Source organism: Mycobacterium sp. Soil_C_30 (genome assembly GCF_057656995.1).
In genome coordinates, this window is record NZ_JBDGJH010000027.1 from 1 (window position 1) to 98972 (window position 98972).

Genomic DNA, 98972 nt, shown 5'->3' on the forward strand with positions numbered 1-98972 from the left:
GGATGCCCGCCTCGGCATACCGCGGCGCGGCATCACGATGCACGTACGCGCTGGTGGCCTCGAACACCAGATCCGGCAACTCACTTTGCGCCAACAACCACTCCACCCCCTCGTGACTGGTCTCCAATCCCAGCTTGCGGGCCCGCGCCAACCCCTCACTGTCGGGATCGATGCCGATCATCCACCGCGGCTCCAACCAGTCGGAGCGCAACAACTTGTACAGCAGGTCCGTACTGATATTGCCGGAACCGACAATCGCGACCGTGGCCTTATCAGGCATCGATGATTCCCCTTGCTATTCGAAAGTCAGCTCTACAGAACCCAACCCAGTGAAATCTGCGACGAAATGGTCGCCAGGGTGTGCATCTATCGCCCTGGTGCACGAGCCCGGCAACACCACATCACCGGCCTTCAACCGCACCCCGAACTGATCGACCTTGCGCGCCAACCACGCCACCGCGGTCGCCGGATTGCCCAACACGGCATCACTGCGCCCTTCGGCGATCACCTCACCGTTGCACCGCAGCACCGCGCCGATGTTCTTGACGTCGATGTCTGTGGGAGACACCCGTTCCGGACCCAACACCCAGCCGGCCGACGACGCGTTGTCGGCGATGGTGTCACACAACTTGATCTTCCAGTCCTTGATGCGGGTGTCGATCAACTCGATGGACGGCACCACTGCCGCCGTCGCGGCCAACACATCGTCCTCCGTGCACCCCGCCCCCGGCAGGTCGTCGGCAAGAATGAACCCCACCTCCACCTCGACGCGGGGATACAGGAACGTACCGACGGGAACGGGCTTGTCCTGGAACACCTCCATCTGGTCGAGGAGGTGGCCGTAATCCGGTTCGTCGACGCCCATCATCTTCTGCATGGCCTCGCTGGACAGACCCACCTTGTGACCGATCACCCTGGCACCGTCCGCCACCCGCTGCCGAATATTGATCAGCTGGATCTCATAGGCGTCGACGACGTCGATATCGGGACAGCCAGCGGTCAATGGATCGATGGGTACCCGGGTGCGCTCGGCCTCCGCGAGTGCCGCCGCCAGCTTCGCTCGGAGCTCGTGCCTGTCAGACATCAGAACGTCCCGCCATGGCCTTGACGTTCAACCCACCGAGAGAGTCAGTGCCCACTTCGGCGTTGTGCGCATGGGCGAAATGGTGCAACCCGAAGACAGAATCCATGCCGTTGCGCAGACCCATCTGGTCCTCGCACTGGTTCACCGCCTTCTTCGTCAGGGCCAGGCCGAAGCGCGGCATGGCCGCGATCCGGGACGCCACATCGAACGTGGCGGCCTCGAGTTCGTCGCGGGGCACCACCCGGTTCACCATCCCCACCTCGTAGGCCCGCTGAGCGGTGAAGCGATCAGCGGTGAAGAGGATCTCCTTGGCGAACCTGGGGCCCAGCACCCAGGGATGGGCGAAGTACTCCACCCCCGGAATGCCCATCTTCACAACAGGATCGGAGAAAAAAGCGTCGTCCGCGGCCACGATCAAGTCACAGACCCAGGCAAGCATCAGCCCACCGGCGATGCATGCCCCGTGCACCATCGCGATCATCGGCTTCGGAATGTCGCGCCACCGCCGGCACATCCCGAGGTAGACCTCCATTTCCCGGGCGAAACGCTGATCACCACCGGGCTGACCAACGTGGTCCCACCACATGACCGCCCGATTCTCGTAGTGGACATGGTGGTCCCTGCCGGGTGTCCCGAGGTCGTGCCCCGCGCTGAAATGGTCACCGCTGCCGGCAAGGACGATGACCTTGACGTGCTCGTCGTCGACGGCTCGGGCGAATGCCGCGTCCAAGGCGTATGTCATGACCGAGTTCTGCGCGTTCCGGTAGCGCGGACGGTTCATCGTCACCAGTGCCACTCCGTCGCTGACCCGATAGGTCACCACGTCGATCTCGTCGTCCAACTGATGGTCTCCTCACCACTGAAGCTGTGGTTCATGGTCTGTCGTTCGGGGAACGGGCGACAGCACGGCGTCCACTCACCGGAAGTCGGCTGCCTCACACTCACCCGGTCGACCGGTGAATGGAACCCTTCCTCCGACGGCAAGAAAACGAATGGCAGGCTCGGGCGCGAGGTTGTGGGACGACAGGGACGGAACGAAGTAGCGATGGCAATCAACACCGACGAATTGACTTTTGAGCTGCGCGAGATCGCCGCGGAATGCGGAACCTTGCGCTACTACGACAGCGGCGCGGGCGAACAGACAGTGCTCTTCCTGCACGGTTCCGGGCCGGGAGTCACCGGATGGCGGAACTTCCGGGGCATCCTGCCGACGTTTGCACGGCGGTTCCGCTGCTTGATCCTGGAGTTCCCCGGCTTCGGCGTCACCGACGACATCGGTGGGCATCCGATGATGACTGCCCAAGCGGCCGTCGTGCCGTTTCTGAACTCCCTCGGTATTGACACGGTGGACATCGTGGGCAACTCGATGGGGGGCGGCGTGGGAATTCACATCGCCATTCACCACCCGGACAGGATTCGTCGCCTGGTGACCATCGGTGGCATCGGCACCAACATCTACAGCCCCGGGCCCAGCGAGGGCATCCGGTTGCTCCAGGAGTTCACCGAGGATCCCACCCGCCAGCGCCTGGTCGACTGGCTGAACTCGATGGTCTACGACCCGGCGCTGGTCACCGACGAGTTGATCGAGGAACGGTGGAACTTGGCCACCGATCCCGACACCCTGGCAGCCGCCCGGCGGATGTACGGCAAGGCGGCCTTCGCACAGATGATGGCTTTCCTGCGCAACTCGGACGCTCCCCTGCCGTGGGCGCAGATGCACAAGGTGAGGGCACCGACGCTGTTGACCTGGGGCCGTGATGACAGGGTGAGCCCACTGGATATGTCCTTGATCCCCATGCGCACCATTCCCCACGCAGAGCTGCACGTGTTCCCGAACTGTGGGCACTGGGCCATGATCGAGGCCAAGGCTGCCTTCGAGGCCACCGTCCTGTCGTTTCTCACCCGCACCCCCTGACCGCGAGCAGCCCGTCAGGTCTTGGCGCTCAACCCGGCGTCCACGATGAGCTGGGTGCCGGTGATGTAGCGCGCGTTGTCCGAAGCCAGGAACAGGACGGCGTTGCTGACGTCTTCCGGGTCCACCCAGGGAACCGGAAGCAGGTGGCGGGCTGCCAGCACCTCGGCGACGTCCTCGGCGGTGGGGTTGTCGAGATCGGGCCGCAAACGTCGGAAGGTCTCGTCGTTGATCACCATGGCGGTGCCGACGGCACCCGGATGCACGGTGTTGACCCGAATCTTCCTGTAGCCCAGCTCGTTCGCCAAAGATTGCATCAGCCCGACGACGGCGTGTTTGGTGGCCGAATAGTGCGCCGAGTTGGCAGTACCCCGTAAGCCGCTGGTGGAGCTGACGAGCACAACAGAGCCGCCCTCGGCGCCGATGTGTGGCACCGAGGCGGCAACGGTGTGCCACACCCCGGTGAGGTTGATCGCCACCGTCTGATTCCACACCTGTTCAGGCAGTTCGGCTGCAGGCGCGCGGCCGATGTGGACGCCGGCATTGGCCACCACGATGTCGAGCCGGCCCAATTCCGCGACGGCGCCGTCGATCGCCTGGCGCATGGCCGCCAGGTCTCGGACGTCGACGAGCCCGGTGACACAACGGCTGCCGCGCAGCCGAACCGCGGCCGCGGTGACCTCCAGATCCTCTGCGGAGGAATCGACGTCGAGTGCGATCACGTCAACTCCCGCGTCGGCGAACCGCGTGCAGTGCACGCGGCCCGTACCTCGTGCAGCCCCGGTGACCACGACCACCTTGCTGTACAAGCCGGTCATCACTCGGCTTTCAGCAGCTCGAAACCCTTGTAGCCGGCCTCGGCCACCTCGGCGCAGATGTCCAGATACACGCCGAACCCACCGATGAAGAGCATGAACTTGCGGGGTTTGCCCGGCACATTCGCTCCCATGTACCAGGAGTTTGCCTTGGTGAACAAGGTGGCGTCGGCGCGACGGGCGCATTCGACGCCCCACTCGTCGACAGCTTGTTCGGTCGCTTCGATGGCCTGGTAGCCGTGGTCGTCGAGGTGGTCGATGCAGTCCGCTATCCAGTTCACGTGGGCCTCGGCGTGCAGAACCATGTTGGCCAGCACCGCCGGGGCGCCGGGGCCCGACACGATGAACATGTTCGGGAAGCCGTCCACCCCGAGCCCGAGGTAGGTGCGGGGTCCGTCGCTCCAGTTGTCGCGCAGGATCTTTCCTCCGCGACCGATGATGTCGATCTTGGCCAGGGTGCCGGTCATCGCGTCGAAGCCGGTGGCCAACACGATGGCATCAACGTCGAAGTGTTCGTCGGAGGTGTTGATACCGCTGGCGTCGATGGACTCGATGGGCGTCTGGCGAACACTCACCAGCTTCACGTTCGGCCGGTTGAAGGTCTGGAAGTAGTTGGTGTCGGTGCAGATTCGCTTGGTACCGATCGGATGGTCGTTCGGGATCAGCAGCTCGGCCACGTCGGGGTCGTCGATGACCGCTCGCACCTTCTCCTCGTAGAAGAGTCTCGCCTGTTCGTTTGCCTCGGCGTCGGTCATCTGGTCGCGGAAGGTCTTGGAGAACAGCACACCTCCGAGCTGCCAACGCTTCTCGAAAGCCGCGCGCCTCTCTTCGGGTGAGACCTCCATGGTGAGCTTCGGGTGGGCGATGTGCGGCGAACCGCCACCACTGCGCCAGGACAGCCGGCGTCGCTCGGCGTAGTTCGCCTTGATGTCGGCGACATCCTCGGGCGACAGCGGCCGGTTTCCAGCGGGCACACTGTAGTTCGGGGTCCGCTGGAAGACATACAGCTGCTCGGCCTGCTCGGCGATCACCGGGATGGACTGAATGCCCGAGGATCCCGTGCCGATCACCGCCACCCGCTTGCCGCTGAAGTCCACACCCTCGTGCGGCCAACTCGAGGTGTGGTAGATCGCCCCGGCGAAGGAATTCAAACCGCGGAACGCCGGCGTGAGCGCCGCGGACAACGGACCAGTTGCCATGACGACGAACCGGGCCATCACCGCGTCACCGGTGTCGGTGGTGACCGTCCACAGCAGCGACTCCTCGTCCAACACCGTGGAGACCACTCGGGTGTTGAAAGCGATGTCGCGGCGCAGGTCGAGTTTGTCGGCGACCCAGTTGATGTAGCTGAGGATTTCCGCCTGCGTGGCGTACTTCTCGGTCCAGTTCCATTCCTGTTGGAGCTCTTCGGAGAACGAGTAGCAATAGTCGACGCTCTCCACATCACAGCGGGCACCCGGGTACCGGTTGTGGTACCAGGTGCCGCCGACGTCAGAAGCTGCCTCGAAGACGCGGACCGTCTTGCCCTGCGTCCGGAACTTGTGCAGCGCATAGAGTCCGGCGAAACCGGCACCGACAACGATGACGTCGATGTACTTTGGGGAGCCAGCGGCGGTATCCACGTCGGTCAAATTAGACGCCGACGCGCGACAGCGCAGTCAAGTTTCCCGGTCACTGGACGTCAGACATGCACCGTCCCGGCCACCGGACGTGGTGCTCCCGCGGGCGCCTGTGCGCGCGCATGATCCGGGTGTGTCATCGCCACCACCGTCTCGAAGCGTGAAACTCACCGTGACCGAGGTGATCGAGGAATCCCACGATGCCCGGTCGCTGGTCTTCGCGGTAGCCGAAAGCGAGCAGGCGCGGTTCAGCTATTTGCCCGGACAGTTTCTGACGCTGCGCGTACCCAACGAATCCGGCGATGCGGTAGCCCGGTGCTATTCGTTGGCGAGTTCACCGCACACCGACTCGGCACCGAAGGTGACCATCAAACGGGTCGACGGCGGATATGGATCAAACTGGTTGTGCGACAACGTGGCTGTCGGCCATGTGATCGAGGTGCTGCCCCCGGCCGGCGTGTTCACGCCGCGCAACCTGGACGCACACCTCCTGCTCTGGGCCGGCGGCAGCGGTATCACCCCGGTGATGTCCATCCTGAAATCGGCGTTGGCTCGAGGCGCCGGAAGGGTCACACTGGTCTACGCCAACCGGGATGAACAATCGGTGATCTTCGCCGCCGAGCTTCGCGAACTCGCAGCCGAGCATCCGGACCGGCTGACGGTGCTGCACTGGCTGGAGTCGGTGCAGGGATTGCCGCGTCAGTCGCAACTGACCGCTCTGGCCCGCCGTCTGGGCACAGCAGAGTCCTTCATTTGCGGCCCGGCCCCGTTCATGGCGGCGGTTCAAGCGGCCCTGCTCGATGCCGGAGTACCCAAGACTTCGGTAAACGTCGAGGTGTTCACGTCCCTGACCGGCGATCCGTTCGCCGAGGTCGAGCCGGTGGGGCTGACCGACGCGGACGCCGACGCCCCCACCGTGCAGGTCAACATCGACGGACAACAGCACCAACTGCGGTGGCCGCGTCAGGCCACGCTGGTCGACGTGATGCTGTCGGCAGGGCTCGAGGTGCCGTACTCCTGCCGCGAGGGTCAGTGCGGCTCGTGCGCAGCCACTCTGCTCAGCGGCGAAGTCGACATGCCGGCAAGTGACATCCTCGAACCCGAGGACATCGAGGCCGGGACCATCCTCGGATGCCAGGTCAGACCGGTGTCTGACGAAATCGAGGTGGAGTTCTGACCGCGCACATTCCATTCACCGGGATCGCGTCCGGCGGCGGAACCAAACCCCATAGACCATCGAAGACAGTCTCACGAAAGAAGGCGCACTCATGACCGAGCGGGTTATCGACCGCGTGATGGATCTGGCCGACCAGATGCGCGAACAGGCCTGGGAGGCCGAGAAGACCGGCCAGCTCACCGACACCACCGTCAAGAACATGAAGGCGGTGGGCTCGATCCGCCTGCTGCAGCCGGCCGAGTTCGGCGGTGACGAAGTGCACCCGCGCGAATTCGCCGAAACCGTCATGGCCACCGCCGCCCTGGATCCAGCCGCGGGTTGGGTCAACGGTGTTGTCGGCGTACATCCATACCAGCTCGCCTATGCCGATCCGGCTGTCGCGAAGGAGATCTGGGCCGACGACGTCGACACCTGGATCGCCTCGCCGTACGCCCCCCAGGGGGTGGCCAAGCCGGTGGACGGCGGCTACATCTTCAACGGTCGCTGGCAGTTCAGCTCTGGCACCGACGCGTGTGACTGGATCATCCTGGGCGCTCTGGTGGGCGACGCCGACGGCAAGCCCGCGATGCCGCCACAGATCCTGCACATGATCCTGCCGCGCAAGGACTACGAGATCGTCGCCGACTCCTGGGACGTGGTGGGCCTGCGCGGCACCGGCTCGAAGGACGTGATCGTCAAGGACGCGTTCGTGCCGGCGTACCGCACCATGGACGGGATGAAGGTCATGGACGGCCGGGCCCAGATCGAGGCCGGCATGACCAAGACGCTCTACAAGATGCCGTGGTCGACGATGTTCCCCCTGGGCATCAGCTCGGCCACCATCGGCATCTGCGAAGGCGCGCTGGCCGCCCACCTCGACTACCAGCGCGAGCGGGTGGGCGCCAACGGCACTGCCATCAAGGACGATCCCTACGTCATGTACGCCGTCGGTGAGGCCGCGGCGGACATCCAGGCCTCGCGCCAGGCCATCCTGGCCAACGTCGACCGGATCTTCGACATGGTCGACGCCGGCCACGAGATTTCTTTCGCGGAGCGGGCCGCGGTGCGGCGCAGCCAAATCAAGGCGGTCTGGCGTGCGGTGGCCGCCGTCGACCAGATCTTCGCCCGATCCGGTGGCAACGCGCTGCGGATGGACAAGCCGCTGCAGCGCTACTGGCGCGACGCCCACGCCGGTGTCGCCCATGCCATTCACGTTCCTGGCACCGTCTACCACGCGTCCGCACTGAGTTCCCTGGGTGTCGATCCTCAGGGTCTGTTGCGGGCGATGATCTGACCGAAAGGGCCATACTCCATGACTAACCTGTTCAAGAGCCTCGGCTACGTCACCGTCCAGACCGCCGACATCGACCGTTGGCGCCACTTCGCCTTCAAGGTGCTGGGTTTCGCCGAGGGCAGCGGCCCCGACGAATCCGCGCTGTACCTGAGGATGGACGAGCGAGCAGCGCGCATCATCGTCGTCCCCGGTGACGCCGACCGCATCGTCACGATCGGTTGGGAGGTCCGCGATCACGAGGCTCTCGAGGACGTCAAATCCGCCCTGGACGCCGCGGGCACGCCCTACAAGCAACTCTCGCTGGACGAGGCCGACGAACGCCGCGTCGAAGAGGTCATCGCGTTCGAGGATCCGGCGGGCACCTCGCTGGAAGTGTTCCACGGCGCCGTCCTGGACCACAGCCCGGTGGTGACGCCGTTCGATGCGCGGTTCGTCACCGGCGCACAGGGTCTCGGCCACGTCGTGCTGCCTGCGCTTGACGTCAATTCCGTATTCGACTTCTACACCACCGTCTTGGGTTTCAGGTCCCGCGGCGCCTTCCGGGTGCCGGTGCCCAAGGAGTTCGGACCCGTGCGGGTACGTTTCCTCGGGATCAACGAGCGACACCACAGCCTGGCGATCTGCCCGGCCACCACGTTGCGGGATCCGGGGCTGGTGCACCTGATGGTGGAGGTGGACAGCCTCGACGCCGTGGGCCAGGCGCTGGACCGGGTCAACACCGACGGCTTCCAACTGTCGTCCACGCTGGGCCGCCACACCAACGACAAGATGGTCTCCTTCTACGTGCGGGCCCCTGGCGACTGGGACATCGAGTTCGGCACCGAAGGCATGAGAGTGGACGAAAGCCACTACACCGCAGAGGAAATCACCGCTGACAGCTACTGGGGTCACCAGTGGGTCAGTGATCTGCCGGCAGCCATGCGGCCATGACGTCGAACGAGGCTCTTCATCCCGTCCCCGCCGCTGAGATCACGCGTTGGGATCACGAGGCCGACGTGGTGATTGCCGGGTACGGTGTCGCCGGCGCCGCCGCGGCGGTGGAGGCGGCCCGGGCCGGCGCCGACGTGCTGGTGCTGGAGCGCACCGGCTCCTGGGGTGGTGCAGCCGCCATGGCCGGCGGTTTCATCTACCTGGGCGGTGGAACCGAACTGCAGAAGGCTTGTGGATTCGAGGATTCTGTCGAGAACATGGCGGCCTATCTCAACGCCGCGATGGGCCCCGGTGCCGATTCCGACCGCATTGCCGACTACTGCGCCGAAAGCGTCGCCCATTTCGACTGGCTGGTCGGCGCAGGAGTGCCGTTCAAGGCGGAGTTCTTCGGCGAGCCGGGCTGGGAGCCGATGGGCGACCAGGGCCTGATGTACAGCGGCGGGGAGAACTCATACCCTTTCAACACCATTGCCACCCCGGCTCCCCGCGGGCACGTGCCGCAGATGTCGGGCAAGAAGCAGGGCGAGGCCAGCGCCGGCTACATGCTGATGAAGCCGTTGGTGGACACGGCAACAGCGGCCGGCGCCAAGGCTGTCTACGACGTCCGGCTGCAGGGGCTCGTCGTCGAATCCGACGGCCGGGTGGCCGGAGTGACTACCAAGCAGTACGGCGCAGACGTGACCATCCGGGCCCGCCGGGGCGTCGTGCTGGCCACCGGCAGCTTTGCTTACAACGACACGATGGTCGCGGCGTATGCACCGCGGATCGCCGGCCGGCCGGCCGCGTCCATCGAGCAGCACGACGGGATTGGCATTCGACTGGCCCAGGCGCTGGGGGCCGACCTGGCTCACATGGATGCCACCGAGGTCGCGATCTTCGCCGATCCCCAACAGCTGGTGCGCGGCATCCTGGTCAACGGCCGGGGGCAGAGGTACGTCGCCGAGGACACCTACCCGGGCCGGATTGGGCAACTCACGCTGTATCACCAGGACAACACCGCGTACCTGATCATCGATGGCGACGCGCAGGCCGAGGCCATGGCCTCACTGTCACCCCAGCTGATGCTCCGCCCGCCCACCTGGGTGTGCGACACGGTGGCCGATCTGGAGGCCGAGATGCGGTTGCCGTCCGGTTCACTGCAGGCCACGGTCGCGGCGTTCAACGCCGGCGCCGAGCAGAGCGAGGATCCCCTGCTGCACAAGAAGCAGCAGTGGTTACGCCCCATCGGGTCGCCGGTGGGAGCCATCGACTTGCGGGAGAGCACGGGCGGTTTCACGTTGGGAGGGCTGCGCACCACCTTCGACGGAGAGGTGTTGCACGTGAGCGGTGATCCGATTCCCGGGCTGTTCGCGGCCGGCCGTTGCGCCGCTGGCCTGGCGGCGTGGGGATACACCAGCGGAATCTCGCTGGGAGACGGCAGTTTCTACGGACGACGCGCTGGCCGGCGGGCTGCAAGCGGCTGATCGTTGGCTAGAACTCCCGAATCGGCCCACGCGGGGCCGGATCAGCGGTCGACCTGCTGTTACCCGGTCCCGCGTCGGCGTTTCTGGGGGCCGCCCGGAGTGACCGGAATGGATCGGCGCGTTTGGTGTGACACGGCGCACCCCGCTGTGATACAAACAGTTATATTCCTAATAGGAATATGTGATCCGCTTCTCAGCCCCTAGGAGGCGTCTTGACTGCCGTGGCCGAACCCCTGTCCGAATCCACCACCCCCAGCGCCGTGATCGACCGGGTGTCGTTGGTACTGGACGCCTTCGACGGCCCCGGCCGACTCACCCTGGCGCAGATCGTGCGCCGCACCGGCCTGCCCCGGTCATCCGCACACCGCATGCTGGAACGTCTGGTGCAATTGCGCTGGCTGCGCCGCAACGGCCGCGACTACGAGCTCGGCATGCGGCTGGTGGAACTCGGTTCGCTGGCAGTGCATCAGGATCGGCTGCACAAAGCCGCCGCCCCGCTGCTGCACGACCTGCACCGGGCCACCGGCCTGGTGGTCCAACTGGCCGTGTTGGACGGGTCCGATGTGATGTACCTGGACAAGGTCGGCGACCGAATGGCGGCCGCGCTGCCCAGCCGCGTGGGTGGCCGTCAACCGGCGCACTGTACGGCGATCGGCAAAGTGCTGCTGGCCTACAACCCTGATGCCTGCGATGAGGTGGACCTGTCCAATCGACGCACCAAGTTCTCCATCGCCAGTGCCGCCCAACTGGCCGCCGAGTTGGACAAGGTGCGCGCGCACGGGGTCGCTTTCGACCGCGAAGAGGCCCTGCCCGGGTTCGGCTGTGTTGCCGCGCCCATCGGTGGACAGGGTGAGGCCGTGGCGGCACTGTCGGTGTGTGGCCCGATGAACCGGATGAGCTTCGACCAGCGACTGGCCGCCCCGGTGCGGATGACCGCGATGGGCATCTGGCGGAACGTCGAAGACGGCACTCAGCGGGTGGCTCCCACCCTGCAGCAGGTGCGGCCGCTGCGTGGCGGGCCCGCCTCGCGCCCCGCGAACGACACCGTGAGCATGCTGCCGGCATGACCGCCGACACCGCCGGAGCGACGCTCGACCCCCAGATCGCCGGGATGATCGAAGCCCTGGACAGCGGTTTCCCACCGGTCCAGACCATGACCGGTGCGCAAGCACGCGCGATCATTCGGTCGCGGCTGGTCGTCTCCCCCGATCCCGAAGCTGTCGGCAGCGTGACCGACTACCAGGTCGACGGACCGGGCGGATTCATCCCCGTGCGGATCTACCGCCCGCACCGCACCGGAGCGGCGCCGGTGCTGGTGTACGCCCACGGCGGCGGGTTCGTTTTCTGTGATCTGGACAGCCACGACGGCCTGTGCCGTGACATGACGAATCGTCTTGGCGCGGTGGTGGTCTCAGTCGACTACCGGCGGGCGCCGGAAAGCACCTGGCCGGCCGCGGCCGAGGACGTGTACGCCGTCACCCGGTGGGCGGCCGACAACGCCGGATCGCTCGGTGGCGACGTCTTCAGGCTGGCCGTCGGCGGCGACAGCGCCGGAGGCAACCTTGCTGCGGTGACCGCGCTCATGGCACGGGATCGCCGGGGCCCGAACTTGATTGCCCAGCTGCTGATCTATCCGATGCTGAATCCCGACTTCGGCACCGAGTCCTACCGCTTGTTCGGGAAGGGTTTCTACAACCCGGCGCCGGCGCTGCAGTGGTACTGGGATCAGTACGTGCCCAACGCCGCAGACCGCGCCGACCCCTACGTTTCCCCCATCCATGCCGACCTGCGCGGCCTGCCGCCCGCGGTGGTGATCATCGCCGGGCACGATCCGCTGCGCGACGAGGGCTTGGCGTATGGAGAGGCGCTGGACGCGGCCGGGGTGCCCACGGTGATCAGACGGTTCGACGGCGGGATCCACGGGTTCGTCACGATGCCAAGCCTCGACCTGGCACAGGCTGCCCGGGCCCAACTGTGCGCCGACACCAAGGCGCTTCTGCACGGTTGACCTCCGACCAGCGGAGACGTCGGTACCGATAATTCACCTGCCATCCGGACGGGTGCGAATGTGGCTTCCACCCGGGTGTGTGTGGTACTGCCGGTGTTCGACTACAGCGAAGCGAAAACCTCCAGCGAGCCCACGGTTCCGCGGTTCGCCTTGACCCGTTCGACGAGGACCCAGCTGCCGTCGCGGCGTTCCCACCGGTCGCGGTAGTCGCCCAATGTGTGAAAGGTCGTCAAGGGGTCATGCCGGGATAGATGTAGATCGCGGACATACGCACAACTCGTGGCATTATCGCCGTCCACCTCGATGAGGATGTTTCCTAGAAGATGTTGTGTAACACCGCAATTGTCCAGATATGTCCGAATGAGATCGATGACCCCGGCACTTCCCTCCACCCTGCCACTGCCGAAATCACCGACGGCGTCCTCACTGAGGATGGCAGACATCCCGACCCAATCCCGATCGTCCATTGCACGCGCAAAAGTGATGAGTGCGCGCTCGATGGCACGCTCATCAGCCATCCGGGCAACAATGGCGGTCTCGTCCATACGGTTTCTCCTGTCGATGATCGGTTCGCCAGACGGCGGTCCAGATTCAGGATTGAAATGCAGTCGCTCGCTCACCGGCAACTCCGTGGTCTGACGTCGTCACTGTCGACTGAGCTGTCGTCGGGGCAATCCCAACCTGCGGCTTCACTCTAGCTTCGAGCGTTCTGCAACTCCATCCGCGTCCGCGTCAGGTGAATCGTCTTGATCCTCCAGTGTCCATCGACCTTCTCGTAGGTCTCCTGATAGTGCCCCGCTCCGTGCAGAGTCTGACCGCCAGGGAAATCTACGATGTCGGCCATGGCCCAGATACCCACAGCGGCCGTGGGCGAGACCAACTCCAGTTCCGGAGTTGGCCATGATGAACTGTCACACAGTCTTTCAAGACCTCACTGATCGAGTCAACGAGAGTGTCGACACCCTCCCAGCGCGAGCTACCCGCCTGCGCCTCCCCCGATTCTGCCGGCCCCACCGCATTGGCAAATACCGCCACGACATCTGGGGCAAACACTGTGCGCCACGCTTCCCAGTTCTTGGTGTCCAGCCAGCGGAAGTAACGTGCCTTCAGCGAGCCTATGGCTTGCAGTTCCCTATCCGCGTCGCCGTGTTGAATCATCTTCCAGCGCTTCCTCTCGCACAACACTCACCCGCTCCAACTCCACGATTCTCAGCCCAGTCACGGGTCACGTGGTGAACGCTCTCCCGGTCGGCGGGTTGGGCGCGCCATGGGCAATGTCATTCGCGCCAACCTTCTTGCCGTGCGACCAGGCAGCGTTACCGGCGTCAACACCACCACCGCTCTACACGGACCGGCAGCCACATCGGGCGAGCCCGACCGCAGCCGGGGCGTCCACCGTGGGTGACACAGTCTGGGGGTGGCATCCACGGATCCGTCACGATGCCCAGTCGTGAACTCGCACATGCCGCCCGGGCCACAGCAGCGCGTCAACACCACGGCCCTGCTCGACCGCTGACGTCCCGACCACCGGGAGTCACCCACCGGTGCAGCCCCGTCAACTCCTACTGTCGACGTATGGCTGACGGCGCGGTATTTGTCATCGACCGGGTGACCACCCGGCCCGGGTGCGCCCGGCGGTTCGTGGACGCCTATCTCGAGTCGTACGCCCCTGGCGCTCGGGACCGTGGAATGTCTCTGCGCGACGTGCTGGTCAGCCCGCCCATCTGGTTCGACGATCAGCCCAACACCATCACCATCACCTGGACGCTGCCCAGCGCCCAGGCGTGGTGGGAAATGACCTGGAAAGGCCGCCCCGATCCCACTGTCGGCCAATGGTGGTCCAGCATGGACGAATTGGTTCTCGAGCGCACCCGCAGCGTGGCCGCCGACGCCACCGATGTCGAGGAACTCTGTGACATTTAACGTGATTCGGCTGGCGGACATCGCCGACGAAACGGCGCGGGACGCCCTGGTCGAGACGTTGCATGCCGAGGCGGCCGGTTCCGGCGCCCGCGATGTGCTGGTCGAGCCGACCCTGCCCGGTGTCCGCAATGGCGGAGATGTGCTGCTGCACCTACGATTCGATCATCGCGCAGACTGGGACGCGGTCGCGCACCGCATCGACGGACAGCTGCTGGCACAGGCGGATGTGCAGCGGGTCAACGGCGCGACCTATCAGGGCAGCCCGGTGACCGGTGTCGGCGGTAACGGCAGCATTTATCGCACCCTGTTGCTGCGGGTGGCCCCCGGCACCAGCGCTGCGCTGGTGGAACAGTTCGAAGAAGATCTGCGCCTGCTGCCGCGCTATGTGCGCAGCATCCACTGCTGGCAGTTGAGCCGCGTGGACGAGGCGGTGGGCACCTCGCCGTGGACGCATGTCTTCGAGCAGGAGTTCACCGACGTCGAGGGTCTCATGGGCCCCTACCTGATGCACCCCATCCACTGGGCTCATGTCGATCGCTGGTTCGATCCAGAGTGTCCCGAAGTGATCATCAGGGACCGGGTGTGCCACAGCTTTTGCCGCAACACCACCCCGGTGCTGGCCTGACCCCGGACGGGAGTTCGTCATTGGTACCTATGCTGTCACCGGGTCCGCTTCAGGGATGGGCGGCCACACTTCGCAGCAACTGCGGGCCGCCGGCCACACCGTGATCGGGGTGGACCTGCACGACGCCGAGGTGGTAGCTGATCTGTCCACCCCGCAAGGGCGTCGGCGTGCGGCCGCCGAGGTACTCGCACGCTGCGATGGCCTGCTGGACGGGGCCGTCATGGCCGCCGGTGTGGGCCCCGGCCGCGGCCAGGACCGCCCACCACTGATCGCGAACGTCAACTTCCTCGGTGTCGTCGAGTTGCTCGAAAAATGGCAACCCGCCCTGGCCGCTCATGGCAGCTCCAAAGTGGTTGTGCTCAGCAGTAATTCGACGACATGCACGCCGATCACGCCAAACCGTGCGGTGCGCGCGCTGCTGGCTCGCGACGTGGACAAGGCGTTGCGCACCACGCGGCTGTTCGGTCCGGCCTACGCGGCCATGACCTATTCGGCGTCCAAGATCGCGGTGACCCACTGGTTGCGTCGCGCGGCTGTCACGTCAGCGTGGGCCGGTGCCGGCATTCGACTCAATGCGCTGGCACCCGGTGCGGTGATGACACCGCTACTCGAGGAACAGCTGGCCGATCCCCGACAGAGCAAAGCTGTCCGCGGTTTCCCGGTCCCCGTCGGTGGGTTCGGGGACCCCGCGCAGCTGGCCCAATGGGTGTGCTTCATGCTCTCCGATGCCGCCGATTTCCTCGGCGGCAGCGTCATTTTCGTTGACGGCGGCACCGACGCGCATTTCCGGCCGACAGACTGGCCCTGCACGGTACCGGCGCGCGGGCTGTTGACCTATGCGCGCCGTTACCGCAGCTAGCTACAGCCCGGCCGGCAAAATGTTCGGGTTCGCCGCCGCTGGAGGTTCTAGCGGCGGAAGTACCTCCGAACCGTCCAGTGTGTGTACCGGCAACTGCTGTGACCACGGGTAGTGCAGGCTGAACGCCAACAGACCGGTCCGCTCGGCGGCCGGCAGGTGGCACATCGCCAGCACGGTCTCGGCCAGGTATTCCACCGGCTCGGTCGGAAAGGTGTCCGGGATCAGCGCCGCAGCGCCCGGAGTACGGACCGCGGTGGACGGCCCGACACAATTCACCGCGATGTTCTCGTCCACCAGCTCGGCTGCCACACCTTGAGTGAACCGGTGCAGCGCTGCCTTCAATGATGCATACACCACGTCGCCGGAGCTCTTGTTGTACTCGCGGAACGGCCGCACCGGCGCCAGCCCGGTCACTGACCCGATGTTGACGATCCAGCCGGCGCCCTGTGCTCTCATGTGCGGGATAGCTTCCTGCGACAACACAAACGGTGTGCGCAGGTAATGCTCAACGGTGCGGTCGAACGTCTCCATCGACATCTGCTCAACCACCGAATAGTCGGCGTAACCCGCGTTGTTGACCAGGATGTCCAGCCGGCCGGTGCGCTCGAGTACATCCTCGATCAAGTGCCTGCGCTGGTGATCGTCCTCGAGGTCGGCGGCCACAGCATGCGCAGTTCCGCCGGCTGCCTCGATCAACTCGACCGTCTCGCCGATCGTGCCGGGGATGGCCGTCACCGCACCGGCGCGTACCGACGGTGACGGGGTATGCGAACGCGCTGTCACCACCACCGTGGCACCCTCGGCAGCCAGGCGCTGGGCAATCGACCGGCCGATGCCCCGGCTGCTCCCGGTGACCAGCGCCGTCTTACCGTCCAACAATCCCGTCACGGGGTCATCACCTTCCCGCCCAAGGTGAAGTGGTCTTCGATCGGCGCGCGGTGCTGTTGCCACAACTCGATCAATCGCCATGGCGTGGAGACCACCACCCTGCCTGAGTCTGACCGGTAATAGGTGTGCGCGTTCGGGGTGTGGCACCACACTGTCTTGGCCATCGCCTCGTCGATCTCGACGACGTAGTCGTCGTAGGCCTGTTGGGTGACCTCAATGGTGGACGCACCCTGGGATGCCATCAATTGCAGGCATTCGATGATGTAGTGCGCCAGGACCTCCATGGAGAAGTTCGCTCCGGCGCCGTGTCCGGGGCTGTAGTTGGGTGCGGACGTGATGAACAGGTTGGGGAACCCGGGCACGGTGCCGCCGCGATAGGCGCGTGGGCTGTCGCCCCACTCCTTCTGCAGCGTGTGGCCATCGCGGCCGCGGATGTCCACCGTGGACAGGAAATCCAGGTGATAACCGGTGGCGTAGATGATGACATCGAGGTCGATCTGGCGCCCATCCTGGGTGACGATGCCCGCCTCGTTGATCGACGCCGGTTCGCTGGCCTCGACGTCGACGTGGTCGCGGGTCAGCGCCTTGTAGTAGCCGCCGGGATCCCGGATGATCCGTTTGCCGTACGGGGCGAAGTCCGGCGTGACTTTCTTCGCCAGTTCCGTTCCCTCACCGAAGGTCTCGCTGATGTACTTCATGCACATCTGGAGCAGCACGTCATTGGCCGGCGAGATCGACAGATGGTCTTTCTGCCACTCCGGGTCCTGCAGGATCACCGGGTAGTTGTTGTCGGAGGTGGCCCAATACGACTTCACCCGGTGCCACTTGGCGAAGTACGGCAGCGTTCTGCCGAGGTAGCGCCGAAATTCGGGGACCTTGTCGGAGAGCCGCTTGCGCGGTGCCACCCAATGCGGCTGCCGCTGGAACACCGTCAGGTGCTCCACCTGGTTCACGCAGGCGTCGACGATCTGCACCGACGTGCACCCCGCGCCGATGATGGCCACCCGCTTGCCCGTCAGGTCCAGCGTGTTGTCCCACTGGGCCGAATGCACGCTGACGCCGGCGAAGGTCTCCCGGCCGGGGAAGTCGGGCCACCGCGGTCGGTTCAGGTACCCGGCGGCCGTCACCACGACCGAGGCGTGGCTGACCGAACGCTGCGCGTCCCGGTCAGTGGCGTGGATCTGCCACTGTTCGCGCTTCTCATCCCACCACAGCGCCTCGACCTCGGTGCCGAATCGGGTGTGCTTGCGCAGTCCATACTTGTCTGCCAGCGCCACCAGGTAGTCCTGGTACTCCGCGCCCTGCGGATAATAATTGGACCAGTCCGGCTTCACCTCCCGCGACAACGAGTAATACGCCGACGGGGTGTCGACCCCGATGCCGGGATACGTGGTGGTCAGCCAGGTGCCACCCACCTCGTCGTTGCGGTCGAAGATCTGGTAGGCGACACCGGCGTCAGCGGCGGCCAGTGCGGTGACCATCCCGGCCAGCCCGGCGCCGATGATCGCCACAGTGGTGTCACCGGGGATGGGGACTGTGCGCGGCAGGGTTGGCTGCGACAACTGGAATCCGCCTTGCTCCAGCAACAACGGCACGAACTCCGGCCCGACCTCGGTGCCCAGTGCCAACGGCGCGATCCGCGCGAACAACTCCGGGTCATCGGCGGCCACGCCGCCGGTGCGGGCCGGCGCCTGCAACGCCGCGATCAGTTCCTCCACCAGCTCTTCGCGGGTATCGGCGTCGGTGACGCCGATGAACTCCGGCGGGTCGGGTTCGTGGGAGATCCTCGGTCCGAATCGGTCCACCACCGACAGATCACCGGTTATCTGGGCCAGCACGGCGAGGAGGACGCCTGCGTCGGCGTCCCGCAAGTGCCCCCTCAGCTCGTCGAGGTTTGCGGGCACGTCGGGGCTGTTCGTCGAACGATCAAGCGCCGTCCCGACATTGGCTTCAGTCGTCACGTCATCGAGTATCAGAGCCCGATACACCGAGCGGCATTGTGCTGCCTACTGAGCGGGACATCAGAGCGGTTTTGGCCTCGCCGCGCCATACGCTTCGTCCATGCACAGCATGCTCTCCGATCTCGACGACGCGGACGCGGTGATCGCCCGCGCCCGCAGCCATGTGATCGGTGACATTCCGAGACGCTCAGCCCGCACGTACCCGGACAAGGTCGCGATCATCGACGGTGACACGACGCTGACCTTCGCGGAGTTCGACCGGCTCGTGGAGCGTGCCGCAGCAGCTCTGCACGACAAAGGTTTTGGGCCAGGTGACCGTATTGCGCTGTTGTCTCACAACTGCTGGCAGTACGCGGCGCTGGCCTTCGCGACCGCGCGCGCGGCGGTGGTCCTGGTTCCCGTCAACTTCATGCTGACCGCCGAGGAGATCTCCTACCTGCTCGGGCACAGCAAAGTCAGCGGATTCGTGGTGGAGGACCAACTCATCCCCGTCGCCGAGCAGGCCATGCGTGCGGGCGGCTCGGTGACCACCAGGGTGGCCCTGCGCACCCGCGACGGTATGTTACCCGGCGACTGGGAGGATTTCGACCACTGGCTCGATACCGACGCCGTGGCACCGCGCCCGCACATCGACGACGACCAGCTGCTACGCCTGATGTACACCAGTGGCACCGAGTCCCGACCCAAGGCGGTGATGCACAGCAGCCGCAGCCTGATGTGGCAGTACGTCAGTACCATCGTCGCCGGCTCGATGAGCTCCGAGGACATCGAAATACACTCGTTGCCCTTGTACCACTGTGCGCAGCTGGACAACTTCCTGGCCACCGATCTGTACCTCGGTGCCACCAGCATCATCTTGCCCCGTCCGGACCCCGACATGGTGTTGCGCACCATCGAGCGATATCGGGTGACCAACTACTTCGCCCCGCCGACGGTGTGGATCAGCCTGTTGCGCAGTCCCCTGTTCGACAAGGTGGACTTGTCCAGTCTGCGCAAGGGTTACTACGGCGCTTCGGCGATGCCCACCGAGATCCTTGCCGAGATCCGCGAGCGGTTGCCCCACCTGCAGTTGTGGAATTTCTACGGCCAGACCGAAATGGCGCCGCTGGCCTCGGCTCTGGGCCCCGCGGAACAGGATGCCCACGCCGGATCCGCAGGCCGCCCCGTCGTCAACGTCGAGACGACCATCCTGGGCGAGGATGACCAGCCGGTACCCGCGGGCACGGTCGGAGAGATTGCCCACCGCAGCCCACACCTCATGCTCGGATACCTCGATGACCCGGCCAAGACCGCGGAGGCGTTCCGCGGCGGCTGGTTCCACTCCGGTGATCTCGGCTACTACGACCAACACGGCCTGCTGCACGTCGTGGACCGCAAGAAGGACATGATCAAAACCGGCGGCGAGAACGTCGCCAGCCGTGAGGTCGAAGAGGTCCTCTACGGGCACAACGGCATCCAGGAAGTGGCGGTCTTCGGGCTGCCCCACCCGTTGTGGGTGGAAGCGGTGGTGGCTGCCGTGGTGCCACGCGAGGGGCAGGACCTCAGCGAGGAGGACGTCATCGCGCACTGCCGCCGGCACCTGGCCGGTTTCAAGACTCCCAAGCACGTGTTCTTCGTCGACTCACTGCCCAAGAACCCCAGCGGAAAACTACTCAAACGCGCACTGCGCGAACGCTTCGACGTCAACGCCACATCGCTGTAACTCCAGCTCCGAAAGGACCTTCTGTCGTGTTCAACGGCCGGATCGCGCGCTTCGACGCGCCTGGCACACCGTTTCGGCTCCACACCGTCAGCCTGCCCGAGGTGGGACCCGGCGAGATCTTGATCAAGGTGAGCCGCACCAACATCTGCGGTTCGGACCTGCATGCCTGGCACGGCACCTTCGCCACCGGCGGACTCGGCGGTCAGCTGCCCACAGTACTGGGTCACGAGATGGTCGGCGCGGTGGAGGCAATGGGCGACGGTGTAGCCACAGACTCCAACGGCCAGCCGCTCACCAGTGGTACTCGCGTCGTCTTTCCGTACTTCTACTCCTGCCACAAGTGCCGCAACTGCTTGCTCGGCAGACGCGGCGCGTGCCTGAATCTCTCGATGGCCATGCTCGGCCGCGCCGACGAACCGCCTTACTACGTCGGCGGCTACGGCGACTACTACCTGCTTCCGGCGGGAGCGGTGGTCTACACCGTTCCCGACGCCGTTTCCGACGACATCGCCTCCGGCGCCAACTGTGCACTCTCCCAGGTGATGTACGGCTTGGAACGGGTCGACCTGCAGCTCGGCGAAACGGTTGTCGTGCAGGGAGCAGGGGCGCTCGGTCTGTACGCGATTGCCGTCGCGAAGGCGCGTGGCGCAGCCCAAGTGATCGCCATCGACGGTGTGCCCGACCGGCTCGAGCTCGCCACCGCGTTCGGCGCCGACGTGGCGATCGACCTCAACGAGGTCGCCAGCGTCAAGGACCGGGTAAAAGTCATCCGCAGAGCAACCGGGGGCCACGGTGCCGACGTGGTGGTGGAGGTGGTGGGCCACCCGTCGGCCATCGACGAGGGCCTCAAGATGCTGGGCCAGTTCGGCCGCTACGTCGAGATCGGCAACATCAACATCGGCAAGACCTTCGAGTTCGATCCTTCGCGGTTCGTCTTCGGCAACAAGACCATGGTCGGGGTCTCGCTCTACGACCCCGTCGTACTGTCGCGCGCCCTGACCTTCCTGGAGCAGCATCAGGACACTCTGCCGTTGGATCGACTTGCGGCAGCGCAATATCCGCTCGAGGACATCAATGAGGCCTTCGCCGCCGCCGACGGCCGCCGCGATGTCCGCGCCAGCATCGTCCCGTGAGTCGAAAGGACCTCATGCACGACTACCACCGCACCTCCCTGTTCATCGACGGCGGCTGGGTCAGCCCCTCGGGGGCCGGTTCCATCGACGTGGTCGACCCGGCCACCGAAGAAGTCATCGGTGTCGTGCCCAACGGCTCCGCCGATGACGTCGACGCCGCCGTCGCCGCCGCCCGGCGGGCATTCGATCCGCTGATCAGCGTCGCAGAGCGCAAGGATCGATTGGCGCGGGTGATCGCTGCCATGGAGAAGCGGCTGCCGGACATCGCCGAGACCATCACCCGCGAGATGGGTGCACCGGTGCGCATCGCGCAGAGTGTGCAGACCCAGGTTCCGCTGGCGGTGGCTCGCGGTTTCGCCGACGTGCTGGATACCTTCGAATTCCAAGAGCGGGTGGGCAATTCGCTGGTGGTCCGCGAGCCCTACGGCGTGGTGGGTGCCATCACACCGTGGAACTACCCGCTGTATCAGGTCGTGGCCAAGGTTCTGCCCGCCATTGCCGCGGGCTGTCCCGTGGTGCTCAAGCCCAGCAACGAGGCCCCGCTGTCGGTGTTCGAGTTCATCGAGGCGGTCGACGAGGCCGGGTTGCCGCCCGGCGCCGTCAACCTGGTCTCGGGCAGCGGCCGGGTGATCGGTGAACGCCTGGCCGAGCACCCCGATGTCGACTTCGTCTCGTTCACCGGGTCCACCGGCGTGGGGCAACGGGTCGGTGAGCTGGCTGCCCGCTCCATCAAGAAGGTGGCCTTGGAACTGGGCGGCAAGTCGGCCAACGTCATTCTCGAGGGCGGTGACCTGTCCACCGCCGTGAAGGTGGGGGTGGGCAACGCGTTCCTCAACGGTGGGCAGACCTGCATGGCCTGGACCCGCATGCTGGTGCCGCAGTCCCGCTACGACGAGGCCCTGGAGCTCATCACCGCGGCGGTGTCCCGCTACACCGTGGGTGATCCCCAGGACCCCGCCACCCGCATCGGCCCGTCGGCCTCGAAATCGCAATGGGAGACCGTGCGCGGCTTCATCGAGCGCGCTGAGCAGGACGGAGCGCGGCTGCTCACCGGCGGCGCTGACAAGATCCGCGACGTCGGCTACTACGTGGCGCCGACGGTGTTCGCCGACGTCGATCCCGAATCCGAGCTGGGCCAGGAGGAAGTGTTCGGTCCGGTGCTGGCGGTGATCCCGACCCGGGATGACGCCGACGCACTCCGCATCGCCAACTGCACGCCTTACGGACTGTCAGGGGCGGTCTGGGGACCCGACGTCGAGAGCGCCACGGCATTCGCCCGCGCCGTGCAGACCGGTCAGCTGGACATCAACGGCGGCATGTACAACCCGGTGGCTCCATTCGGCGGCTACAAGAAGTCCGGGGTGGGCCGTGAACTCGGCCGGGCCGGCTTCGAGGAGTACCTGCAGACCAAATCCCTGCAACTGCCGAAGACGGACTCATGAGCACCGCCCTGGAGATCAGCAGCAGCGGGTCAACCCAGATTTGGACCATCAACCTGGCCGACGTGGGGAACGCGATCACCGAGCCGGGATTCATCACCGGCTTGGAGGCCGCCGTCGTCAACGCCAACGGTGACAGCACCATTCGCGCCGTCATCCTCACCGGCGCCGGCAAGATCTTCTCCGCCGGCGGCAATGTCAAGGACATGGCCGACCGGCGGGGGATGTTCGGCCTGGATGCTCTTGACCAGCGACGCGCCTACATCGATGGCATCCAACGGGTTCCACGCGCGTTGAGCCGCCTGGAGGTTCCCCTCATCGCGGCGGTGAACGGTCCGGCCATCGGTGCCGGTTGTGATCTCGCGATGATGTGCGATATTCGGGTGGCCTCCGAAAAGGCCTCGTTCGCCGAGAGCTTCGTCCAACTCGGGCTCATCCCGGGCGACGGTGGCACCTGGTTCCTGCCGCGCGCTGTGGGGTACGAACGGGCCGCGGAGATGACGTTGACCGGCGATCGGGTGGACTCCGCCACCGCCCTGGCCTGGGGCATGGTGAGCCGGGTGGTGTCGCACGAGGAGTTGCTGACCGCCGCAATGGAACTCGCCGAACGGATCACCAAGAACCCGCCGCACGCTCTTCGCATGGCCAAACGGCTGCTGCAGGAATCCCGCACCGGCTCATTGGAATCCACGCTGGGTATGGCGGCGGCCATGCAACCGCTGGCGCACCGCGACCACGAACACGAGCAGCGCATCGCGAAATGGAGAACCAGTTGATGCCTCTCCCCCGCCTGGTACCGCCGGCCGCCGGCGACACCGCACACGAGGAACTGCGGGCCGAGGTCCGCGAATTCCTGGCCCGCCAACTGGCCACCGGCGATTTCACCCCGTCTGCCGATGCCTGGCTGACCGGCTGGGATGAGGACTTCACCAGAGCGCTGGCCGAGCATGGCTGGTTGGGGATGACCGTGCCCGCCGAATACGGCGGCCACGGCCGATCGCACCTGGAGCGGTTTGTGGTCACCGAGGAACTGCTGGCGGCGGGCGCGCCAGTGGCCGCCCATTGGATCGCCGACCGGCAGATCGTGCCGTCGCTGCTGAAGTACGGCACCGAGACGCAGAAAGCGACGTTCCTGCCCCGGATCACCCGCGGCGAATGCTTTTTCGGGATCGGCATGAGCGAGCCGGACTCTGGGTCCGACCTGGCCAGTGTGCGCACGAAGGCCACTCGGGTCGACGGCGGTTGGACGCTGTCGGGCACCAAGGTCTGGACGTCCGGTGCGCACCGCGCACACGCGTTCATCGCGTTGGCACGTACCGCTCCGGTGGACCCGGCACACCGGCATGCGGGGCTCAGCCAGTTCATCGTCGACCTGCGCGGCGCGAACATCGAGGTGCGCCCGATCATCTCGATGAACGGCGGGCACCACTTCAACGAGGTGATCCTTGATCAGGCGTTCGTGCCGGACGGCATGGTGGTCGGTGAGATCGGCGAGGGCTGGCAGCAGGTGACATCGGAGTTGAGCTTCGAGCGCAGCGGCCCCGAACGTTGGCTGTCCACCTTCGCGGTGTTGTCGGCGACCACCGATGCGATGGCCGACCAGCAGATCGACCGCGACATCGATCTGGGTCGGCTGGTGGCCCGGATCGCGGGTCTGCACCACATGTCCACTGCGGTGGCAGGTGCTTTGGAGCGACATGAGCCCGCCGATGTGCCGGCCGCCGTGGTGAAGGTCCTCGGCACCACCACCGAAGGTGACATCGTCGACTTCGTGGACCTGCACGTCGGTGACGACCTGCCGCACGACAGGGGATTCCGGGATCTGGTGGCACACGCCGCAGACCAGCGCCCCGGTTTCACGATGCGTGGTGGCACCAACGAAGTGCTGCGCGGTGTGATCGCGCGCGGATTGGGGATGCGGTGACGACGACTGAGGCCGGTGCGCTGGCCATCGATCCGGATCTGACGCAGATGATGGATGCCGTTTTCGCCGAGTACCGGGAAGGCCACCCACCCGCCGGTGCGCTACGGCGTGACGACGAACTGTGGCAGCGTCTCGACGGACTGGGCCTGGCCCGGCTCACCGGCGCTGAGGAGACCGGCGGCAGCGGTGCCGGATGGCTCGAGGCGGCCGAACTGCTCGCCGCAGCCGCCCGCCATGGAGTGCGAATTCCTCTGGCGGAACACGACTTACTGGCGGGATGGCTGTTAGAGGAGCTCGGATTCACTGCAGACGGCGCCATACGCACCGTCGCCATGCTCGACGCGAGCCGGGTGGCACACGCGGTGCCCTGGGCGTCTTCGTCCGACCGGGTGGTGCTGCTATGGCAGGGCGGCGGGCAGATCCGGGCCGCCGACGTGGATCGCGGGGCTCTGCAGATCACGGCAGGTGTCAACCAGATCGGCGAGCCACGCGACTCCATCACGGCCACAGAGGATCTCCTCGGCAGCCTGCCGTCGGTGCCGGCGTCGGAGCGTGTCGCGACGCAACTGGAGCTTAAGGCCGCGCTGGTGCGCTCCATCCAGGTGTGCGCAGCCCTGGACGCCGCGGTGGCACTGGCCGTCGAACACACCGGTTCACGTGTGCAGTTCGGCCGTCCACTGGCCAAATTCCAGGCCGTGCAGAATCTGGTGGCCGACAGCGCCGCGGAAGCGGCCCTGGCCCGGGCCGCCACCGAAGCCGCCCTCACCGCCGCCGTCAGGAGCGACTGGTCGGCCGACGATCTCGGCTTCCGGGTGGCCGTCGCACGCTCGTGCACCGGGCACGCCGCATCGGTGGTGGTCCGTAACACCCATCAGGCGTTGGGTGCCCTCGGCACCACTCGCGAGCACCGGCTGCACGAGTTCACCCGCGCCGCGTTGGCGTGGCGATCGGAGTTCGGTTCGGTGCGTCATTGGGATGAACAGGTGATGGCCACGGCGCTACAGGTGGGCGGCGGCGGGTTGTGGGACCTGGTCGCACGTTGACCGACGTTCCGCTGACCGGGCAACAGCCCTGTTACCCAGACCACTTCGCGGCTTGACTGAAAGCATGAGCAACGACATCGCGCTGTCCGATCTGCAAGAGTTCATCGCCGGCTTCTGGTTCGACTACGACGAAGCGAACTACGACCGCATGGCAGCGGCGTACGCCGAGGACGCCCGGTACTACAGCCGCAGCGACTCCGGTGCAAGCCCGTTCGAGGACTTGATGTCGCCGGAACTCCGAGGCAGGGACACGATCATGGAGTGGCTGAGCGACCATCGGCAGCAGAGCCCCTACCCGCTGCGCCACCACGCCACCAACCTGCACCGCATCGGTATCCAAGGCGATGTGACCCGGGCCCGCTTCTACATTTTCGTCAACCAGATCGCCAACTTTGTTCCGTTCGCGGTCTCCAGCGGTATCGCCGAGGTCGGGGTGCGCCGTGGCGCCGACGGACTGGAATTCACCGATATGGAGGTCATCCTCGACACCACCAATTCGGTGAACCTTGCCGAGCGTGACGCCGCGATCGCAGGCGCCTGACGGGTGGGAGCCCGCGAGACGTTCTCGGGTGGGGTTGCCGTCATCACCGGGGCGGGCGCCGGGATCGGCGCCGGTCTGGCCCGGCATGCTGCAGCGTTGGGGATGACCGTCGTCCTGACCGACGTCGACGGCGACGCCATTGCCGGACTGCGTGACGAACTACGCGCCGGCGGCGGCACGGCTTTCGACATCGTGTGCGACGTGCGCGATTTTGACGCCGTGGAGGTACTGGCGGACCGGTGCTTCCGGGAGATCGGCCCGGTGCGTCTCTTGGTCAACAACGCCGGCATCGAGCAATTCGGCTACCTCTGGGACACGCCCGTGGCGAACTGGCAGCGTGTCGTCGACATCAACATCTCCGGTGTGTACCACGGCATTCGAGCCTTCGTACCGAAGATGATCGAGGCCGGCACCCCAGCCTGGGTGTGGAACCTGTCGTCGATCGGGGGTGTGGCGGTGGTTCCGCTGCAGGCGCCCTACATCATGAGCAAGCACGCGGTGCTGGCGCTCACCGAGTGCCTGGAGCTGGAGACCCAACTGGCTGGTCATGACCACATTCACGTCCAGGCCGTGTTGCCTGGTGCGGTCAAGTCCAACATCTTCGAATCCGCCGGTGGGGTCAGCGACGGCGATGTGGATGCGGCCGAATCGCAACGGGAGGCGATGTTCGACATCAAGGCCGGCGCCATGGATCCGGTGGAAGCCGCCGAGGTGGTTTTCGAGCAGGCAGCCGAGGGCCGGTTCTACCTGCTGACACAGCCGGAGTACGTGAGCTCGGCCATGGCTGAACGCGCCGCGGTGCTCTTCGAACAGCGAGCACCCGTGCTGCGGACCAAGCCGCGCTTCGACCCGGCGAAACACTGAGATGGTCGTTCCCGATCTGGATCCCGACGCCGCCGCCAGGGTGGCATCCTTCGGTGTCATCCCGCCGATGCGGGAGCGTGGTCTGGCCGCGCTGCGTCAGGACCTCGAATCAACCTCTCTCCCAGTGGATTCCCCGGATATGGTGGAGATCGAGGATCGCTCGGCCGACGGCATCCCGGTGCGCATCTATCGGCCGTCGGCCACCGATTCTGCTCCGGTTCTGGTGTATTTCCACGGCGGCGGGCTGGTGCTCGGCAGCAACCGCTCCTTCGAAGGACTGGCTCGCACGCTGGCAGCGGTCAGCGGTGCCACAGTGGTGTCAGTGGAATACCGGTTGGCGCCAGAGGCGCCGCCGCCCGCTCAGTTCGACGACGCGTACGCCGCCACCGTGTGGGTGGCCGCCAACGCTGCCTCGCTGCGGGTGGACCCCCACCGGTTGACCGTCGTCGGTGACAGCGCCGGCGGTTCGCTGGCCGCTGCGGTGGCGTTGGCCGCCCGAGACCGCGGCGGCCCACGCCTGTTCTGCCAGGTGCTGCTGTATCCGGGCCTGGACCGGGACATGACCTGCCGTTCGATCGTCACCATGCCTGATGCGCCGATGCTCACCCGGGCCGACATCGACTACCTGCACGAACTGGCTGATCAAGGCGTGACAACGCCGCCGGACCAGTACCGGGTTCCAGCGCTGGCCGCCGACCTGACCGGGCTGCCGCAGGCCGTCGTGGTCACCGGGGCCTGTGATCCCATCCGCGACTGGGGTGAGCGCTACGCCGAACGGCTGCGCGATGCGGGCGTTCAGACAACGGTGACCAGGTATCCGGGTGCCTACCACGGCTTCCTGATGTTCTCCGGCTCGACTGCGCGCGGCCGGCTGGCCATCGCCGAAACCGGGGCGCTGCTGCGAGCGAAATTCGCCACGCCGCTACGGTTCTGAGCCCTATCCGGTCTCCCGATGACCGGACAGGTGACATTTCCGACAACGTTCACATCCCCCAGAATTCACTCACAACGCCGCATGGCGTCGAAGCAACAAGAGGAGACCCGATGCTCACTGAAGATCGGCGTTTGGAGCTGTCCAACGTCCTGCGGCCGGCATCCCCGCCGAGGGAGATCTACACCGTCTACACCGACGACCAGCGTCAGCGGCTGCTGGACGTGGTCCGCAACGAAGGCCCGTGGAAGCTGATCATCGCTCAGCACTTCGCCTCGGCCGACGAATTGATGGCCACCATGAGCGGAGCGTTCCCCGAAGGATTCGAGCCGTCGCTCGATCTGTTCCTCACCCCCACGTTCCGCGGCTACCTGGCCAATTACGGCGCGGTGCTCTACCCCGAGCTGCACGACGTGTTCTACAACGAGACGTTCCTCGATCACGCCAAGAGCTACTGGAATGCCAAGTACGCCAAGCCCGAACTGATGCTCTTCAACATCAACGGGCCCTGCGCCAACCGCGACCCGGGCCACCTCGACTCCCCCAGCTTCCGCGGCGTGCGCCACGAGAACGCACCGACCTGGCTGTGCAGCGTGATGGGCAAATCCGGTCTCTTCCAGGAATACCTGATCAAGATGGCGCAGGTGATCACCTGGTTCTCGCTCGACGAGAGCAGCGGCTTCACCTACTGGCCGGACGGCCCGCTCAAGGAACCGCGGCGGCTGCTGCCCCCGGTGAACAACCGCGGCGTCGTCGTGCAGAACGAGATGATGGTGCACCGCGGCGAGGCCAATGGTCCGGTCGACCAGCAGACCCCCAAGGGGCTCGCCTTCGACACCGTGTTCACCGGCGATCCGGCCAGCCGCGATCACTGGCTGCTCAAGAACGGCGAGGACGTGGTGGCACGGCACCACACCGACGAACTGCGCTTCCTGGTGCACTGGTCTGCCGAGGTGTTCTCGGATTTCGACGAGCTCAAGAAGAACATGGACCACTCCGACGACCTCACCATCGAGCGGGCCATCGACACCATGGTCAAGGATCTCAACCGCCAGGGCCTGGACCTCAAGATGCCCGACAACCCGCTGCACGACGCGGAGTTCATCCGTACCCTGAACGCCGCTTACGACCTCGGCGGCCCCGCCATCTATCCGGAGGAAGCGCCGTTGTCTGCCTTCCAGATGGCCTGAGCCATGGAGCGTTTCAGCGACCGGCGGGTGCTGGTCACCGGCGCCGGTTCAGGAATCGGGCAGGCCACCGTGGCGCGCCTGCTCGACGAGGGCGGCACTGTCGTCGCCTATGACGTCTCCGCCGAGGGACTCGCCGGCACGTATGCGGCGGCCGAGGCAGCGGGGACCGCGAAGCGGCTCACCACTGCCGTCTTGGACGTCTCCGATGAAGACGCGGTGAATGCTGCTGTGGCGCAGTCGATCAGCGAACTCGGCGGGCTGGAGGTGCTGGTCAACGCCGCGGCCATCCAGCGTTGCGCGCACACTCACCAGCACACGCTGGCGGACTGGAATGCAACGCTCGCGGTGAACCTCACCGGCACGTTTCTGATGGTGCGAGCCGCACTGGCCGCTCTGCTCGAGTCGGGTCGCGGGGTGGTGGTCAACTTCACCTCCACGTCGGCGTCCTTCGCACACCCGTACATGTCGGCGTATGCGGCCAGCAAGGGCGGCATCCTCGCGTTCACCCATTGCCTGGCACTGGAATACGCCAAGCAAGGTCTGCGTGCGGTGAACATCCAACCTGGTGGCGTGTCGACCGCGTTGGCGTTGAGCACGCTGGACAAGATGCCCGAAGGTTACGACCTGGGGCTGTGGGCCAAGCAGACGCCAATTCTGCCTCAGGGTGACGGCGGCGTGCTCGGTGAGCCGTCCAAGGTGGCGTCGGTGATCGCCATGGCCGCTTCCGATGACGGCGCCTTCATCACCGGTACCGAGATCCGCATCGACGGCGGCGCCCACGCCTGACAGGCACACCCTGTAGCGCGAGCGAGCGGGTTTGTACACGACACTCCGGTGTCTGACGTACAAACCCGCTCGCTCGTGCTTCTCTGTCCCAACAACTTCCTAGCAAAGCTCAGTCGCTGACTGCCATTTCGTCGACGATCGGCACCGCGCCGTCCTCCACCGCATCGAGGATCGAGGCCGTCAACTCCGAACACGACAGGAACACCGCCCGCCCCGCAGCGGCCGGCATGGCAGCCGCCTCCTGCCACTGCGGGCAACTGCGGGTAGCCGCGGCACTCCACTGGACGGTGGTCTGCTCCCAGCTGCTCTTGCGCGCCAACACCTGCGCACCACAGTTCCGGCATGCCACCGGAACCATGGGCGCCGTGGCCAATCTATTGTCCGGGCGGATACTCATCAACCCGCGCCCGCTGCAGCCGCCTGTGCCGCGATGTTGGCTTCCACCACCTTCATCCACGCTTCACGCGGACGGGTGGTGTCAATCTCGAACTCGAAGCGGTCCACCATGTCGGGGGTCACGTCGGCCACGTCCACATAGAACTGCTCATACCACCGCCGCAGCTGGTAGACAGGCCCGTCTTCTTCGACCAGGAGCGGATTGTCGATGCGCGCCTTGTTCTTCCAGATCTCGACGTCCTGTTCGAAGCCCATCTTCACGAAGTCACCGAGTCCGATCGCGGTCTGCATGGCAAGTTCGTCGGTCAGTTCCGCGGACTTCTTGACGATGATGCCGTACTGCAGGACGAAGGAATTCTCGTCGATCGGGTAATGGCAGTTAATCAGGACAGTGCGGTGATCGATGTTCTCGTAGTGGTAGGTCAGGTCATCGATCATGAAAGAGGGTCCGTAATAACCGGCCACCGAGGTGGTGCCCAGCATTTTCGGGCCTTCCAGGGGTTGCAGGTCCCCGCGACCGGCGCTGTTCATGTACTGGATCGCCACGTGGCCTTCGAAGATGTTCTTGAAGTGCGTTGGCAGCGAGCCGTGGATGTAGAAGAAGTGCGCCATGTCCACGACGTTGTCGATGACTTCGCGGCAATTCGTGTTGACCACGGTGCTGTACCAATGCCACTCGGTCCACTCATCGCTGGTGGCACCTTCGATGCGGGGGATGGTCACGTCCTCGGGCGGCGGCTTGCGTTCCGGGTCGTTCCACACGAAGAGCATGCCGTCCTGCACCAGTGTCGGCCACGTCGCGGTGCGGGCCAGTCGCGGTGCCCGCTTGCTGTAGGGCACCTGCTTGCAGCGGCCGTCACCGCCCCAGCGCCAATCGTGGAACGGACAAGCGACCTCGTTACCCTTCACCTGGCCCTGGCTGAGGTCGCCGCCCATGTGCCTGCAATAGCCGTCCAAGACGTTGAGCTTGCCGTCCTCGCCCTGGAACACCACCAGCTTCTGACCGAAAGCGTTGATGGAATGCGGGCGGCCATCGCCGAAATCTCGGATGAGTCCCAGGCAGTGCCAACCACGCGCAAAGCGGGTCGGCGCCGCCTCCGCTTCGATCAGCCGAACATCGACATCGGGCTGTTGAGTCATCGTTGTGTTCTACCGCCGTCAGCAGGTGCCCGACACGGCATGTTCCGCTCATCAGGACATGGCGTGCCCAGCGTGGTTGCACCCACCTAGCGTCACGCTGTGACCTTTACGCCTACTAGCACCATTCCCGCCGGAGCACCCGTCGCAGACACCACCGTCGATCTCCTGGTGGTGGGCTCCGGAAGCGGTCTGGCCGCGGCACTGGCGGCCGCGGATCTCGGCCTGTCCGTGCTGATCGTGGAGAAGTCCGGCTTCGTCGGAGGCTCCACCGCGCGCTCCGGTGGCGCCCTCTGGCTGCCGCACAGCCAGGTGCTCGACGGCGCCGGCGCCGGGGACACCGCCGAGCGGGCCCAGACCTACCTCGACTCGGTTGTCGACGGAACGGCCTCACCGCACCGTTCCGCCGCATTCCTTGCCCACGTCGACGCGACCGTAGACCTGCTGCGCCGCACCACCCCGATGCGCCTGTTCTGGGCCAAGGACTATTCGGATTACCACCCGGAGGCACCGGGCGGGTCGGCGGCCGGGCGGACCTGCGAGTGCCGGCCTTTGGATACCGCGGTGCTGGGTGAGTACCGCGCCAAGCTTCGTCCGGGCGTCATGGAAGTCAAGGTTCCGATGCCGACCACCGGCGCGGACTATCGGTGGCTGAACCTGATGGCCAAGGTCCCTCGCAAGGGGCTGCCGTTGGTGGCCAAGCGGTTGGCGCAAGGGGTGGGCGGTCTCTTGATGGGCCGGCACTACGCCGCCGGTGGGCAGGCACTGGCGGCGGGACTGTTCGCAGGGGTCCTGAAAGCCGGCACCCCCATCTGGCTCGACACCACGCTACGACAGTTGGTCACCGACAACGACGGCGGTGTCACCGGAGCTGTCGTCGACCAGGGCGGCAGGTCCGTGACGATCACCGCACGCCACGGTGTCGTGTTGGCGGCGGGCGGCTTCGACCACCACATGGACATGCGACGGAAGTTCCAATCGGAGTCTCTGTCCGACCATGCCAGTCTGGGTGCCGAGACCAACACCGGAGACGCCATCAGGTTGGGCCAGGACGTCGGTGCCGCAATTGAATCGATGGATCAGTCGTGGTGGTTCCCTGCCGTGGCGGCCCTGCCCGATGGCGCGCCCAAGGTGATGCTGGCGGAACGCTCGTTGCCAGGCTGCTTCATCGTCGACCAGACCGGTCGCCGGTTCGTCAACGAGTCCACGGACTACATGTCATTCGGTCAACGGATTCTGCAGCGTGAACGCGCAGGCGACCCGGTGGAGTCCATGTGGATCATCTTCGACCAGCAGTATCGCAACAGCTACGTCTTTGCGGCGGAGTTGTTTCCGCGCATGCCGATTCCGCAGTACTGGTATGACGCCGGCATCGCCCACCGAGCTGACAGTTTCTCCCAACTGGCCCACGAGATCGGGGTTCCGGAGGCCCAATTCACCGCCACTGCAGGGCATTTCAACGAGATGTCGAAGGCCGGCCAGGATTCCGACTTCGAACGCGGACGCAGCGCCTACGACCGGTACTACGGCGATCTGACCGTCACCCCGAATCCCAACCTACGGGCCCTAGAACACGGGCCCTTCTTCGCCGTCAAGATGGTGCTCAGCGATCTCGGCACCTGCGGTGGCTTGCGCGCCGACGACCGCGCCCGGGTGCTTCGTGAGGACGGTACGCCGATCAGCGGTCTGTACGCGATCGGCAACACCGCGGCCAACGCCTTCGGAGCCACCTATCCGGGCGCGGGCGCCACCATCGCCCAGGGTTTGGTCTACGGGTACCTCGCTGCCCATGACGCGGCCGGCGCGCTGCCCAGTGGGCCACTGCCCACTGCCACACACTGAGACGACACCGGCGCCGTGGCCACCTTCCCGAGCGGGCGGGGCCGCGGCGCACCGGTCACGCTTCTGCCGGTCTACAGCCTTACCAGTCGAAATGGGTAGGTGAAGGTCCCGCCCGGCGCCCCGTCGCAACCAGCGGCGAAGGACGAGTTCATCTCGCCGATCAGAGTGACCGGATCCCACGTGTAGACATCGCGGGTGGGGATCACAGGTCCGTAGTAGACATTCCCACACCGCAAGCCCTCTGGCATGTCGATGGTGAGGACGTAACGCCCGTCGACCAGGTTCGCGTCGGCTTTGTACGGAAACGCCCTGGCGTTGGGCTGGGGAATGCCCTGGATCTGAAGGCAGTCGGCGGGATCTTCTGGGCGACAACGTGACACAGCCCAGATCCAGGTGTGAAAGTCATAGCGGCCCTGAATCTGCATCTCGAAATTGCCATACGGCGTCACGGCCTGCACCGCGGCAGGATTCCATAACGCCGCCAGCGCCAACACGACCGCAAGCATGGCCGCCTTCATAGTCGCCGTCGCCCTCCGAGATCGGTTCATACGGTGTCGACCTGCTGCAGTAGCAGTCTGCGGCTTCGGAAAAGATCGTCGCCGACGTCGCCGTAGCGCTGTTCGGGATCCAGAACACAATGAGTGCGGCCGAACACCGTCACCATGCACTTGTTGTTGTGATTGCAGAGGCTTCGCTTCTCGGGATTCTCAGCCATCTGGTTGATCAAGTCCGGCTCACGTAACAGGGCCCGGCCGATCGCGACGTAGGAGAAGCCCTCGTCGACGGCATCGACGATGTGCTGGTGGGCGGTGACGCCGCCGAGCAAGATGAGCGGCGTATGCGCGACTACCGGCAGGAACTGGCGTGCCGATTCGAGCATGTACTGGTCCCGGTAGGGATAGGACCCCAGTGCCCACTTCCCCATCACCCTCAGCGCCAGGTTGATCGGGGGCTTCATCGCGGCGGCGAACTCGTCCACCGGAGTGTCGCCCCGGAACAGGTACATCGGTTTGAACACCGAGGAACCCTGGGTGAGTTCGATGGCGTCGAGATTGCGGTCGGCGTCCAGCAATTGGACAACTCGCAGCGACTCCGGGATCGAGATGCCCCCGCGGAGCCCGTCTTCCATGCTGAGCTTCGCGATGACGGCGATCTTGTCCTCCACCACGTCACGCACGTGTTGGGCGATCTGGCGGCAGAACCGGGCCCGGTTCTCGATGCTGCCGCCGTACTCGTCCTTGCGTCGGTTCATGGCCGGGCTCAGGAACGAGCTCGGCAGGTACAGGTGACCAAGGTGCAGTTCGACGGCATCGAACCCGGCGTCCACGGCAACCTGGGCAGCATCGCCGAATTGCTCGACGACGTTCTGTATTTCGGCCCGCGTGATGGGCCTGCAGTAGTCGAAAGACTGTGGATTGACGAAACGGCTCGGCGCCAGCGGGGTCACCTTGTTGACCCGGCGGCCACCCACCACGCCCGCGTGCCCGAGCTGCGCGGACACCGCAGCCCCGGCTTCATGCACCGCATCGGCGAGCTTGCGCAACCCAGGGATCGCTGCGCGGCTCATGTTGATCTGTCCCGGCGCGCTGGCGGCATCCTCGGCCACCGTGCAGTATGCGACTGTCGTCATTCCGACGCCGCCGGCGGCGAAGCGGCGGTGAAACTCGATGAGATCGTCGGTAACCAGGCCGTCCGGAGACCGCCCCTCCGACGTCGCCGCCTTGATGATGCGATTTCGGAGCGTCACCGGACCCAGCGTTGCGGGTTGGAACGGATCTGCCGGAGCGTTCGGAAGGCTGGATGGTCGCGCCATGAATGACGTTCTTACACCGCGCTCAGCCGATCGCTCACCGGCATTCCACTCACCGGGCGGACGTCACTCCGCTTCTTCGGCCTGGACCTTCCGTTCGATCTCGTACCAGTAGTCCCGCAGCAGCGGCGGTGTGCCGTGCCCACGTTCGGCAGAGGCTTTCGCGAAGGACTCCTCGGCTTCGTCGAGGTCTTTGATCAACGACAGCGCCATTTCGCGTTCGGCGGCGTAATACCGCTCGGCCCACTGCAACACCACCCGGCCATAGGCCCAGGCCGGCTCCACCTCCGCCCAGCGCACTTCCACCGCGGCCTCCCGCTGCATGCGATCCGCGTAGGCCACGTGCTCCTGCATGATCTCTTTGAGACGGCGGGGATTGCTCAGGTGGCCGAACATCACCCGCAAGAGGGCGTTGTGTTTGAGTTGCGGCGGGTCGACCGGCGCCTTCTCCGCCCACTCCGTGAGCGCTGCGGAGCCCGCGTCGGTGATCTTGTACAGTCGCTTGCTGCGCGCCCCTCCGTCGGTGTCCACGCGTGACGACAGCAGCCCTCGGTCTTCGAGTTTCTTGAGCTCGGTGTAGATCTGACTGTAAGCCGGACTTCCGTAGAAGAACCTCAAACTCCACTCGGTCCACTTCTTGATGTCGTAGCCCGACAGTTCATCTTGGTACGACAGCACGCCGAGCAGCGCCCAGCCCGTGGCTGTGACGTTCGGCCCCCCGGCGCTCGCCTGCATTTGTCAAGCCTAACAATCCGGCGGTCAGTCGGGCGCGGAAGATCCGCTGACCGGGACTGATACTTGTCCGCTCCCCCGGTTCCGATGACAGTGAACGTTGGAAACAGCATCCATCAGGAAGGTGATCCCCATCAGCGCAGATTCCGTTATGCGAGTAGTCGACCAGACGCCCGACCCCGCATCGATGCGGCGGGTCCTCGGCCATTTCTGCACCGGGGTAGCAGTGATCACCGGCACGGACGGCCGCGGCCCGGTGGGCTTCACCTGCCAATCTGTCACGTCGGTGTCCTTGGACCCGCCTTACATTTCGTTCTGTCCTGCAAACACCTCGAGCAGCTGGCCGAGGATCCGCGAGAACCGGTCGGTGTGCGTGAACGTCCTCGCCGCCGGCCAACGTGATCTCTGTGCGAAGTTCGCAGGCAAAGGTGGCGACAAGTTCGCCGGTGTGCAGTGGCGACCGTCGGCTGCCGGAGCTCCGATCCTGGAGGGCACCCTCGCCTCGATCGACGCGGAGGTCGAATTCGAGCACGAAGCCGGCGACCACACCATCGTGGTCGCCCGGGTCACGGGTCTGCGGGCTCACCATGAACTGACCCCGCTGCTCTTCTTCCGTGGTGGGTTCGGTGGTTTCGCCGACGGCGCCCCAGCCTCGATATCTGCACATGCTTGACGCCTCAGAGCCTTTCGACGTCGAGGTCGACGTGGTGGTGGTCGGCTCGGGCGGCGGGATTGCCGGCGCGTACACCGCCGCCCGCGAGGGTATGTCCGTCGCATTGCTCGAGGCCACCGACCGCTTCGGTGGCACCACGGCCTACTCCGGTGGCGGTGGCATGTGGTATCCGTGCAGCCCGGTGGCTCGCCGTGCCGGCGTCGATGACACCCTGGAGTCCGCATTCGACTACTTCCGTCGGGTGGTCGGCGATCGCACTTCCGCCGAACTGCAACGCGCCTACGTCGATGGCGGGGCCCGGCTCATCGAATACCTGGAGAGCGACGGCGATCTGGAGTTCGCCGAACTCCCCTGGCCGGATTACTACGGTGCGGTTGAGAACGCCCGCGCCGACGGTCGCAGACACATCGTGCCCACGCCGCTGCCCGCCTCGGATCTGGGCCCACTGGCCGACAGTGTGCGCGGCCCACTCGATGTCGACCGGCTGGGCGCCGAGCCTCCTGATGTCCTGGTCGGAGGGCGGGCACTGGTCGGCAGGTTCCTGAAGGCACTGATGCGGCATCCGCACGTCACCGTCTACCGCAACACCGCACTGAGAGGACTGATCGCCGACGCCGACGGCACGGTGGCCGGTGTCGTTGCCGATCACGACGCCGACGGCGGCACCCTTCGAATCCGGGCGCGTCGCGGAGTCCTGTTGGCGGCCGGTGGATTCGAACACAACCAACAGATGCGAGACCAGTGGGGTGTACCCGGCCGAGCCGAGGACACCATGGGCTGTCCGGGAAACACCGGGGCAACCCATACGGCGGCCATCGGGCTTGGCGCCGACGTCGATCTGATGGACCAGGCATGGTGGTCACCGGGATTGGCCCACCCCGACGGCCGGGCAGCCTTTGCGCTGTGGTTCACCGGCGGGATCTTCGTCAACCAGGCAGGCCGGCGTTTTGTCAACGAATCCGCACCCTATGACCGGCTGGCCCGCAGCGCATTGACGCAGCTGGATTCCGGGGCGCTGACGTTGCCGTTCTGGATGATCTACGACGACCGTGAGGGTGAGGTGCCTCCGGTCAAGGCCACCAATGTGTCGATGGTCGACACCGCCCGGTACCGCGACGCCGGTCTGTGGCGCACCGCGGACACGCTCGAGGAGTTGGCTTTGCTGCTGGGGATCGACCCGAAGGCACTCTCGGACACAGTGTCTCGGTTCAACACCATGGTCGCCGCCGGCGCCGACAGCGACTTCGGCCGCGGTGACGAGCCCTACGATCGGGCGTTCTCCGGCGGGCAGCTCCCGCTGGTGCCCATCGACCAGCCGCCCTTCCACGCCGCCGCCTTCGGTGTCTCGGATCTGGGTACCAAGGGCGGCTTGCGTACCGACACCTGCGCCCGTGTCCTGGACAACTCCGGCAGACCCATTCCGGGCCTCTATGCCGCAGGCAACACCATGGCCGCGGTGTCGGGCACCACCTATCCGGGCGGCGGAAATCCGATAGGGGCATCGGTGTTGTTCAGTCACCTGGCCGCCATGGACATGAGCAAGAGAGAAACCGCGTGATCGAGCATGTCGCCGTCCATCCATCGGACATCGCCGCCGCACGTGCGGTGTACGAGCCACTGACGCAGTCGGTGCGCGTCCTGGTGGACACTCTGGTGCGCACCGACGTCACCCTGGAGTCCGCCACCGCTGCGCATGCCCACATCCAGAAGGCACTCGAACTGCTGGGCGAGCAGGTGATGCCTGGATCCTTCGGAACCAGTTCGCCATTACAGCGGCATGGAGAACCGTGGGGCAACGTTGCGATGGGACTGCGGAACGCGGTCGCCCCACCGCTGCACATCGTCCACGACGCACCGGGACAGGCCAGCACTGAGGTCGACCTCGGCGCTGCTTACGAAGGTCCGCCCGGTCTGGTGCACGGCGGGATCTGCGCCCTCGTGCTCGATCATCTGCTAAGTGCTCCGGTGCACCAGCCGGGCCGACCCGGCTTCACCGGCACCTTGCAGATACGTTTTGTCCGCCCCACGCCACTGGGGCGGCTGCGCGGCGAGGCGTGGGTGGAGCACGAGTCCGGTCGCAAGGTCTATGCGCGGGGCCGTCTCATCAGCAATGGGGAAACCACGGTCGAGGCGCAGGGTATCTTCCTCCGCCCGGCGGGCTAGATGGGCTCGAAGGCCGAGATCAGCCATCGTCCATCGACTTTGGCGAGACTGACCATGACGCTGCTGGCACTCTGGGCGGGTTCGGGGCGGTCGCGACTCACTGTCGACTGGTTGACGAACACCAGCACCTTGGCGGTGTCCGGGCCGATCTCGGTGTCGGCCGCACCGACCACGGTTGCCTGCGTGCTCACCGCGCGGTCTTTGGCCGCAGGCTTGAGAACCTGCTCGCTGAAATCGGTGTAATAAGTGAGGAATTCACCCGTCAGGTGCGACTGCGCAGCGGTCAGGTCCGCCTCGATCGTGTCCGGCTGATAGCTCAGGACCGCGACGGCTCCATCCGTCGCGGCCTGCACCGCCGCTGCCGTGGCCGACTTGTCGGTGGCCAGATCCTCGCGGTACTGCGTCGCGTAGAGAAAGCCCGCGGCTGCTGCAGAGGCGATCACGACGAGAGCACCGAGCAGCATGGACCACCGGCGTCGGGTACCGCGCCGTGGGGTATTCGCGGGCTCGGGTTCAACCGTCTCGACTGCGTGGGGGTCCGATTCGAGGTCGTTGCTGTCGAACTTGTCGGTCTCGATGTCGGTCGTTCTGATGGCGGAATCGGTGGTCACAGAACGAACTCCATCTTCGACATCTTCAACTGTCCTTGGTCTTGCACCATGTCCACCCGTAGGCGCCACTGGCGGGGCTGTGTATCGGCGCCGGCGGCGTTGGAGACCGTTGATGCCGCGGTCACCAGGACGACGGCCGAGTCGTCGGTCACCGATTCGACGGCGGCGGCCTTGACGTCGACGTCGGTGACCACCTTTCCGTCCTGGGCCAGTTGAATGAAATCCTGTGCTGCACCTTCAAATTCAGTGTGAAACTGGCCTGTCGAGCTGTCCAGTATCTGCGCCACGTTGTCCTCGGCCTTGGCGGCGTCGATGGACATCAGGGTGAAGACGACCTGCCGCGCGGCTGCGGCGTACCGGGCCTCCTGCTGGTGTGTGTTCTGCGCCTGCTGGTGGTGCCACACCATGTATCCACTCGCGGCCAGCAGTGCCACCGTGAGCAACGACGCCGCAACGACGCCCACTGCCCTCAGCGGGATCGCGCGGCGGCGCACCGGCACCTGCGCGGAGCCGGTCTCGGTCTCATCGGCGTCGCACGGGTCGATTTCCGATTCGACCGCGGCTTCGTCCAACATCTCGCGGTCGGCTTGTTCACGCAGCAGCGCGGCTCGGGCCCTGGCCTCCTCCGCCGCGGCGAGCGCGGCTTCGGCTTCGGCTTCGGCCGCCCTCGCCAGCGCCGAGGCGTCACTTTCCGATGTCAACCCAGATCCCTCGAATCGAGGCCTTGCGGCCTCCTCGCCAACGACGTCACTGCGGCACGGTAGTGCCCCACGTCACACTCCTGGCCCCATGGTTCCCACTGACTGGTCAGCAGGGCTCACCAGTTCCGCATCGAGCACAGCGCGCCTTTGGGCCCGGTGTTCGAACGCACCACCACGCCGTCGACGGCCAACTCGCAGCGGAACTGCGGTTCATTCGGTCCGCGGCCGCTGGTGGCCGTGACCATCGCCCACCGGTCGGGATCGATCAGGTTCACCTCGAGCACCCATGGTGTGTCCGGCCCGACCTTCACCTCCACCTTGGGGCTGTACTCATAAGGATTGTGGCTGTAGTCAGCCCAGCTGGGCGGGTCGGTGTCCCGAAAGTAGATGTCGGCGGTCACCGGCTGGTCAGTGGTCACGGTGTAGCGGACCTGCCGGGCCGCCGGTTCCGCGGCCGCCAGACCTGTACCCGTGAGCGTCGAGACGATCAACCCCAGAGACACAGACGCGGCGAACAGCCCCGGCCTAGGCATTGTCACCCCGCGTCCAGCGACTCTCGCCGCTGGAGCCGGTGCAGGCCAGGAACAGTCCGTCGGGCGCCTGTGCCACCGAATTCTCGAAGCCCGTGCAGTTCGTGTTCTCGACACGGATGCCCTCCATCTTCGGTGATCTGAAGTATCGGGGCGCATATCGGCGGGGCGATCCACAGAACACCAACCGGCCCCAGTCGGTGGTACCGAACACGTAGTAAGAGGTGCCCGAACACCCTGCCCCGAGCACCACGTGGCCGCGGATTCCCGGCACACAGGATGGCTCTGTGCACGAGGCCGCAGGTGTCGGGGGTTCAGCCCCTGCAACAGCGGGAGGCAGGCCGGCAGCGATCATCGCGGCGAGCATGGCCGCAGTGACGGTTGTGCGCACGGTCACACTGTGGCACCACCGACCACCCTGCCGGGCGGTCCGTCCCTCTGGGCGGAAGGTTCACCGTGACGAGGGTGGTATCGGTCCCGCTCAGCGGTCAGAACAGTCGACCTCCGGGGCGGCGCTTGTTAGCGTCGTGCACCTTTGTGGTGCGCGCCACATCGAAAACGGAGGACTACCCGATGGGTTTGGTGAAGGTCGTGAGTACGGCCGCAATGCTGGCCGCCTCGGCCGTGGTGGTGACGGCCACACCGGCGTCGGCGTCGGAAGACTGGGGTCTCAACGGAACCTACTCGGCCACCTCCAACGGAGAGTGGGCGAAGAAGAACGAGGTGTTTCGCGACGAAGCGGTGGTCCGAGCGACCTGGACCGTCTCGACCCAGTGCTCCTACCCCACCGAATGCACGGGAACTGTTCGCAGTGACCAGGGTTGGGACGCGCCCATCTATCGCACCGGCGGGGTCTGGTACGTCAAACACAACGTTGCGCGCTGGGAACCGTGCCCGGATGGGACCGCGGCCGACGGACTCCAGGTGTTCCGGTTCGTACCCACGGTTGCCGATGGGAGTCAGACCGACCAGTCGTCGGACATGCTGGTCGGTGAGGACCAGACCACCGGCCCCAGCGGGGCCTGCGGAATCAGCAGGCCGCTGTTCATCAGCATGCCGTTCAAGCTCGTCAAGATCAGCGATTGAACTGGCGAGGGTGCGCTGCCCTGGCGCGCCCTCGCGCTCACCCGGTGGGCAGCAGGTCCTTCCACGTCTTGTCCTGCGCCACGGGTGCCAGATCGCTCTGACGAAACACGTTGCCCTGCGGTGTGGCGTACTGCCCCGTCGCCGGATCATAGGTGGCGACTGCCACAGACGGCCCCTGAGTGTCGTTGGGCGCGAAAGCAGCCGGCGCTGCGGGCGCTGACTCCGCTGGCGGCGCGAGCGGTGGCCCTGCCGGAACCGGTGGAGGCATCGGAGTGCCACCCGGCGGTGCGAAGATCTGATCGCTGAAATCGACCCGGTCATCAGGTGGAATGCCTTGGGAGATGAGGCCCGGATCGATCGGATAGGGCCCCAGGGAGTGCTGGCGCATCGCCAACGGCTCAAAAGGCTTGTCACTCTTGCACTGTTCGACAGTCGCGGCTCGCTTGCCGGGGACCTCCATACACGGGTAGTTGCGGGCGCCACGTACAGCGATGGGAGAGTCCTGCGGCAACTTGCAGTACAGGCCGTCGGGGGTGTCGATGTCGGATTCGTCGTCCGGAGAGCGCCACGACGAGGGCGGCAGGAAACCCACCGTGCAGGCCGGCGGATCATTCATGCTCAACGTGAAGTCACCCATCGCCATGCCGGTCGGGTTGTTGCGGGCTACGCCGACTGTCTGCGTCGCGGCCACGAAGGGTGGCAGCAGCACCAACATCTGCTGCAGCGAGGCGTGATAGGCCAGTGCCACCTGACCGACAGAGGTGAGATTGGCCAGCAGCACCGGCATCGTCGGCTTGACCGCGTTGAACAACCTCGAAGCCTCATCGGCAGCACCCGGCGCCTGCTCCAGCAGTGTGCGTACCTGCGGATCGTTGTCCACCAGCTGGCCGGTCACACCGGCCAGGCTCCTCGCCCAGATGCGGATCTGGTCGGTGCTCTGGGCCTGCCCGTCCACCAGCGGGCGCCCGTCGTCGATCAGTGATTTCATCTGGTCGGCTGCGTTGTTGGCATCGGTGATCACGGTCGACGAGGAGTCCAGCAGTGAGCCCAAGTCGTAGGCGGCACCGTTGAATGCTTGGAACGACTCGTCCAGGAGGTCCGGGATGCGGTCGCGGGGAATGCTGTCCAGGAGCGCGCTGGCCTGGTCCAGCATCGGGCCGACCGGCTGGGGAATCGTGGTGTCTTCCCTCGCGATCACCGAGCCGTTCTCCAGGTAGGGAGCTGACTCGGTTGCCGGTTGCAGATCGACGTACTGCTCGCCCACCGCCGACACGCTGCGGACCACTGCACGTAGATCCGCGGGGATCTTCGGCGACGTCTGCAGCGACAGGGTGGCCTCCGCCCCCTCGCGAGTGGGACGGACCTCGGTGACTTTCCCGATTTCGACTCCGCGGTAGGTGACGTTGGAGAACGTGTACAGCCCCCCAGTGCCCTCCAACTCGACGGTCACCGTCATGCGTCCGAAACCCAGGAGTGTGGGTGCCTGCAAGTAGCTGATCACCATGATCCCCATCGCCACCAGAGCTGCAATGGTGAACAGCACCAGCTGTATTCGGATGAAGCGTGTCAGCATCAGTTGCCACCCTCACTGGGTCGTTGAGGCACCACCGGTCCCGGTGTCGAGGTACCGTCTGTCGTCACGGTCCCACCGTCGGCAGGAGGCTGCCCGTCGACGGCCGCCTCCCCCTCGGGGGGATCGACCAGCGGCGGCATGGTGGCCACCTCTGTCGGTGGTGTCACCGGCGCGTTGAGCGGATCCAGGGTGTAGTTCAGGTACCACGGGTCCCCGGGGGCCGGAACCATCGGGGCGCCCTCCTGTCCCCAGCGAGTGCCCAGGAAGAGTCCGCGTTTGAGGCGCGGGATGGTGAAGTCGAAGACGATGAACTGGTTCATGTAGTCGCCCCGGATGGCGCGGTCAATGAAGTTCTGCGGGTACGGGAACGTCGGGGCATAGGACAGGACCGTGCCCAGATCGTCACCGATGTCAGCGAGTGCCTTGAGCGTGGGCTCGAGGTTGCTCAGGTTACGCACCAGATCGGCCTGGGTATCGTTGATCAATCCTGTTGCGGTGTCGCTGAATACGCGCAACTTGTCCAAGGCGGTGGTCAGCCGGGGCCGCTCCTGGATGAGCACCTCCATGGCGGGTGGGATACGTTCCAGCGCCCGGGTGATCACCTCACGCTGTCCGGCGAAGGTGCCCGACAACCGGTTCAGCGAGTCGATGGAGGCGTTGATGTCTCCTCGCTGGGTGTCGAGCATCCCGACGAAGTCGTTGAGCCGCAGGAGAAGATCGCGCAGTTGGTTCTCCCGGCCGTTGACCGCGGCGTTGAACTCGCGGACGATATCGCCCATCTGCCCCAGGCCACCGCCATTGACCACCACCGACAGCGACGAGAGAGTCTGCTCGGTCGATGGGTAGGTCGATGAATCGTCGAGACCTATGGTCGCGCCCGGTTGCAACCGACCGCTGGGCTGCTGTCCCATCGGTGGGTCCAAGGCCAGATGCATCGACCCCAGCAGGCTGGTCTGTCCCACGGTGGCCACCGCGTTGGCGGGGATCACCACATCTGGTTCGACGGAGATCTCGACGTTGGCATGCCAGTTGTCAACCGTCATCCGACCGACGGCACCGACCACCACATCACCGATCATGACCGGCGAATTCGATTCCAATGAACCGACATTGGTGACCAAAACGTGGTACTTCGCCGCATCGGATCCGGTACCCACGGTGCCAGGCAGCGGCAGCGAGTTGAGTCCGTCGAACGAACACCCGGTGGTCAGCAGCGCCAGGCAGGTGGCGCCGGCGGCCAGGCGAGGGACGCGTCCACGGCGGGTCATGACGGGGGGTTACCTTCCTGTGACGGCGCTGGACCAGGCGGCGCTTCCGCCGGCAGTAGCATCTGCTGCAGGTTCGCCGGAGCCGGCGGGGCGGGTACCGGCGGTCCGGCGGGAATGGGCGCCCCGGGGAACAAGGCAGGGGCGGGGGTGGCCGGAAGTCCGTTGGGCGCGTACGCACCGGGTGGGCCCGCCGGTGTACCCCAGCCGGGCGGGGGTGGCACGTCTCCCCCGCCGGTGTACGCCGAGACCGCAGGTGGTGGTTCCGGCGGAGTCGGATTGCCCCCCGCGCCACCGGGGGCCAGAGCCGGGTCCGAATAGATCAGGTTGTGCGGGCTCGGAGACTTCTTCAGGTAGGCGTTGAACGGAAGCGGGATGTTGTTGAAGTTCAACAGCCGCAACGCCGGTCCCAGATACTCGGCACAGATCCGGCCGCTCTCGGCCGCGGTGGCGTTGCGCACGGCACCGATGGCCGAACAGATCAACTGGACCGGATTGGCGAAGTTGCCCAGCGCGAACGCACCCATCATCGAACCCGTGTCAGGGTTGTAGATGTTGTACCCGTTACCGATCGCGTTGGGCGCCACATGGAGGACGTTCTCCAGCGCCGTCCGATTGTCGGCCAGGTTCTGCGTGATGTCGGCCAGCCGTTGGATCTGCTCGGCGGTCTGATCGCGGGTCCCGGCGATGAACCGCTCCACCTCACCCACCGCCTCAGCCAGATTGGTCAGCGCGGCGTCCATCTCGCCGCGGCTGCCGTCGACGACGCTGCTGACCGAGGCGAGGCGATCCTGGAACTGGATGATCTGAGTGTTGCTGTCGCGCAGGGCGGTGACGAAGATCTGCAGGTTCTTGATGATGTCGACGAGGTTGGTGCTGTCATCGGCCAATATTCGGCTGACACCGGACAGCTGTGCGATGGTCTCTCGCAGCTTTGCCCCGTTTCCGTCCATCGCGTTGGCCGCGCTGTCGATGAATCGGCTGATCGAGGTCTGCGAGACACCGTTGGACGGACCGAGTTCGGTTGCCAGTCTGGTCAGCTGTTCTTTGACCTCATCCCACTCGACCGGCACCGCCGTGCGTTCGACGCCGATCTGGGCGTTCTCACCCAGTACCGGCCCCGATGACTGGTACGGCGGCGTCAGTTGCACGTACCGCGCAGCGATCAGGTTGGGCGCCACGATGATGGCTTCGGCGTCGGCGGGAATCGGGACGCTGCGATCCACCGCCAGCGTGAACCTCGCCTGATCACCGGCGGGTTCGATGGATTCGATGGTGCCGACCTTGACTCCGGCCACCCGAACCTCGTCACCGGGATAGATCGACGTGGCCGACGAGAAGTAGGCGGTGATCATGTGCGGGCTGAAGAAGCTCTGTTTCACCAGCACCGCGGCACCCGCGACCAGCAAGGCGGTTAGGCCATAGGCCAGCGCCTTGGTAGCCAGTGTTCGCTTCCGGGACTTTGTCATCGGGAACCGCCAGGTATGCCGTTGTAGGGGAACGGGAACTCGGCTCGGGGGCCGGCGTTGTCCGGCGGCTGGCCGGCATTGACGCCTCGCCGGAAACCCAGTGCGTAGTCGAGGAACGGCTGGATGGCCGGTCCGGGCAGGAGGTTGCCGACGAACGCGTTGTAGTAAAAGCCGTTGTTCACCGTTTCACCCTGGGTCACCTGGTACTTGGCCAGACCTTCGAGCGCCGCGGCGATGTTGTCACGATTGCGCTCCAGCATCTCGCTGACGGAGTTGATCTTGGCCAGGGTGGGAGCCAACTCCTGCTCGTTGTCGGCAACCAGGCCGGAGAGTTGCTGCGCCATGGCCGATGTGTTGGCCAACAGCGTGACGATCGCATACCGACGCTGTTCGAGTACACCCAGCAAGTCATTGGCGTTGAGCAGCAACGAGTTCAGCTGATTGCTGCGCTCGGACAGAATGCCAGTCAGATCCGCCGCACTGCCCAGCAGCTCACCAAGACTCTGGTCGCGCGCATTGATCGCCTGGGACAGCCGGCTCACTCCGTCGAATGTCGGACCCAGCTGCGGGGCCAAGCGGTCGATGGTCTCGGAAAGGGTGTCCAGCGACTGATTCAGAGACACGGTGTCGGTGCCGGCGGTGTTGGTGGTCAGTTCAGACACAGCTTCGGACAGCGAATAGGGCGACGCGGTGCGAGAGACCGGGATGACCGTCAGCGGATCCATGGTTTCGGCGCCCGCGGGTTCCAGGGTCAGCATGCGCTCGCCGAGCAGTGTCCCGGTGCGGATGTGAGCGGTGGTGTCGGTTCCCAGCCGGACCTTGCCGTCGATGGAGAACGTGACCAGGGCCTTGCCGTTCTCCAGGGCCACGTCCGACACCGACCCCACGTTCACTCCGGACACCTTCACCTGGTTGCCAACCGACAGGCCGCCGGCCTCGGTGAACTCCGCCCGGTACTTCAGCGACGTGACCATCGCCCACAACTGCTTGGGCTGCAGCCCCACTGTGATGATCAGCGCGATCAACACCAGGCCGATGAAGCCGGTGCGAACCAGGTGCGCTCCACGGTATTTCAGCATCAGGGCTCAGCGCACCTTCCGGTGTCTTGCTTGATCCACGGAAAATAGGCAGTGCGGCCCTGCAGGTCGGTAACCCGCACGGAGATTCCGCAGAGGTACTGATTGAGCCAGCTGCCGTAGGCGCCCAGACGCACCAGTTTGCGGTAGTTAGCGGGCGCCTTCTGCAGTGAAATATCCAGCAGCGCCTTATCTTTGTCGAGCTGGGGCGCGATCAGGTTGAGTTGATCGACGGTGCCGGCCAGGGGCGGACGTGCCTGAGTCAGCAGGTCGGCTACCGACGCGGTGCCTTGTTCCAGCGAGTCGATGGCTGCCCCGATCGGATCACGGTCCTGCGACAGCCCGGTGACCAACTGCTCCAACCGTTCCACTGCCCCGGAGAACTTCTCGCCGTCGCGGGACATGGTGCTGACCACCACGTTGAGGTTGTCGATCAGCTGTTGCACGGTCTGACCGTTATCGGCGACCGCGTTGGCGAAACCCGATGTTTTACTGAACAGGGTTTCGATGTTGCCGCTCTGTCCCTGCAAGATCTGTATCAACGATCCGGTGAGCGCGTTGACGTCCTCGGGGTTCAACCCCCGGATGACGGGCTTGAGACCTCCCAACAGCAGGTCGAGATCCAGAGCCGGCTCGGTACGCTCGAGCGGGATCCGCGCCTTACGGTCCTGGATCCGGGTTGACCCCGGGCCGTCGATCAGTTCCAGGTATCGGTCACCCACCAGGTTGAGATAGCGCACCGCCACCTTGGTCCCCGTGGTCATCACGATGTCATCGCCGACATCGAAACCAACCACCACCGTGTTGTCCGGTTGCAGTGCAACGTCTTTGACCGTGCCCACTCGTATGCCGGCAACCCGTACCGAGTCTCCGCTCTTGAGACTCGAGGCGTCGGCGAACACCGCAGAGTAGTCACTGGCCGAGCCGGTGCGGTACTGGCCGAAGATGGCGAACAACGCGGCGGTGAGCAGCGTCATCACCACACCGAACGCACCGAATTTGATCGCGGTGGAACTCATCCGTCTCATCCGGGCTGCCCGACCTGTGCCGTGTTGCGCGGCGGGCCGTCGAGGGGGCCGAACAACATCTGCTTGAGCGCATCGGAGTTGAGCAGGATGCCCTGGTTCCCGTATTGAGCCGGGTTGGCGCCGATGTCGGAGACCACGAAGGGCACGCGGTTCTGGTAGCCGACGTCGGGCAGGCCCCCGCACTGCGGCCCGCCCGTGGCGGCGACCTTCGGCAGGTTCCCCGGGTATCGGTAGCGTTCCGTCCCGAGCTGGAAGGAATCCAGCAGCAACACACCGGGTACCGGCACGGGCGGCCCCTTGGCCAGGGGCACCATGCCGGCCAGACCACAGTGCAGTGCTTCGTGGTACTCGTTGGTCAGGTCGGTGGTGGGCACCAGGAGTTTCAGTACATCGGTGATCGGCCGCCGGTTCTCCGAGACCACATCGTTGCCGATATCGGCCAGTCCGGTGGCACTGACCAAGACGGAATCGAGATCGGTCTGCTTGTCGACCACCGTGTCGCTAAGGGTCGTGGCGTTGTCGATGGTCGCCAGCAGATCCGGCGCAGCATCGGCGTAGGCGTTGATCACCGAAGGAGCAACGGCGAGTTCATGACTCACGTTGTCCAGACTGGGATCGAGTGTGGCCAGCAGAGCGTCCAGATCGGCGAAGGTCTGGCCGGCCTGCTCGCCGCGCCCGTCGATGGATTTGCTCAGCGCGCCCAGAGTCTCGTTGAGCTTGGCCGGCTCGATCTTCGACAGCACAGATACCAGCTGTTCGAACACGGTGTTGATTTCGACGGTGACGTGACCGGACTCGAGTACCTGTCCGGCACGCAGGGGTCGCGCTGAGGGAGCCGCCGGCGGGACCAGCTCCACCGACTTGGCCCCGAACACCGTAGTCGAACCGATGTTGACCCCCACGTTGGCCGGAATCAGTTCCAGCGCAGAAGGATCCAGGGCCAACCGGATCGCGGCCCGGCCGTCGGGCAGTGGATCGATGGAGGCAACAGAACCCACGTGGGCGCCGTGCAGCTTCACCTTCGCATCCGGGTTCATCACCAGACCGGCCCGGTCGGAGAGCACCGTAACCGTCACGCTGTCGGTGAAACTGCCCCGGAACAACGCCACCGACAGCGCGATGACAGCGCAGATACTGATGACGGTGATGGCGCCCGCGATGGGCCGCGCCGCACTGGTTTTCATGCTGATCACCTCATCCCGACAGATTGAAGTTTCCATTGGCGCCGTACACCGACAGCGACACCAAAAGCGTCACCGACACGACGACCACCAGCGACGTGCGCACCGCATTGCCGACTGCAACGCCCACTCCCGATGGTCCCCCGGTGGCGAAGTAGCCGAAGTAGGTGTGGATGAACAACACCGTGAGCGCCATCAACACCGCCTGCAGAAACGACCAGAGCAGGTCGACGGGATTGAGGAACGTGTTGAAGTAGTGCGAGTAGAGGCCGGCAGATTGCCCGAACAGCAGCACCGTGGTGACGTGGCTGGCGCCGAAGGACAACAGGACTGCCACCGCATACAGCGGGGCGATGGCGATCATTCCGGCAACGATGCGGGTGCTGACCAGGTATTCGACCGGGCGGATGCCCATGGTTTCGAGCGCGTCGATCTCCTCGTTGATGCGCATGGCGCCCAACTGCGCTGTCACACCAGCGCCGAAGGTCGCTGCCAGACCGATCCCTGCGACCACAGGTGCCGAGATACGCACATTGATGAAGGCAGCCAGAAAGCCGGTGAGTGCCTCGATCCCGATGTTGCCCAGCGAGCTGTAGCCCTGCACTGCGAGCGTGCCACCAGCGGCCATCGTCAGGAAACCGACGATCACCACGGTGCCGCCGATCATCGCCAGAGTTCCTGCGCCCATGCTGATCTCGGCGATCAGACGGATGATCTCCTTGCGGTAATGGATTGCCGCGTGTGGGGTTCCGGCGAGCGCTCGACCATAGAACAGCACATGGTCGCCGATGCGTCCCAGCAGGGACACCGGTCTGCCCAACTGGGCGGTGACGCGCGGATAGGCCGCGCCGAGGACATCACGAGTTCCCATGGGTCAGTCCGCCGTCATCTGGATGCCGATGGCCGTCACGATCACGTTGATGACGAACAACGCCATGAACGCGTAGACCACCGTCTCGTTGACGGCGTTGCCGACGGCCTTCGCGCCACCGCCGCTGATGGTGAGGCCGCGATAACAGGCGACCAGACCGGCGATGAGCCCGAAGAGGGCGGCTTTGACGCAGGAGATGATGACCTCCGGCACGCCTGTGAGCAGTGTGATGCCGGCAGCGAACGCACCCGGGTTGACGTCCTGGACGAACACCGAGAACAGGTAGCCCCCGAGAATTCCGATGATCACCACGAGGCTGTTGAGCAGCAACGCCACCAGGCCGGAGGCCAGCATGCGCGGGGTCACGAGTCGCTGGACCGGGTTGATACCCAGCACCTCCATGGCATCGATCTCCTCGCGGATGGTGCGCGAACCCAGGTCGGCACACATCGCGGTGGCGCCCGCTCCGGCCACGATCAACACCGTGACCAGTGGCCCCACCTGCGTGACTGCGCCGAAGGCCGCACCCGCCCCGGAGAGGTCGGCGGCACCGAGTTCGCGAAGCAGGATGTTCAAGGTGAAACTGACCAGAACTGTGAAAGGGATCGCCACCAGCAGCGTCGGAGCCAACGACACCCTGGCCACGAACCAGGCCTGATCCAGAAATTCCCTGCCCTGAAAAGGCCTTTGAAAGGCAAACCGCACCGCATCGAGGGACATGCCGAACAGACCGCCGACCGCTTGCAGCGGGCCGTCCAGGCCAGACCGACGCATCAGGCACCCTTCGTCACAAGGCCACACGGCAATCGCTGTGGTCCGGCGCAAAGACTGACACCCAAGTGAAGTGGAGCACACAGTGCCTCCCGCACACTGGGACGTCGATGGACCGTTGATCGAGTTCGCGAAGAATCGCCATATGGCCTCCTACGGGATCGTGCTGGCCGCGGCCTCACTCACGGCAGGGGGCGAGGCCGACCACATCCGCATCGAGGCTGTATGCCCTCACCGCAACCGATCCCGACGACGGCGACCGTGATTTCGTCCGCGCGTTGACACACGACTATCTCGCGGTGGAGATCGCCGAATTACCGCCCGGCGGGGGCGCGCGCAAACACGGCGTGGCCGCCTCCATCGTCGACGGGCTGACGCGGGCCTTCCTCGGCGACGCGGCCGCCGCGAAGTTGGCGTCCCCCACACGGCCTCGAAACACCTGCCGGCGGTATCGGGCCCGATGCTTGGCGGGTCAACCATGATGGCCGAGCAGCGACTGCGTTACGGCGTGCAACACGAGATGGTCGACGACGCCCCAGACGCCCACCAGCATCCCGCTGCGGCGTCCCCTCAGCCGGCTCCGGTCAGGTACCGCGGAGCCAGGGAAAGCGCGAGACCTCCTGGCTCGCCTTGCCGTTGAACTCCGGCGGCCTCTTCTGCAGGAACGACATGATGCCCTCGGTGGCGTCAGCCGACCCGAACGCGTACGGAATGGTCGCCTTGTCGATGGCGAACGCCGCTTCGGGATCACCCTCGGCGGCCATGACGACCAGGCTGCGCCGGATCACCGCGGCCGACACGGGCGCGACGTGCACCGCGATCTCGCGGGCCAGTTTCTCGGCGGCAGGCAGCAGTTCATCCCGGGGATGCACGCTGGTCACCAGCCCGGCGGCATGCGCTTCGGCGGCGTCGAACACGCGCCCGCTGATCATCCATTCCTTGGCCTTGGCCAGTCCGACGAGTTGCGGAAGGAACCACAACGATCCGCCTTCCGGGAACAGGCCGCGGCGGGCGAACACGAAGCCGAAGCGGGCGTCGTCGGACGCGAGCCGGAAATCGGCGGGCAGGGTCATCGAGATCCCCACCCCGATGGCGGCGCCCTGGATCGCGGCGATGACAGGCTTGTTGAGGTTGGTGATCGGGCGCGCCACCCGGGTGGCGGGCTCGTCCCAGTCCGGGTCGTCGACGTCACCGATGGACCCGTCGCCGGCCAGGTCCATACCGACACAGAAGTTGTCCCCGGCCGCTTTGAGGATCACCACCCGCACGGCGTCATCCGAATCTGCCTGCAACAGAGCAGCATTGAGCTCGTCAGCCATGCAGAGAGTGAAGCCGTTGCGGGCTTCGGGGCGATCGAGGGTGATCGACGCGATCGCATCGGACACCTCATAGGTGATCGTTTCGTACGTCATCGTCTAGAACCTCGCATATCCGCCGTCGACCAGGAGCACGTCTCCGGTGTGATAGGCGCTGGCCGGACTGGCCAGGTACACCGCCACACCGGCGAGATCATCGGGTCTGCCCCACCGGCGAAGCGGAACCCGGGGCAGCACACGTTGATTGAAGACATCCGACGACAGCGCCGCGTCGATCATGTCGGTGGAGATCCAGCCCGGCTCGACGGTGTTGGCCCGGATCCCGTGGCGGGCCAGTTCGACGGCGACGCTGTTGACGATCGCGGTGATACCGGCTTTCGAGGCGCTGTAGGCGTGTTGACGGGGCATGCCCTGACGGGCTCCCATACTCGAGATCGCCACCAGGCTGCCGCCGGTCCCGGACTCGATCATCTGCCGGGCGGCCTCACGCAGGGTGAGGAAGACACCGTCGAGGTTGACGCTGGTGACCGACCGGAACTTCTCCAGGCTGGTGTCCAGCAGCGCAGTGACACCGCCGCCCACGCCTGCGTTCGTGAAACAGGAATCGAGGCCGCCCAATTCGGCGCGGACGCGGCTCATCGCCGCGGTGACGGCCCGCTCGTCGCTCACGTCCGCGGCGACCGCCAGCACCGGGTTGCCGAACTGTTCCAACGTCGCCTGCGCCTCGCCCAACCGTTGCGCGGACCGGCCGATGATCGCCACCGCTGCCCCGGCACGGGCCAGCCCCGAGGCGATGCCCAAGCCGATGCCCGACCCGCCGCCGGTCACCACCGAGACGTGGCCGTGCAGGTCGAAAGGATTGTCGGGATTCGAGGTTCCGGTCAACGGGCAGAGCTCCTTGCTTGAGGTCGTCGAGTGGCGCAGGCACCGGTGAGCAGTAGTTCGATCATCCCGATCGCGGTGCGTGCCCGTGGCGGGCTACCGGTGATCATGTCGCTCCAGAGGAAGGATTCGGCCAGCCGCACGATCGCATAGGCCAGGTCGTCGAGGCTCACCTCTGGGCCGATCTCGGTCATGGCGTCGAGTTGGCTTGACACCCAGGCGATCAGGTGTCCCTGGACGGTGCCGTAACTCGACGTGAGCACCCGCAGGGCGTAGTCGGGATCGTCGGCGACGAATGTCACCAGTGGCGGAAAGTCCCGCACCGTCTCGGTGACCCGGCCGTAGACGCGCAGGAAACGCTCACGCGGACCTCCCCCGCCGCGGTCGCGTGCCTCGATCCTGGCGATGGTGTCGGACATGATCTTCCAGGCGATGTCGCCGAGCAGCGCCTCACGACTGGTGAACCACCGATACAGGGTCGACCGGCCCACCCCGAGTTCCCGCGCCAGGGCCCGCATGTCGAGGCGCCGTCCATCCAGGAACCATCCGACGGCGACATCGAAGGCGCTGTCACGGGTGACGCGCACGACGGCCACACCGGCGTGGGACATATCTGCAATATGTCCCATCAGGTGGCGGTGGTCAAGCAGTGGTCGGCCGTCGGGCCGCGGCGAACGCTGTTGGACGCCGAGCACGACCTCGGTGAAGCTCACCAGTGCCGGGTTTGCCTTTCGGCCACACTTGGTCGCCATCCTTTTCATCAGCGGCTGCAAAACCCTCATTTCACCGCATATGCTTTCTCGAATAGGCTGTAAGTCCGCAAACACGGAACACGGGTAACTGCCGCCCCGGAGGGAGGACCGATGACCACGATCCGGATCAAGGACGCCGCGTCCCTGCTCGGTGTCAGCGACGACACCGTGCGCCGCTGGATCGACAGCGGCAGCCTCACCGCAGCCAAAGACGAGGCCGGCCGCAAGGTCATCGACGGCAAGGCCCTCGCCGAGTTCGCCCGACAGCACGCCGCTCCCCCGCCGGACCCACTCGGCATCGCGAGTTCGGCACGCAACCGCCTCGTCGGCCTCGTCACCCGGGTGACCGCCGACGGCGTGATGGCCGAGGTGCAGATGCAGTGCGGTCCGTTCACGGTCGTTTCGTTGATGAGCCGCGAATCGGCCGAACAACTGGGCCTCGAACCCGGCAAGTTGGCCGTGGCCGTCGTCAAAGCAACCACCGTGGTGGTCGAAACCCCGAGAGGAAGTTCATGAACTCCAGGTCCGCCGTGCTGGTCGTGGCCGTCGGCACCGTCGCGTTCATCGCGGGCTGTTCCGGTTCCACCCCCGGCTCGCAGTCATCGCCGGAACCGGCCGGGAGCTCGGCGGCATCAGCCGAAACAAGCGGTGAGATCACGGTGTTCGCCGCCGCCTCGCTGAAAAACACCTTCACCGAACTCGGCACCCGGTTCGAAGCAGCCAATCCCGGGACCACAGTCAACTTCAACTTCGCCGGCTCCTCCGATCTGGTCACCCAGATCACCCAGGGCGCACCCGCGGACGTCTTCGCCTCCGCCGACGAGAAGAACATGACCAAAGCCGTCGACGCCGGCGTCGTCGCCGGCGATCCGGTGGACTTCGCCACCAACACCCTGACTATCGTCACTCCGCCGGGAAACCCGAAAGGCGTTGTTTCCTTTGCGGATCTGGCCAAGCCGGACGTTTCGCTGGTGGTGTGCGCACCACAGGTCCCGTGCGGTTCGGCCACCGAGAAGATCGAGCAGCAGACCGGTGTGACACTGACCCCGGTGAGCGAGGAATCCGCGGTCACCGACGTCCTGGGCAAGGTCACCTCCGGACAGGCCGACGCGGGTCTGGTCTATGTCACCGACGCCAAGGGTGCCGGGGACAAGGTCGCTCCGGTCCCCTTCCCCGAATCCGCCGAGGCGGTCAACACCTACCCCATCGCCGTTCTCGAGGACGCCGGCAACAGTGCCACGGCACAACGATTCGTCGACCTGATCACCGGACCGGATGGGCAGGCGGCGCTGTCCGAAGCGGGCTTCGCCGCTCCATGAGGGTGCGACGGTCGGCCGGTGGGCTGATCCAGGTGGATCTCCCCTCCTGGATCTACCTGCCCGCCGCCGTCGGGGCGATGTTCGTCACCGTCCCGCTGATCGCGATCCTGCTGTCGATCGACTGGCCGAACTTCATCACCCTGATCACCTCCGAATCTTCCCGCGCCGCACTGATTCTGAGTCTGAAGACCGCCGCCGCCAGCACCGTGGTGTGCGTGGCGTTCGGCGTGCCGATGGCCCTGGTACTGGCCCGCGCGCGCTTCCCCGGGCAGTCCGTACTGCGGGCCCTGGTGCTGCTGCCCCTGGTGCTGCCTCCGGTGGTCGGCGGTATCGCGCTGCTGTACACCTTCGGCCGTCAGGGTCTGCTGGGTCAGCACCTCGAGGCGTTCGGCATCCGGATCGCCTTCTCCACCACCGCCGTCGTCCTCGCGCAGTCGTTTGTGTCCCTGCCGTTTCTGGTCGTCAGCCTGGAAGGCGCACTGCGATCGGCAGGCAAGCAGTACGAGGACATCGCCGCGATGCTCGGTGCCCGCCCAACGACGGTACTGCGCACGGTGACGCTGCCTCTGGTGCTGCCCGGGCTGATGTCCGGCGCGGTCCTGGCCTTCGCCCGCTCACTGGGTGAGTTCGGCGCCACCTTGACCTTCGCCGGCTCGCTGCAAGGCGTGACCCGGACTCTCCCGCTGGAGATCTACCTGCAGCGGGAAACCGATCCCGATGCGGCCGTGGCCCTTTCACTGCTACTCATCGTCGTCGCCGCACTGATCGTGGTGGCGTCGGCCTCACGGCGACTGACCGGGCCACTGTGAGCAGGATCGAACTGCACGCCCGAGTGCACCTGCGCGACGCCGAGTTCGACCTCACGCTCGACGACGGCGACGTCCTGGCCGTGCTCGGCCCCAACGGGGCGGGCAAATCCACCCTGCTGTCGCTCATCTCCGGGCTGCTGCGTCCGGACTCCGGCCGCATCGTGCTCGGTGACACCGTGGTCACCGACACCGAGGCCGCCGTGTTCGTGCCGCCGCACGCCCGCGGGGTGGCGATGCTGGCGCAGCAGGCGCTGCTGTTCCCGCACATGAGTGTGGCCGCCAACGTGGCCTATGCCCCCCGCTGCAAAGGCAACAGCCGTGCCGAGGCCGCCGTGGTCGCGCAGCGATGGCTGGCCGCGGTGGACGCCGAGCACCTGGCCGGTCGCCGTCCCGCACAGCTCTCCGGCGGGCAGGCGCAACGGGTGGCCGTGGCGCGGGCGCTGGCCGCCGAACCGCAAGTCCTCCTCCTCGACGAACCGATGGCCGCCCTCGATGTCACCGCGGCGCCCGCGGTGCGCCGCCTGCTGCGCGACATCCTGCGCGACGGGCGCCGCACGGCGGTGATCGTCACCCATGACCTGCTCGACGCGCTGGGGATCGCGAACAAGGTGATCGTCGTCGACGGCGGTCGCATCGTGGAACGCGGTGCCGTCCGCGACGTCCTGGCCGCACCCCGCAGCGAGTTCGCCGCGCGGATCGCCGGAGTCAACCTGGTGTCCGGGACCGTCACCGGGCCAGGAGTCCTGACCACAGCGTGGGATGCCACGATCTCCGGCGTCGGAGCCGTGGACGCCAACACCGCAGCCGTCGCCCTCTTCGCTCCGGCGGCGGTGTCGGTACACCTGGATGAACCCCACGGCAGTCCCCGCAATGTCATCCACACCACCATCGCCGAGATGGAGATCAACGGCGCCACCGTCCGGATCCGCGGCGCCGACCAACCCGACGGCAGCACCGGGCTGGCCGCCGACATCACCGCCGCGGCCGTCGCCGACCTCGACCTCGTCCCCGGCCGGCGGGTGTATTTCGTGGTCAAGGCCCAGGAGGTGCAACTCCTGCCGGGGCTGGACCCCGGACGTCCCTGACACCGCGCAACTACACTCACGGCCGTGCCCGGCCCTGTCATCAGCGTTTCCGCCGCGGTGATCGTCGGCGCAGAAAACCGCGTCCTCGTCGTCCGAAAGCGCGGCACCACGGCCTTCATGCAGCCGGGCGGGAAAATCGATGCCGGCGAGACACCGCTGGAAGCTCTTCGGCGGGAGGTGCGGGAAGAGCTGGGCGTCGATGTACCCCCGGCGCAGATCCGCGGGCTCGGCCGCTACGTCGCCGATGCCGCCAATGAGCCCGGCCACACGGTCGAAGCCGAGATGTTCTCGGTGACGCTGGACCAGGAGCCCCGAGCCTGCGCCGAGATCGCCGAGATGGTGTGGATCGACGCGGAAGCGCCCGGCGACATCGAGTTGGCGCCGTTGACGCGGGATGTAGTGCTGCAGCTCGTGCGCGAAAGGTGTTGCGGCACTTGATTCCAGCGGAGTTTCAGCAAACGTCACAGAATTTTCAGGGTAACCGAAGTCTGCCGGTAGTACATCCAAAACTATTGATACGAACCATCTTTCGTGCATCTCGGTTTGCAATACCCGCGAAGCTGTGCCAATCTGGGAAAAGCGAAGGGGAGTAGCCCCCCAATCGGGTAGTCGACATACTGGCGCTGCGGGTCACCGCAACGCCCGGTTACCCGGACCGGCAGTCAGCCGGTGGGCGAGACCTTCGGCCGTACAGACCGCATTGGTTGCCGGCCGGAGGCATCTGATGATCCCCTCCGGCAACCACCCGAACGAGGGGTTGTCCCGTGCTCTCCGCTCTCCTGTTGAGCTTCGCCGTCATCTTCGTCGCCGAGCTCGGCGACAAGACCCAGCTGGTCGCGATGACGTTCTCATTGCGCTACCGCTGGTGGGTGGTACTCGGCGCGATCACGGCGGCGACGACACTGGTCCACGTCCTGTCGGTCGCGATCGGGCACTACCTGGGCGCCGCGCTGCCGACGCACCTTCTCGGCCTCTTGGCCGGCGCGATGTTCGTCTTCTTCGGCCTCTGGACATTGCGCGGCGACAGCCTCAGCGACGAAGAGAAGAGCCGGGCCCAGCGGGCCACCGGTGCCGCATTCTTCGTGGTCACCTCGGCGTTCTTCCTGGCCGAGCTCGGCGACAAGACCATGCTCGCCACCATCACCCTGGCCGCCGACAACGACTGGCTGGGCGTGTGGATCGGATCCACCCTGGGCATGGTGGTCGCCGACGGGCTAGCGATCATCGTGGGTGCGGTCGCCGGCAAGCACCTGCCCGAGCGGCTCATCCAGATCGGCGCGGCGGTCCTGTTCCTCTTGTTCGGCTTCTACATGCTGCTGGAGAACATCTTCACCAGCGCTCCGATCTGGGTCATCGCCCTCGCCACCGCGGCCATCGTCGCGCTGTGCGCGGCGATGCTGCGCGCCCTACCCGAGCGATTCCGGCCGGCGGTGCTGAAACCGCAGGACACCTCCCCCGCCGTCGGCGAGACTGAGCAGGCATCCGCCGCCGAGGAGCCTACGCAGAACCGGATCTGACCAGGGAAGGGACGTCATGACGACAGTCGCCGAGAAGCCGAAGACCGCACCCTGGCTCGTCTTTTCCCGATTCCTGGCGCTCGCCACGGTCGCCGTGGTGGCCGTCCTGTTCGTCACCGCCGGGTCGGTGATCCAGGCGGGCGAATTCCTGGACATCCACGGCGGGGCTGCGATCGCCTTGCACGTGGTGACGGGTGTGCTCACCGTGACGCTGGCGGGCTTGGCGCGGCAACGGCGTCACGGCTGGTGGGCGGCGGCCCTGGCCCTCGGGTTGTTCGCCTTCTCCTTTGTCCAGGCCTACCTCGGCAAGGGTCACACCCTGAGCGTGCACGTCCCCGGCGCCCTGCTCATCACGGCCGCCTCGGTCTGGCTGACGGTCTGGCTGTTCTCCCGCCCGCGCAGCTGAGCTGCGGTGACACTCGACGAACTGGCCCGGCACCTGTGTGCCTCCGGGGTGGTCACCGTATTGATCGACGGACGTTCGGGGTCGGGCAAATCCACCCTGGCCGACCAGTTGGCCCAGCGCTGGGCCGGCAGTGTGGTGGTGCGCCTCGATGACATCTACCCCGGCTGGGACGGCCTGGCCTGGGCGGTGGACCACGTTCACACCGAACTGCTGCAACCGCGCAGCGCGGGTGATCCAGCGCGCTGGAGGCAGTGGGACTGGACGACGAACACCCCCGCCGGGTGGCGTCCGGTCACTGCCACCCAACGCCTGATCGTGGAAGGCGTCGGCACCCTGTCCGCCGGCAACCGGGCACTGGCGGACATCGGCATCTGGATCGACGCCGACGACGAGGTGCGCAAGCAGCGGGCATTGCGGCGCGACGGCGACACCTACCGTCCTTTCTGGGACCGATGGGCGGCCCAGGAAGAGACCCTCATCGCCCGGCATGACCCCCGCTCGGCCGCGGACTACCTCGCCACCGGGACCGCCGACGGCACGGATTGGTGCTTCACCAGCACCCACCCGGTATAGCAACTCCTGTGTGTGTGGACTAGCTTGGAGCACGGAACACCACGGGAGTGCACACCGAGTGCGCTGAGAGGACGGCTGACCGGCTGTCGACCGTACGAACCTGACCGGGTAATGCCGGCGTAGGGAGATGCACGTGAACATTGCCTGTCACGTAACACCCATCTGAGCGCCCGTTTCGGCGCCGCACTGCCACGGTCGCAATCGCCGTGCTCGCCTTCACGATTCGTCGCTGCCCGGTCCGTGCACGAATCTCAAATACTCAGTACGAGGAGTCTCATGTCCCATCCGACCTCCGACACCCGTCGCCCCGTGCGCTGGCGCGTCGTCGACATCGTGGTCGCCAGCGTGCTCGCGGTGGCCGCCGGCCTGGTTTTCGTCTTCTGGAACGTCGCGTCCAATCCCATCGCCACCCCGTTGAACGCCGTCCTGCCCGGCCTGCAGGCACTCGCGGGCGGCGGTTGGCTCTTCGCCGGCGTGCTCACCGCGCTGGTGATCCGCAAACCCGGCGCGGCCCTCTACGGCGAGTTGGTGGCCGCCACGGTGTCGGCCCTGGTCGGAAACCAGTGGGGCGTGTTGACCATCGAGTCCGGCCTGGTGCAGGGCCTGGGCGCCGAACTGGTGTTCGCGCTGTTCCTCTATCGCCGGTGGAACCTGCCCGTGGCCACCGCCGCCGGCGCTGCCGCCGGTCTGGCCCTGGCCATCAACGACCTGATCCTCTGGTACCCGGGATCGACCACCACCTTCGCAGCCATCTACACCGCCTCGGCAGTGGTCTCCGGTGCCGTCCTGGCCGGGGTGCTGTCCTGGTTCGTGGTCCGGGGCCTCGCCAAGACCGGAGCGCTCAGCCGCTTCGAGTCCGGAAGAGTGGTCGCGAGTCCCGCGCCTCGATGACACCTCGTCTCGGTGGCGCCGACGTGACGGCCGCCGGGTGGGGCTGGCAGCACGCCGGTCAGAGCCGTTGGGCGATAGAGGATCTGGAGCTGCACGTCGCGGCCGGAGAACGGGTGCTGTTGCTCGGACCGTCGGGGTCGGGGAAATCGACCCTGCTGCACGGTCTGGCCGGGCTGCTCGGCGGCTCCGAGGAGGGGCACCAGGCGGGCAGGCTTCTGATCGACGGCGCCGCACCGGTGCAGCAACGGAACCGCCTCGGAATGGTGCTACAGGACCCGGACTCACAAGTGATCCTGTCCCGCGTCGGCGACGACGTCGCGTTCGGCATGGAGAACTTCGCCGTTCCCCGCGACCGGATCTGGCCGCGCGTCGACGCGGCGCTGCGGTCGGTCGGCCTGAATCTCCCTGTCCACCACAACACCTCAACGCTGTCGGGTGGGCAGAAACAGCGGCTGGCGCTGGCAGGTGTGCTGGCGATGAGCCCGGGCCTGCTCCTGCTGGACGAACCCACCGCCAATCTCGATCCCGACGGGGTGATCGAGGTGCGCGACGCCGTGACCGCGGTCGCCGAACTGACCGGTGCCACCCTGATCGTCGTCGAGCACCGCACCAAGGTCTGGTTACCCGTCGTCGACCGGGTCATCGTGCTCGGCGCCGACGGGACTGTGATGGCCGACGGCCCACCGGAACAGACCATCCGGCGCGAACGTGATCACCTACTGCAGTCCGGTATCTGGATCCCTGATGCACCGGTCCCCCACCTGAACCGCACCCCGCCGCCTGTGGGGGAACCTCTGCTGGCAGCGACGGACCTGTCGTTGGGGTACCGCGCGAATCCGCCGCTTCGCACCGGGCTCGACTTCGGCATCTCGGCGGGGCGGGTCACCGCGGTGACGGGCCCCAACGGCGCGGGCAAGTCGACACTGGCCCTGACCCTCGGAGGTCTGCTGCCACCGCACGGCGGCGCACTCGAAGCACGCTCCGACTTCGCGCCGTCGCCGAAGAACCGCGAACCCGCCCGGTGGCGCTCCAAGGATCTGCTGACCCGCATCGCCAGCGTCTTCCAGGATCCCGAGCACCAGTTCCTCACCCCCACCGTCCGTGACGAGCTCTCGCTGGGGCCCAAAGCCCTCAAACTCGGCCAGGCCGAAATCGATTCACTCGGTGACGCGCTGCTGGACCGACTGCGGCTGAGTCATCTGGCCGACCGCAGCCCGTACACGCTGTCCGGCGGTGAGAAGCGCCGCCTGTCGGTGGCAGGCGTGTTGATGACGCGGCCCGACATCATCGTCCTCGACGAGCCCACGTTCGGGCAGGACCGTCGTACCTGGGAGGAACTGATCCACCTACTGTCCGAGATCGCCGACGACGGCAGCGCTGTGGTGGCGGTGACCCATGATGCGGAATTCGTCGACGTCCTGGCCGACGACCGGATAACGCTGTGATCAACCCTGTCGCGAAACTGCTGACAGCCGGGGTCATCGCGTTGGCGCTCGTGCTCAGCGTGGACTGGGTGTCGGCGCTGACAGCCCTGGTACTGGAGATCCCGTTGTTCGTGGCACTCGGTGTCCGGTTGCGGCCGTTCGTGATTCGTGGCGCGGTCATCACCGTCGCGGCCGCCCTCACCGCACTGACCAACCTGCTCTACGGCGAGCCCCGCGGTACCGTGCACTGGCATTTTCTGCTGATCACCGTCAGCGACGGTTCCATCGAGCTGGCCCTGGCCATGTTCCTGCGCGTGCTGGCCATTGCGCTGCCCTCGGTGCTGTTGTTCATCGACGTCGACGCCACCGAGCTGGCCGACGGACTGGGCCAGGTGCTCAAACTCCCCGCCCGGTTCGTGGTCGGCGCCATGGCCGGTCTGCGGCTGGTGGGGCTGCTACGACAGGACTGGCAGTACCTCGGGCACGCCCGCCGCGCCCGAGGGGTGGCCGATCAGGGCCGGATCCGGCGCTTCGTGGGCCAATCGTTTGCCCTGCTGGTGTTCGCGCTGCGCCGCGGGTCCAAGCTCGCAACCGCAATGGAGGCACGGGGATTCGGAGCCTACCCCACCCGGACCTGGGCGCGGCCGTCGACCTTCGGACCGCGAGAACTCGCCCTGATCGCCGCCGGCGTGGCCATCGCCGCGGCGGCCATCGGCGTCTCCATCGCCTTCGGCACCTGGAATTTCGTCGGGAGCTGAGGGCGGGTAAGACCTTTCCTCACCGCTCTCACGTCCTGTACCGCCACGGGAGGCGAAAGCGCAACGACAGCACTGCGATCCGGGCCTCGACGACAAGAGCCGGCCGGTGTCGGGCGCCGGAGGTGTCGGACCGAGTGTCGCCGCAGGCGATCGACACAGGCTGCGTGCATGCAGTAGCACGTGCCCGAGGACGCGAAAAGGTCATGGAATATCCGTTCCGGCGATGCTTTGGTGAATCGTATCACCGCAGATCAGACCGTACCAGACCTAATGTCGCAAAAATTTTGGTGATACGATTCACCGACATCGGCCAGTGCATGCCGATGCACTCCACTCCACAGGTCAGGCCACACGCTTGTGGCCGCGATGTGCGTTGCGTGGAGTTCATCTCTCGATATCAACAGGAGTTTCGCCATGGGACAGTTGGACGGAAAGGTCGCATTCATCACCGGCGTCGCCCGAGGACAAGGGCGTTCGCATGCCCTGACGCTGGCGCGCGAGGGCGCCAGCATCATCGGACTCGACGTCTGCGCCAAACCCTCGACGACGCCGTATCCGGGTGCCACCGAAGAGGATCTCCAGGAGACCGTGCGCCAGGTCAAAGAGATCGGCGGCCAGATCTTCGTCGACATCGCCGATACCCGTGACTACGCCGCGGTCCAGGGGGTCTTCGATCGAGGAATCGAACAGTTCGGCCGCGTGGACATCGTGCTGCCGAACGCCGGCATCTGCTCGGGGGCCAAGACCTGGGAGCTGAGCCCCGAAGACTGGCGGGAGATGGTCGACATCAACCTCAACGGCGTCTTCCACACCGTCAAGGCGGCCATTCCCACGCTGATCGCCCAGAATGAGGGCGGCTCAATTGTTTTCACAGGGTCCACCGAGGCACTCAAGGGCGCCGAGAACATCTCCTCCTACGCCGCGTCAAAACACGGCGTCACCGGATTGATGACCTCGCTCGCACGCGAACTCGGCCAGTACAACATCCGTGTCAATTCCGTGAATCCCACCTGCGTCGACACCCACATGATCAACAACGACTTCGTCTACGGCCTGTTCCGGCCGGACCTGGACAAGCCCACGCGCGACGATGTGACCGACACGTTCACATCCACGCATGTCCTGCCCGTCCCGTGGATCCAACCCCAGGATGTCAGCAATGCCATCCTCTACCTGGTGACCGAGCCCGGCCGGTTCATCACGGCCACCCCGCTGGTCATCGATGCGGGCTTCATCGTGAAGTCCTGATCGTCGGCGCCCTCGGACCGGCCCTCTGCGGCGATTCATTCGACGCAGAGGGCTAGGCTGTCTGGCGGCCTGTGAGGTGAAAAGAGAGCAGCGGCATGGTCACGATGAAGGACGTCGCGAAGGCAGCTGGTGTGTCTCAGGCGTCGGTGTCGTATGCCTACAGCGGTTCCCCCAAAGTGTCGCCGACTCAGCGCGAACAGATCTTTGCCGCCGCAGCCCGGCTGGGGTACACCGGCCCCAGCGTCGCAGGGAGCAGCCTGCGACGCGGCCGTATCGGAACCGTCGGTGTCATGGTTCCGGGAGCGCTGGCCAGTGCGGTCGTCGACCCGTCGACCGCACTGCTACTGCAGGGCATCGTCGAAGTCGGCGCCATGACCGACGTGGCGTTGACGTTGTTACCGGTCGACGGTCCGGCGCTGGGAGCACCGGAGCACCATCCGGTGATGCCGGCGGCACTGAGAGGGCTCGTCGATGGTGTGGTGATGCATTGTCTCCCCAACGATCACCCAGCCGTCCAGGCAGTGGTGTCACGCGGAATCCCCGCTGTTGCCGTCGATTCGCCACGGCTGCCCGGCATTCCGTATGTCACCGTTGATCACCGCCGCGCAGGCGCCGAGCAGATGGCGCACGTGTTGAGCCTCGGGCACCGGCGCATCGGCATCGTATCGGATCGCCTGGCGGGCGAGGCCTCTCCACACGTGCGCAATTTCGCCGACGTCACCGATGTCAACGAGACGTACCTGCAGGAGCGCCTCCGCGGGTACCGCGACGCCATCGACGCAGTGGCACCGCAAACCACCGACGTGCGCCTCGTGGAGGCCACCGACATCACGATGGTCAGCGGCATGACCGCCGCCAGACAGCTGTTGGAACACTCCCCTACCGCGGTCGTCGCGACCTCTGATGTGCACGCGGTGGCCGCACTGAAAGTGTTGGAAGCAGTTGGTATCTCGGTTCCCGAGCAGGTTTCGGTGATCGGATTCGACGACGCGCCGATCGCCGACCTCATGAATCTCACCACTGTTCACCAGCCACTCGCTGAGAAGGGTCAGGCCGCTGCGACGATGCTGCTGGACCTGTTGGCCAAACGGCCCCGCCGAAGGTCGGTGAAGCCGACGCACTTGGTGGTCCGCTCGACCACCGGGCCCGCCGGTCACCACTGACAGATACGGAAAACCCGGCGAGGTCTCCGCCGGGTCTGCCGCTTCTGGGTGCTGCCGGTCGCCTACTTGTGCCGGGGCTGTGCCACCGGGGGCGTGGGCTCCGCCAGCGGAACTTCGTTGGCGTACTGCGCCATATCGTGCTTGGCGCGGTGCTCCCGCAGCAGATCGGCGATGGCGATCGCGTCACCCTCGGGGGCTGTCGAGTGCTGGTACGGCTTGGCGACCCACATGTAGATCAACCCGACGGCCGCCACCACCACGAAGCCGATCAAGGCGATCCACCGGTCGTAGAACGCCAGCTCGGGATCGCCGTTCGGGCGTGCCAGGACGATCATGGACAGCACACCGTAGACCAGTGCGCCGATGCCCACGGGCCAACCCCACTTGCCCAACGTCCACCGACCGGCAGGCTGCCAGCCCTTGGCCCGGGCCCGCAGCGAAGCGAAGACCACCATCTGGAAGGCGAAGTACCCGGCGAGCATCTGGAAGGCTGCGACGCGGAACAGAGCGTTCGGCAGGAAGTACAGCAGAACGAACATGCCGATCGGCAGGACCGTCACGATGACCAGCGCATTGAGCGGTACCTTTCGGACAGAGATCTTCTTGAAAACCGCGCTGCCCGGGAACATGTCGTCGCGAGCGAACGAGAAGATCAGTCGACTACCGGCGGCCTGTTGCCCCATGACGCACGCCAGGAAGGACGTCAGCGCGACGATCAGGAAGATCTTCGTGCCGACTACGCCGAAGTTGTCGGTCAAGATGGCGATGATGGGATTGCCGACGTCGCCGTTGACAATCTCCTGCAGGTTGGGTGCGGCGAGGATGTAGCCGATGAAGGCGAAGATCGCGGCGGCACCGCCGAGGACGACTGTCATCATCATCGACCGTGGGATGGTCCGCCCGGGGTTGGGGGTCTCCTCGGCGACCTCTCCGCAGGCCTCGAAACCGTAATACAGCACCAGGCCGATGATTGCGGCGGTGGCGAATGCGCTCAGGTAATCACCGTCTCCACCGGTTCCGAACGTGTCGAAGAGGACCGAAAAGCTGTTGGCGCGAGCGAAGATCAACAGGTAGAGACCGACCACCACGATGCCGGCGACCTCAGCCGCCAGGCCCACCTTGGCAATGGTCGCAAGCGTTTTCGATCCGGTGGAGTTCAGCGCCAGGCAGATCAACACCACGATGGTGGCGATGATCAGCTTCTGCAGCGGTGTCGAGGAGATGTTGGAATCCGAATTGAACAGGGCCAGCACAAAGTCCGCGCTGAACATCGCAGTGGTGGTAGCTCCCACCACAACCGCGGAGATGTAGATCCACGACATGATCCAGGCGTACTGACCGTTCCACAGCCGGCGCGCCCACTGGTAAAGGCCTCCGGCAATGGGAAACTGCGAGACGATCTCGCCGAACACCATTGCGACCAGCAGCTGTCCGGCTGCTGCGATCAGGAGCCACAAGATCGACGGGGGCCCCGCCGTGGTGAGGGCCTGGGTGAACATCGAGAGGACGCCCACCATCGGGGACAGATACAGGAAACCGAGCGCGAAGTTCGACCACATACCGATCTTGCGGTCGAACTTCTCCTCGTATCCCAACACCCGCAGGTGGGCGTCGTCGCCGGAAAGCGACGATCCCCCGCCCTTCGTTGTTAATGACATTCGAATCTCCTTGTGCGTTCGGCGATCTGCTGTTGATCGCCCACTGGTCTGCCTAAGACCCGAAGTCGCCCTGCAATGACGTCGCTGTTCCCGGGTGCGAACCGCTTCGAAGCTGTTTCGGCGACCGTGTGACTGTGGCCACATCTGAGTTTGGGCGCTTGCGAGGCGATCGGTCAGACGCAGACTGTGCAATGCCCGTATGAAAACTTGCATGGTGTGGAGCGCTCAATACCCACGCAACGCGGCGGTAATTTGAGGTAAACATGCAGGTCAACTGAGTGAATGCGAACACAGAGCGCCAGCGGTCGGAAAGCCGGTACCAACCACTGCGCACACTACGAAAAGCGTGGGGCCCGCGGTGCACATTCCGCACATTTTGCACCCCGACGGGTCGCTCTACCGTCGAGGAGTCCGATTCACCCGTACTCCTGGAGGACCCGCAGATGCCCCCACATCCGGAAACGACGGCCTCCTGGCACGATCGCCACCGATCGGTGCTCGCCGAGGAGAAGTCCATCGAATTCGACCGATTCTCGTATTCGGACGCCTGGGCTCTGGGCACCCGGCTCGTGGAGACTGCCTCACGCCACGCGTACCCGGTGGCGATCGGGATCAATTTCGGTGAACAGCGCGTGTTCCATGCCGCACTCGAAGGTTCGGCCGCCACCAATGACGACTGGCTGGCCCGCAAGTTCACCGCCGTTTACAAACACAACTGCTCGTCGTGGGCGCTGGAATGCCAGGTGCGCGCCACCGGCGAGGACTATTACTCCGACTACGGCTACCGGGCGGCAGATATCGCTGTGGCCGGCGGCGCCGTCCCCCTACGTGTACGCGGATCCCTCATCGGCGCCGTCGGTGTCTCGGGGCTCGAATCCGTTGAAGACCATCGACTGGTCATCGCGGCGCTGACCGCCTTCCGCACGTGAAGTGGTCAGCGGCCGGTACCGGCTGGGGTCCGGTCGGGTGTGACCGCAGGCGCGGCAACGGCGCAGAAGCCCACGGCGGCAAGCGGTAACAGCCAGGCTCCGTGCCAGCCCACCATCTGCACCAGCCAGCCGATGACGGCCGGCCCGGCCAAGATCGCGACGTAGCCGAGGCCGACCACACGCGAGAGGCTGCGTCCGGCGGTCCCGCCGTCGACATTGCCGGCCGCGGTGAAAACCTGCGGTATGCCGCCGGCCAATCCCAGCCCGAACAGGACCCAGCCCACCGCGACCACGGGCAACGAAGATCCGAGGTTGACGATCAGGATGCCGACTGCGGCGAGCATCGAGCCGAATCTGAGCACCCGCATCGGTCCGGCAGAGTGGGCGATGCGATCCGAGAGGAACCGGCACACGGTCATCGCGACGAGGAAGGAACCCACCGCCAGCGCTCCGAGTGATTGCGACGCACCGAGGTGCTGCTGAGCATGCAAGCTGGCCCAATCCAACGCCGAGCCTTCGGCCAGGAGCAACAGAAACGCCAACGCACCGAGTAGCAGAACCCGCCGGCGCCGCCCGCCCAACGGGCGGCCGCCGCCGGTGGGCTCCGGTTCCTTGGAAGTGCGGGATGGATGGTCAGGCCTCCCGAACCGTCCGTGGAATCCGAGGACGGCCAGTCCGTCGATCATCAGGCAGATCGCGCTCACCGTGACCGCCGTGGTCAGGACTTCGAGCCCAAGTGCAAAACCCGCTGCGCCGATCAGCGAACCCACGACAGTGCCGATCGAGAACACCGCGTGAAACGCCGACATGATGGGGCGGCCGTAATCCCGCTCCACGTGTACAGCGGCTGCGTTCATCCCGACGTCGGCGTTGCCGATCGCGATGCCGAAGATGAAGGCGCCGACCATCGCGTGACCTACCGACGTCGCCACCAGCGGGACGGCCAGCAGGATCGCCATGGTGGCCGCGCCGGTGAGGGCGATCACCTCGGCGCCGTACCGGTCGATCAGAAAGCCCGAAAGTTGCATGCCGGCAAGGGAACCGGCGCCGAGGACCAGCAGCACCGCACCCACCATGGAGGTCGACATGCCGACGGCCTCCTTGAGGCTCGGCAGGTGCACCGCCCAGGTAGTCAAGATCATGCCGAAGGCCACGAACAGCGCGTGCACCGCCGCACGTGAACGCACCGGCACAGGCTCGTGGATCTGTTCGGCCATCAGGATGAATTCTGCCTTTCTGCACTCAACGGAATGGCACCCGCGGGTGTCTCAGCTGTTGATCAGCGCGCCGCGCGGCGCGTTGGCATTGATCCTCCTGGCGGCCCGCTCACCCTCGTGAACCGCCTCCATCATCGTGCGGCTGGCGATGGCGTCACCGATGCGCTCGAGCGGAACACCGCGGCCTTTCAACGCAAAGTACAGATCGTTGACCGGGCGGTGCCAGCCGGCGCGGATCACCGTGTCGACATCGGTGATGACTCCGGGTCTGCCCTGCTCGCTGGTATGCACGGTGGAGCCCCGCACCGCCGTCACCGTCGTGAACGGCCTCGCCGTCATGCCCGACTTGTGCACACGGGGTACCGCCAGATTGGCGCTGAACGGACCCAGCTTGGCGCCGACGTAGGGCAACGGGGTGATCATCTCGACGTCGTGGCCGTCCTGCTGCAACTGCAGGGCCAGACCGATGCCCTTCCAGCCGCCTTCACCGTCGTCGATGATCACGACGTGCTTGCCAACAGGCTCCTCCTTTTCGAGCACATCCCACACCGAAAGCACCTGCTCGTGATCAAGTCCCGGAGTGAATGGAATGCCTTGCGCCAGGTTGCCGACGATATCGGCCGGCGGCGCCGAACCGGTGGCCACGATGACGTGGTGGGGATCCAGTGCGAGGATCTCCTGGGCCGACGGGGCCCAGTTCAGCCGGAGGTCCACCCTGTACTTGGCGATCATGACGTCGAGGTGATCGATGACTCCCCCGATCTCACCGCGGCCCTTGATCCTCGCCGCGATTCTGAGCTGACCGCCGGTCCGGTTGCGTCGTTCGATCAGGATCACTTCGTGTCCCTGCCGGGCCGCCGTTTCGGCCGCTTTCATGCCGGCAGGTCCGGCGCCGATGACCACGACCCGCCGCCGGAACGACGCCTGCATCAACGTGCCGATGCCGAGCTCCTGCTCATAACCCGCGGCCGGGTTGTGCACACACGAGGAATGGGTGACGTTGAACAACCGGTCGATACACCCCTGATTACATCCGATGCAGCGGCGGATCTCCTCAACGCGACCCTCTTTCATCTTGTTGACCGTTTCCGGGTCGGCGATCTGCTGACGGGTCATCGCCACCATGTCCGCGTGGCCGAGCGCGAGGATGTCGGCGGCATCGAAGGGGTCGTTGATCCGGCCCACCGCGATGACGGGGATGTCCACCGCAGACTTCACCGCCGCGGCGAGATCTTCCCAGATTCGCTTGGGGTGCTGCATGTCCGGAACGTTCTGGTGCGCTTCGTTGTAGGTGGCGGCCTTGACGCAGATGTAGTCGATCTTGCCACTCGCCGTCAGCGCCCTGGCGATGTCCTGAGCATCCGAAGCCACCAGGCCGCCCGGGCTGAAATCGTGGCCCTGCAGGTTGATTCCGACGAGGTAGTCCGGGCCCACCTCGTCGCGCACGGCGTGGATGACCCGTAACACGATCCGCACGCGGTTTTCCAGCGAACCGCCATAGTCGTCGGTGCGATGGTTGGAGAACGGCGAGAGAAACGAGGCCAGGAGGTAACCGCCGTAGCCCGAGTGGATCTCGACGCCATCCATCCCGCCCTGCTTGGCGTGACGCGCCCCGACGGCGTGCGCCTCGACGATCTCGTCGATGTCCTCGATTTCCATCTCTTTGGGCATCTCGAGGTTGAACGGACACGGTGTGTTCGACGGCGACCACAACGCCCGCTCGGTGAACGTCGAATGACCCTGGCGCCCACCGTGACCCAGCTGCATCACGATCCGCGCGCCATGTTCGTGCACCGCGTCGGCGATTTTGCGCAGACCCGGCACGATCTCGGGGAGCCAGGACCGCGGCTCCCCCGGTACGTCCTGTGATGTCGGGTGGATCTGGGGGAAGGCCATGCCGATCAGGCCCGCCCCGCCCATGGCGCGCTCACGGTAGTAGGCCACGTGCTGGTCGGTGGGCAGGTAATCCTTGGCCATACCGGTGCCATGGCCGGTCATCACCACGCGGTTGCGGATTTCGACCTTGCCGAGGGTGATTGGTTCGAACAGCGGCGCCAGGCTGGTATCCGTGGGAACTGTTGCCGTCATAGCATCGTCTCCTGATCTGACATGCGGGAGCTAAGAGTTGTCGAGGGCTGCGAGGGCAGCAGAAGCGATGTGCCGACTCAGGCGGTGAGCGCGCCGGAGTGTCCCAGCCGCAACGCCAGCGCCGCCACCGTGAGGGCGGGGTTGACCGCCGCCGACGACGGGAATGGTGAGCTGTCGGCGATCCAGAGGTTGTCCAGGTCGTGGGCGCGCAGATCCGCGTCGACGACGCTGGTGGCCGGGTCGTCTCCCATGCGTGCGGTACCACATTGATGGGAGGTGGCCTCGACGCCGAGGTTGCGGGTGAGCACCACCGGGAAACCGGCCTTGCGGACAACGGTTTTCATCCGGGCGACGAGGTCTTCGTGGGCCACGGTGTTGGTGGCGAACCGGTTGAGAACGACCTGGCCGCGTGGGGACAACGACACCCGGTTGTCGGCCATCGGAAGATCTTCGCTCTGGATGAACAGATCCAAGGTGTACTTGGTGGCCTGGTCGAGAACCGGCATCGGCACCCAGGGCTTGCCCAGTTTGGCTTGCGGACCCCGGAGTTTTCCGAGGCCTTGGACATTTCCCAGCGGGTAACGGTTCGTGGGCCCAGCCGAGTACCAGTCGTTGATACCGATGGTCTTCTGGTACACCGCTTCGTTGCGATGCCGCGGGTCGATCGCCAGGAAGAACGTGGTGACGTGTGCCATGTAGTTCCGGCCCACCTGATCCGACGAGTTGGCCAGTCCCCGCGGGTGAGTCGACGACTGCGACCGCAGCAGCAGCGCCGCGGTGTTCACGGCACCGCAGGAGATCACGAAGCGTTTGGCCCGCACCTGAATCATCCTGCCTCGGTGTCTGATTCGGGCCGCCACGACAGTACGTCCGGTGACGTCGGTGTCGAGCCGCACCACTTCGGCATTGGTCATCAGGCGCACGTTCTTGGAGTCGGCGTCCAGCGCCGGGCGGACCGCAGCGACATCCGCGTCGCCCTTGGCGTCCACCATGCACGCGAAGGAGTCACAGGTACCACACAGCACGCAATTACCGCCGGGCCGGCGGTCGAGTGCCTGCGGCGCCGCGAAGGGATGCAGCCCCTGCTGACTGGCGGAGGCCACCAGCTTCGCCATGGCGCCCTCGTGGGACAACCCGGGAAACGGATAGTCGGTCGATCGCCACGGGTCAGTGGGGTCTTCCCCTTTGTTGGCATGCACCCAGAACATCTGCTCGGCGGCGCCGTAGAACGGTTCGAGTTCGGCGTAGGAAACCGGCCAGGCCGGAGACTCTCCGTCGATGTGTTCGATTGTGCCGAAATCGCATTCGCGGAACCGGGGCAGGGTGGCGCCGTAGAGCTTCGTCGACCCACCGACATAGTGATAGTTGCCGGGGACAAAATCGTTCCCGGTCTTGGCGTCGTGCCAGGGCGCGGAGTTCTTGTAGCGGCCGTGAGTGTGGACGGCATCGAACGACCAGTTCTCGCGTTCGACCGGAAGGAAATCTCCTTGTTCGATGACAAGGACGTTCGCGCCCGAATCACGCAAGGCGTAGGCCAGCGAACCGCCGCCCATTCCCGAGCCGATGACGGCGATATCGGTGTCGAGTACGTCGGGCGGATCGGCGATCACTTGGGATTGCACGGCAAGAGCAGGTATGGACACGTAGAACTCCCCTGGGCTGAGAGGATCGTCGTCATGTGACGCGGGTTATACCGTCCAAAGTTATTGCGCGCGAGGCCCGGACGGCAGGCACGTTGTGAGAAGTCATCGACGCGAACGCTGCACGAACTGCGTCGTCAGCTCCGCGGCCCCCGCTGGAGCAGATCGTGTCCCCGGACAGCGAAGATCAGCGCCTGCCGGGTGTCGGCGTCGTCGAGTGAGCGGCCGAGCAATGCTTCGATGCGCTCCAGCCGGTAGTAGAGCGTCCTGCGCTGGACGTACAACAACTGAGCGGCTTGGCTCTTGTTGCCGTCGCAGGACAGGTAGGTGCGCAGCGTCGGCAGCAGCGGGTTGTTGGCTTTCGCGTCGTGCTTGAGCAGGGGGCCCAGCTCGTCTTCGATGTAGCGGGCCAGTTCGGGCCCACCGGCCAGCGAAGCGAGCAGCCGCAGGACGCCGAGATCGTCGAACCGGTGCACGGCCGCGTCCGGCCGGGCCAGAGCCACCGACGACGCGCTTCGCGCCTGCTCCACCGCGGTGGAGAGCTGGCTGGCGCTGACGGGCCGGCTCACTCCGGCGCGAACCTCCAGCGCTGTCAGGCGTTCCACCACCTGCTTCTCTGAACTGGTCCGCGACAACCCCATCACCACCAGGGTGTGCTCACCGAGGTCGGCGACCACGGCGGGCACCCTCAGATTCCGGCAGAGCTCTTCCATTGCGTCTTCTCCGGTGTTCGGCGCTCGCCCGTCTTTGCAGACGAACACCACCACCAACGCACGGTCGCGCAGATCCCTGCCGATCCGCAGGGCGCGGGCGACGAAGGCGTCGCCCGAGATGTCACCGAGCAGCAGCCGACTGACCAGGGCGTTCTGGCGCTGGGCTGAGCGCGCACCGCTTTCCCGCGCACCGAGCAGCGCGATCGCGATACCGTCGGCGGCCCTGTCGATCGCGTAGCCGGCCGTGCCGGCGATCGCGTCACCGCCGTGCAGAACATGCAGCCAGCCCCATCGCTCACCGCGAAGCACCACTGCTTTACGTGTGCAGTTGTTCGCCTCGTTGGCGTTGCCGGTCGCGGCAGTGTCGTGCTCGATGCGGGAGTGGTGCTCCCACTCCGTGAGGGTGAGATCGCCCGCCGGGGAGCTGCCCGAGTAGGCCACCACCTGCCGCGTAGCGTCCTCGAGGACCACCGGCTTGTGCACTTCGGCGGCGAGCGCGTCGGTGAAGTGCACATGGTCGCGGCCGGCCAGCAACAACTGCATGAAGGTGGCATTGAGGCGCTCGTATGCGCTCAGATCCAACACCCGCTGGTCGATGATCGATTCGTGGACCTGCGCGGAAACCTCCACGAAAGGTAGTTCGCCGTCGAGGCCGACCAGCGGGAATTCGAGCTCCCGTGCCGCGTCCACCAGGGCCGGCGGCATCGTGCTGAACGCCCGACCGCTCAGCTCCACGATCAGGACAGCGGCCTTGGCTTCGGCGATATCGCGGATATAGCGTCGCTGGCCTTCTTCATCGGCACCGATCCCCAGCCCTGCGGTCAACAACATCTCCCCGCCGCTGAGGAACTGGGCGATATCGGGGATCTCGGTGGGGTGAACCCACCGGACCGTGCGGTCGAAGTTGCTCTGGCCTGCGTGAACAGTCACCGAGACCCGGCGGAAAACCTCGAGTTGCAGTGCCGCCTCGATTGTCATGCTCATGGTCACTCGGCTCTTCCGGATTGTGCAACACTGCGCCGATCGATTGCGCACAGTGAGTCTACGAGGTGCGGGCGGGAGCACCTCGTCCAGCCGCCGGGCGGGAGGCCCCCGAGCTAGGGTTGTCTGGCCGCCCAGGCGATGCCCTGTTTGGTCAGGCGTCGGACATCCGCGCCGGCGAGATCCTCGGTCGCGTGACCCACCGAGTGGTAGAACACCCGGCCGCGGCCCCAGTTCCGCACCCACGCCACCGGGCTCTTGAGTCCGTCCAGCCAGGGGAAGTGCTCACCGTCGAAGGTGGTCTCGGCCAACACCCGGTTGTTGGGGTCGACGCTCATGTAGTACTGCTCTGAGGCCACCGCGAAGTCGTTCACACCGGAGGTGACTTCGTGGTGGTGATCGACGATGTTCACCTTGTACGGATGCGGATAGCCTTCGCCACCTGGATGGCTCAGGAAGTCGCCGCCGAGCATGAGGTGATAACGCAGACTCGAGCGAAATGACGCGGCCGCTCCGTGCCACGCAGCGACCCCGGTGCCCGACTCCACCGCCGCCATCAGGTGGTCTTCCTGGGAGTCCGTCAGGTCCTCCGTGGTGAGCGCGTTGTTCCAGCCGATGATGATGAGGTCGTAACCGGTGAGGTCACGATCCAGGGTGAAGATGTCTTGCGACTCCTCCATCTCGAATCCGAGTTCGCCGACCACCAGCTCGCGGGTCCAGCCGGCGATGTCATACGGGCTGTGTCCAGGCCAACCACCATAGAGATAGAGAACTTTCGTCATCGTGGGCTGTCCTCCTCGGGACTGTCGTGAGGTGCGCTGTCGAAGGGCATCAGCTCGCGTGGCTGCACCAGGGCCTCCGGTGTCAGCAATTGCGCCACCTGGCTCGCCGACAGCAGGCCTTCTTCTATCACCAGATCAGGTATCGCGCGATCGGTGGCCAGCGCCAGCTTGGCCAGCCGGGCCGACTCCGCATAGCCCAGGTACGGGCTCAACGCGGTGACGATGCCGATCGAGTTGGTGACCGAGGCGAACAGGCGCTGCTCGTTGGCGGTGATACCGGTGATGCAGTTGGCCGTCAGCGTCTTGCACGCCTCGTTGAGGTGGGTCAGTGACCGCAGCAGTGAGTGGGCGATGATCGGCTCGAAAGCGTTGAGCTGCAGTTGCCCCGCCTCGGCGGCCATGCTGATGGTGACATCGTTGCCGACCACCTCGAACGCCACCTGGTTGACCACCTCGGGGATCACCGGGTTGACCTTGCCGGGCATGATGCTCGAGCCGGCCTGTACGGCGGGCAGGTTGATCTCGTTGAACCCCGATCTCGGCCCGGAGGAGAGCAGCCGCAGGTCGTTGCAGATCTTGGACAGCTTCAATGCGGTGCGCTTGAGCACCCCGGACAACTGCACGAACGCGCCGACGTCCTGAGTGGCCTCAACGAGGTCACGTGCGGTCGACAAGTTGAAACCTGTTATCTCGCTGAGTTTCTCGCACGACAGCCGGGCGTACCGGGGGTGGGCGTTGAGTCCGGTTCCGATCGCCGTCCCGCCCAGATTGATCTCGGTGACCAGCAGCGCGGCCTCGAGTAGCCGCTCGGCATCCTCGGCCACCATGATTCCGTAGGTGCCGAACTCCTGCCCCAGCGTCATCGGCACCGCGTCCTGCAGCTGAGTACGACCCATCTTCAAAACGCCGCGAAACTCCTCGGCTTTGGCCAGGAATGCCGCGGAGACCGTCCGCAGCGTGGTGTGCAGGATGGCGATGTGCACCTGCAGCGCGACCTTGATCGCAGTCGGGTACACGTCATTGGTGCTCTGACTGCAGTTGACGTGATCCAGCGGGTGCAGCCGGTGGTAGTCGCCGCGGTGTGCGCCCAGGATCTCCAGGGCCCGGTTGGCGATCACCTCGTTGGCGTTCATATTCGTCGACGTACCGGCACCACCCTGGATGACGTCGACGACGAACTGGTCATGCAGAGCACCGGCGCGGATCTCAGAGCAGGCGGCCACGATGGCGTCGCTGCGCTCCGGGTCCAGCAGACCCAGTTCACGGTTGGCGGCGGCCGCGGCCTGCTTGACCGCCGCCAACGCGTTCACGAATTCCGGGTAGGTCGACAACGGGATGCCCGAGATCGGGAAGTTCTGCAGCGCACGCGCGGTGTGCACCCCGTAGTACGCCCCGGCCGGCACGTAGAAGTCGCCGAGGGAATCGTGCTCGAGCCGCGTCCCAGGCAGGGCTGCCTCCGAGACCGCGTGATCGGACACCGTCACCGCCATTCCTCCGCCGGGGGTGCCATCGCCGCACCCGGTAGGCCCTCGTAGAAGCCGGCGGTGGCACACGTCGTCATCTCCAACTGCATACCCCACGGCGACTGGAAGTAGAACCAGCGCTGACCCGCAACCGGAGCTTTGTCGTCGACCCCATTCGGGCCTTCCTGCACGACCACACCGGGAATCGACCGCACGTACTGGAACCCGGCGTCGATATCGTCCACGTAGAACGCCAGGTGGTGTCCACCGACATCGCTGTTGCACGGCGGGGTGCGTTGCTGATCGGGTGCGCTGTACTCGAACAGCTCGACATTGTGGTGTCTCCCCAGCCGGAGCATCGCAATGGTGCAACGTGCCTTCGGGTCGACGGCCAAGCGCCGTCGCATCCCGTCCGATTCATCGTCGGCGAAAGGACCGTCGATGAAAACCAGTTCGGCGCCGAAGTGATCAACGAAGAAACCCACCGCCTGCGCGAGATCAGGCACGGTGAAGGCGACGTGGTCAACTGCGCGGAGTCCCGGCACGCGTGCGGTGGCTGCCATGGTCAACTCTGCGCGCCCGTCGCGACCTCGACCGGGGCGAACCGGTGGTCGGTCCAGGCCAGCTGATCGCCGCCGTACTTCGACGCCCGCACGTCGGCCGAGCGGGCATGCCCCTCGAAGTTCTCCAGACGTGCGGCACGGCCGCAGATCCGGCCCATCTCGGCGCTGGAATCAGCGCTTTCGATCTCCTGGTAGGTCACCGTCTTGAGGAATTTGCCGACCCAGAGTCCGCCGGTGTAGCGCGCCGCGCCGAGCGTGGGCAGTACGTGGTTGGTCCCGATCGCCTTGTCGCCGAAAGACACACACGTGCGCTCACCGAGGAACAGCGCGCCGTAGTCCTGCATCTCGGCCAGTGCGCGCCGCGGTTCGGCGGTCAGGACCTGGACATGCTCGCTGGCGAACCTGTCACCCAGGGCGAAGGCCTGCTCGATGGTGTCGACCAGATGCACCTGGCCGTGGTTCTGCCAAGACACCGACGCGATTGCGTTTGTGGGCAGGTTCTTCAGTTGCCGCGTCACCTCTTCGATGGTCTCGCGGCCCACACGCTCCGAGGTGGTGACGAGCACCACCGGAGAGTCCGGACCGTGCTCGGCCTGGCTGAGCAGATCAGCGGCCACCACGAAGGGATCGGCGGTTTCGTCGGCGATGATGAGCACCTCCGTCGGGCCCGCGAAGAGGTCGATCCCCACCTCGCCGAACAATTGCCGTTTCGCTTCTGCCACATACGCGTTGCCCGGTCCGGTCAGCAGGTTGACCGGGGCGATGGTCTCGGTGCCCAGCGCAAGGGCACCGATGGCCTGCACTCCCCCGAGCACGTAGATCTCGTCGGCGCCGGCGAGGTGCATGGCGGCCACACTGATCGGCGGCACAGATCCCTGATTCGGCGGAGTGGTGGCAGCGACACGCGGTACGCCGGCGACCTTCGCGGTCACCACGGTCATGTGCGCGGAGGCGGTCAGGGGGTAACGGCCGCCCGGCACGTAGGCGCCCGAGGCCGCCACGGGTACGTGCCTGTGCCCCAGCTTGACTCCGGGCAACGTCTCGACCTCGATATCGAGCATGGAATCACGTTGTGCCTGAGCGAAATTGCGCACCTGACGCTGGACGAATTCCAGGTCGTCGATCACCGTGGTGGGCAGGCCGGACAAGACCTCGGCGATGGCCGACTCATCGAGCCGGAACGACTCGGGCGACCAGCGGTCGAACTGTTCGGAGTACTTGCGCACGGCGCTGTCGCCGTTGGCGCGGATGTCGTCGAGCACTCCGGCTACGGTTTCGACCACCTGGGGGCTGCTCTTGTGCGGGTTACCGACCTCGGCGGTCGGCGCCTTGAGAATGACCGACACGAATTCTCTCCTTGCGGCTGCTGCGAGTGTTGACGACGCTGCGGCGGACTGCTGCGGCGCGGTGATTCCAGTCTCAGTTCTCGAGCGGCAGCCACGACAGATACAGGATGTGCAGTATCGGCGGCCGGCACTGCACACACTATTGCCTGGCGTCGCGATGCCCGGCTCGGCTTCTTCTTCGTCGCCGATGGCACTGCACTTCCGCCTCACCGCACCGGCCTGCGAGAATCGCTTCGCGCCCGCCGACGCCTGTGGAGGGGAAGTCGATCGTGAGTATGGCCCTCCGCGACGAGTCAGCGCGCACGTCGCCGCGCCGGAATCGCCACACTGTGTGCAGGGGTGCTGATGGTGACTGCTCATCATGGGTCTACGCGACGTGGATCACCATCGGCAGACTTGTCGACAAGCCTGCCTGTCCGGGCCTGGCTCCCGCCCAGCGCACACCGCGCATGCGGCAGAACCCGGCGGCGGCGCCGCAGGCCATTCCAGAAAGGAAGGACAGTTCATGCCCAGGCTCAATGGAGGGCAAGTCATTGCCCGCGTTCTGAAAGAGTACGGAGTGCCCTACGTGGCGGGAATTCCTGGTCACGGAATCTGGGGGCTGATGGACGCTTTCAACGAAGCGGAGTCCAAGATCCCGTTCATCCAGACCTATCACGAGCAGAGCGCGGTGCACCTCGCCGACGGCTACTACCGGGTCTCGGGCAAGCCGATGGCCGCGGTGACCTCCATTGGTGCGGGTGCCTCCAACACCGTGCTGGGACTGGCCACCGCATACAGCGACTCCACCAGCGTGCTGGTGATCACCGGTGGCCCGCCGCGCCACATGCGCGGCCGCGGCGTGCTGCAGGAACTCGAGCGTCAAAAGGACAACGGGTTCCCGCAAGTGGCCGAGGCCGTGTCCAAGCGCAGCTGGATCGCCAACAGCATCGAGGATCTGCCGTTCGTCCTGCACCGCGCGTTCTCCACGATGCTGACCGGTCGACGCGGCCCGGCCCACATCGAGGTGCCGTGGGACCTGCACGCCGAAACCGCCGAGGTCAACTTCCACGATCTCGCGCGACGGCTGCCCATCGGGCTGCAGTATCCGGATCCCGAGGCGATCGAGCGCGCGGTCGCGCTGCTCGGTACCGCCAAGCGGCCGGTCATCGTGGTCGGCGGCGGTGCGATCAGCGCCAACGCCACCGACGAAGTACGCGCGCTGGCAGAGGGTCTCGACATCCCGGTGGTCACCACGTGGAACGGCAAGAGCGCCTTCCCCGAAGATCACGACCTGTTCATCGGGAGCGTCGGGCAGACCGGCACCATCCACGGCAACTACTTGGCCGCCAATGCCGATGTCGTCGTCTCCATCGGGTGCCGGTTCACGGACTGGTCCGCATCGAGCTACGCCAAGGGCAGGTCGTTCTCCTTCCCGCCGGCCAAGCTGATCCACATCGACATCGATCCGCACGAGATCGGCAAGATCTACCCCGCGGAGGTCGGCATCCTCGCCGACGCCAAGCCGGCCGTCGCCGCCATCGTCGCGTCGCTCGGCACCAAGCCGGAACGCACCGAGTACCTCGCCGAAATCGCCGAGCGCAAAGCGGATTGGGAGAGCGAACTGTCGACCCGACGGGACACCGACCGGTTCCCGTTCACCCTCCAGCGACCCTTGGCGGCGCTGCGAAATGTCATGGACCGCAGCGGGATCGTGCTTGTCGGGTCCGGAAACACGCAGGGTGCGGTCAAGCAGACCTTCCCCGTGTACGAACCCCGCACGCATCTGACCACCGGTGGTTTCTCGTCGATGGGCTGGCCGGTTCCGGCGGCTCTGGGCGCCAAGCTCGCCGCTCCGGAGCGACAGGTCGCGTCCATCACCGGTGACGGCGACTTCTTGATGACCGCTCAGGAGATCGGCGTGGCGATCCAGCACGACATCCCGGTCGTCTTCGTTGTGCAGGACAACTCCGGCTACATCTCGATCCGCGGCGGCCAACGCAACGCCACCGATCGCATCATCGGGACCGAGTTCAACCGTCCCGACGGGACGCCGTACAGCCCGAGCTTCAAGGATCTCGGAAAGTCCTTCGGGCTGGAGTCGTTCCGCGTCGAATCGGCCGCCGACCTCGAGCCGACATTCAAGCGGGCGTTCGACGCGCAGGCGCCTGTGCTGGTCGAGATTCCGACCGATCGCGACTTGGCCAGCCCCTTCGTCCCGGGGTGGCTGGATTTCCCGCCGCTGCCGCACATCACCGACGAGCGTGCCGACGAGTATCGCCAGAACCGCGCCAACGAACAGCACCAGTAGTCGACATCGGTTGCGGAAAGCGAAGACTCGATGACTCGCCTCGCGGGCAAAGTTGCCCTCATCACCGGAGCCGCCCGCGGGCAGGGTCGCTCCCACGCCCTGCGACTCGCCGACGAGGGTGCCGACATCATCGCACTGGATGTCTGCCGGCAGATCGGGACCGTGCCGTACCCCATGGCCGATTCCGACGATCTGGTCACCACCGCCGACCTCGTCAAGAGTCGCGGGCGTCGCGTTTTCATCGCCGAGGTCGACGTGCGTGACCTCGCCGGACTCCAAGGTGCGGTGGACGCCGGCGTGACGGAGTTGGGACGCCTCGACATCGTGGTGGCCAACGCCGGCACGCTCAACGACACCGCACCCCTGTGGGAATTGAGCGAAGAGCAGTTCCAGGATCAGATCGACGTCAACCTCACCGGAGTCTGGAAGACGATCAAGGCGACGGTACCGACACTGCTACGGCAGAACGAGGGTGGTTCGGTGATCCTGATCAGCTCGATCTCGGGGCTGACCGTCGAACTCAATGTCGGCCACTACGCGGCATCCAAGCATGGCGTCAACGGTCTGATGCGCACGCTCTCAGGCGAATTGGCGCCGCACGGTATCCGGGTGAACTCGATCAATCCGACGAACGTGAACACGCTGATGATCAACAATCCCCGGTACAACCAGCTGTTCGCCGGCGGCAAGCTCGACGCCACCCAGGAGGACGCCCTGGACGCACTGCAGGCGATGCACGCCTTGCCGGTGCCGTTCCTGGATCCGGTCGATGTCAGCAACGCCGTGGTGTATCTGGCCAGCGAGGACGGCCGCTACATCACCGGCACCACCCAAGTGTTGGACGCCGGTGCCATGAACCCGTTCAAGGCAGCGCATCTGGCCGACGCGGGTCCCGCTCACTGACGACAGAAAACACCACAACGCCGCGCCGTTGCCAACAAAGCAACGGCGCGGCGTTGTGGTTCCTGCCGGTGAAAAGAAGACGCCGCCGTTGTGGGCGCGCAGGCAGTGATTGCGACCGAATCAGGGTGTCGGAGCGTCTTCCCGGATCAACCCCTCCGCGCGCAGATCGTCCCAAACCTGCTGTGGTACATCGCTTTCGAAAAGCTCGGCGTTGCGGTCCTGCTGGGCCGCATCACGCGCACCGACGCAGACACTGGTGACAACCGGGTGCGCGTAGGCAAACTGCAGGGCGACGGCCGGCAGATCGGCGCCGTGTCTGCGGCAAATCTCCTCGAGCCGGGCGGTCTTGTCCAAGATGTCGCGAGGCGCCGGGCCGTAATTGAAGCGGGCCCCTGGAATTGGGCCCTTGGCCAGGATGCCGCTGTTGAAGACCCCTCCCAACACGATGCCGATCCCCCGCTCGGCGCACAACGGGAACAACGTGTCCAACGGCTCCTGCTCCAGCAGGGTGTACCGGCCGGCGAGCAGGCACAGATCCGAGTCGGTGGCCTTGACTGCCTCCGCCATGACTTCTGCCTCGTTGACTCCGAATCCGATCGCTTTCACGACGCCTTGGTCACGCAGTGTTTCCAGCGCTGGGAACGCGCTCACGATGGCCTGCCTCAGGTACTCGACGTAGCCCGGGCCATGGGTGTGCTGATCGCAGTCATGGATGAATAATGCGTCGAAGCGGTCGGTGAGCATTCGTTGCATACTCTGCTCGACGGCCCGCATGACGCCGTCGTAGCTGTAGTCGTACTCGGCGGCGAAGGGTGGGATCTCCACGTACTGCCCCAGTTGGGTCGGCGCGTTCAGAGTCGGCTTCAGCGTCCGGCCCACCTTGGTGGAAACGACCACGTGCGACCGATCGAGTTGCCGCAGTGCATGTCCGAGCCGGTACTCGCCGAGCCCGTTGCCGTATCCCGGTGCGGTGTCGAAGTATCGGACGCCCTGACCCCACGACTGCGCGACCATCTGGAAAGCCGCGTTCTCGTCGTAAGCGCCGTTGAAATTGCCGATGGGTGCCCCGCCGAAGCCCATCGCGGTGAAGGTGAGCCCCGATCGCGCATGGACTCTGGTCGATGACAGCTTCATGGTTGTTCCTCGTCCTACTGGGATGATCACGCGAGGCGTCCGGCCCGCCGAAGGAAAGTGGTGCGGGACAGCACCTTTCAATGGTATCGAGCTTGGATCCACAACGGTCTGCACAAGACGTGCAGCGCACCCCGCAACTGGTGCACGCATTGACCGTCGCAGCTCGTCAGCCCCCGACCTCGGCGGGCGGATCGGCAGTTCCCTGTCCGTCCGGTGCCGCGAGTCGTCTCGTCCGACTGAGCAGGTTCGCCCGGAAGAAGGCAGGTGAAGAACCCGCCAGCATGTCACCGCGGCCGATCTCGGCGGTCAGCCAACGCCAGAGCCTGAGCAGGGTGTGCGCCATGACAGTCATCGGGTAGAAGCGGCGACACTGGGCGCCACCCGCAAGGCGTTCGCGGCGATGGTGAGTGCCGGGTTCAACGCCGCCGAGGACGGGAAGAACGACCCATCGATGAGCCACAAGTTGTCGACATCGTGGCTACGGCACTGTGCGTTCAGCACACTGCGCAGCGGGTCCGCGCCCGCGACGGCGGTGCCACACATGTGCGAGTTGGTTTCGATTCCCATCCGTTGGGTCAGCACGATCGGGTAGCCGGCGCGCCGGACCGCCTTGGTCACCCGCCGAACCAATTCACGGTGCGGTTCAATGTTGTTGGGCCGCCACCGGATCACGATGTCGGTGTCGGTGACCGTGACCCGGTTGTCCAGACGTGGGAGGTCCTCGGTGGTCAGATAGATGTCCAGGCTGCGGTCCGTCGCCATCTTCAGCGCCCACATCGGAACCCGTGGGCGCGCGTTCTTGATCATGGCCGCTTGCAGCTTGCCCAGCATCTGGAGGTTGCCGAGCGGGTACTCGTTGCCGGGACCGGCGGTGTACCAGTCGTTGAGCCCCAACGTTTTCTGCCAGGCTGTTGTGTTCTTCCGCCGCGGGTCGATGGCCACGAAGAACGTGCTGTTGTGCACCATGTAGTTGCGCCCCAGGAGACCGGAGGAGTTGCCCAGTCCATTGGGATGCTGCGCTGTCGCCGACCTCAACAGCAGTGCGGCGGAGTTGACCGCACCGGCCGACACCACAAACTGTTTCGCCTCGATCCGCACGGTCCGCCCACGCACCTGCGCCTCGGCAGCCACGACGGTGCGCCCGTCCCCAGCAGTGAGCAGGCGCGTCACCTTGGCTTCGATCATGAGGCGGACGTTGGTGGATTCCAGCGCCGGACGCAGCACCCGATTTTCGGCTTCGCTCTTGACATCCGATTCCGACGGACATCCATCGGACGTCGTCGAGGCCCTGCGCTGCTCCTCGGTGTCGAGGTTCATCCCATTCGGGGTATGGAAAGGGTGCAGACCCTGGCGTTTGAGTGAATCGGAGAAGCGCTCGATGCAGGGCTCATGCGGCAGCGGCGGGTACGGGTAAGGCTGGGAGTGTGGCGGTTCCGTCGGGTCTTCGTCGGTGGACCCGTGAACCTGGAAGAGCCGCTCGGCCTCGACGTAATACGGTTCGAGATCCTCGTAGCCGAACGGCCACGCCGGCGACGTGCCGTCGTGATGGATGATCTCGCCGAAATCCTCGCGCCGAAAACGCGGCAGGCTGGCACCGTAGAACTTGGTGTTGCCGCCAACCCAGTAGTAGGTGCCCGGGCTGAAGGGTTTGCCGCTGCGCGCATCGATCCAGGGCTCGGCGGTCTTGTAGCGCCCGTGGATGTGCATCTCCTCCGGCATCGAGTTCTCCGGCTCACGCGGAAGGAACCGGCCCCGCTCCACCACCAGCACGTCCAGGCCGCAATCGCGGAGTGCGTGGGCCAGGGTGGACCCGCCCATTCCGGAACCGATCACGACGACGTCGGCCGTGAGAGTGTCCACTCCAGATGCGGTCACCAGCGCTCCGTCACGCAGCGGCGCATACTCATCGACCAGGCGTGTCACCATGTCAACGCCTTCCGGCGGAATCGCTCTCGTAAGAGCGCTCAGCACGCGTCCAGCGCAGCGCGGTACTGGGGCAACGTTCTCCGAATCTCGACGCCGAACCAGCCGTGATGCTCATCTTCACCTTCGATCTGGGCGCGGGGGCGCACGTTGTGAACGGTGCCGGTAAGGTCCAGCTCCGCGCTGGATCCTCCGTGAGTTTCCTGCACTTCGACCCTAGGGAAGGCGGCGGCCGGCTCAACAGGCACAGAGTGTGGGATAACGACCGGGACGATGTAACACTTTGTGCAGACTGGCCCACTCTTGTCGGCCGGGAGTCCGCGGGGCGGGGCCGAGCCTGTGCACGCGCGCCGCTTCATCTGCACGCCATCGTCACTGGCAATCGTGAAACGAGAGGTCATGCACGAGCTGAGTTGGCAGTCGATATCGGTGAGCGCTCTGTTGGAGCGGCTGACACCGACACCGTCACCGCACCGGGTGGTCATCATCGGGATCGACGGCCGCAGTCGGTCCGGCAAGACCACCCTGGCTGACCGATTGGCCGACACCGGTGAGGACATCGCCGTCATCCACACCGACGACGTGGCCTGGCATCACTCGTTCTTCGACTGGACCGAGGCACTGGTGGCCAACGTACTGCAGCCACTGCGAGAAGAGGGGCCGCCGCTGCGGTTCACACCTCAACCGTGGATCGAGCGCGGGCGTCCGGGAGATATCGACATTCCGGACGGAACTCGAATCGTCCTGGTCGAGGGAGTCGGCGCCGCCCGCGCGGAACTGTCCGAGTGGCTCGACGCGGCCATCTGGGTAGAGACGCCACCAGAACTCGCGATGCGACGCACTCGTGAACTCGACCGTGACCCAACGGGTTTCGTCGAGGACTGGATGCGCGCCGAGAACGCTCACCTTCTGCGTGACCAACCGTGGACGCGGGCGACGGCGATCGTGTCCGGTGGCGACCCCACAGCCGACGACGGGTCCGTGCGGGCTTTGTTGCGCTGAACGCCTCGGTCGATGCGCAACTGGTGAGTCCTAGTAGATGTTCGACGGCCGGATCATGCCTTCGGCCAGGTCCCCGAAACCGGGCGCCATGATCGCCCCCGGATGGCCCGCCACCTGCTCCACGATGGCGGTCTCGGTGGTGATCACCAGAGCCGCGATGGACGCCGCGCTCTCCAGCGCCGCCCGGGTGACCTTGAGCGGGTCGATGACACCTTCGTCGAACATGTCGCCGTATTCGCCGGTGAGCGCGTTGAATCCGTGCCCCAGCGGCAGATCCTCGACGATCTGCACCACGTCGTGTCCCTCGAAGCCGGCGTTGAGCGCAATCCAGCGCAGCGGCTCAGCCAGCGCCCGGCGCACCACCTGAACACCGATGCCCTCGTCGCCGGGCAGATCCAGCTCGGCCAGCGCCCGATGTGCCTGCGCCAGTGCCGTGCCACCGCCGGACACGATGCCCGCCTCCACTGCCGCCCGGGTGGCGGCCAGCGCGTCCTCGACCCGCAGCATGCGTTCCTTGAGTTCCACGCTGGTGGCACCTCCGACACGGATGACGGCGACACGGCCGGTCATCCGGGCGATCCGCAGATCGAGGCTGTCGCGGTCGGCGTCGATGCGGGCCCTCTCGCGCTGGGCCTCGAGCTGCCCCACCCGGGCGGACACCCGCGCCGGGTCGCCGTGTGCGCCGACGATCGTGGTGTCGTTCTCCGTCACCGTGATGCGGTCACACGAGCCCAGGTGCTCGAGCTTCACCTCGCCCAGTTCGAGGCCGGTGTCCTTGGCGATGACGTGCCCGCCCAGCGCGACCGCCAGATCCTCCAGTTCGGCAATCCGGCGGTGCCCGAACCCCGGCGCCCGCACTACCACCGACTGCATGGTCTTGTGCATGTTGCCGCCGACGAGCAGTTGAAGGGCCGCGCCGTCGACGTCTTCGGCGAGCACCACCAGCGGGCGGTCCGCACGCTTGGCGGCCTCGATGGTCGGCATGATCTCCTGCACCGAGGTGATCTTCTTGTTGGTCAACAGGATCAGCGGGTTGTCCAGCACGGCTTCCATGCGGTCCGGGTCGGTCACCATGTAGGCCGAGATGTAGCCGTGGTCGAACTCGATGCCGTCGACCACTTCGACGCTCAATCCCAGGGTGTCACTCTCCTCGGTGGTGATGACCCCGGGTTCGCCGACGTGCTCGACGGCAGAAGCGATGACCTCGCCGATCGATTCGTCGTCGCTGGCGGCCAACGTGGCGATGCGCAGCAGATCACTGCGGCCGCCGATTCCCACCGAGTGGGCGGTCAGAGCCTCCAGCACCACTGGCACGGTCCTCTCGATCCCGCGGCGGACCCGCATCGGGTTGGCGCCCTCGTCCACTGCGCGCAGACCTTCGCGCACCATGGCCTGCGCCAGGACGGTGGCCGTGGTGGTGCCGTCGCCCACCATGCCGTTGGTCTGCATCGCCACCTCCTTCACCAACTGGGCACCCATGTTGGCGAACGGATCGGACAGCTGGATCTCCCGTGCGATCGTCACGCCGTCATTGGTGATGACCGGTGGCCCGGTCAGCTTCTCCAGCACCGCATTCCGGCCCTTCGGGCCGAGTGTCACCTTGACCGCGTCGGCGAGGGCGTTGACGCCGGCCTCCAGGCGGGCCCGCGCGTCACGGTTGTACCGCAGCTCCTTTGCCATGGTGTTTCCTCTCGTGAAAGTGTCTGTCAGGGAATGAGAATCGCGCGGCCACGGACCTGGCCGGCGTCGAGATCGTCGATCGCGTTCTGGAATTCGTCGAGCTGATACTTGCTGGTGTGCAAGGTGACCTTGCCCTGCGCGGCCAGTGCCATCAGATCCTGCAGGTCGTTGTAGGAGCCGACGAGGTTGCCGATGAAGTTGATCTCGGTCGAGATGATGTCGATGGTGGGCACGTTGATGTTCTCGCCGTAGCCGACGACGTAGTAGTTGCCTGCCCGGCGCAGCATCGCCACGCCCTCGGCGGTGGCGCCGCCCTCGCCGACAAAATCGAGCACGGCTTCGGCGCCGTGGCCGCCGGTGAGGTCGAGGATGCGCTCGAGGTGAGTGCCGTCGGCCACGATGCCGTGGTCGGCGCCGATGTCGACGGCCAGCGCCACGGCGGAGGGATTGCGGTCGAGCACCACCACCTGGGCACCCGAGATCGCCTTGAGCACTTGGATTCCGATGTGACCGAGACCCCCGGCACCGATGACGACGCACACGTCACGGGGCCCGGTGGTCCGCGCGATCTTGGCGGCGGCGTGATAAGCCGTCAAGCCGGCGTCGGCGAGGGCGGCGACGTCGGCGGGCTCCAGGGATTCGTCGATCTTCACGACGCTGCGCGCGGTGGTCCGCAGGTACTCCGCGTACCCACCGTTGGTGTCGATTCCGGGGAATTGGCTGTTCTCGCAATGCACATCGTCGCCGGAACGGCATGCCCGGCACAGCCCGCAGGTGATCAGCGGATGCAGGATCACCTTGTCACCGGGTACCACGTTGGTCACCGCGTCGCCGATGTCCTCGACCCACCCGGCGTTTTCGTGCCCGATCGTGTAGGGCAACGTGACGCCGGACTTCTGCTCCCACTGGCCCTCGAGGATGTGTAGATCGGTACGGCACACGCCGGCCCCACCGATCCTCACGATCACATCGAGCGGACCGGCGACCACAGGTTTGGGCACCTCGGACAGTTGGAGTTTGGTTTGATAACCCACCACCTGGACGGCTCTCATGGTCTCCTCGTTCTCGCATCGACAAAGTGGGGCGTGGTGTTGCCGCCGTCTTCGTAGCGGGTGGCCAGCAGTCCGCGGCAGAAGTGGCTGTTTCCTTCCATGGAGATCCGGACCGAGCGGGCGAATCGCAACCGCATCGGTGCCTGTTCCACCGTCAGCGGTTTCCCGTCCTCATCCACCAGCACGCGACTGTTCGGGCACATGCTCAATCCGATGTCGAAGCGACGCCGCATCAGTGCCGCTTTTTCCTTGCCGTTGGGCAGATCACGCAGAGTGAGCTGATGCAGGTCCGCGTCGGCCAGCTCCTTTCGGCGTAGCAGGCCGGTGACGCAGCGTTCCATTGCGGCGGTGTGCGCCTTCTGCAGGAAGGTGCGCCGCAGCTCGTCCAAGCTGTCCTGCGCTTCGACTCCGAAGGTGCCCCGGTAGCCGGCGTCGGCGGCCAGGCCGGTGTTGATCTTGTCGCTGTCATGGTGGTCATCCAGCAGCACCCGCACCTGTCCGAATTCCCCGGCGGCCCGCAACGCGTCCATGGCATCGGAGGCCATCAGGTAGGCGAAGTTGGGTGAGCAGAAGGCGGTGGGTAGCCGCAGATGGACCTCGACGCCGGTGTCGTCGACGAGCACCGAACGGACGAACCCGAGATCGGTGATGGGTTCGTCCAACTCGGGATCGGTGACGGCGTGCAGCGCGGCCATCACCTCCTTCTCGACACTGACGACCGTGACCGTCACAGTGACACCGTCTCTTTGGCCCCCGCCTGTTTGGCACCCGCGGCCACCTCGACCTCGTCCTGGCCCGGCGTGGGCAGCTGCAGCTCGGTGGGTACCGCGATGTCGTACAGCGATGCCGCGTTGAGGCCCAGCACCTTTCGTTTCTGCTCGACGGTGATGGGCGCGTACTCGGCCATGTCCTCCGGGATCTGGAAATCGACGAACTTCTCGATCAGCCAGCGCGGGGTCCACAATGCGTAATCACTGCTGAACAGGATCTTGTCCTCGCCGATCCAGTACAGCAGCTCCCCCATGATCTGAGCGAAATACCGGGGCCGGGTGTGGATGAACGGGATGGCCACCGCCAGGCCGCCGTACACGTTCGACTCCTGGGTGGCGATCCAGCAGAAGTCCTCCAGCCTGGGCAGCCCGACGTGCTCGACGATGAAGTTCAACTCCAGGTAGTCGGTGGCCACCTTGTCGATATCGGCGACGTCGAACGCATCCCGGTCCAGCGGCCGGATGGTCGGACCCTTGTGCACGTGAATGTTCTTGATGCCGAGGTTGATGCACTCCTCGAGGTAGCGACGCGACCAGTGCTCGTCGAGCTTGTAACCCCGTGAGTCACCGTGCCATTCGGCGGTGTAGAGCTTGACGCCCTTCAGCTTCATCCGGTCGGCATCGCGGCGCAGCTGCTCCAGGCCGGCCTCACCGTGGCGCGGGTCGTAGGCGTGGTTGTAGGTCAACTTGCCCGGATGGCGCTGCGTGAGTTCGAAAGCCTCCTCGGTCTGCCCGAATCCGTTGACGTAGAAGTCCGACAACAGGGTGGCCTGGAAGATCGCGTGATCGACATAGCCGTCGACGAACAGGTCCCGCATCAGACGGTCACCGCCGTAGTAGGTGTAGAGGTCGTAGTCCCACACCTCCTCCTCCGGGCTGAGGTTGCGGTGGTAGTCGTAGAAGCAGTCGATGAACTGCTTGCCGTGGATGTTCTTCAGGTTGGTGGCGCGGCCGTCCCAGAGGTGGACGTGGCTGTCGACGATGAAGTAGGAGTTTCCGTCTTTTTCATACATGTTGGGCTGCTTCTGCTTTCGTGTGGGCTGGCGGTGCGATCACCGGGAGATGACGACCTTCAGGGCGTCGTGGGTGTCCGCGTTGGCGAAGACGTCGTAGGCGTCGAGCATCTGATCGAGTTGGAAGGAGTGCGTGCCGAAAGCGCCGGCGTCGACCTTGCCGTGCGCCAGGAGATCCAGCAGGGTGCCGACCGTGGTGCCGTTGACCAGGCCGGTGGTCAGCGTGATGTTGCTGATCCACAGGTTCTCCAGGTGCAATGTCACCGGTTTGCCGTGCACACCGACGTTGGCGATACGCCCACCCGGGCGGACCACGGTGGTGCACACCTCGAAAGTCTCGGGTATTCCCACCGCTTCGATCGCGACGTGGGCGCCTTGGCCGTTGGTCAGTTGCAGGACACGCTCCCGAACATCCTCTCGCTGGCTGTTGATGGTCTCATCCGCGCCGAAGGCGATGGACCGCTTGAGCCGCGATTCCGAGATGTCGACGGCGATCACCGTTGCGGCACCGTACAACCCGGCGGTACGGATGGCCGACAGCCCGATGGGACCCGCACCGACCACCACCACCGAGTCCCCCGGCTTCACGGCCGCATTCTGGACGCCGATCTCGAACCCCGTCGGCAGCACGTCCGCCAGGAAGATCGCCTCTTCGTTGGTCACCGACCCGGGCAGCACGTGCACACTGGTTTCGGCGTACGGCACCCGGACGTACTCGGCCTGGGTCCCGTCGATGAGATGGCCGAAGATCCAGCCGATCCCGCCTACCGACGCACAATGGGACGGCATCGCCGCGCGACAGGGTCCGCACTTGCCGCACGAGGTGATGGCAGGCACCAGCACCCGGTCGCCCACCTGCAGATCGGTGACCGCCGAACCCACTTCGGTGATGGTGCCCACCGCCTCGTGGCCCAGGACCCGGCCGGCCGTGACGGCCGGGACATCGCCCTTGAGGATGTGCAGATCGGTGCCGCAGATGGTGGTGGTGTCAACACGCACCACCACGTCGGTGGGATCGACCAACTGTGCGTCGGGCACCTCGGTCCACGACTTCGCGCCCGGACCGTCGAACACCAGCGCTTTCACAGCGGCCTACTTCACGGTGAGGTCGAAGCCGATGTACTCGGCGGCGTCCTCGGGGCTGGCGAACAGCAGGGTTTTGTCGTCGAGGTGGACCATCCGCCCGTAGTGGGTGGAGCTGATCTCTTCGAAGATGGAGCCGTCGAACTCCTGGCCCAGCGCGTCGGTCAGTTCGGCGTAGTCGAACTCGATCACCTTCACCCCGTCGACCCGGATCATCGACGGGTACTCGGTGAGCTCCACCCCGTCCTTGGCGCCCATCACGTCGGCGACCACGCGCCCGATCGGGGTGTTCATCAAGGTGACGCCGCACTTGTTGGAGAACTCGGTGGCGGATCCGAATTGCATGGTCACTTGCTGTGCTCCTTGTTGTAGGACAGCTCGATCGACTCGAGCAGGGAGGCGAACTTGTCTTCTGCGGCGGCCAGGCTGTCGGCGAAAGTGACGGCCTTCTCTGCCGGCTGCGACCACAGGGGTTGCAGCGCTTGGGCGGCGGCCAGGCAGCGCGGCACCCAGGCGGCCAGCCACTGACCGAACAGTTCCTTGTTGGCTTCGCCGTACTGCTCGTCGCGGGTCAGCAGGCGGAACAGGTTTCGGGTGTAGGCCATATCGCGGTCGTAGTCGTATTCGCCGGTGCCGACGATGGTGGGGGTGATGTAGTCGCCGTTGCGCGCCGCGATCTGCATCACCAGTTCGCTGCGGAACAGCGACCCGACGAGTTGTTCGAAGACGATGTTGGTGGCGAACAGCAGCTCGCACCAGTCGCCGACCGCGGTGAGCTGTTCGACGACCTCTCTGGTGGGTTGCCATTCCGGCGCCGAGTGCCACGTCGCCCGGTGTGCCTGCCCGTCGAAACCCTCGCCCACTTCCTCGGACAGATCGAGGTTGAACAGCGCCAGGTCCTGCGCGAACCGCATCTTGTGGGCAGCGTTCACCGCGACGGCGGTGTTGATCATGTTCGTCGGGCCCGAACGCTGGATCGCGGTGAAGACATGCAGTGCCAGTCCGTTCTCGGCATGCATCCAGGCTCCGAGGTTGTTGGCCAGAAACCTCAGCCAGGCGGAGTTCCACCCGTCGTACACCCGCGCCCTCTTGGCGTTCTTCAGGCACAGCTCCACCTGACGCACCACCGCCGAATTGTTGCGGTAGATGGTCTGATTCCACTCCTCGTTGGGATCCAGGAAGGCGTGCCAGTTGGAGGACTTGGCGGCCGTCCACTCCTGCGGGTAACCGCCGGGCCCGTCACCGAACCCGTAGATCCAGCCCTGCGACAGATGCCGTTCCGGATCGGGCTGCACGTCGACGGTGACGTCTTCGTACATGGTGGCCCGCAGTTTGGCGGGCTTGTAGTAGGAGTACGCGCGGCTCTTGGAGCTGGGGAACTCCAGCGCCCCCGCCTCCGAGTCGGTGAACTCGATCTTGGGGAAGCTTCTCTGTTTCGGGGTGCTGACGCTGGTTGTTGACACTGGCTGGCCTTTCAGTCGAATGCGGGGCTGGTGAACTTGTCGTAGAAGATCTGGTCCTGGGGCACGGCCTGGGTTTCGAGCAGGGCCAGGGCGGCGTCCACCATGGGCGGCGGGCCGCACAGGTAGACCTCCGTTTTTGCGATGTGCGGCTCGTTGGCCGACACGACGTCGGTGACATTGCCGGCCTCGACGCGCACCGAGGCGGGCACGTCGTCCATCGATTCCGACAGGCATGCGACGAACGAGAAATCGCGCAGTCCTGCACCAGCTTTGGCGATCTCGTCCAGGTAGAACAGGTCCGCGGCGGTCCGGGCGCCGTAGTAGAAGCGGACCGGCCGGCTGCACTCGGTCTCACTCATGTGCCGCAATAGCGAGAGGATGGGGGCCATCCCGGCGCCGCCGCCCACACAGACCACCGGCAGGACGTGACCGTCCTTGAGCGTGAACGAGCCGTAGGGCCCGGTCAGGTTGATCTCGTCGCCCACACTCAGGCCGCTCTCCAGCAGGGCTGCGAACTTTCCGCCGGGATACTTCTTGATGAGGAATTCGACTCTGCCGGGCGAGGATTGGGTGGTCGCCATGGAGAACGACCGGTGCTCGTCACTGCCGGGGATGTGAACGTCGCAGTACTGGCCGGGTTTGAAGGCGAAGGTGGCCGGCTCGATCGGTTCCAGCTTCAGCGACACGATGTCGCGGGTCATGGGCACCAGGGCGGTGATGCGGGTCCGGATGTCCTGGATCGGCAGGCCGCCCAGCAGCTCGTCCTCGTCGAAGTTGAGCAACTCGATGGTGGAGTCACTGTAGGCGTGGGTGCGGCACAGCAGCACGTAGCCCTCGTCGACCTCGGAGTCGTTGCAGGCGAACGTCGAATGGCCCGCCATCTGGACGTCCCCGTCGAGCACAAACGACTTGCAGGCCGAGCACCGGCCCTCCCGGCAACCGTGCATCAGGTGGATGCCCTGCCGGAACGCCGCGTCCAGAATGTTCTCGTCCTCGCGGACCTCCATCTCGATGTCGACGGGTTCGAAGGTTATGCGGTGGATGTCAGCCACTGATTCTCCTGAGCTTGGTGATTTCGGCGCGCCCGTAACCGCTCAGCGGTCGCGAGCGCGCCGAAATCGCGGTCAACCGGCGCGGTAGGCGGCGACGTGTGCTTCCCGCTCGACATCGCTCATCTCGTTGAGCAAAACGTTGGGGCTGTTGAACACGTTGCCGCGCACGTCGTCCAACGTCCACATCTTCTTGGGGTCGAGATCCAGATGTGGTTGCGGGATCAGCGTTTTGCCGTCATCGCGGACGTATCCGAGGTCAGAGACGATATCGGCGAGGTCCTTGCCGTGGTGCAGGGTCTCCCACTCACGGAACCCGGTGAGGCGACCCATGTTCGGTGTGGGGCGGCCTTGGTATTCACTGCGGAAGGCCACCGCGTCGGTCCAGTAGCAGGTCTCCGAGCAGTAGGTGCGCCATTGGTCGTCCACCTTTTCGACCACCATGTCCTCGCGGATCAGGGCGGGCACCATGCAGGTCCAGCAGCGGTGCGGGTACTGGTAGCCGACTTCTTCGAATGCGATGGGCTTGTTGCGGCCCGGGTAGGCCAGCCGGTTGTAGTCCTCCCACCAGCGGCCGAACTTGTTGTACCACCCGGGGTACTTCTCCTCGAACCATTCGAAGTCCTTGTCGGTCATGGCATCGATGCGCCAGTAATTGACCGGCCAGCCGGTGGCGAAGAACCGGGCGACCTCGTGCACGTAGTGCTTGTCGACGATGCGTTTCCACGCTTCCTCGACCAGGTCGTGCGGGATGGTCAGGCCGTACTTCTCCAGCGGCAGCAGGTAACTGCGGTAGTAGTCGTCGTAGATCCACCGCCGCCACATCTCGGCGTAACTCTCGCGGTCCTTGCGCCGGTCCTTGGTGCCGTATTCGATGAAGGTGCCGATGGCGGCATCGACCACGCAGTGGTTGTTCCACCACGCGTAGCGCAGATCGCGTTCCAGCAGTGGGCGGTTACGTTCATCGGCCAGCGCCATCAGCAGGATCGAATAGCCGTTGGAGATGTGCCGGGATTCGTCGGACTGCACCGAGTGGAACACCGTCGGCAGCAGGTAGTCGCCGTTTGCGGCGGCCTCATCGGGCATGGCGACGAAAAGCGTGTTGGTGAACGCAGTTTCGGCCACCACCGTCAGATAGATATTGGCGGCGGTGATCGCGTCGCCGGTGATGAAGCCCTCACCGAACTGCCGGCCGATGGTGCCGGCGTAGTTGTTGGCGAACGCCTTCTCGGTGATGTCGAACCCAGCGGGATCGATGTAGTTGTTCATGTAGAGCTTTTTGAGATTCATCTGGATGGTCGAGTGCCGTACCTCGTCGATCATCTGGACCGCGAGACCGTTGTGGATCTCGGGGTTCGGCACCGCGTCGATGGCCATCGGCATGGCACGGGCGGCCGAGATCTCGGGGAACGGGATGATCGACAGGAACAGCTTCTGCCATTCCAGCCACCGCTGCTGCACCTGGCGGAACATGTTGCCGCGGATGGCGCCGTCCATGGCGCCGTAGACGCGGTTGTCCTTCTCCTCTTCCATCGGGAAGTACGACCGCATGATCTGCTTGAGCGGATCCTTCTTCGGAGCCTTCTCGAAGGTGTAGTCGGTGCCGAAGCGGGTCGCCGGTGTGGCGAAGGTCGGTTCCCACGACAGTTCGGTGATCTTCGCGTGAGCCTTGGTCAGGCTTTGCCTACTCAAAGTGCGCCTCCTGGGTGCGAGCCGACCGGATGCCGGCGAATTGGTGGGGCGTCACCGATACAACCGTGTGGCACCGCACACAGACGTCTCACTATGAGACACAGCTCACAATCGGACGGTCGTCGTCCGGCCCTCGAAACGGGACGCCGGAAATCTCAAAATGAGACGCCGTCGGGATCCGGCGGGCTTATTCTGCGGGATAGCCCACAGGACCGAGGTCAGCCCCACCATGGTCAACAGAGCCGATGCCGCAGTAGACGCCAGGCGCGCGCGGGAACAGTTCCTGACTGCCGGCGCGCTGAGCACCGACGCCGTCGATCCCGGGGTGCTCAATTCCTGGCGGCGATCCCGTGACCTGCAAGTGCACCCCGACCGCGTCGATCTACCGTACGTACGCGACCCCGACACCGACACACCGCTGACCCATGCCGCTGCCCCGGTGCTGCGCAGGATCGCCGAGGATCTGTCGTCGCAGGCGGTCAGTGTGGTGCTCACGTCGGCCGACGGGCTGATCTTGGACCGCATTGCCGCCGATCCACGATTCGAACGCACACTCGATGACGTCCGGCTGGCCCGTGGCTACAGCTATGCCGAGGAGTTCGCCGGCACCAACGGCATCGGAACCACACTGGAAACCGGCAGGGCGGCGTTCATCCAGGGCAGCGAACACTACGTGGGAACCCTTGGCCGGTTGGCGTGCGCGGGTTCGCCTATCCGCGATCCCATCACCAGACGCATGCTGGGAGTGATCGACCTGACGTGTTGGGCCGCCCAGGCCGACCCGTTGTTGTTCGTGCTGGCCAAGAGCGCGGGCAGCCAGATCGAAGACCGCCTCAGCGCCATGAACAATGAAACCGAAACCGCGTTGCTGGACGTATATCTCAAACAAACCCGACGGTATCCCGCGGGCGTGCTGGCGATCGGCGGGGATGTGGTGCTGATGAACCCGTATCTGCGCCGCGCTCTGGACGCCGCCGATCAGACCGCGTTGTTGGACCACGCGTCGGATATGGCGTCGGCGTCGACGGCCCGTACGGTCGTCGCCGCGTTGCCCAGTGGGGCCACCGTCAAGATCTCTGCCGTCGAACGTGTTTCGGCACGGGTGCGCAACGATAGCGTCGTGTTCCACGTCGCACTGCACATCACCGAGAGCATCGCGGCGCCCAGCGGCGGCCAGACCATTCCCCGACTTGCCGGCCGGAGCAGTTCGTGGCGGCGCAGTTGCCAACAGGTCGAGCGCTGTTACCGCGACCGTGACTGGGTGGTCATCGAGGGCGAAATGGGTTCGGGCCGTACCAAATTGGGACAATCGGTAGCGCAGTTCGTCACACCCGAACGCACCGTGCGCATCCTGCGCGTCGAATCATTCGACGACAGTGAGCAGCTGGTAGCCGAGTTCGACGCCGAGACCGACTGCGACGACTTCGCGGTCATCCTCTCCAACGTCGACGAGCTGACCGAAGAGGTGCTCGAGCCGCTGGCGGCCAGTATGCAGTCCTGCGCCGGCCGGGGCTGGATCGCCGCCACCATGGGTACCGAACGACGGTCGCCGCTGGTGGACATGCTGGTGCTGCCGTTCTTCACCCACACCGTGACGGTCCCCGCGTTGCGGCACCGGATCGAGGACCTCGACGAGCTGGTACCCATGCTGCTGAGCGAACTGACCCGTGGCTCCGGAGTCCGGATGGACGCCGAGGCCATGCGGCAGTTACGCAAGCTGCCGTGGCCCGGCAATGTCACCCAGCTGCGCAGCGTACTGGCCGAGACGGTGACCCGGCAGCGATCCGGAGTCATCGGTGTCGACAAACTGCCCGCGGCCTGTCGCTCGGTGACCCGACGCAAACTCACCCAGCTGGAGTCGCTGGAACGGGATGCGATTGTGCGCAGTCTGGCGGAGAACGGGGGCAGCAAGGCCGACGCCGCCGAAGCCCTGGGCATGTCACGCGCCACCATCTACCGCAAGATCAAGGACTTTGGGATAACTTGACCACGAGGCATTCGGCAGCTTGGCGCAACCGTGTGCTGCCTAAAGGCGACCGCACGCGCGACCCGCTGCCAATGGTGGTGGGTGGCTTCTCTAAAACGGTGACCTCCGTGGAGATTTCCCCAGCGCGCGTTGCATCGCGTAATAGTCGCGTTCGGCGTTGATGTGTTGTTGGCGGTCTTGGTCGCGGGTGCGTTTGCGGGTGGGCATGGTGGTAACCGGGTGCGCTGTGCGGCGTCTTGTGGGTGTCGGGGGTGGCAGGGTGGCGGTGGTGGAGTCCCAGTCGGGGAACAGCAGTCTGCTCGTCGGTTGCGTGATGGAGGTGTGGCCGGTGGGTGCAGTCCAGCGGACGTCGCCGTTGGGCAGTTACTCGTCATACCAGCCTTCACCAAAGGTCTTCGCGAGGTGATGTTCTCGGGCGACCTCGACTCCGGCCATGACGGTCAGCAAGTCCCGCCAGCCGCTGGGGCGTCGCAGGCCCTTGTTGTCGGCCCCAGCCTCGTGAATAACACGACCAATCAGGTCCGCATCTCAGAGGCGTTAACACTGTAGATCCCGCCCACACGGCCGGCGGTGCCCCTGACAGGTACCGCCGGCTCCGTCGTTGCCGAGCCTGTGGGGGTGGGTGCGCCCGAGAGTCGCAGCGGCTCATCAGGCCATGTGCAGTTGCCCACGGGGACAGACGCGGCCCAACAATGCCCGAAGTCGAGCTTCCTCGTCGCTCCCCCGGTAGCCGTCAACCCATGTCTGTGCCTGCGGCACCAACTCAGAAGGAAGGGTGTTGGCGCTGTTGGCAAACACCGCCAGCACATCTCGGATGGCCTTGGCCGGCTCACCGGCGCCGAGCCACACAAATACCGATGCACGCTGAGAAGTGGACAAGAGCATGGCCGCCGCGTCTGTCAACGCCCACGCGAAAGTCATTTCATCCCAACGCTTCACCGCGCCACGCCCTCACACTCGAGCCCGACGTCGTGTTCATGCGGCAAGCCCGTCACCGGAACGGCAGCACCTCCGACGGTGCCGGCATCACCTCCCTGCAAGAGTTGGCCTGAGGTGTCTTCGCCGAGCTCGTTGGCGTGATACTTGTGGGTGCCTTCGAGGTCGTCGCGGATGGCTTCCTGCGCGGCCGGTGGCAGGGTGTGCAGGATCCCGCGCACGCGTTCCTGACGGCGCCCCACAGCCTCGCGGTACGGCATGCCCGGCGTCGGGGTGACCTGCGGCGGCACACCTTCGATTTCCTCGACACCACCGTCGTGGTGACCGGCCTCGATCTGCGCGGCCTCTTCGGCCATCGTCGCTTCGTCCTTCTCCTCGGACATGCCGATGGGACCGATGCGGCGACCGTTGAGGAACTGCTTGACCACCGGCTCATCCGAGGTCAGCAGCACCTCACGGGGGCCGAA

The 98972-nt window shown here is 65.6% G+C and carries 94 protein-coding genes, 2 pseudogenes and 1 riboswitch; of the genes and pseudogenes, 44 read left to right on the plus strand and 52 right to left on the minus strand.

The window, feature by feature from the left end; genetic code table 11:
- The 3 genes and pseudogenes from AC3A6P_RS31890 to AC3A6P_RS31900 all read right to left on the minus strand — a co-directional run.
- Positions 1-280: pseudogene (locus AC3A6P_RS31890) on the minus strand (acetaldehyde dehydrogenase (acetylating)); the annotation flags it as partial.
- Positions 281-295: 15 nt separating this feature from the next.
- Entirely contained in the window at positions 296-1084 is a 789-nt protein-coding gene (locus AC3A6P_RS31895) for a 2-keto-4-pentenoate hydratase (protein WP_487696390.1), read from the minus strand.
- Complete coding sequence (locus AC3A6P_RS31900; RefSeq protein ID WP_487696391.1) at positions 1077-1925, minus strand: enoyl-CoA hydratase; 849 nt, start codon at positions 1923-1925, stop codon at positions 1077-1079. The genes AC3A6P_RS31895 and AC3A6P_RS31900 overlap by 8 nt, the downstream gene beginning before the upstream one ends.
- 204 nt (positions 1926-2129) lie before the next feature.
- On the opposite strand from AC3A6P_RS31900, the gene AC3A6P_RS31905 reads away from it, so the two are divergent.
- On the plus strand, positions 2130-2999 hold the full coding sequence (locus AC3A6P_RS31905) for an alpha/beta fold hydrolase (RefSeq protein WP_487696392.1): 870 nt from the start codon (positions 2130-2132) through the stop codon (positions 2997-2999).
- Between the two features lie 14 nt (positions 3000-3013).
- Here the strand turns inward: AC3A6P_RS31905 and AC3A6P_RS31910 are convergent, their stop codons facing one another.
- Both AC3A6P_RS31910 and AC3A6P_RS31915 read right to left on the minus strand, forming a co-directional pair.
- Positions 3014-3814: a mycofactocin-coupled SDR family oxidoreductase gene (locus tag AC3A6P_RS31910; protein ID WP_487696393.1), complete on the minus strand. Its 801-nt coding sequence runs from the start codon at positions 3812-3814 to the stop codon at positions 3014-3016.
- Positions 3814-5442 (minus strand): flavin-containing monooxygenase, encoded by a 1629-nt coding sequence (locus tag AC3A6P_RS31915; RefSeq protein WP_487696394.1) that lies wholly within the window; start codon positions 5440-5442, stop codon positions 3814-3816. The genes AC3A6P_RS31910 and AC3A6P_RS31915 overlap by 1 nt, the downstream gene beginning before the upstream one ends.
- A gap of 148 nt (positions 5443-5590) precedes the next feature.
- Between AC3A6P_RS31915 and AC3A6P_RS31920 the strand changes: the two genes are divergently transcribed.
- The 6 genes from AC3A6P_RS31920 to AC3A6P_RS31945 all read left to right on the plus strand — a co-directional run bounded on the left by AC3A6P_RS31920 (position 5591) and on the right by AC3A6P_RS31945 (position 12281).
- Positions 5591-6607: a 2Fe-2S iron-sulfur cluster-binding protein gene (locus tag AC3A6P_RS31920; protein ID WP_487696395.1), complete on the plus strand. Its 1017-nt coding sequence runs from the start codon at positions 5591-5593 to the stop codon at positions 6605-6607.
- A gap of 91 nt (positions 6608-6698) precedes the next feature.
- Complete coding sequence (locus AC3A6P_RS31925; protein ID WP_487696396.1) at positions 6699-7880, plus strand: acyl-CoA dehydrogenase family protein; 1182 nt, start codon at positions 6699-6701, stop codon at positions 7878-7880.
- Between the two features lie 18 nt (positions 7881-7898).
- Positions 7899-8810 (plus strand): biphenyl-2,3-diol 1,2-dioxygenase, encoded by a 912-nt coding sequence (bphC, locus tag AC3A6P_RS31930; protein WP_487696397.1) that lies wholly within the window; start codon positions 7899-7901, stop codon positions 8808-8810.
- Positions 8807-10273, plus strand: coding sequence for an FAD-dependent oxidoreductase (locus AC3A6P_RS31935; protein WP_487696398.1), 1467 nt, complete (start codon positions 8807-8809; stop codon positions 10271-10273). The genes bphC and AC3A6P_RS31935 overlap by 4 nt, the downstream gene beginning before the upstream one ends.
- Before the next feature lie 212 nt (positions 10274-10485).
- Positions 10486-11340 carry an IclR family transcriptional regulator gene (locus AC3A6P_RS31940; RefSeq protein ID WP_487696399.1) on the plus strand — a complete coding sequence of 285 codons (855 nt, stop codon included), beginning with the start codon at positions 10486-10488 and terminating at the stop codon, positions 11338-11340.
- Entirely contained in the window at positions 11337-12281 is a 945-nt protein-coding gene (locus AC3A6P_RS31945) for an alpha/beta hydrolase (protein ID WP_487696400.1), read from the plus strand. Before AC3A6P_RS31940 ends, AC3A6P_RS31945 begins: the two co-directional genes overlap by 4 nt.
- A gap of 101 nt (positions 12282-12382) precedes the next feature.
- On the opposite strand, the gene AC3A6P_RS31950 is transcribed toward AC3A6P_RS31945, so the two are convergent.
- The 3 genes from AC3A6P_RS31950 to AC3A6P_RS31960 form a co-directional block, all read right to left on the minus strand.
- Positions 12383-12901 (minus strand): nuclear transport factor 2 family protein, encoded by a 519-nt coding sequence (locus tag AC3A6P_RS31950; protein WP_487696401.1) that lies wholly within the window; start codon positions 12899-12901, stop codon positions 12383-12385.
- A gap of 74 nt (positions 12902-12975) precedes the next feature.
- The gene (locus tag AC3A6P_RS31955; RefSeq protein ID WP_487696402.1) at positions 12976-13125 is read right to left on the minus strand and encodes a nuclear transport factor 2 family protein; all 150 of its coding nucleotides are present in this window, start codon (positions 13123-13125) and stop codon (positions 12976-12978) included.
- Entirely contained in the window at positions 13110-13439 is a 330-nt protein-coding gene (locus tag AC3A6P_RS31960; RefSeq protein WP_487696403.1) for a nuclear transport factor 2 family protein, read from the minus strand. The genes AC3A6P_RS31955 and AC3A6P_RS31960 overlap by 16 nt, the downstream gene beginning before the upstream one ends.
- Positions 13440-13856: 417 nt before the next feature.
- Between AC3A6P_RS31960 and AC3A6P_RS31965 the strand changes: the two genes are divergently transcribed.
- From AC3A6P_RS31965 to AC3A6P_RS31975, 3 genes are read left to right on the plus strand one after another with little or no spacing between them, the layout of a single operon-like run.
- Complete coding sequence (locus tag AC3A6P_RS31965; protein ID WP_487696404.1) at positions 13857-14204, plus strand: hypothetical protein; 348 nt, start codon at positions 13857-13859, stop codon at positions 14202-14204.
- Positions 14179-14829, plus strand: a complete 651-nt coding sequence (locus tag AC3A6P_RS31970; protein ID WP_487696405.1) for a Dabb family protein — start codon at positions 14179-14181, stop codon at positions 14827-14829. The genes AC3A6P_RS31965 and AC3A6P_RS31970 overlap by 26 nt, the downstream gene beginning before the upstream one ends.
- A 19-nt stretch (positions 14830-14848) precedes the next feature.
- On the plus strand, positions 14849-15688 hold the full coding sequence (locus tag AC3A6P_RS31975) for an SDR family oxidoreductase (protein ID WP_487696479.1): 840 nt from the start codon (positions 14849-14851) through the stop codon (positions 15686-15688).
- Here AC3A6P_RS31975 and AC3A6P_RS31980 read toward each other — a convergent pair whose 3' ends face one another.
- Positions 15689-16576 carry an SDR family NAD(P)-dependent oxidoreductase gene (locus AC3A6P_RS31980; RefSeq protein ID WP_487696406.1) on the minus strand — a complete coding sequence of 296 codons (888 nt, stop codon included), beginning with the start codon at positions 16574-16576 and terminating at the stop codon, positions 15689-15691.
- Positions 16573-18480 (minus strand): flavin-containing monooxygenase, encoded by a 1908-nt coding sequence (locus tag AC3A6P_RS31985; RefSeq protein ID WP_487696480.1) that lies wholly within the window; start codon positions 18478-18480, stop codon positions 16573-16575. The genes AC3A6P_RS31980 and AC3A6P_RS31985 overlap by 4 nt, the downstream gene beginning before the upstream one ends.
- Positions 18481-18637: 157 nt before the next feature.
- Here AC3A6P_RS31985 and AC3A6P_RS31990 point away from each other — a divergent pair, with 157 nt between their 5' ends.
- From AC3A6P_RS31990 to AC3A6P_RS32040, 11 genes are all read left to right on the plus strand, one after another.
- Complete coding sequence (locus tag AC3A6P_RS31990; RefSeq protein WP_487696407.1) at positions 18638-20239, plus strand: acyl-CoA synthetase; 1602 nt, start codon at positions 18638-18640, stop codon at positions 20237-20239.
- 26 nt (positions 20240-20265) lie between these two features.
- The gene (locus AC3A6P_RS31995) at positions 20266-21372 is read left to right on the plus strand and encodes a zinc-binding dehydrogenase (protein WP_487696408.1); all 1107 of its coding nucleotides are present in this window, start codon (positions 20266-20268) and stop codon (positions 21370-21372) included.
- A gap of 14 nt (positions 21373-21386) precedes the next feature.
- Entirely contained in the window at positions 21387-22814 is a 1428-nt protein-coding gene (locus AC3A6P_RS32000) for an aldehyde dehydrogenase family protein (RefSeq protein WP_487696481.1), read from the plus strand.
- Positions 22811-23587: a crotonase/enoyl-CoA hydratase family protein gene (locus AC3A6P_RS32005; RefSeq protein WP_487696409.1), complete on the plus strand. Its 777-nt coding sequence runs from the start codon at positions 22811-22813 to the stop codon at positions 23585-23587. Before AC3A6P_RS32000 ends, AC3A6P_RS32005 begins: the two co-directional genes overlap by 4 nt.
- Positions 23587-24735 (plus strand): acyl-CoA dehydrogenase family protein, encoded by a 1149-nt coding sequence (locus AC3A6P_RS32010; RefSeq protein WP_487696410.1) that lies wholly within the window; start codon positions 23587-23589, stop codon positions 24733-24735. Before AC3A6P_RS32005 ends, AC3A6P_RS32010 begins: the two co-directional genes overlap by 1 nt.
- Before the next feature lie 47 nt (positions 24736-24782).
- Positions 24783-25778 carry an acyl-CoA dehydrogenase family protein gene (locus AC3A6P_RS32015; RefSeq protein ID WP_487696482.1) on the plus strand — a complete coding sequence of 332 codons (996 nt, stop codon included), beginning with the start codon at positions 24783-24785 and terminating at the stop codon, positions 25776-25778.
- A gap of 64 nt (positions 25779-25842) precedes the next feature.
- On the plus strand, positions 25843-26319 hold the full coding sequence (locus tag AC3A6P_RS32020; protein ID WP_487696411.1) for a nuclear transport factor 2 family protein: 477 nt from the start codon (positions 25843-25845) through the stop codon (positions 26317-26319).
- 3 nt (positions 26320-26322) lie between these two features.
- Positions 26323-27183, plus strand: coding sequence for an SDR family NAD(P)-dependent oxidoreductase (locus AC3A6P_RS32025; protein WP_487696412.1), 861 nt, complete (start codon positions 26323-26325; stop codon positions 27181-27183).
- Between the two features lies 1 nt (position 27184).
- Positions 27185-28117, plus strand: a complete 933-nt coding sequence (locus tag AC3A6P_RS32030) for an alpha/beta hydrolase (protein WP_487696413.1) — start codon at positions 27185-27187, stop codon at positions 28115-28117.
- Between the two features lie 110 nt (positions 28118-28227).
- The gene (locus AC3A6P_RS32035; protein WP_487696414.1) at positions 28228-29304 is read left to right on the plus strand and encodes a hypothetical protein; all 1077 of its coding nucleotides are present in this window, start codon (positions 28228-28230) and stop codon (positions 29302-29304) included.
- Between the two features lie 3 nt (positions 29305-29307).
- Entirely contained in the window at positions 29308-30090 is a 783-nt protein-coding gene (locus AC3A6P_RS32040; protein ID WP_487696415.1) for an SDR family NAD(P)-dependent oxidoreductase, read from the plus strand.
- Between the two features lie 109 nt (positions 30091-30199).
- On the opposite strand, the gene AC3A6P_RS32045 is transcribed toward AC3A6P_RS32040, so the two are convergent.
- Complete coding sequence (locus tag AC3A6P_RS32045) at positions 30200-30487, minus strand: ferredoxin (protein ID WP_487696416.1); 288 nt, start codon at positions 30485-30487, stop codon at positions 30200-30202.
- A complete protein-coding gene (locus AC3A6P_RS32050) occupies positions 30487-31626 on the minus strand; it encodes a 3-ketosteroid-9-alpha-monooxygenase, oxygenase component (protein WP_487696417.1) in 1140 nt (379 codons plus the stop codon). Before AC3A6P_RS32050 ends, AC3A6P_RS32045 begins: the two co-directional genes overlap by 1 nt.
- Positions 31627-31725: 99 nt before the next feature.
- Here AC3A6P_RS32050 and AC3A6P_RS32055 point away from each other — a divergent pair, with 99 nt between their 5' ends.
- A complete protein-coding gene (locus AC3A6P_RS32055; RefSeq protein ID WP_487696418.1) occupies positions 31726-33465 on the plus strand; it encodes a 3-ketosteroid-delta-1-dehydrogenase in 1740 nt (579 codons plus the stop codon).
- A gap of 71 nt (positions 33466-33536) precedes the next feature.
- Here the strand turns inward: AC3A6P_RS32055 and AC3A6P_RS32060 are convergent, their stop codons facing one another.
- The 3 genes from AC3A6P_RS32060 to AC3A6P_RS32070 form a co-directional block, all read right to left on the minus strand.
- A complete protein-coding gene (locus tag AC3A6P_RS32060) occupies positions 33537-33971 on the minus strand; it encodes a hypothetical protein (RefSeq protein WP_487696419.1) in 435 nt (144 codons plus the stop codon).
- A 38-nt stretch (positions 33972-34009) separates the two neighbouring features.
- The gene (locus AC3A6P_RS32065) at positions 34010-35278 is read right to left on the minus strand and encodes an NADH:flavin oxidoreductase (protein WP_487696420.1); all 1269 of its coding nucleotides are present in this window, start codon (positions 35276-35278) and stop codon (positions 34010-34012) included.
- A 63-nt stretch (positions 35279-35341) separates the two neighbouring features.
- Complete coding sequence (locus AC3A6P_RS32070; protein WP_487696421.1) at positions 35342-36010, minus strand: PadR family transcriptional regulator; 669 nt, start codon at positions 36008-36010, stop codon at positions 35342-35344.
- Positions 36011-36158: 148 nt separating this feature from the next.
- Between AC3A6P_RS32070 and AC3A6P_RS32075 the strand changes: the two genes are divergently transcribed.
- Genes AC3A6P_RS32075 through AC3A6P_RS32085 form a run of 3 tightly spaced genes read left to right on the plus strand, consistent with a single transcriptional unit; the run spans position 36159 to position 38843 of the window.
- Positions 36159-36680: a flavin reductase family protein gene (locus tag AC3A6P_RS32075; protein WP_487696422.1), complete on the plus strand. Its 522-nt coding sequence runs from the start codon at positions 36159-36161 to the stop codon at positions 36678-36680.
- Complete coding sequence (locus tag AC3A6P_RS32080; RefSeq protein ID WP_487696423.1) at positions 36673-38238, plus strand: FAD-binding protein; 1566 nt, start codon at positions 36673-36675, stop codon at positions 38236-38238. The genes AC3A6P_RS32075 and AC3A6P_RS32080 overlap by 8 nt, the downstream gene beginning before the upstream one ends.
- Complete coding sequence (locus tag AC3A6P_RS32085) at positions 38235-38843, plus strand: PaaI family thioesterase (RefSeq protein ID WP_487696424.1); 609 nt, start codon at positions 38235-38237, stop codon at positions 38841-38843. The genes AC3A6P_RS32080 and AC3A6P_RS32085 overlap by 4 nt, the downstream gene beginning before the upstream one ends.
- Here AC3A6P_RS32085 and AC3A6P_RS32090 read toward each other — a convergent pair.
- From AC3A6P_RS32090 to AC3A6P_RS32105, 4 genes are all read right to left on the minus strand, one after another.
- Positions 38840-39454: a twin-arginine translocation pathway signal gene (locus tag AC3A6P_RS32090; protein ID WP_487696425.1), complete on the minus strand. Its 615-nt coding sequence runs from the start codon at positions 39452-39454 to the stop codon at positions 38840-38842. The genes AC3A6P_RS32085 and AC3A6P_RS32090 overlap by 4 nt on opposite strands.
- Complete coding sequence (locus tag AC3A6P_RS32095) at positions 39451-40155, minus strand: hypothetical protein (RefSeq protein ID WP_487696426.1); 705 nt, start codon at positions 40153-40155, stop codon at positions 39451-39453. Before AC3A6P_RS32095 ends, AC3A6P_RS32090 begins: the two co-directional genes overlap by 4 nt.
- 116 nt (positions 40156-40271) lie before the next feature.
- The gene (locus tag AC3A6P_RS32100) at positions 40272-40688 is read right to left on the minus strand and encodes a hypothetical protein (protein WP_487696427.1); all 417 of its coding nucleotides are present in this window, start codon (positions 40686-40688) and stop codon (positions 40272-40274) included.
- Positions 40681-41076: a hypothetical protein gene (locus tag AC3A6P_RS32105; protein ID WP_487696428.1), complete on the minus strand. Its 396-nt coding sequence runs from the start codon at positions 41074-41076 to the stop codon at positions 40681-40683. The genes AC3A6P_RS32100 and AC3A6P_RS32105 overlap by 8 nt, the downstream gene beginning before the upstream one ends.
- A gap of 182 nt (positions 41077-41258) precedes the next feature.
- Here AC3A6P_RS32105 and AC3A6P_RS32110 point away from each other — a divergent pair, with 182 nt between their 5' ends.
- A complete protein-coding gene (locus tag AC3A6P_RS32110; RefSeq protein ID WP_487696429.1) occupies positions 41259-41771 on the plus strand; it encodes an Rv2253/PknI dimerization domain-containing protein in 513 nt (170 codons plus the stop codon).
- A gap of 37 nt (positions 41772-41808) precedes the next feature.
- Here AC3A6P_RS32110 and AC3A6P_RS32115 read toward each other — a convergent pair whose 3' ends face one another.
- The 11 genes from AC3A6P_RS32115 to AC3A6P_RS32165 form a co-directional block, all read right to left on the minus strand.
- Positions 41809-43344 (minus strand): MCE family protein, encoded by a 1536-nt coding sequence (locus AC3A6P_RS32115; RefSeq protein ID WP_487696430.1) that lies wholly within the window; start codon positions 43342-43344, stop codon positions 41809-41811.
- Positions 43344-44612 (minus strand): MCE family protein, encoded by a 1269-nt coding sequence (locus AC3A6P_RS32120; RefSeq protein WP_487696431.1) that lies wholly within the window; start codon positions 44610-44612, stop codon positions 43344-43346. The genes AC3A6P_RS32115 and AC3A6P_RS32120 overlap by 1 nt, the downstream gene beginning before the upstream one ends.
- Entirely contained in the window at positions 44609-46078 is a 1470-nt protein-coding gene (locus AC3A6P_RS32125; RefSeq protein WP_487696432.1) for an MCE family protein, read from the minus strand. Before AC3A6P_RS32125 ends, AC3A6P_RS32120 begins: the two co-directional genes overlap by 4 nt.
- A complete protein-coding gene (locus tag AC3A6P_RS32130; RefSeq protein ID WP_487696433.1) occupies positions 46075-47157 on the minus strand; it encodes an MCE family protein in 1083 nt (360 codons plus the stop codon). Before AC3A6P_RS32130 ends, AC3A6P_RS32125 begins: the two co-directional genes overlap by 4 nt.
- A complete protein-coding gene (locus AC3A6P_RS32135) occupies positions 47157-48182 on the minus strand; it encodes an MCE family protein (protein ID WP_487696434.1) in 1026 nt (341 codons plus the stop codon). Before AC3A6P_RS32135 ends, AC3A6P_RS32130 begins: the two co-directional genes overlap by 1 nt.
- Entirely contained in the window at positions 48179-49366 is a 1188-nt protein-coding gene (locus tag AC3A6P_RS32140; protein WP_487696435.1) for an MCE family protein, read from the minus strand. The genes AC3A6P_RS32135 and AC3A6P_RS32140 overlap by 4 nt, the downstream gene beginning before the upstream one ends.
- A gap of 10 nt (positions 49367-49376) precedes the next feature.
- Positions 49377-50234, minus strand: a complete 858-nt coding sequence (locus tag AC3A6P_RS32145) for an MlaE family ABC transporter permease (protein WP_487696436.1) — start codon at positions 50232-50234, stop codon at positions 49377-49379.
- 3 nt (positions 50235-50237) lie between these two features.
- On the minus strand, positions 50238-51008 hold the full coding sequence (locus AC3A6P_RS32150; RefSeq protein WP_487696437.1) for an MlaE family ABC transporter permease: 771 nt from the start codon (positions 51006-51008) through the stop codon (positions 50238-50240).
- Between the two features lie 581 nt (positions 51009-51589).
- Entirely contained in the window at positions 51590-52417 is an 828-nt protein-coding gene (locus AC3A6P_RS32155; protein ID WP_487696438.1) for an enoyl-CoA hydratase-related protein, read from the minus strand.
- 3 nt (positions 52418-52420) lie between these two features.
- Positions 52421-53206: an SDR family NAD(P)-dependent oxidoreductase gene (locus AC3A6P_RS32160; protein WP_487696439.1), complete on the minus strand. Its 786-nt coding sequence runs from the start codon at positions 53204-53206 to the stop codon at positions 52421-52423.
- A complete protein-coding gene (locus tag AC3A6P_RS32165) occupies positions 53203-53814 on the minus strand; it encodes a TetR/AcrR family transcriptional regulator (protein ID WP_487696440.1) in 612 nt (203 codons plus the stop codon). Before AC3A6P_RS32165 ends, AC3A6P_RS32160 begins: the two co-directional genes overlap by 4 nt.
- 252 nt (positions 53815-54066) lie before the next feature.
- On the opposite strand from AC3A6P_RS32165, the gene AC3A6P_RS32170 reads away from it, so the two are divergent.
- The 13 genes from AC3A6P_RS32170 to AC3A6P_RS32230 all read left to right on the plus strand — a co-directional run bounded on the left by AC3A6P_RS32170 (position 54067) and on the right by AC3A6P_RS32230 (position 65148).
- Positions 54067-54471, plus strand: coding sequence for a TOBE domain-containing protein (locus tag AC3A6P_RS32170; protein WP_487696441.1), 405 nt, complete (start codon positions 54067-54069; stop codon positions 54469-54471).
- Positions 54468-55274 carry a molybdate ABC transporter substrate-binding protein gene (gene modA / locus AC3A6P_RS32175; RefSeq protein WP_487696442.1) on the plus strand — a complete coding sequence of 269 codons (807 nt, stop codon included), beginning with the start codon at positions 54468-54470 and terminating at the stop codon, positions 55272-55274. The genes AC3A6P_RS32170 and modA overlap by 4 nt, the downstream gene beginning before the upstream one ends.
- Positions 55271-56083, plus strand: coding sequence for an ABC transporter permease (locus tag AC3A6P_RS32180; RefSeq protein ID WP_487696443.1), 813 nt, complete (start codon positions 55271-55273; stop codon positions 56081-56083). Before modA ends, AC3A6P_RS32180 begins: the two co-directional genes overlap by 4 nt.
- On the plus strand, positions 56080-57168 hold the full coding sequence (locus tag AC3A6P_RS32185) for a sulfate/molybdate ABC transporter ATP-binding protein (RefSeq protein WP_487696444.1): 1089 nt from the start codon (positions 56080-56082) through the stop codon (positions 57166-57168). Before AC3A6P_RS32180 ends, AC3A6P_RS32185 begins: the two co-directional genes overlap by 4 nt.
- A gap of 24 nt (positions 57169-57192) precedes the next feature.
- Positions 57193-57606: an NUDIX hydrolase gene (locus tag AC3A6P_RS32190; RefSeq protein ID WP_487696445.1), complete on the plus strand. Its 414-nt coding sequence runs from the start codon at positions 57193-57195 to the stop codon at positions 57604-57606.
- Between the two features lie 326 nt (positions 57607-57932).
- On the plus strand, positions 57933-58685 hold the full coding sequence (locus AC3A6P_RS32195; RefSeq protein WP_487696446.1) for a TMEM165/GDT1 family protein: 753 nt from the start codon (positions 57933-57935) through the stop codon (positions 58683-58685).
- A 16-nt stretch (positions 58686-58701) separates the two neighbouring features.
- A complete protein-coding gene (locus AC3A6P_RS32200; RefSeq protein ID WP_487696447.1) occupies positions 58702-59091 on the plus strand; it encodes a hypothetical protein in 390 nt (129 codons plus the stop codon).
- 6 nt (positions 59092-59097) lie between these two features.
- On the plus strand, positions 59098-59664 hold the full coding sequence (locus AC3A6P_RS32205) for a hypothetical protein (protein WP_487696448.1): 567 nt from the start codon (positions 59098-59100) through the stop codon (positions 59662-59664).
- A 31-nt stretch (positions 59665-59695) separates the two neighbouring features.
- Positions 59696-59807, plus strand: a riboswitch (TPP riboswitch).
- A gap of 133 nt (positions 59808-59940) precedes the next feature.
- Positions 59941-60555: an ECF transporter S component gene (locus AC3A6P_RS32210; protein ID WP_487696449.1), complete on the plus strand. Its 615-nt coding sequence runs from the start codon at positions 59941-59943 to the stop codon at positions 60553-60555.
- Positions 60552-62000 (plus strand): ABC transporter ATP-binding protein, encoded by a 1449-nt coding sequence (locus AC3A6P_RS32215; RefSeq protein WP_487696450.1) that lies wholly within the window; start codon positions 60552-60554, stop codon positions 61998-62000. The genes AC3A6P_RS32210 and AC3A6P_RS32215 overlap by 4 nt, the downstream gene beginning before the upstream one ends.
- Positions 61997-62737: an energy-coupling factor transporter transmembrane component T family protein gene (locus tag AC3A6P_RS32220; RefSeq protein ID WP_487696451.1), complete on the plus strand. Its 741-nt coding sequence runs from the start codon at positions 61997-61999 to the stop codon at positions 62735-62737. The genes AC3A6P_RS32215 and AC3A6P_RS32220 overlap by 4 nt, the downstream gene beginning before the upstream one ends.
- 414 nt (positions 62738-63151) lie before the next feature.
- Complete coding sequence (locus tag AC3A6P_RS32225; RefSeq protein WP_487696452.1) at positions 63152-63985, plus strand: mycofactocin-coupled SDR family oxidoreductase; 834 nt, start codon at positions 63152-63154, stop codon at positions 63983-63985.
- 95 nt (positions 63986-64080) lie between these two features.
- The gene (locus tag AC3A6P_RS32230; protein ID WP_487696453.1) at positions 64081-65148 is read left to right on the plus strand and encodes a LacI family DNA-binding transcriptional regulator; all 1068 of its coding nucleotides are present in this window, start codon (positions 64081-64083) and stop codon (positions 65146-65148) included.
- 62 nt (positions 65149-65210) lie between these two features.
- On the opposite strand, the gene AC3A6P_RS32235 is transcribed toward AC3A6P_RS32230, so the two are convergent.
- Entirely contained in the window at positions 65211-66806 is a 1596-nt protein-coding gene (locus tag AC3A6P_RS32235) for an APC family permease (RefSeq protein WP_487696454.1), read from the minus strand.
- A 443-nt stretch (positions 66807-67249) separates the two neighbouring features.
- Between AC3A6P_RS32235 and AC3A6P_RS32240 the strand changes: the two genes are divergently transcribed.
- The gene (locus AC3A6P_RS32240) at positions 67250-67735 is read left to right on the plus strand and encodes a heme-degrading domain-containing protein (protein WP_487696455.1); all 486 of its coding nucleotides are present in this window, start codon (positions 67250-67252) and stop codon (positions 67733-67735) included.
- Positions 67736-67740: 5 nt separating this feature from the next.
- On the opposite strand, the gene AC3A6P_RS32245 is transcribed toward AC3A6P_RS32240, so the two are convergent.
- The 8 genes from AC3A6P_RS32245 to hisD form a co-directional block, all read right to left on the minus strand.
- A complete protein-coding gene (locus AC3A6P_RS32245) occupies positions 67741-68952 on the minus strand; it encodes an MFS transporter (RefSeq protein ID WP_487696456.1) in 1212 nt (403 codons plus the stop codon).
- Positions 68953-69003: 51 nt separating this feature from the next.
- On the minus strand, positions 69004-71040 hold the full coding sequence (locus tag AC3A6P_RS32250; protein ID WP_487696457.1) for an oxidoreductase: 2037 nt from the start codon (positions 71038-71040) through the stop codon (positions 69004-69006).
- A gap of 77 nt (positions 71041-71117) precedes the next feature.
- A complete protein-coding gene (locus tag AC3A6P_RS32255; protein WP_487696458.1) occupies positions 71118-72683 on the minus strand; it encodes an FAD-dependent oxidoreductase in 1566 nt (521 codons plus the stop codon).
- A 134-nt stretch (positions 72684-72817) separates the two neighbouring features.
- A complete protein-coding gene (locus AC3A6P_RS32260) occupies positions 72818-74377 on the minus strand; it encodes a PucR family transcriptional regulator (RefSeq protein WP_487696459.1) in 1560 nt (519 codons plus the stop codon).
- A gap of 113 nt (positions 74378-74490) precedes the next feature.
- Entirely contained in the window at positions 74491-75156 is a 666-nt protein-coding gene (locus AC3A6P_RS32265) for a ThuA domain-containing protein (protein ID WP_487696460.1), read from the minus strand.
- A complete protein-coding gene (locus tag AC3A6P_RS32270; RefSeq protein ID WP_487696483.1) occupies positions 75153-76604 on the minus strand; it encodes an aspartate ammonia-lyase in 1452 nt (483 codons plus the stop codon). Before AC3A6P_RS32270 ends, AC3A6P_RS32265 begins: the two co-directional genes overlap by 4 nt.
- 32 nt (positions 76605-76636) lie before the next feature.
- A complete protein-coding gene (locus AC3A6P_RS32275) occupies positions 76637-77182 on the minus strand; it encodes a VOC family protein (protein WP_487696461.1) in 546 nt (181 codons plus the stop codon).
- A gap of 2 nt (positions 77183-77184) precedes the next feature.
- Positions 77185-78528, minus strand: a complete 1344-nt coding sequence (hisD, locus tag AC3A6P_RS32280) for a histidinol dehydrogenase (RefSeq protein WP_487696462.1) — start codon at positions 78526-78528, stop codon at positions 77185-77187.
- 505 nt (positions 78529-79033) lie between these two features.
- Between hisD and AC3A6P_RS32285 the strand changes: the two genes are divergently transcribed.
- Positions 79034-80818, plus strand: coding sequence for a thiamine pyrophosphate-binding protein (locus AC3A6P_RS32285; protein WP_487696463.1), 1785 nt, complete (start codon positions 79034-79036; stop codon positions 80816-80818).
- A 30-nt stretch (positions 80819-80848) separates the two neighbouring features.
- Positions 80849-81721 carry a mycofactocin-coupled SDR family oxidoreductase gene (locus tag AC3A6P_RS32290; RefSeq protein WP_487696464.1) on the plus strand — a complete coding sequence of 291 codons (873 nt, stop codon included), beginning with the start codon at positions 80849-80851 and terminating at the stop codon, positions 81719-81721.
- Positions 81722-81841: 120 nt separating this feature from the next.
- Here the strand turns inward: AC3A6P_RS32290 and AC3A6P_RS32295 are convergent, their stop codons facing one another.
- Both AC3A6P_RS32295 and AC3A6P_RS32300 read right to left on the minus strand, forming a co-directional pair.
- Complete coding sequence (locus AC3A6P_RS32295) at positions 81842-82855, minus strand: aldo/keto reductase (RefSeq protein WP_487696465.1); 1014 nt, start codon at positions 82853-82855, stop codon at positions 81842-81844.
- A gap of 348 nt (positions 82856-83203) precedes the next feature.
- The gene (locus tag AC3A6P_RS32300; protein WP_487696466.1) at positions 83204-84781 is read right to left on the minus strand and encodes a GMC oxidoreductase; all 1578 of its coding nucleotides are present in this window, start codon (positions 84779-84781) and stop codon (positions 83204-83206) included.
- A 396-nt stretch (positions 84782-85177) separates the two neighbouring features.
- On the opposite strand from AC3A6P_RS32300, the gene AC3A6P_RS32305 reads away from it, so the two are divergent.
- Entirely contained in the window at positions 85178-85780 is a 603-nt protein-coding gene (locus AC3A6P_RS32305; protein ID WP_487696467.1) for a uridine kinase family protein, read from the plus strand.
- 30 nt (positions 85781-85810) lie between these two features.
- Here AC3A6P_RS32305 and groL read toward each other — a convergent pair whose 3' ends face one another.
- From groL to AC3A6P_RS32350, 9 genes are all read right to left on the minus strand, one after another.
- Entirely contained in the window at positions 85811-87460 is a 1650-nt protein-coding gene (gene groL, locus AC3A6P_RS32310) for a chaperonin GroEL (RefSeq protein WP_487696468.1), read from the minus strand.
- A 26-nt stretch (positions 87461-87486) separates the two neighbouring features.
- Positions 87487-88512: an NAD(P)-dependent alcohol dehydrogenase gene (locus AC3A6P_RS32315; RefSeq protein ID WP_487696469.1), complete on the minus strand. Its 1026-nt coding sequence runs from the start codon at positions 88510-88512 to the stop codon at positions 87487-87489.
- Positions 88509-89243, minus strand: a complete 735-nt coding sequence (locus tag AC3A6P_RS32320) for an iron-sulfur cluster assembly protein (RefSeq protein ID WP_487696470.1) — start codon at positions 89241-89243, stop codon at positions 88509-88511. Before AC3A6P_RS32320 ends, AC3A6P_RS32315 begins: the two co-directional genes overlap by 4 nt.
- Positions 89240-90295: an amidohydrolase family protein gene (locus tag AC3A6P_RS32325; protein ID WP_487696471.1), complete on the minus strand. Its 1056-nt coding sequence runs from the start codon at positions 90293-90295 to the stop codon at positions 89240-89242. The genes AC3A6P_RS32320 and AC3A6P_RS32325 overlap by 4 nt, the downstream gene beginning before the upstream one ends.
- Positions 90296-90334: 39 nt before the next feature.
- Positions 90335-91381, minus strand: a complete 1047-nt coding sequence (locus AC3A6P_RS32330; RefSeq protein ID WP_487696472.1) for a zinc-binding dehydrogenase — start codon at positions 91379-91381, stop codon at positions 90335-90337.
- A gap of 6 nt (positions 91382-91387) precedes the next feature.
- Positions 91388-91729 (minus strand): propane 2-monooxygenase effector subunit MimD, encoded by a 342-nt coding sequence (gene mimD / locus AC3A6P_RS32335; protein WP_487696473.1) that lies wholly within the window; start codon positions 91727-91729, stop codon positions 91388-91390.
- Positions 91726-92841 (minus strand): aromatic/alkene monooxygenase hydroxylase subunit beta, encoded by a 1116-nt coding sequence (locus tag AC3A6P_RS32340; protein WP_487696474.1) that lies wholly within the window; start codon positions 92839-92841, stop codon positions 91726-91728. Before AC3A6P_RS32340 ends, mimD begins: the two co-directional genes overlap by 4 nt.
- A gap of 11 nt (positions 92842-92852) precedes the next feature.
- Positions 92853-93893, minus strand: coding sequence for a 2Fe-2S iron-sulfur cluster-binding protein (locus AC3A6P_RS32345; RefSeq protein WP_487696475.1), 1041 nt, complete (start codon positions 93891-93893; stop codon positions 92853-92855).
- Between the two features lie 72 nt (positions 93894-93965).
- Positions 93966-95582 (minus strand): ferritin family protein, encoded by a 1617-nt coding sequence (locus tag AC3A6P_RS32350; RefSeq protein ID WP_487696476.1) that lies wholly within the window; start codon positions 95580-95582, stop codon positions 93966-93968.
- 229 nt (positions 95583-95811) lie between these two features.
- On the opposite strand from AC3A6P_RS32350, the gene AC3A6P_RS32355 reads away from it, so the two are divergent.
- A complete protein-coding gene (locus AC3A6P_RS32355) occupies positions 95812-97569 on the plus strand; it encodes a sigma-54-dependent Fis family transcriptional regulator (RefSeq protein WP_487696477.1) in 1758 nt (585 codons plus the stop codon).
- 648 nt (positions 97570-98217) lie between these two features.
- Here AC3A6P_RS32355 and AC3A6P_RS32360 read toward each other — a convergent pair.
- Entirely contained in the window at positions 98218-98508 is a 291-nt protein-coding gene (locus tag AC3A6P_RS32360) for a hypothetical protein (RefSeq protein ID WP_487696478.1), read from the minus strand.
- Positions 98505-98972 (minus strand): annotated as a pseudogene (locus AC3A6P_RS32365) (hypothetical protein); the annotation flags it as partial. The pseudogene AC3A6P_RS32365 and the gene AC3A6P_RS32360, both read right to left, overlap by 4 nt.

What these genes read in the sequence shown, in the direction of transcription:
- AC3A6P_RS31970 (WP_487696405.1), top strand. Translation starts at nt 14,179, where the DNA reads ATGTCGAGGAACTCTGTGACATTTAACGTGATTCGGCTGGCGGACATC.
- AC3A6P_RS32325 (WP_487696471.1), bottom strand. Translation starts at nt 90,295, where the DNA reads ATGTATGAAAAAGACGGAAACTCCTACTTCATCGTCGACAGCCACGTC.
- AC3A6P_RS32065 (WP_487696420.1), bottom strand. Translation starts at nt 35,278, where the DNA reads ATGGCGCGACCATCCAGCCTTCCGAACGCTCCGGCAGATCCGTTCCAA.
- AC3A6P_RS32010 (WP_487696410.1), top strand. Translation starts at nt 23,587, where the DNA reads ATGCCTCTCCCCCGCCTGGTACCGCCGGCCGCCGGCGACACCGCACAC.
- AC3A6P_RS31925 (WP_487696396.1), top strand. Translation starts at nt 6,699, where the DNA reads ATGACCGAGCGGGTTATCGACCGCGTGATGGATCTGGCCGACCAGATG.
- AC3A6P_RS31910 (WP_487696393.1), bottom strand. Translation starts at nt 3,814, where the DNA reads ATGACCGGCTTGTACAGCAAGGTGGTCGTGGTCACCGGGGCTGCACGA.
- AC3A6P_RS32110 (WP_487696429.1), top strand. Translation starts at nt 41,259, where the DNA reads ATGGGTTTGGTGAAGGTCGTGAGTACGGCCGCAATGCTGGCCGCCTCG.
- AC3A6P_RS32290 (WP_487696464.1), top strand. Translation starts at nt 80,849, where the DNA reads ATGACTCGCCTCGCGGGCAAAGTTGCCCTCATCACCGGAGCCGCCCGC.
- AC3A6P_RS32305 (WP_487696467.1), top strand. Translation starts at nt 85,178, where the DNA reads ATGCACGAGCTGAGTTGGCAGTCGATATCGGTGAGCGCTCTGTTGGAG.
- AC3A6P_RS32245 (WP_487696456.1), bottom strand. Translation starts at nt 68,952, where the DNA reads ATGGCCGAACAGATCCACGAGCCTGTGCCGGTGCGTTCACGTGCGGCG.
- AC3A6P_RS32150 (WP_487696437.1), bottom strand. Translation starts at nt 51,008, where the DNA reads ATGCGTCGGTCTGGCCTGGACGGCCCGCTGCAAGCGGTCGGCGGTCTG.
- AC3A6P_RS32030 (WP_487696413.1), top strand. Translation starts at nt 27,185, where the DNA reads ATGGTCGTTCCCGATCTGGATCCCGACGCCGCCGCCAGGGTGGCATCC.
- AC3A6P_RS32050 (WP_487696417.1), bottom strand. Translation starts at nt 31,626, where the DNA reads ATGACTCAACAGCCCGATGTCGATGTTCGGCTGATCGAAGCGGAGGCG.
- bphC (WP_487696397.1), top strand. Translation starts at nt 7,899, where the DNA reads ATGACTAACCTGTTCAAGAGCCTCGGCTACGTCACCGTCCAGACCGCC.
- AC3A6P_RS32265 (WP_487696460.1), bottom strand. Translation starts at nt 75,156, where the DNA reads ATGACGAAAGTTCTCTATCTCTATGGTGGTTGGCCTGGACACAGCCCG.
- AC3A6P_RS32170 (WP_487696441.1), top strand. Translation starts at nt 54,067, where the DNA reads ATGACCACGATCCGGATCAAGGACGCCGCGTCCCTGCTCGGTGTCAGC.
- AC3A6P_RS32035 (WP_487696414.1), top strand. Translation starts at nt 28,228, where the DNA reads ATGCTCACTGAAGATCGGCGTTTGGAGCTGTCCAACGTCCTGCGGCCG.
- AC3A6P_RS32115 (WP_487696430.1), bottom strand. Translation starts at nt 43,344, where the DNA reads ATGCTGACACGCTTCATCCGAATACAGCTGGTGCTGTTCACCATTGCA.
- AC3A6P_RS31945 (WP_487696400.1), top strand. Translation starts at nt 11,337, where the DNA reads ATGACCGCCGACACCGCCGGAGCGACGCTCGACCCCCAGATCGCCGGG.
- AC3A6P_RS31960 (WP_487696403.1), bottom strand. Translation starts at nt 13,439, where the DNA reads ATGATTCAACACGGCGACGCGGATAGGGAACTGCAAGCCATAGGCTCG.
- AC3A6P_RS32250 (WP_487696457.1), bottom strand. Translation starts at nt 71,040, where the DNA reads ATGACGGCAACAGTTCCCACGGATACCAGCCTGGCGCCGCTGTTCGAA.
- AC3A6P_RS32120 (WP_487696431.1), bottom strand. Translation starts at nt 44,612, where the DNA reads ATGACCCGCCGTGGACGCGTCCCTCGCCTGGCCGCCGGCGCCACCTGC.
- AC3A6P_RS32315 (WP_487696469.1), bottom strand. Translation starts at nt 88,512, where the DNA reads ATGAGAGCCGTCCAGGTGGTGGGTTATCAAACCAAACTCCAACTGTCC.
- AC3A6P_RS32125 (WP_487696432.1), bottom strand. Translation starts at nt 46,078, where the DNA reads ATGACAAAGTCCCGGAAGCGAACACTGGCTACCAAGGCGCTGGCCTAT.
- AC3A6P_RS32070 (WP_487696421.1), bottom strand. Translation starts at nt 36,010, where the DNA reads ATGCAGGCGAGCGCCGGGGGGCCGAACGTCACAGCCACGGGCTGGGCG.
- AC3A6P_RS31895 (WP_487696390.1), bottom strand. Translation starts at nt 1,084, where the DNA reads ATGTCTGACAGGCACGAGCTCCGAGCGAAGCTGGCGGCGGCACTCGCG.
- AC3A6P_RS32230 (WP_487696453.1), top strand. Translation starts at nt 64,081, where the DNA reads ATGGTCACGATGAAGGACGTCGCGAAGGCAGCTGGTGTGTCTCAGGCG.
- groL (WP_487696468.1), bottom strand. Translation starts at nt 87,460, where the DNA reads ATGGCAAAGGAGCTGCGGTACAACCGTGACGCGCGGGCCCGCCTGGAG.
- AC3A6P_RS31905 (WP_487696392.1), top strand. Translation starts at nt 2,130, where the DNA reads ATGGCAATCAACACCGACGAATTGACTTTTGAGCTGCGCGAGATCGCC.
- AC3A6P_RS32225 (WP_487696452.1), top strand. Translation starts at nt 63,152, where the DNA reads ATGGGACAGTTGGACGGAAAGGTCGCATTCATCACCGGCGTCGCCCGA.
- AC3A6P_RS32060 (WP_487696419.1), bottom strand. Translation starts at nt 33,971, where the DNA reads ATGCTTGCGGTCGTGTTGGCGCTGGCGGCGTTATGGAATCCTGCCGCG.
- AC3A6P_RS32355 (WP_487696477.1), top strand. Translation starts at nt 95,812, where the DNA reads ATGGTCAACAGAGCCGATGCCGCAGTAGACGCCAGGCGCGCGCGGGAA.
- AC3A6P_RS32080 (WP_487696423.1), top strand. Translation starts at nt 36,673, where the DNA reads ATGCTTGACGCCTCAGAGCCTTTCGACGTCGAGGTCGACGTGGTGGTG.
- AC3A6P_RS31955 (WP_487696402.1), bottom strand. Translation starts at nt 13,125, where the DNA reads ATGGCCGACATCGTAGATTTCCCTGGCGGTCAGACTCTGCACGGAGCG.
- AC3A6P_RS32100 (WP_487696427.1), bottom strand. Translation starts at nt 40,688, where the DNA reads ATGCCTAGGCCGGGGCTGTTCGCCGCGTCTGTGTCTCTGGGGTTGATC.
- AC3A6P_RS31935 (WP_487696398.1), top strand. Translation starts at nt 8,807, where the DNA reads ATGACGTCGAACGAGGCTCTTCATCCCGTCCCCGCCGCTGAGATCACG.
- AC3A6P_RS32015 (WP_487696482.1), top strand. Translation starts at nt 24,783, where the DNA reads ATGATGGATGCCGTTTTCGCCGAGTACCGGGAAGGCCACCCACCCGCC.
- AC3A6P_RS32155 (WP_487696438.1), bottom strand. Translation starts at nt 52,417, where the DNA reads ATGACGTACGAAACGATCACCTATGAGGTGTCCGATGCGATCGCGTCG.
- AC3A6P_RS32295 (WP_487696465.1), bottom strand. Translation starts at nt 82,855, where the DNA reads ATGAAGCTGTCATCGACCAGAGTCCATGCGCGATCGGGGCTCACCTTC.
- AC3A6P_RS32165 (WP_487696440.1), bottom strand. Translation starts at nt 53,814, where the DNA reads ATGTCCCACGCCGGTGTGGCCGTCGTGCGCGTCACCCGTGACAGCGCC.
- AC3A6P_RS32285 (WP_487696463.1), top strand. Translation starts at nt 79,034, where the DNA reads ATGCCCAGGCTCAATGGAGGGCAAGTCATTGCCCGCGTTCTGAAAGAG.
- AC3A6P_RS32215 (WP_487696450.1), top strand. Translation starts at nt 60,552, where the DNA reads ATGACACCTCGTCTCGGTGGCGCCGACGTGACGGCCGCCGGGTGGGGC.
- AC3A6P_RS32135 (WP_487696434.1), bottom strand. Translation starts at nt 48,182, where the DNA reads ATGAGACGGATGAGTTCCACCGCGATCAAATTCGGTGCGTTCGGTGTG.
- AC3A6P_RS32240 (WP_487696455.1), top strand. Translation starts at nt 67,250, where the DNA reads ATGCCCCCACATCCGGAAACGACGGCCTCCTGGCACGATCGCCACCGA.
- AC3A6P_RS32140 (WP_487696435.1), bottom strand. Translation starts at nt 49,366, where the DNA reads ATGAAAACCAGTGCGGCGCGGCCCATCGCGGGCGCCATCACCGTCATC.
- AC3A6P_RS32260 (WP_487696459.1), bottom strand. Translation starts at nt 74,377, where the DNA reads ATGAGCATGACAATCGAGGCGGCACTGCAACTCGAGGTTTTCCGCCGG.
- AC3A6P_RS32210 (WP_487696449.1), top strand. Translation starts at nt 59,941, where the DNA reads ATGTCCCATCCGACCTCCGACACCCGTCGCCCCGTGCGCTGGCGCGTC.
- AC3A6P_RS32180 (WP_487696443.1), top strand. Translation starts at nt 55,271, where the DNA reads ATGAGGGTGCGACGGTCGGCCGGTGGGCTGATCCAGGTGGATCTCCCC.
- AC3A6P_RS32075 (WP_487696422.1), top strand. Translation starts at nt 36,159, where the DNA reads ATGCGAGTAGTCGACCAGACGCCCGACCCCGCATCGATGCGGCGGGTC.
- AC3A6P_RS32020 (WP_487696411.1), top strand. Translation starts at nt 25,843, where the DNA reads ATGAGCAACGACATCGCGCTGTCCGATCTGCAAGAGTTCATCGCCGGC.
- AC3A6P_RS32200 (WP_487696447.1), top strand. Translation starts at nt 58,702, where the DNA reads ATGACGACAGTCGCCGAGAAGCCGAAGACCGCACCCTGGCTCGTCTTT.
- AC3A6P_RS32235 (WP_487696454.1), bottom strand. Translation starts at nt 66,806, where the DNA reads ATGTCATTAACAACGAAGGGCGGGGGATCGTCGCTTTCCGGCGACGAC.
- modA (WP_487696442.1), top strand. Translation starts at nt 54,468, where the DNA reads ATGAACTCCAGGTCCGCCGTGCTGGTCGTGGCCGTCGGCACCGTCGCG.
- AC3A6P_RS32130 (WP_487696433.1), bottom strand. Translation starts at nt 47,157, where the DNA reads ATGCTGAAATACCGTGGAGCGCACCTGGTTCGCACCGGCTTCATCGGC.
- AC3A6P_RS32275 (WP_487696461.1), bottom strand. Translation starts at nt 77,182, where the DNA reads ATGGCAGCCACCGCACGCGTGCCGGGACTCCGCGCAGTTGACCACGTC.
- AC3A6P_RS32000 (WP_487696481.1), top strand. Translation starts at nt 21,387, where the DNA reads ATGCACGACTACCACCGCACCTCCCTGTTCATCGACGGCGGCTGGGTC.
- AC3A6P_RS32300 (WP_487696466.1), bottom strand. Translation starts at nt 84,781, where the DNA reads ATGGTGACACGCCTGGTCGATGAGTATGCGCCGCTGCGTGACGGAGCG.
- AC3A6P_RS32005 (WP_487696409.1), top strand. Translation starts at nt 22,811, where the DNA reads ATGAGCACCGCCCTGGAGATCAGCAGCAGCGGGTCAACCCAGATTTGG.
- AC3A6P_RS32045 (WP_487696416.1), bottom strand. Translation starts at nt 30,487, where the DNA reads ATGAGTATCCGCCCGGACAATAGATTGGCCACGGCGCCCATGGTTCCG.
- AC3A6P_RS31965 (WP_487696404.1), top strand. Translation starts at nt 13,857, where the DNA reads ATGGCTGACGGCGCGGTATTTGTCATCGACCGGGTGACCACCCGGCCC.
- AC3A6P_RS32040 (WP_487696415.1), top strand. Translation starts at nt 29,308, where the DNA reads ATGGAGCGTTTCAGCGACCGGCGGGTGCTGGTCACCGGCGCCGGTTCA.
- AC3A6P_RS31990 (WP_487696407.1), top strand. Translation starts at nt 18,638, where the DNA reads ATGCACAGCATGCTCTCCGATCTCGACGACGCGGACGCGGTGATCGCC.
- AC3A6P_RS32145 (WP_487696436.1), bottom strand. Translation starts at nt 50,234, where the DNA reads ATGGGAACTCGTGATGTCCTCGGCGCGGCCTATCCGCGCGTCACCGCC.